General features: G+C 60.3%; 97 protein-coding genes (1 of these 97 running past the window's edge). 58 read left to right on the top strand and 39 right to left on the bottom strand.

The features are described 5' to 3' along the window. The 6 genes from HDF15_RS18225 to HDF15_RS18200 form a co-directional block, all read left to right on the top strand. On the top strand, positions 1-180 hold the 3' end of the coding sequence (locus tag HDF15_RS18225) for a hypothetical protein (RefSeq protein ID WP_184258086.1). The gene continues 1,398 nt to the left of window position 1, outside the view; only the last 180 of its 1,578 coding nucleotides appear in the window; its start codon lies beyond the left edge, outside the window; its stop codon occupies positions 178-180. 38 nt (positions 181-218) lie between these two features. Continuing rightward, a complete protein-coding gene (locus HDF15_RS18220) occupies positions 219-998 on the top strand; it encodes an electron transfer flavoprotein subunit beta/FixA family protein (RefSeq protein ID WP_184258084.1) in 780 nt (259 codons plus the stop codon). Continuing rightward, positions 995-1,969, top strand: coding sequence for an electron transfer flavoprotein subunit alpha/FixB family protein (locus HDF15_RS18215; RefSeq protein ID WP_184258082.1), 975 nt, complete (start codon positions 995-997; stop codon positions 1,967-1,969). Before HDF15_RS18220 ends, HDF15_RS18215 begins: the two co-directional genes overlap by 4 nt. Before the next feature lie 404 nt (positions 1,970-2,373). After that, entirely contained in the window at positions 2,374-2,745 is a 372-nt protein-coding gene (locus HDF15_RS18210) for a hypothetical protein (protein WP_184258080.1), read from the top strand. A 183-nt stretch (positions 2,746-2,928) separates the two neighbouring features. Further along, complete coding sequence (locus HDF15_RS18205) at positions 2,929-5,658, top strand: TonB-dependent receptor (protein WP_184258078.1); 2,730 nt, start codon at positions 2,929-2,931, stop codon at positions 5,656-5,658. 74 nt (positions 5,659-5,732) lie between these two features. After that, positions 5,733-6,686, top strand: coding sequence for a DMT family transporter (locus tag HDF15_RS18200; RefSeq protein WP_184258076.1), 954 nt, complete (start codon positions 5,733-5,735; stop codon positions 6,684-6,686). 198 nt (positions 6,687-6,884) lie between these two features. On the opposite strand, the gene cysS is transcribed toward HDF15_RS18200, so the two are convergent. Further along, a complete protein-coding gene (gene cysS, locus HDF15_RS18195; RefSeq protein ID WP_184258074.1) occupies positions 6,885-8,369 on the bottom strand; it encodes a cysteine--tRNA ligase in 1,485 nt (494 codons plus the stop codon). A gap of 120 nt (positions 8,370-8,489) precedes the next feature. Between cysS and HDF15_RS18190 the strand changes: the two genes are divergently transcribed. After that, complete coding sequence (locus tag HDF15_RS18190; protein ID WP_184258072.1) at positions 8,490-10,856, top strand: DPP IV N-terminal domain-containing protein; 2,367 nt, start codon at positions 8,490-8,492, stop codon at positions 10,854-10,856. A 256-nt stretch (positions 10,857-11,112) separates the two neighbouring features. On the opposite strand, the gene HDF15_RS18185 is transcribed toward HDF15_RS18190, so the two are convergent. The 6 genes from HDF15_RS18185 to HDF15_RS18160 all read right to left on the bottom strand — a co-directional run bounded on the left by HDF15_RS18185 (position 11,113) and on the right by HDF15_RS18160 (position 16,506). Beyond that, positions 11,113-11,748 carry a hypothetical protein gene (locus tag HDF15_RS18185; protein WP_184258070.1) on the bottom strand — a complete coding sequence of 212 codons (636 nt, stop codon included), beginning with the start codon at positions 11,746-11,748 and terminating at the stop codon, positions 11,113-11,115. A gap of 326 nt (positions 11,749-12,074) precedes the next feature. Then, on the bottom strand, positions 12,075-12,893 hold the full coding sequence (gene gluQRS / locus HDF15_RS18180; RefSeq protein WP_184258068.1) for a tRNA glutamyl-Q(34) synthetase GluQRS: 819 nt from the start codon (positions 12,891-12,893) through the stop codon (positions 12,075-12,077). A gap of 2 nt (positions 12,894-12,895) precedes the next feature. Next, complete coding sequence (locus HDF15_RS18175; RefSeq protein ID WP_184258066.1) at positions 12,896-13,519, bottom strand: response regulator transcription factor; 624 nt, start codon at positions 13,517-13,519, stop codon at positions 12,896-12,898. Beyond that, positions 13,516-14,613, bottom strand: a complete 1,098-nt coding sequence (locus HDF15_RS18170; RefSeq protein WP_184258064.1) for a sensor histidine kinase — start codon at positions 14,611-14,613, stop codon at positions 13,516-13,518. The genes HDF15_RS18175 and HDF15_RS18170 overlap by 4 nt, the downstream gene beginning before the upstream one ends. 42 nt (positions 14,614-14,655) lie before the next feature. Then, positions 14,656-15,462 (bottom strand): ABC transporter permease, encoded by an 807-nt coding sequence (locus HDF15_RS18165; protein WP_184258062.1) that lies wholly within the window; start codon positions 15,460-15,462, stop codon positions 14,656-14,658. A gap of 66 nt (positions 15,463-15,528) precedes the next feature. Next, entirely contained in the window at positions 15,529-16,506 is a 978-nt protein-coding gene (locus tag HDF15_RS18160; RefSeq protein ID WP_184258060.1) for an ABC transporter ATP-binding protein, read from the bottom strand. A 232-nt stretch (positions 16,507-16,738) separates the two neighbouring features. On the opposite strand from HDF15_RS18160, the gene HDF15_RS18155 reads away from it, so the two are divergent. After that, entirely contained in the window at positions 16,739-17,227 is a 489-nt protein-coding gene (locus HDF15_RS18155; protein WP_184258058.1) for an RDD family protein, read from the top strand. A 2-nt stretch (positions 17,228-17,229) separates the two neighbouring features. Here the strand turns inward: HDF15_RS18155 and HDF15_RS18150 are convergent, their stop codons facing one another. The 3 genes from HDF15_RS18150 to HDF15_RS18140 all read right to left on the bottom strand — a co-directional run bounded on the left by HDF15_RS18150 (position 17,230) and on the right by HDF15_RS18140 (position 19,263). Further along, positions 17,230-18,552 (bottom strand): DNA polymerase, encoded by a 1,323-nt coding sequence (locus HDF15_RS18150; protein WP_184258056.1) that lies wholly within the window; start codon positions 18,550-18,552, stop codon positions 17,230-17,232. A gap of 98 nt (positions 18,553-18,650) precedes the next feature. Further along, entirely contained in the window at positions 18,651-19,064 is a 414-nt protein-coding gene (locus HDF15_RS18145) for a carboxypeptidase-like regulatory domain-containing protein (RefSeq protein WP_184258054.1), read from the bottom strand. Beyond that, a complete protein-coding gene (locus HDF15_RS18140; RefSeq protein WP_184258052.1) occupies positions 19,057-19,263 on the bottom strand; it encodes a hypothetical protein in 207 nt (68 codons plus the stop codon). The genes HDF15_RS18145 and HDF15_RS18140 overlap by 8 nt, the downstream gene beginning before the upstream one ends. Positions 19,264-19,418: 155 nt before the next feature. Between HDF15_RS18140 and HDF15_RS18135 the strand changes: the two genes are divergently transcribed. From HDF15_RS18135 to HDF15_RS18125, 3 genes are all read left to right on the top strand, one after another. Beyond that, positions 19,419-20,924 carry a M20/M25/M40 family metallo-hydrolase gene (locus HDF15_RS18135; RefSeq protein ID WP_184258051.1) on the top strand — a complete coding sequence of 502 codons (1,506 nt, stop codon included), beginning with the start codon at positions 19,419-19,421 and terminating at the stop codon, positions 20,922-20,924. 9 nt (positions 20,925-20,933) lie between these two features. Beyond that, complete coding sequence (locus tag HDF15_RS18130; protein ID WP_184258050.1) at positions 20,934-21,776, top strand: rhomboid family intramembrane serine protease; 843 nt, start codon at positions 20,934-20,936, stop codon at positions 21,774-21,776. Between the two features lie 156 nt (positions 21,777-21,932). Continuing rightward, a complete protein-coding gene (locus HDF15_RS18125) occupies positions 21,933-22,325 on the top strand; it encodes a tautomerase family protein (protein WP_184258049.1) in 393 nt (130 codons plus the stop codon). 578 nt (positions 22,326-22,903) lie between these two features. On the opposite strand, the gene aspS is transcribed toward HDF15_RS18125, so the two are convergent. From aspS to HDF15_RS18095, 6 genes are all read right to left on the bottom strand, one after another. Next, positions 22,904-24,760 carry an aspartate--tRNA ligase gene (gene aspS, locus HDF15_RS18120; protein WP_311733142.1) on the bottom strand — a complete coding sequence of 619 codons (1,857 nt, stop codon included), beginning with the start codon at positions 24,758-24,760 and terminating at the stop codon, positions 22,904-22,906. 25 nt (positions 24,761-24,785) lie between these two features. Then, the gene (locus tag HDF15_RS18115) at positions 24,786-25,391 is read right to left on the bottom strand and encodes a DUF1287 domain-containing protein (RefSeq protein ID WP_184258048.1); all 606 of its coding nucleotides are present in this window, start codon (positions 25,389-25,391) and stop codon (positions 24,786-24,788) included. A gap of 335 nt (positions 25,392-25,726) precedes the next feature. Beyond that, on the bottom strand, positions 25,727-26,026 hold the full coding sequence (locus HDF15_RS18110; protein ID WP_184258047.1) for a DUF1778 domain-containing protein: 300 nt from the start codon (positions 26,024-26,026) through the stop codon (positions 25,727-25,729). 30 nt (positions 26,027-26,056) lie between these two features. Next, positions 26,057-26,554 carry a DUF6882 domain-containing protein gene (locus tag HDF15_RS18105; RefSeq protein ID WP_184258046.1) on the bottom strand — a complete coding sequence of 166 codons (498 nt, stop codon included), beginning with the start codon at positions 26,552-26,554 and terminating at the stop codon, positions 26,057-26,059. Then, positions 26,551-27,885 carry a histidine--tRNA ligase gene (gene hisS / locus HDF15_RS18100; protein ID WP_184258045.1) on the bottom strand — a complete coding sequence of 445 codons (1,335 nt, stop codon included), beginning with the start codon at positions 27,883-27,885 and terminating at the stop codon, positions 26,551-26,553. Before hisS ends, HDF15_RS18105 begins: the two co-directional genes overlap by 4 nt. Before the next feature lie 65 nt (positions 27,886-27,950). Beyond that, positions 27,951-28,421, bottom strand: coding sequence for a DUF6249 domain-containing protein (locus tag HDF15_RS18095; RefSeq protein ID WP_184258043.1), 471 nt, complete (start codon positions 28,419-28,421; stop codon positions 27,951-27,953). A gap of 144 nt (positions 28,422-28,565) precedes the next feature. Here HDF15_RS18095 and HDF15_RS18090 point away from each other — a divergent pair, with 144 nt between their 5' ends. Continuing rightward, on the top strand, positions 28,566-29,210 hold the full coding sequence (locus tag HDF15_RS18090; RefSeq protein ID WP_184258041.1) for an RNA polymerase sigma factor: 645 nt from the start codon (positions 28,566-28,568) through the stop codon (positions 29,208-29,210). Continuing rightward, entirely contained in the window at positions 29,207-29,542 is a 336-nt protein-coding gene (locus HDF15_RS18085) for a hypothetical protein (RefSeq protein WP_184258039.1), read from the top strand. Before HDF15_RS18090 ends, HDF15_RS18085 begins: the two co-directional genes overlap by 4 nt. A 302-nt stretch (positions 29,543-29,844) precedes the next feature. On the opposite strand, the gene HDF15_RS18080 is transcribed toward HDF15_RS18085, so the two are convergent. Then, on the bottom strand, positions 29,845-30,315 hold the full coding sequence (locus HDF15_RS18080; RefSeq protein WP_184258037.1) for a bacterioferritin: 471 nt from the start codon (positions 30,313-30,315) through the stop codon (positions 29,845-29,847). Between the two features lie 210 nt (positions 30,316-30,525). Here HDF15_RS18080 and HDF15_RS18075 point away from each other — a divergent pair, with 210 nt between their 5' ends. Both HDF15_RS18075 and HDF15_RS18070 read left to right on the top strand, forming a co-directional pair. Continuing rightward, positions 30,526-30,900 carry a hypothetical protein gene (locus HDF15_RS18075; RefSeq protein ID WP_184258035.1) on the top strand — a complete coding sequence of 125 codons (375 nt, stop codon included), beginning with the start codon at positions 30,526-30,528 and terminating at the stop codon, positions 30,898-30,900. 131 nt (positions 30,901-31,031) lie between these two features. Then, positions 31,032-32,381, top strand: a complete 1,350-nt coding sequence (locus HDF15_RS18070) for a DUF2254 domain-containing protein (RefSeq protein ID WP_260331168.1) — start codon at positions 31,032-31,034, stop codon at positions 32,379-32,381. A gap of 166 nt (positions 32,382-32,547) precedes the next feature. On the opposite strand, the gene HDF15_RS18065 is transcribed toward HDF15_RS18070, so the two are convergent. Beyond that, positions 32,548-35,754 (bottom strand): DUF3857 domain-containing protein, encoded by a 3,207-nt coding sequence (locus HDF15_RS18065; protein WP_184258032.1) that lies wholly within the window; start codon positions 35,752-35,754, stop codon positions 32,548-32,550. 122 nt (positions 35,755-35,876) lie between these two features. On the opposite strand from HDF15_RS18065, the gene HDF15_RS18060 reads away from it, so the two are divergent. Next, positions 35,877-36,284 carry a VOC family protein gene (locus HDF15_RS18060; protein ID WP_184258030.1) on the top strand — a complete coding sequence of 136 codons (408 nt, stop codon included), beginning with the start codon at positions 35,877-35,879 and terminating at the stop codon, positions 36,282-36,284. 148 nt (positions 36,285-36,432) lie between these two features. Here the strand turns inward: HDF15_RS18060 and HDF15_RS18055 are convergent, their stop codons facing one another. Continuing rightward, positions 36,433-36,924 carry a gamma carbonic anhydrase family protein gene (locus HDF15_RS18055; RefSeq protein ID WP_311733141.1) on the bottom strand — a complete coding sequence of 164 codons (492 nt, stop codon included), beginning with the start codon at positions 36,922-36,924 and terminating at the stop codon, positions 36,433-36,435. A gap of 376 nt (positions 36,925-37,300) precedes the next feature. On the opposite strand from HDF15_RS18055, the gene rpsU reads away from it, so the two are divergent. The 3 genes from rpsU to HDF15_RS18040 all read left to right on the top strand — a co-directional run bounded on the left by rpsU (position 37,301) and on the right by HDF15_RS18040 (position 39,314). Further along, complete coding sequence (gene rpsU, locus HDF15_RS18050) at positions 37,301-37,498, top strand: 30S ribosomal protein S21 (protein ID WP_014267628.1); 198 nt, start codon at positions 37,301-37,303, stop codon at positions 37,496-37,498. Positions 37,499-37,785: 287 nt separating this feature from the next. Then, positions 37,786-38,295 (top strand): zinc-ribbon domain containing protein, encoded by a 510-nt coding sequence (locus HDF15_RS18045; RefSeq protein ID WP_184258026.1) that lies wholly within the window; start codon positions 37,786-37,788, stop codon positions 38,293-38,295. Between the two features lie 41 nt (positions 38,296-38,336). Further along, positions 38,337-39,314 (top strand): MBL fold metallo-hydrolase, encoded by a 978-nt coding sequence (locus tag HDF15_RS18040; protein WP_184258024.1) that lies wholly within the window; start codon positions 38,337-38,339, stop codon positions 39,312-39,314. 478 nt (positions 39,315-39,792) lie between these two features. Here the strand turns inward: HDF15_RS18040 and HDF15_RS18035 are convergent, their stop codons facing one another. The 7 genes from HDF15_RS18035 to HDF15_RS18005 all read right to left on the bottom strand — a co-directional run bounded on the left by HDF15_RS18035 (position 39,793) and on the right by HDF15_RS18005 (position 51,064). After that, positions 39,793-41,346: a hypothetical protein gene (locus HDF15_RS18035; protein WP_184258022.1), complete on the bottom strand. Its 1,554-nt coding sequence runs from the start codon at positions 41,344-41,346 to the stop codon at positions 39,793-39,795. Positions 41,347-41,639: 293 nt separating this feature from the next. Further along, positions 41,640-42,101: a dUTP diphosphatase gene (gene dut, locus HDF15_RS18030; protein WP_184258020.1), complete on the bottom strand. Its 462-nt coding sequence runs from the start codon at positions 42,099-42,101 to the stop codon at positions 41,640-41,642. Between the two features lie 26 nt (positions 42,102-42,127). Beyond that, positions 42,128-45,766, bottom strand: coding sequence for a M1 family aminopeptidase (locus tag HDF15_RS18025; RefSeq protein ID WP_184258018.1), 3,639 nt, complete (start codon positions 45,764-45,766; stop codon positions 42,128-42,130). 24 nt (positions 45,767-45,790) lie between these two features. Beyond that, entirely contained in the window at positions 45,791-46,684 is an 894-nt protein-coding gene (locus HDF15_RS18020; RefSeq protein ID WP_184258016.1) for an ABC transporter ATP-binding protein, read from the bottom strand. 319 nt (positions 46,685-47,003) lie between these two features. Continuing rightward, a complete protein-coding gene (locus HDF15_RS18015) occupies positions 47,004-48,359 on the bottom strand; it encodes a hypothetical protein (RefSeq protein ID WP_184258014.1) in 1,356 nt (451 codons plus the stop codon). Between the two features lie 300 nt (positions 48,360-48,659). Further along, positions 48,660-49,715 (bottom strand): NAD(P)-dependent oxidoreductase, encoded by a 1,056-nt coding sequence (locus HDF15_RS18010; protein ID WP_184258012.1) that lies wholly within the window; start codon positions 49,713-49,715, stop codon positions 48,660-48,662. Continuing rightward, positions 49,712-51,064 (bottom strand): hypothetical protein, encoded by a 1,353-nt coding sequence (locus tag HDF15_RS18005; RefSeq protein WP_184258010.1) that lies wholly within the window; start codon positions 51,062-51,064, stop codon positions 49,712-49,714. The genes HDF15_RS18010 and HDF15_RS18005 overlap by 4 nt, the downstream gene beginning before the upstream one ends. Before the next feature lie 249 nt (positions 51,065-51,313). On the opposite strand from HDF15_RS18005, the gene rplU reads away from it, so the two are divergent. The 3 genes from rplU to HDF15_RS17990 all read left to right on the top strand — a co-directional run bounded on the left by rplU (position 51,314) and on the right by HDF15_RS17990 (position 53,801). Next, positions 51,314-51,646 carry a 50S ribosomal protein L21 gene (gene rplU / locus HDF15_RS18000; RefSeq protein ID WP_014267616.1) on the top strand — a complete coding sequence of 111 codons (333 nt, stop codon included), beginning with the start codon at positions 51,314-51,316 and terminating at the stop codon, positions 51,644-51,646. A gap of 113 nt (positions 51,647-51,759) precedes the next feature. After that, complete coding sequence (gene rpmA / locus HDF15_RS17995; RefSeq protein ID WP_158819572.1) at positions 51,760-52,023, top strand: 50S ribosomal protein L27; 264 nt, start codon at positions 51,760-51,762, stop codon at positions 52,021-52,023. A gap of 371 nt (positions 52,024-52,394) precedes the next feature. Next, complete coding sequence (locus HDF15_RS17990) at positions 52,395-53,801, top strand: Nramp family divalent metal transporter (RefSeq protein ID WP_184258008.1); 1,407 nt, start codon at positions 52,395-52,397, stop codon at positions 53,799-53,801. A gap of 380 nt (positions 53,802-54,181) precedes the next feature. On the opposite strand, the gene HDF15_RS17985 is transcribed toward HDF15_RS17990, so the two are convergent. After that, the gene (locus HDF15_RS17985) at positions 54,182-55,798 is read right to left on the bottom strand and encodes a hypothetical protein (protein WP_260331167.1); all 1,617 of its coding nucleotides are present in this window, start codon (positions 55,796-55,798) and stop codon (positions 54,182-54,184) included. 370 nt (positions 55,799-56,168) lie between these two features. Between HDF15_RS17985 and HDF15_RS17980 the strand changes: the two genes are divergently transcribed. From HDF15_RS17980 to HDF15_RS17960, 5 genes are all read left to right on the top strand, one after another. Beyond that, positions 56,169-59,072, top strand: coding sequence for an aconitate hydratase (locus tag HDF15_RS17980; RefSeq protein ID WP_184258005.1), 2,904 nt, complete (start codon positions 56,169-56,171; stop codon positions 59,070-59,072). 177 nt (positions 59,073-59,249) lie between these two features. Then, positions 59,250-59,702, top strand: a complete 453-nt coding sequence (tnpA, locus tag HDF15_RS17975; RefSeq protein ID WP_184258003.1) for an IS200/IS605 family transposase — start codon at positions 59,250-59,252, stop codon at positions 59,700-59,702. Positions 59,703-59,840: 138 nt separating this feature from the next. After that, positions 59,841-60,653 (top strand): indole-3-glycerol phosphate synthase TrpC, encoded by an 813-nt coding sequence (trpC, locus tag HDF15_RS17970; protein WP_184258001.1) that lies wholly within the window; start codon positions 59,841-59,843, stop codon positions 60,651-60,653. A gap of 24 nt (positions 60,654-60,677) precedes the next feature. After that, positions 60,678-61,199: a Uma2 family endonuclease gene (locus HDF15_RS17965; RefSeq protein WP_184257999.1), complete on the top strand. Its 522-nt coding sequence runs from the start codon at positions 60,678-60,680 to the stop codon at positions 61,197-61,199. Between the two features lie 8 nt (positions 61,200-61,207). Continuing rightward, positions 61,208-61,900: a phosphoribosylanthranilate isomerase gene (locus tag HDF15_RS17960; protein WP_184257997.1), complete on the top strand. Its 693-nt coding sequence runs from the start codon at positions 61,208-61,210 to the stop codon at positions 61,898-61,900. Between the two features lie 278 nt (positions 61,901-62,178). On the opposite strand, the gene HDF15_RS17955 is transcribed toward HDF15_RS17960, so the two are convergent. Beyond that, a complete protein-coding gene (locus tag HDF15_RS17955; RefSeq protein ID WP_184257995.1) occupies positions 62,179-62,340 on the bottom strand; it encodes a hypothetical protein in 162 nt (53 codons plus the stop codon). Between the two features lie 304 nt (positions 62,341-62,644). Here HDF15_RS17955 and trpB point away from each other — a divergent pair, with 304 nt between their 5' ends. The 16 genes from trpB (at position 62,645) to HDF15_RS17875 (ending at position 76,832) form a co-directional block, all read left to right on the top strand. Further along, entirely contained in the window at positions 62,645-63,904 is a 1,260-nt protein-coding gene (trpB, locus tag HDF15_RS17950) for a tryptophan synthase subunit beta (RefSeq protein ID WP_184257994.1), read from the top strand. 2 nt (positions 63,905-63,906) lie between these two features. Continuing rightward, complete coding sequence (gene trpA, locus HDF15_RS17945) at positions 63,907-64,683, top strand: tryptophan synthase subunit alpha (protein ID WP_184257992.1); 777 nt, start codon at positions 63,907-63,909, stop codon at positions 64,681-64,683. Between the two features lie 109 nt (positions 64,684-64,792). Further along, positions 64,793-65,071 carry a chorismate mutase gene (locus HDF15_RS17940; RefSeq protein ID WP_184257990.1) on the top strand — a complete coding sequence of 93 codons (279 nt, stop codon included), beginning with the start codon at positions 64,793-64,795 and terminating at the stop codon, positions 65,069-65,071. An 81-nt stretch (positions 65,072-65,152) separates the two neighbouring features. Further along, complete coding sequence (aroF, locus tag HDF15_RS17935) at positions 65,153-66,196, top strand: 3-deoxy-7-phosphoheptulonate synthase (protein ID WP_184257988.1); 1,044 nt, start codon at positions 65,153-65,155, stop codon at positions 66,194-66,196. Positions 66,197-66,226: 30 nt separating this feature from the next. Continuing rightward, positions 66,227-66,445, top strand: a complete 219-nt coding sequence (locus HDF15_RS17930; RefSeq protein WP_184257986.1) for an antitoxin VbhA family protein — start codon at positions 66,227-66,229, stop codon at positions 66,443-66,445. A 3-nt stretch (positions 66,446-66,448) separates the two neighbouring features. Then, positions 66,449-67,069, top strand: a complete 621-nt coding sequence (locus HDF15_RS17925) for a Fic family protein (RefSeq protein ID WP_184257984.1) — start codon at positions 66,449-66,451, stop codon at positions 67,067-67,069. 4 nt (positions 67,070-67,073) lie between these two features. Further along, positions 67,074-67,886 carry a glutamate 5-kinase gene (proB, locus tag HDF15_RS17920; protein ID WP_184257982.1) on the top strand — a complete coding sequence of 271 codons (813 nt, stop codon included), beginning with the start codon at positions 67,074-67,076 and terminating at the stop codon, positions 67,884-67,886. Further along, complete coding sequence (locus HDF15_RS17915; RefSeq protein WP_184257980.1) at positions 67,883-69,217, top strand: glutamate-5-semialdehyde dehydrogenase; 1,335 nt, start codon at positions 67,883-67,885, stop codon at positions 69,215-69,217. Before proB ends, HDF15_RS17915 begins: the two co-directional genes overlap by 4 nt. Before the next feature lie 244 nt (positions 69,218-69,461). After that, positions 69,462-70,334 (top strand): prephenate dehydrogenase/arogenate dehydrogenase family protein, encoded by an 873-nt coding sequence (locus tag HDF15_RS17910; RefSeq protein ID WP_184257978.1) that lies wholly within the window; start codon positions 69,462-69,464, stop codon positions 70,332-70,334. Positions 70,335-70,554: 220 nt separating this feature from the next. After that, a complete protein-coding gene (locus tag HDF15_RS17905) occupies positions 70,555-71,034 on the top strand; it encodes a hypothetical protein (RefSeq protein ID WP_184257976.1) in 480 nt (159 codons plus the stop codon). Positions 71,035-71,178: 144 nt separating this feature from the next. Continuing rightward, positions 71,179-72,069 carry an MBL fold metallo-hydrolase gene (locus HDF15_RS17900; protein WP_184257974.1) on the top strand — a complete coding sequence of 297 codons (891 nt, stop codon included), beginning with the start codon at positions 71,179-71,181 and terminating at the stop codon, positions 72,067-72,069. Positions 72,070-72,118: 49 nt separating this feature from the next. Beyond that, complete coding sequence (locus HDF15_RS17895) at positions 72,119-72,733, top strand: RNA polymerase sigma factor (RefSeq protein ID WP_184257972.1); 615 nt, start codon at positions 72,119-72,121, stop codon at positions 72,731-72,733. Continuing rightward, a complete protein-coding gene (locus HDF15_RS17890; RefSeq protein WP_184257970.1) occupies positions 72,733-73,578 on the top strand; it encodes a hypothetical protein in 846 nt (281 codons plus the stop codon). The genes HDF15_RS17895 and HDF15_RS17890 overlap by 1 nt, the downstream gene beginning before the upstream one ends. A 19-nt stretch (positions 73,579-73,597) precedes the next feature. Then, positions 73,598-74,632 (top strand): HEAT repeat domain-containing protein, encoded by a 1,035-nt coding sequence (locus HDF15_RS17885; RefSeq protein WP_184257969.1) that lies wholly within the window; start codon positions 73,598-73,600, stop codon positions 74,630-74,632. Positions 74,633-75,123: 491 nt separating this feature from the next. After that, positions 75,124-76,506: an aryl-sulfate sulfotransferase gene (locus HDF15_RS17880; protein ID WP_221314494.1), complete on the top strand. Its 1,383-nt coding sequence runs from the start codon at positions 75,124-75,126 to the stop codon at positions 76,504-76,506. 68 nt (positions 76,507-76,574) lie between these two features. Next, positions 76,575-76,832 carry a DUF433 domain-containing protein gene (locus tag HDF15_RS17875; RefSeq protein WP_184257967.1) on the top strand — a complete coding sequence of 86 codons (258 nt, stop codon included), beginning with the start codon at positions 76,575-76,577 and terminating at the stop codon, positions 76,830-76,832. A gap of 267 nt (positions 76,833-77,099) precedes the next feature. Here HDF15_RS17875 and obgE read toward each other — a convergent pair whose 3' ends face one another. Continuing rightward, positions 77,100-78,200: a GTPase ObgE gene (gene obgE / locus HDF15_RS17870; RefSeq protein WP_184257965.1), complete on the bottom strand. Its 1,101-nt coding sequence runs from the start codon at positions 78,198-78,200 to the stop codon at positions 77,100-77,102. Between the two features lie 600 nt (positions 78,201-78,800). Between obgE and HDF15_RS17865 the strand changes: the two genes are divergently transcribed. Continuing rightward, positions 78,801-82,184: a TonB-dependent receptor gene (locus HDF15_RS17865; protein WP_184257963.1), complete on the top strand. Its 3,384-nt coding sequence runs from the start codon at positions 78,801-78,803 to the stop codon at positions 82,182-82,184. A 55-nt stretch (positions 82,185-82,239) separates the two neighbouring features. Here HDF15_RS17865 and HDF15_RS17860 read toward each other — a convergent pair whose 3' ends face one another. Together HDF15_RS17860 and HDF15_RS17855 are read right to left on the bottom strand one after the other, a co-directional pair. Further along, positions 82,240-83,439, bottom strand: a complete 1,200-nt coding sequence (locus tag HDF15_RS17860) for a geranylgeranyl reductase family protein (protein WP_184257961.1) — start codon at positions 83,437-83,439, stop codon at positions 82,240-82,242. Between the two features lie 528 nt (positions 83,440-83,967). Next, positions 83,968-85,032, bottom strand: a complete 1,065-nt coding sequence (locus tag HDF15_RS17855; RefSeq protein WP_184257959.1) for an LLM class flavin-dependent oxidoreductase — start codon at positions 85,030-85,032, stop codon at positions 83,968-83,970. 166 nt (positions 85,033-85,198) lie between these two features. Here HDF15_RS17855 and HDF15_RS17850 point away from each other — a divergent pair, with 166 nt between their 5' ends. The 3 genes from HDF15_RS17850 (at position 85,199) to HDF15_RS17840 (ending at position 88,677) form a co-directional block, all read left to right on the top strand. After that, positions 85,199-86,887 (top strand): hypothetical protein, encoded by a 1,689-nt coding sequence (locus HDF15_RS17850; protein ID WP_184257957.1) that lies wholly within the window; start codon positions 85,199-85,201, stop codon positions 86,885-86,887. Positions 86,888-86,931: 44 nt separating this feature from the next. After that, positions 86,932-87,783 (top strand): ABC transporter ATP-binding protein, encoded by an 852-nt coding sequence (locus HDF15_RS17845; RefSeq protein ID WP_184257955.1) that lies wholly within the window; start codon positions 86,932-86,934, stop codon positions 87,781-87,783. Positions 87,784-87,927: 144 nt separating this feature from the next. Then, positions 87,928-88,677 (top strand): metallophosphoesterase, encoded by a 750-nt coding sequence (locus tag HDF15_RS17840; protein ID WP_014267587.1) that lies wholly within the window; start codon positions 87,928-87,930, stop codon positions 88,675-88,677. A gap of 116 nt (positions 88,678-88,793) precedes the next feature. Here HDF15_RS17840 and HDF15_RS17835 read toward each other — a convergent pair whose 3' ends face one another. The 6 genes from HDF15_RS17835 to HDF15_RS17810 form a co-directional block, all read right to left on the bottom strand. Next, positions 88,794-91,100, bottom strand: coding sequence for a patatin-like phospholipase family protein (locus tag HDF15_RS17835; protein ID WP_260331166.1), 2,307 nt, complete (start codon positions 91,098-91,100; stop codon positions 88,794-88,796). A 519-nt stretch (positions 91,101-91,619) separates the two neighbouring features. Continuing rightward, a complete protein-coding gene (gene msrA, locus HDF15_RS17830; RefSeq protein WP_184257953.1) occupies positions 91,620-92,246 on the bottom strand; it encodes a peptide-methionine (S)-S-oxide reductase MsrA in 627 nt (208 codons plus the stop codon). A gap of 241 nt (positions 92,247-92,487) precedes the next feature. Next, on the bottom strand, positions 92,488-93,729 hold the full coding sequence (locus HDF15_RS17825; protein ID WP_184257951.1) for a hypothetical protein: 1,242 nt from the start codon (positions 93,727-93,729) through the stop codon (positions 92,488-92,490). Positions 93,730-94,086: 357 nt separating this feature from the next. Further along, positions 94,087-94,224 carry a hypothetical protein gene (locus HDF15_RS17820; protein ID WP_184257949.1) on the bottom strand — a complete coding sequence of 46 codons (138 nt, stop codon included), beginning with the start codon at positions 94,222-94,224 and terminating at the stop codon, positions 94,087-94,089. Between the two features lie 81 nt (positions 94,225-94,305). Then, positions 94,306-94,647, bottom strand: coding sequence for a histidine triad nucleotide-binding protein (locus tag HDF15_RS17815; protein WP_184257946.1), 342 nt, complete (start codon positions 94,645-94,647; stop codon positions 94,306-94,308). 175 nt (positions 94,648-94,822) lie between these two features. Then, positions 94,823-96,190 carry a M48 family metallopeptidase gene (locus HDF15_RS17810; RefSeq protein WP_184258159.1) on the bottom strand — a complete coding sequence of 456 codons (1,368 nt, stop codon included), beginning with the start codon at positions 96,188-96,190 and terminating at the stop codon, positions 94,823-94,825. A 276-nt stretch (positions 96,191-96,466) separates the two neighbouring features. Here HDF15_RS17810 and HDF15_RS17805 point away from each other — a divergent pair, with 276 nt between their 5' ends. The 8 genes from HDF15_RS17805 to HDF15_RS17770 all read left to right on the top strand — a co-directional run bounded on the left by HDF15_RS17805 (position 96,467) and on the right by HDF15_RS17770 (position 106,132). Beyond that, positions 96,467-98,290 carry a metallopeptidase TldD-related protein gene (locus HDF15_RS17805; protein ID WP_184257944.1) on the top strand — a complete coding sequence of 608 codons (1,824 nt, stop codon included), beginning with the start codon at positions 96,467-96,469 and terminating at the stop codon, positions 98,288-98,290. 119 nt (positions 98,291-98,409) lie between these two features. Then, positions 98,410-100,059 carry a metallopeptidase TldD-related protein gene (locus HDF15_RS17800; RefSeq protein ID WP_184257942.1) on the top strand — a complete coding sequence of 550 codons (1,650 nt, stop codon included), beginning with the start codon at positions 98,410-98,412 and terminating at the stop codon, positions 100,057-100,059. A 269-nt stretch (positions 100,060-100,328) separates the two neighbouring features. Continuing rightward, positions 100,329-101,483, top strand: coding sequence for an alanine racemase (alr, locus tag HDF15_RS17795; protein ID WP_184257940.1), 1,155 nt, complete (start codon positions 100,329-100,331; stop codon positions 101,481-101,483). Between the two features lie 83 nt (positions 101,484-101,566). After that, positions 101,567-101,914: a type II toxin-antitoxin system RelE/ParE family toxin gene (locus tag HDF15_RS17790; RefSeq protein ID WP_184257938.1), complete on the top strand. Its 348-nt coding sequence runs from the start codon at positions 101,567-101,569 to the stop codon at positions 101,912-101,914. A gap of 18 nt (positions 101,915-101,932) precedes the next feature. Then, entirely contained in the window at positions 101,933-102,307 is a 375-nt protein-coding gene (locus tag HDF15_RS17785) for a helix-turn-helix domain-containing protein (protein ID WP_014267577.1), read from the top strand. A 178-nt stretch (positions 102,308-102,485) separates the two neighbouring features. Then, a complete protein-coding gene (locus HDF15_RS17780; RefSeq protein WP_184257936.1) occupies positions 102,486-103,688 on the top strand; it encodes a S9 family peptidase in 1,203 nt (400 codons plus the stop codon). Between the two features lie 474 nt (positions 103,689-104,162). After that, the gene (glyA, locus tag HDF15_RS17775; protein WP_184257934.1) at positions 104,163-105,425 is read left to right on the top strand and encodes a serine hydroxymethyltransferase; all 1,263 of its coding nucleotides are present in this window, start codon (positions 104,163-104,165) and stop codon (positions 105,423-105,425) included. A 209-nt stretch (positions 105,426-105,634) separates the two neighbouring features. Continuing rightward, the gene (locus HDF15_RS17770) at positions 105,635-106,132 is read left to right on the top strand and encodes a DUF4126 domain-containing protein (protein WP_184257932.1); all 498 of its coding nucleotides are present in this window, start codon (positions 105,635-105,637) and stop codon (positions 106,130-106,132) included. Positions 106,133-106,502: 370 nt separating this feature from the next. On the opposite strand, the gene prmC is transcribed toward HDF15_RS17770, so the two are convergent. Beyond that, on the bottom strand, positions 106,503-107,345 hold the full coding sequence (prmC, locus tag HDF15_RS17765) for a peptide chain release factor N(5)-glutamine methyltransferase (protein WP_184257930.1): 843 nt from the start codon (positions 107,343-107,345) through the stop codon (positions 106,503-106,505). A 401-nt stretch (positions 107,346-107,746) separates the two neighbouring features. Next, positions 107,747-108,238: an SRPBCC family protein gene (locus tag HDF15_RS17760; protein WP_184257928.1), complete on the bottom strand. Its 492-nt coding sequence runs from the start codon at positions 108,236-108,238 to the stop codon at positions 107,747-107,749. Positions 108,239-108,986: 748 nt separating this feature from the next. Here HDF15_RS17760 and HDF15_RS17755 point away from each other — a divergent pair. The 3 genes from HDF15_RS17755 (at position 108,987) to HDF15_RS17745 (ending at position 115,107) form a co-directional block, all read left to right on the top strand. After that, entirely contained in the window at positions 108,987-112,379 is a 3,393-nt protein-coding gene (locus HDF15_RS17755) for a TonB-dependent receptor (RefSeq protein WP_409254883.1), read from the top strand. Between the two features lie 197 nt (positions 112,380-112,576). Then, the gene (locus tag HDF15_RS17750) at positions 112,577-114,070 is read left to right on the top strand and encodes an outer membrane beta-barrel protein (protein WP_184257924.1); all 1,494 of its coding nucleotides are present in this window, start codon (positions 112,577-112,579) and stop codon (positions 114,068-114,070) included. A gap of 203 nt (positions 114,071-114,273) precedes the next feature. Beyond that, entirely contained in the window at positions 114,274-115,107 is an 834-nt protein-coding gene (locus HDF15_RS17745) for a hypothetical protein (protein ID WP_184257922.1), read from the top strand. Positions 115,108-115,343 lie beyond the last annotated feature (236 nt).

The raw sequence follows: 115,343 nt of genomic DNA, 5'->3' as shown, positions 1-115,343 counted from the left end.
GTATTGATTCCGGAGAGTCCCGAATCTCTAAAACACGAAAACAACTCTGGCCCTTTTCGCGAGTATGTTCATCGCAACTATCATCTGGCTCAAAGCTTTTCCTTTGACCGCAACTCCGGTCATAACGAGCTTTGGGAGCTGGGGCGGCCAGGCGAGACGACGGAGCCTCCGATGCGGTAGGCTAACCGGTTGCGTCTAATGGATGTCGAGGGGTGCCGATGAAGATCATTGTAGCAGTGAAGCAGGTTCCTGAACGGGATGCCGCGGTGCGGGTTGCGGCGGATGGCCGCAGCGTCGACGAGAGCGATGTGGCATGGACGATGAACGAACCCGATGCGTATGCGCTGGAAGAGGCGTTGCAGTTGAAGGAGCGCGACAGCGAGGGAGAAGTGGTCGTGCTGTGTGCCGGGCCGGAGCGTGTGACGAGCACGCTGCGCGAAGCGCTGGCGAAGGGCGCGGATCGCGCGATCCATGTTGTAACGCCGGAGGAGGGGGAGGGTGCCTTGCCTTCGCGCGACACGCTGGGCGTGGCGAAGCTGCTGGCCGAGGCGATCAAGGCGGAGTCGCCTGACCTGGTACTGACGGGCTTGCAGTCGGACGATCTCGGGGCGGGGCAGACCGGCGTTGTGGTGGCGGAGCTGCTGGGTGTGCCGCACGCGACGCTGGTGTTGCAGGTAGAGCGCGCGGGAGCAGGAATCAAGGTCAAACGTGAGCTCGAAGATGGCTGGTTCCAGCACATCGAGATGCCGCTGCCCGCGTTGCTGACGATCCAGTCCGGCGGCAACAAGCTGCGCTATGCCACGCTGATGGGAATCAAGAGAGCCAAGTCGAAGGAGACGCGCGAGGTTGAAGCCGTGGCCGCTGGCGCACGGGTCGACGAGGTGGTGAAGGTTGCGCCGCCGGAGCGCGTGAAGCGGACGGAGATGTTGACCGGTTCGGCCGATGAGATTGCGGCGAAGATCGTCGAGAAGCTGAAGTTCGAGGTAAAGGTCCTATGAGCGTCCTGGTCGTGATGGAACAGAAGGGCGATGCCGGATGGCATCGCATCAGCCTGGAGGCTCTTGCTGCGGGACAGAAGCTGGCAGCGGAGCTTGGCGTTTCGTGCTCTGCCGTTGTCCTGGGTGAAGACGCAGGAATTGCGCCGCTCTCCGCCGAGCTTGCGACGAAGAAGCTTGCGGGTGCCTGGGCTGTCGGGCATGCTTTGCTGGCACACTACACTGCGGATGCCTGGGTGGCTGCGCTGCAACAGCTCATCGCTGAGACGCAGCCGCGGTATGTCGTATTCCCGCACACGTATCAGGTGCGCGACTACGCGCCCGCGCTCGCGACACGGCTGGGGCAGGTGCTTATCAGCGATGTGACGGCTGTGCATTCAGGCCCGGTGTTCGTGCGCCAATGGATGCAGGGCAAGCTGAATGCGGAGTATGCGCACAAGGGTGACGGCGTCTGCCTGGTGTCAGTGCAGGCGGGCAGCTTCCGTGCCGATGAGGTAGAGGCAGGTTCGTGCGAAGTGAAGACCTTTGCGCCTCAGCTTGAAGCCGCACAGTTGCGCACGAAGCCGGGTGAGCCCTTCCGTGAGGCCACGCAGACGGTCGATCTCTCCGCCGCTCAGGTGATCGTCAGCGTGGGGAGAGGGATCGGCGAACAGGAGAATCTTGGGCTCGTCGAAGAGCTTGCCGCTGCACTCGGTGCGGAGTTGGCGGCGTCGCGGCCGATCTGTGACGCGGGCTGGCTGCCGATGGAACGTCAGGTTGGAAGCTCCGGCCAGACCGTCGCGCCCAAGCTGTACCTGGCGGTTGGTATCTCGGGAGCGATTCAACATCTCGTCGGGATGAAGGGGGCGAAGACGGTCATCGCGATCAACAAGGATGCCGATGCTCCGATCTTCGAGATCGCGGATATAGGGGTGGTGGGCGATCTGTTTGAGGTCGTACCGGCGTTGACGAGGGCGATCAAAGGGGCGGCGTAGGTTTGAGGAATGTTGCCTTTGCTTTTCTGGTTTGTCATTCCGAGCGCAGCGAGCGAATCTGCTGTCTCCCGTTCTTTGTTCGTACTACCTCTAAAGCAGGCGAGCAAGAATTAAAACTCGCTTTGAGCTGAAGCCCAACGTTTGTGGTGGCACTGGCGAAAAACGGGAGGAAGCAGATTCGCTCGCTGCGCTCGGAATGACAAACCAGAAAAGCAAGTGCAAAGGCAAATGCGAATGCAAACGCAAATTCACCCCATAAAGTGAAGAATATGGCCATATTTGCTATCTTTCCGGGGTAACTTCCGGGGTGCAGTGGCCCGAGTCGGCGCTAAAATGAGACCAGCGCGGCCTCACTTGCGTCATACTAGGGAGAGCGGTGTCTCGCACCGCTGCCCAGCAATCCTTTGACGAAACGAATCAAACGCGGAGCGAATGCCCCCGCGCACCCTACTTGGCTGCGCGTTCTGGCTCTTCTGTGCGCTCTGCTGCTCGGCTTTACCAGCTCTGCCCAGGCGGCACACGTTCATGGCGACTGGCTGCCGCATCACGCAGCGCAGGTAGGCTCCGCAGCCGACGATTCGCAGGTTCCAGGCGGGGAGATCAACTGCCCGCTCTGCGTCGCGATGCATCTGTCGCTCCCGGTGGACTCCCATCTCGCTCCGGTTGGCCTGGTGCTGCTGGAATGCAGGCTGGCGACGGCGATCGACCATGTGCCGGTCAGTCAGTGGCACTTTGCAATGTTCAGCAGGCCCCCTCCTGCTCTGAAAACTCTCTAGTCCTTTCATCCTTTTCGACTTTCGAAGATGGTTGCGCTCCTGAATCAGAGTGTGGCTAAGCGCCCCTGGCGTCATCTTCCCTTCAGAGGCTCTTCTCCCACGCCAACCCGCGCGGCAGAAGACCACGGACCGCATCTCGCGATGTCCGGAGTCTGCGTTTCAACAGACAGGAGTTTCGTTTTCATGCAAAGATCCCCTTTTCCTCGAATATTTGCCGTCACGTTTGTGTTGGGCTTGTTGATGGCTTTCGCCGCCGGTGCGGCACTTGCCCAGAGCACCTCCGGCAACATCGCCGGCACCGTGACCGATTCGACCGGCGCTGCCATAGCCAATGCCACCGTTGTTCTGGCCAACCCGGTAAGCGGCTATAGCCGCACGGTAACGACCGATTCAACCGGACAGTTTCGCTTCGTCAATATCCCCTTCAACCCGTATCGCCTGGGTGTGACGGGCAGCGGGTTCCAGGCCTTCAATAAGCTTGTTCAGGTGAACTCGGTAGTGCAGATCACGCTTCCGGTCAAGCTGCAGGTGGCCGGTTCGACGACCAGTGTCGATGTCGACGCTCCCTCCGACCTGGTAGAGAACGACCCCACGGCGCACACCGACATCGACCGCTCGATGATTGATCACCTGCCGCTCGAGAGCGCCTCGTCCGAGCTGAGCTCGATCGTCACGCTGGCTTCCCCGGGCGTTGCGGCAGACTCCAACGGCCTGATGCACGGCCTCGGAGACCACGCGGAGAACTCGTTCAACATCGATGGCCAGCCCATCACCGATCAGCAGAGCAAGGTCTTCTCCAACCAGGTTCCGGCAGCGGCTGTGCAGTCCCTGGAGGTGATCGAAGGCGCTCCCCCGGCTGAGTATGGCGATAAGACCAGCCTCGTAGTGAAGGCAACCACCCGTTCAGGCCAGGGTGTGCTGAAGCCGACCGGTGCTATCACCCTCTCGTACGGAACGTTCGGTTCCGGCAACCTCGCCTTCGATCTCGCCTACGGCGGCAAGAACTGGGGCAACTTTATCGCGGCTAACGGGCTTGAGTCTGGCCGCTTCCTCGACGCGCCGGAGTTTGCCGTGTATCACGACAAGGGCAACGAAGAGAACTTCTTCGATCGCTTCGACTATCAGCTCAGCAACGTGAGCTCGGTCCACACCAACGTCCAGTACACGCGCTCGTGGTTCCAGACGCCGAACAGCTTCGACTCGCAGTTCGGTTTCGTGCAGAGTGGCGAGAACCCCTCGGTGACCGATCAGCGCTCGAAGATCGAGACGTTGGATGTGGCGCCTACCTATACCCGCACCATTGGCGCGAACAGCGTCTTCAACTTCGGTCCTTACATCCGTCGCGACGCGTACAACTACTATCCGAGCAACAATCCTCTGTCGGATCTCGGACCTGCGAACCTGCAGCAGGAGAGCGTGGCGCAGCAGCGTTCTTTGACCAACGCCGGTGTGCACTCCGACTGGTCGTATGTGAAGGGCATCAACAATGTGAAGATCGGCGGCATGTATGCGCAGACCTTCCTGCGTGAGAACGATCAGGTTGCCCTGGTCGATCCCACGTTGAACGCCCCGTGCCTGGATGGAAGCGGCAACCCGCTTCCCGGTAACCCAGGCTTCTGCGCGAATCCGAACCCGAACTTCAACCCTGTGCTCTTTCCCTTCGACCTGACGCGTGGCGGCAAGTTCTACGCCTGGCACGGCCAGACCGATGTGAAGCAGCTTGCACTCTACGCGCAGGACCAGATCACCATCGGCAACTGGCTGTTCAATGCCGGTATCCGTGGCGACTTCTACAACGGTCTCAGCATCCAGCGTCAGGCTGAGCCCCGCGCCGGCATCTCCTACAACGTCAAGAAGACGAACACGGTGTTGCGCGTCTCGTACGCCCGTACGCAGGAGACACCCTTCAACGAGAACCTTGTGCTCTCCAGCCAGGGATGCCTCGATCCCGTCCTCAACGGCATCTTCACGAACCAGTATGGTTCGTGCATTGCGGTGCCGTTCAACCCCGGCTTCCGCAACGAGTTCCATGCCGGCCTGCAGCAGGGTATCGGCCGTCACTTCGTTATCGACGGCGAGTACATCTGGAAGTACACGCACAACGCGTATGACTTCAGCGTGCTGGGTGCAACGCCCATCACGTTCCCCATCGAATGGCAGAACTCGAAGATTCCGGGCGTCGCTGTCAGCGGCACTCTGACTGAGGTCAAGGGCCTGTCGGCACGCGTCACCATGTCCTCGGTGGCGGCGCGCTTCTTCACCCCGCAGCTTGGCGGCGTGGGTGCGGTTCCGACGAGCACGATCACCGCGGCGGATTCAGTGCCGTTCCGCATCGATCACGACGAGAAGTTCAACGAGACGACGCATGTTGAGTACAAGATGCCGTTCCGCAAGAGCCTCTATTACTCGTTCAACTGGAAGTTCGACAGCGGTCTTGTTGCCGGTGCCGTGCCGTGCTTCACAACGGCTGCGCAGGACTCGAACACGGACTGCGACGGCACCTCCATCACACTGCCGAATGGTCAACAGGTCATCGACCTGAGCGGTTTGGATGCAGACCAGCAGTTCCAGGCCGGGTTGACCTGCAACGGTGTAAAAGCCACGCAGACACAGGGCTTCCAGAGCTGCAGTGCCGCCGGTCTTTCGTCCAAGCTGGTTACGATCCCCGCGCCCGGCACCGAGGATGCGGACCACAATCCGCCCCGTGTTGCTTCGCGTAACCTGTTCGACATGGCCCTGGGCGACGACAACGTCTATCACTTTGGCGATGACGCACACTACAGGATCGGCGCCCGTGTGACGGCGATCAACGTGACCAACAAGTACGCACTCTATAACTTCCTCTCGACGTTCTCGGGCACGCACTATGTGTCTCCGCGCACAGTGACAGGGGAAATCTCGTTCAACTTCTAAGCCGTTGTATTGCGACAGAGAAACGGCCGCCCCACTGGGCGGCCGTTTCATTTGTCCCGTAGCATGGAAAGGAAATGTCTTCCAAGCTGCCCAAATCCACCCTGGTTCTGCTGGCCTTTGCCAGCGTGTATCTGTTCTGGGGATCGACCTATATGGCGATCCATATTGCGGGTGAGCATCTGCCCGTGCCGGTGGTCTCGGGCGCGCGTTCGTTGGTTACGACGCTGGTGATCCTGTTGATCTGCCTGGCGAGGAAGAAGAGTCTGCGCGTGCCGAAGGGGGAGGCGTGGAAGCTGGTGCTGGTGGGGTTGCTCTTCATGTCCGGCAACAACATGTTGCTCACGTGGGGCGAGAAGATGGTGCCCTCGGGATTCGCGTCGCTGATTGTCTCCACCATGCCGATCATGATTGCCCTGATGGAGATGGTGCTGCCCGGCGGCGATGCGCTGAATAAGCGCGGATGGGCAGGCACGCTGCTGGGGACGCTCGGCATCGTGATGCTGGTATGGCCGTCGCTGCATCGAGGGGCAGCTCTGGCAGGCTATTCAAGACCGCTGCTGGGCGTGCTGGTGCTGCTGGGAGCGGCGCTGTCGTTCGGTATTGGTTCGGTGTTGTCGCGAAGATTCCATTTCAAGGCGGACACTCTGGTGGCCACAGGATGGCAGATCGGAGCGGCGGGCCTCTTCAATGCGGCGGTCGCAATCGGGAGCGGGGGGCTGCATCGCATGGTGTGGACGTGGCCCGGCTTCGGAGCGGTCGTCTACCTGTCGATCTTCGGCTCGCTGTTCGGCCTGGTTGCCTTTACGTATCTGCTGCAAAACGTCGCGGTCACGAAGGTGGCAACCTATGCGTTCGTAAATCCCGTGATCGCTGTGCTGCTCGGGGTGTTGTTTCTACATGAGCGGCTGGCGAAGACGGAGATCCTGGGTATGGCGGTAGTCGTCTGTGGGGTGGCGATTGTGGTGCTCAGCCGGGTCAATCGAACGAAGCGAGAGATCGTGGGGATGGCGGGCGACGCGGTGGAGTAAGGTGCTGTCACTAACCCTTGTCGTTATTCGTTTTTCGTCGTCATCCTGAGCCATCGGCGAAGGACCCCCGCATTGGGGCTACCCCTGCAGTTCGTCGCCACACCCAAATGCGGTGGTCCTTCGGCTACGCCTCAGGATGACGACGAAAAACAAGCAACAACAGAGGCTTGCACAAGTAACCTACCTGTAGCCTGCCTGCTACTTCCGCTTCCAGCGCACGCCATCCTTCGAATCCTCCAGGAGGATGCCCTTTTCGAGAAGCTCATTGCGAACGGCGTCGGCGCGGGCGAAGTTGCGCTGCTTCTTGGCCAGCGTACGCTCGGCGACCAGGGCGTCGATGTCCGCGTCGCTCAGGCTCAGCGTTGCGAGCAGGGAGGCGTCGGCCTCGCCGAGGCGCCCTTCGGACTCCGCCCAGGCAATGGCGGCGCGGGTGAGCTCGGCATCGTGGTCTTCGAGCACCGCGAAGATCGAATCGAACTTTGCCAGCAGGGCCAGCATCGCGTCGGCATCGGTACGGGTCAGCTTCGACTGGTCGGCGGCGCTGTTGACTGCGCGCAGCACATCGAAGATCGCGGCCCGGGCTTCGGCGGTGTTCAGGTCATTTCCCAGGGCGGCGGTGAACTTCTCATCGCCGAGGCGAATGGCGGCAGCGACGCTGTCATCCGCAGGAGCGCTCTCCGGCCACTTGCCGTCGCGAATCCGGGTGTAGAACGTGCGCAGGCGCTCGACGGCGTTGGTCGATTCCGTAAGACCGTCAAAAGTGAAGTTGAGCTGATGGCGGTAGGGCACGCTCAACAGCAGAAACCGGATCGCAGAGGCGCGATGGCCCTTCAGTAGCAGGTCGCGAAGGGTGTAGAAGTTGCCCTCGGACTTCGACATCTTCTTGCCTTCGACCAATAGGAAGCGGACGTGGAACCAGTGCCGCGCAAACGGCTGATGCGTGGCGCACTCGCTCTGGGCGATCTCGTTCTCGTGGTGCGGGAACATCAGGTCTTCGCCGCCGGCATGCAGGTCGAAGCTGTCGCCGAGGTACTTCATGGCCATCGCGGAGCACTCGATGTGCCATCCCGGGCGGCCTTTGCCGAGGGCGGTGTCCCAGCTTGTCTCGCCGGGCTTGGTAGCCTTCCAGAGAGCGAAGTCGCGGGCGGCGTCCTTGTCGTACTCATCGACGTCGACTCGTGCGCCGTCTTCAATGCCTTCAAAGTCTTTTTTGGAGAGCTTGCCGTACTCCGGGAAGCGCGCGATGCGGAAGTACCACGAGCCGTCCTCGGCCTTGTAGGCGATGTCCTGGGCCGCAAGCCGCTCGATGAGCGTGACCATGTCGCCGATATTCTCGGTCGCGCGCGCGATCTGCTCCGGCCGCTCGACGCCGAGGGCGTCCATGTCTTCGAAGAAGGCGCGCTCGAACTTTGCGGTGTACTCGCCGATGGGCAGGCCGGCGTTGCCGGCATTGCGGATGATCTTGTCATCGACATCGGTGATGTTCATCACGTGGTGCAGGCCCATGCCGTAGAGCCGCGCGGTACGGCGCAGCATGTCTACGTGCAGAAACGTGCGGAAGTTGCCGATGTGACCGTAGTCATAGACCGTGGGGCCGCAACAATAAAAGCGCAGCGCGTGTCCGTCAGAGGCAAATAACGGTTCGATTTTTCCGGAGAGAGTATTGAAGAGTTCGAGGGCCACGCGTCGTTGGGTGCCGCTGGATATGGAATTTGCACCACATCGCAGGCTGCTTTCTGCTGTGTTTGCTGCTCTTTGATTTTAGCTGAAGAGCCCTGTCGCGGTACCCTTATCTCGATCACTATGCCTACGCGCCCCGTTTCGCTCCTCGCCGCAGCCCTCGTTCTTACCGCTTTCCCTCTCGCCGCACAGCAGGTCTACACGGCCCACGATTACGCTCAGGCCGAGCGGTGGATGGCATACAACGTCAACAGCCTGGTGCATCACACCCTCGGCGGCATCGAGTATCTGCCCGATGGCCGCGTCTTTTACAGCGATCCGGACACGGAGGGCGTGGTGTACAGGCTCGCCGACCCGGCCCACGGGACGCAGGCCCCGGCCTTCGACAATGCCAAACTGGCCGCGGCGTTGACCGCGGTGAGCAAGCGGGCGGTTTCGGCCAAACACCTCGGGGTGACCGGCTATACGCCCGATGTGGCTGGCGGCGGTTTTACCGTCGACCTGGGCTGGAACAAGTTCCACTGCGACGCGGCGGCTGCGGCCTGCACGGCGGTGTCCGCTCCGAAGCCTGCCGGCAGCAAAGTTCCGTTTGATCTCTCGCCCGACAAGAAGCTCGCGACATTTATCCGGGACAACAACCTGTGGGTGCGGGTGGAAGCTACCGGCGAGGAGCGCCAGCTCACCAGAGACGGCGTAAAGGACTTCGGTTACGCCACCGACAACGCCGGCTGGACGCACTCCGACGCTCCGATCGTCGTATGGTCGCCGGACTCGAAGAAGCTTGCGACCTTCCAGCAGGACCAGCGCAAGACGGGCAGCCTGTACCTGGTGCCCGTCACGAACCGGCACCCGCAGCTCGACGAGTGGAAGTATCCGCTGGCCGGGGATAAGGATGTGACGACAATCCAGCGGGTAGTCATCGACGTGGATACGGCCAGGGTGACGCGCCTGAAGATGCCGCCCGACCAGCACCGCAGCACCATCTGCGACGACGTAAGCTGCAGCGGCGGCTCGGGCTGGGACGACGTCCAGTTCGCACCTGACGGGAAGCACCTTGCGTTTGTCTCCAGCTCACGCGACCACAAGGACGCGTGGTTCCGGGTGGCCGATACGGAGACCGGCGCGGTGCGGGAGGTCTACCACGAGCATGTGCCGACGTACTACGAGTCGGGCCAGGGCAAGGTGAGCTGGCACTATCTGCCGGAGTCCAACGAGTTTGTCTGGTACTCGGAGCGCGACAACTGGGGCCAGCTTTATCTTTATGACCTGACCACGGGCAAGCTGAAGAACCAGATCACGCACGGCGAAGGCCCGGTAACGCAATTGTCGCAGGTGGATACGAAGAACCGCGTGCTCTACTTCCTGGCGACCGGCAAAGAGAAGGAGGACGATCCTTACTTTGTGAAGTACTATCGTGCGGACTTCGACGGCCAGCATCAGCAGTTGCTGACGCCGGAGATGGCCGACCACGTCATCACGCCGTCGCCGGATAGCAGCACGTTTGTCGATGTCTATTCGACCGTGCAGACGCCGCAGACCGCCGTGCTGCGCGACAACACCGGCAAGGTGCTGGTAACGCTGGCGCACCAGGATATCTCGCAACTTCTTGCTGCCGGATGGAAGCCGCCCACTCCGATTACGGTGAAGGCGCGCGACGGCCAGACGCCGCTCTACGGCTTTCTGTGGAAGCCGACGTTCTTCGACGAGACGAAGAAGTATCCGATTGTGAACTACGTCTATGCGGGGCCTTATACGGGTTCCTGCGGCGCGCGCAGCTTCTCGGCGGCACACCTCGACAACCAATCGCTGGCCGACCTGGGCTTCGTCGTAGTTTGCATCGACGCTCTGGGAACGCCGTTCCGCTCCAAGAGCTTCCACGACGAGCACGCCTCGACGGCGGCGGACCTCTCGGACGATACGATTCCCGACCAGGTTGCGGGGATCAAGGAGCTTGCGTCACGCTTCTCCTGGATCGACCTCGATCGTGTGGGCGTCTGGGGACACTCCGGCGGAGGCAATGCCACTGTGAATGCGATGTTCCACTATCCCGACTTCTACAAGGTGGGCTGGGCCGAGAGCGGCAACCACGACAATCGCGAGTATGAAGACGACTGGGACGAGAAGTGGGGCGGCCTCGAAGTAATCACGCCCGATGGCAAGAGCAACTACGATGCCCAGGCCAACGAAAACTACGCGAAGAACCTGAAGGGCCACCTGATGCTGACGCATGGAACGATGGACGACAACGTGCCGATGAACAACACGCTGCTCGTCGTCGATGCGCTCATCAAGGCGAACAAGAACTTCGATCTTCTGATGATTCCGAATGCGCACCACGGTTACGGCGAAGCTACGCCGTATGTGATGCGCCGCCGCTGGGATTATTTTGTGCGCAATCTCGCGGGAGGCGTGCCTCCGGAGAACTATGAGACGAAGCCGTGGTCGGAGATTATTCGTACGATGTACGGGCCGTCGGAGGATAGCGAGTAGGGCAGCGCAGGAAGCGATTTTATAAGTGCAAATTGTATGCAGGGGGATGAAGTAGTCATTCTGTATTGGCACGAGACTAAGCCCCGAAGGGGCGACCTATTGGTGGCAGCACGATAGATCGCCCCTTCAGGGCTCAGCAATTGTTTGGCCTATATCCCAGGGCTACGCCCTGAGCTGGTATGGCGTCGCCCCTTCGGGGCTTAGATTCGAGAAGGTCCTAGCTGCTAACCCTTCCCTCTTCATTAGCCCATCTCCACTATTCGACGATCTTGCCGTCTGCTCCTGTAACCGGCTGAGAGTTTGTTGCCGGGGGCTGAACCTGCCATCCATTGTTGGTATCGATGAGGGTGGCGGTTGCGCTGCCGTTCGCGAGATCGTCTTTTACCTGTGGAAAGGCATTCTGCGTCTCCGCGGCCTGTGCCCATACGGGTGCGCCTGAGAAGCCGAAGTGATAGCTCACCTGGGTCGTCGCACCCGGCTGTCCGCTGTTGGGCAAAGCGCTGTCGATCGATTGTGTCGTGCGGTGTCCATAGCAGAAGTTGCCGAAGCCCGGTTGAGTCGTGTCCGCCGTCCACGCACTGCGTCCCTTATCGCTCAGGTCATAGTTGGTGACTCGTTTGGTCGCGACGATGAGCACCTTCTTCTCGCTGGCGTTTCGCGTGAGAAGACCCTGGTCGAAGAGCGCGTCATAGGGAGCGGTCTTGCTGCTGTCGGAGGTGTTGACCTGTGCAGGAAACTGAATGGGCTGCGGCCAGAGGCAGGAAGGGTGCGCTACGTAGTAGGTGTCGATAGCGCTCTTGTAGTTGAGGGTGTTGTCGGCGGTCTTTTTGCAGCCGGTCGATAGGAGTGTCGCCGCGCATAGGATGGTTGCGGCTTTGAAAGCATTACGCATGTCTCACCTCACTCCGGGTGAGATGCAGTTTCGGGGGAAGAGGTGGGTGGTTGGGGTCAGAATGGGAAGAGTGGCGGGAGTTTTGTCGTTGTCTGTCTTTCGCCGTCATCCTGAGCGGTACGCGAAGGACCCCCGCATTGGTGCTGCCACAGACGGACGTACCCACCAAGAGCGTTCGAGCACGATCTCGTAGTCTTCACCTGTGCCTTGGTGCCACCACAGATTCGGGGGTCCTTCGCCTACGGCTCAGGATGACGACGAAGAACAAGCAACAGCAACAGCAAAGGCGGTTCGCCTCGAGGTAGGCGCACTTTCTCCAAATACCCCTAAAAGCGCTCACGTACATCCTGCGGCGACAAACCAGCCTCGCGCATCGCGCGCAGGCTCAGAGCATCGTGGCGTTTGGCAAGACGGACGCCCGTATCGTCGCGCATCAGGTCGCAGTGGAAGTAGTCCGGAGTTGTGAACCCGAGAGCGCGTTGCAGCAGGATCTGTCGCGCCGTCGACTTGAGCAGATCGCGCCCGCGCACCACCTCGGTGATGCCCATCGCGGCATCGTCTACCACGCACGCGAGCTGATAGCTGGGCAGGCCATCTTTGCGCCAAACCAGAAAGTCGCCAAAGTCCGCATTCGCATCGCAACCAGAGAGGAAGCTCTGCGGCCCGGTGTGTGCGTCGATGAAGCGAAGGGCTTCGCCGTCGGGAACGCGGAAGCGATAGTTGGTGTTCGGTGCGAGCGCTGTCTTTGGTATGGCGGTAAATCGACAGCGGCCGTTGTAGATCGGTTCATCCTCGCTGTCTTCGTGTGGGGCCTGGATGGCCTGTTGTAGATCCTTTCGGCTGCAGGTGCAGGGATAGACGAAGTCCTCGCGAAGCAGCTTCTCCATCGCCTCCCGGTAAAGCGCGATGCGTTCGCTCTGGCGCATCTCCGCGTCCCAGGCGATGCCGAGCCAATGCAGGTCTTCGCGCATCGCTGCCGCGAAGTCTGCGCGCGAGCGTTGCGGGTCGAGGTCTTCGTCGCGCAGCCAGAGCTGGCCGTTGGCGGCGCGGGCACGTTCATAGGCGATCCAGAAGGTGCGTGCGTGGCCCAGGTGCAGCAGGCCCGTGGGTGAAGGCGCGAGGCGGCCAATGTACTGCGGGGCCATGGCTACAACCAGCCTCGCGACCGCGCAATTCTAGCGGCGTCCACACGGTTTGCCGCACCGAGTTTGGCGATGGCTTCGGAGAGATAGTTGCGCACAGTGCCTTCCGAGAGCCGCAGTTCGGCGGCGATCTCGGCAGAGGAGCGGCCGTCGCCGGCGCGTTGCAGGATGCGGCGTTCGCGCTCGCTGAGTGGATCTTCGTCCGCGCTCCAGGCCTCGGCGGCCAGTGCCGGGTCGACAGCGCGCAGCCCGGCGTGAACGCGGCGGATGGCTTCGGCAAGTTCGCTCGCGGGACGCTCTTTCAGCAGATAGCCGCGGGCTCCGGCATCGAGTGCGCGGCGCAGATAGCCGGGCCGCGCGAAGGTGGTCAGGATGATGACTCTCGACTTCGACTCGCTCTCCTTCAACGCGGCGGCGAACTCGAGTCCCGTCATCTCGGGCATCTCGATATCGGTGACGACCACGTCGGGTGTGAACTCGCGCGCGAGTCGCTGGGCCTCGCGGCCATTGGCTGCCTGGGCAATCACGCAGATATCGGATTCGAGCTCGAGCAGGGCGGCGAGCGCGCCGCGCAGCATGGTCTGGTCTTCGGCGAGCAGGACCCGTATTTTTTTAGCCGCTACGCTCACGAGACCACACCCTCAGCGCGCAATGGAAGCTCGATAAACAACCGTGTGCCGCGTTCGCGTTCCAGGCGCAGACTGCCTCCCAGCGCTTCTATGCGCTCGCGCATGCCGCGCAGACCATTGCCTTCGCGAACCAGTGCGTGCTCTCCATCATCCTCAACGAGGAGCTTCCTCCTTCCGCCCTCGGAGACAAAACGCAGGCGGCAGTTCTTCGCCTTTGCATGACGCACGATGTTGGTGACGGCCTCACGCAACGCCAGGGCGAGCACGGTCTCTTCGGCGGCGGTCAGCTTCGCGTTGCCCATGTCGTTCTCAACGGTTAGCGTAACTTCGGCGGCATCGAGAGTACGGCGAGCCGTCTCGATTTCAGCCGCCAGTCCCCGTGCGCGGTAGCCCCCTATGGCCTCGCGCACTTCGGCGAGAGCTGTGCGTGCCGTGCGTTCAACGTCGCCGATCTCTGTGGCTGCGCGTTGCGGATCGCGCTCGACGAGTCTTCCGGCCAGTTCGGCTTTCAGGACGATGAGGCTCAGAGTATGACCCAGAACATCATGCAGGTCGCGTGCAATGCGCTCGCGTTCGGCAAGGGCGGCCAGTGCTTCGATCTCCTCGTGGGCCATGCGCAGCTTGCAGTCAGCACGTCTCTGCTCAGCGAAGAAGATATTGCCAGCGCCAATGACCAGCAGAAGAAAGATTGCAAAGGCTGCATTCTGCCAGTGAAGGTGAAACCAATAAGATTCACCGAGGATGCTGAATGCCTCAAGGGAAAAGAAGGTGAGTACCCATCCTGTCGTCGCCACGCTGAAGGGGAGAAAGGCAGCGGTATAGACAAAGAAAGTTGAAGCACCGCCGTTCCACGGAAAAGACGCCAGCCCTATCGCGAACGTGGCCGCGATCATCCAGCGACGCCATGTCTCGCTGTCGGTGCGTATGTAGATGGAGAAGACAACGAGAAAGACCACGAACAGGGTAAGGGTCCCGAGCCACAGACGCAGGCTTGGTTCAACCACGGGCTGTATGAAGAAGAAGGCAGTATACGAGAGCCAGAGCAACGCCGAAGCAGGTTTCTGCCGTGCCGAGATGGACTTCTCATTCATCATGATGTGCCTCTGAAGTTTACGCCGCGCGGCGGCAAATTCCAGCTATGCATTCTGTTCCCTGCGGCGGAAGGCGATCCACGCGATGCCGAGCATCAGCAGGGTAAAACCCAGGAGGTTCGACCAGTGGCTGTTGGCAGTACCGGAGGAGGGCGCGCCGAGTGCGCCGAGCATGAGCTGCGCCAGATGATACGTCGGCAGGAAGGGGGCAATCGCCTTCACCGCGTGCGGCAGGAGTTGGAAGGGAACCCACAGGCCGCTGCAGAAGCTCATCGGCAGGTAGATGAGGTTGGCGATGCCGGGTGCGGAGTTGAAGGGCACGATCAGGGCGACGACCAGGCCCAGGCTGGCGAAAGGGATAGCACCGGCCAGGCTAAAGGCGATCATGTGGGCGTACTCGTCGAGCGTCAGGTGGACGTGCCCGAAGACGATGCCCAGCGCCGTAAGCAGGCTGACGATGATGGCTCCAAAGGCCATTGCAGTGCAGCATTTGGCCAGCAGATAGGCCAACGGGGGCATGGGGCTGGCGCGTTTGAGCTCCAGCCAGCCGGCGCTGAAGTCCCCGGCCATTCCCACGCCGATCCCGAAGAGCGCAGCGCCGACCAGGCCGAAGACCGCGTAACCGCCCAGCATGTACTTGGCAACGGTGATTCCGCCCAGGCTCTCTCCCCGGTTCATCAGCAGGCCGAAGAGGATGTAGAACATCACCGGGAAGCCGATGACGGAGAGGGAGAAGGTGCGTGTGCGCAGCAGACGGACGAACTCGAAGCGCGCCTCGCGGGCAAAGATAGGAAGACTGCGCATGAGATCGTTGGCGGGGATGGTGGAAACGGAAAGAGTGGTGGTAGACATGGTGTTCTCCGTGGGGCGTTGGCTGTCGTGGGGTTGGTTTTGAGCGTCGAGCTTTGAGGAGATGAGCTAGGAGGGGTCTGCGGTGAGGGCCAGGAAGGCGTCTTCCAGTGCGGGGCTTTGTACTTCGAGGGAGTGAAGCTGCAGGTCGAGCGCCAGCATCTCGCGCAGCGTGGACTCGGGCTGCGTGCTGGTGATGAGTGTGAGCGTGCCATGCGGTTCGACAGCCGAGACGCCGGGCATCGCGAGCAGATGTTCGCTGGTAAGCGTAGTCACGCAGCGGATGATCTTTACGCCATTTACGCCAGGACTCGTGTCGTTCGGACTGGACAGGCCTGCGCCCATCGACTTCACCTCGGCAGGTGTGCCTTCGCACACCACACGGCCCTTGTTGATGACCACGATGCGGTGCGCGAGTGCGTCGGCCTCTTCGAGGTAGTGCGTCGTGAGCAGCACGGTCTTGCCGCGAGCCGCGAGCTCGCGAATCTGCGCCCACATGCCGCGCCGGGCTTCGATGTCGAGCCCAACGGTCGGCTCGTCGAGGAAGATGAGGTCGGGGTCGCCCGCGAGCGCCATGCTGAAGAGCACGCGCTGCTTCTGGCCGCCGGAGAGCTGCCCGAACATGCGAGCCTCGATCCCTTCCAGACCGGCGGCCTTGACGATCTCGGCGTAGGGCATCGGGTTGGGGTAGTAGCCGCGAAAGATCGCGAGGTGCTCACGGACGCGCAGCATCTCGGGGGCGCGGCCCACCTGCAGCATCACTCCGGTGCGGATGCGCGCGGCAGCATTACGAGGGTCTGCGCCGAAGATGCGGACGTCTCCCGCTGTCGGCGTGCTGAGGCCCATCATCAGCTTTACGGCGGTGGACTTGCCTGCGCCGTTCGGTCCCAGCAGGGCGACGATCTCGCCGCGCCGCAGGGAGAGGGATAGTCCATCGAGCGCGACTACGCCGTTGCTGTAGCGCTTGGTGATGTTGCCCAGGGAAGCAACGGTGTCTTGGGAGTTGGTAGCCTGTCTGGTTTCGGGGGATGCTGCCATGACGTTCATCGCTCACTCCTTGGGATTACAGGACTGAGTATCGAAGTGCGCGAGATCAAAAGGCAGTGAGTGTCGTCAGCAAAGCAAGGTGACGTTTGTCATGTGGCTCTTTTCAAGATTGTCGCCGTTTACGAAAAGTGTCACGTAAGCCGGTTAAGTGTCGGCTAAAGTAGATAGCATGCTGAAAAACCTGAAACGCTTAACCGAGAAGCGGAGTTTCCGTGCGCATGAGACGCATCGGATGGATGAACTCGATGGGTTGCCGCTGGCGAGCTTTCGCCGTCGTGGCTGGGCGCTCCTCATCGATTTTTTGATTGTGGCCATCCTGCGGGCGCCGCTCGGTTTTCTGAGACACCACGGCTCCGATGAGGCTGCCGCAGGCACCTTCGGCTGGTTCATGATGGAGGGGGAGCACAAGATTGTGGAGCTGGCAGAGTCTGTGCTGTACTTTGGGGTGGCTTTGAAGCTGGGCAAGGGGCAGACCCCGGGCAAGTATTTGATGGGGATCCGGGTGATGTCGCTGACGCACAAAGAGGTCGGCTGGTGGCAGTCGATCGAGCGTGCCCTGGGCTATGGTGCTTCGCTGCTTGAAGGTGGCTTTGGCTTCGTGCAGTACTACATCAACCGCAATCGTCAGTGTGTGCATGATCGTATTGCCGAGACGATTGTGGTGTACGTGCGGAAGCCTCTGGCGCGATGGTCTTCTCCTGCCGGCGACCCCGAAAAGTAGAGTTACATCCAGTCGGTTCCATACTGCACGGGAATCTGCGTAAACGCGATACGCGTGGGTGCCGAATCTTTCGCTGCCAGCATGCCGGCGAAGTGCAGGGTGGTGTGGCCGTACTTCAGGTTCAGCTTGTCCATGGTGGCTGAGAGCTGCGAGCGATTGCCCGGCTCTTCAAAGAGCATCGTCTGCATCTCGTCCTCGGGGATGAGGTTGCGCATCGTGACACCGACGAAGAATGGCTTCTGGTGCAGATCTTCCTGGGGCCGCTGCTTCCAGCAGCCCTGCAGAGCTTCCAGCAGAGACAGGGTGTCCTGGCAGGGACGAAAGCGCGCCTCCATGCCCCAGCCCGCGTGCTGAATGCCGCTGGTATGCTGCTTCGTCTTAGAGACTCGTGCGGTCTCCTCGCGTGTGAGCGCGTACTTGATCGTTACCGAGAGGGAACTGGTGTAGAACTTCTCCATCCGCAGCCGCATGGCGCCTTTATGCAGCAGCTTGTGGGCGACGGCCCAGGCCCCTTCCTGCGAGCGATGTTCGGGGGCGAGCACGTGGGAGTGGCCGAGCGACTTCTGGAGCTCGCTCGGGACCGGCGCGCCGTTGTCGCCGGTATCGTGCCCGCGCAGCCAGTGGTACATACGGTCTCCCCACACCGAGTCCATGAGCTTGTGCATGCCGTTGCGGTCGAGCGCCAGCAGCTCCGGCATGGTGTGAACGCCCTTAGCGTTCAACCGGGCCTCCGTCCGCGCGCCGACGCCGGGAAGGTCGCGCAACGGCAGGTGCGCGAGGGCTCGTGGCAGTTGCGAAGGCAACAGGCCGATGAGCCCGTCGGGCTTCTGCATGTCGCTGGCGATCTTGGCGAGATAGCGGTTCGGCGCCATGCCGATGGAGCAGCGCAGCGTCTCGCCGACGTTGTCCTTGATGGCCTGCTTGATGGCGAGTGCGATCTGGCGGGCGGCGGGAGGCTGGCGCTCGCGGCCCATGAGCTGACAGACCATCTCGTCGATGGAGGGCGTATGTGCGACCGGGCAGACCCCCTCGACCGCAGCCGCAATGGCGTGCGAGAACCTGGAGTATTCGGCATGGTCGCCGTCGACGAAGATGATATCCGGACAGAGCCGCCTCGCCTCGCTGACACGCGTCCCGGTTTTGACGCCGCGTGCTTTGGCCTCGTAACTGGCAGCGATGCAGCAGGTGGTCTCGGCCATGGTGGGCACCACTGCCGTAGGTTTGCCGCGATATTCGGGATGCAGTTGCTGCTCGACCGAGGCGAAGAAGGAGTTCAGGTCGATATGCAGGAAGCTGAAGAGATCGGGATGGGCGGCATCAGCCATAGGATCACTTACGCGATTATATTCGCCTAAGTTTCGCTTTTATAGGAAAATCTACAGCGCTGGCCATCCGGCACAGGCCGGATGGCAACGTGTAGGCTTCAACCGATCAGCAAGGTGAAGTTGAAATAATTCTTGTTGTCGAAGGAGCTGATGCTCTTGGTCTTGGATTTTTTGCCGTTGAGCTCCGCCCAAATCTCATAGTCGGTGCTGGTCGAAAGCTGTCCGAAGCGGAAGCTGCCAGCATCGTCGGCGATGAAGCTCTTGATGGCAAGGGTCCGGGTGTCCTTCAGGTACACGATGGCACCTTTGACGCCCGCACCGTCCTTGGTTTCGACTTTGCCCTCTACAAGCCTCTGTACAGGGCCGTGCTGTTGCGCTGCTGCCATGGTGCCGCGAAGCGCCATACCGGCTGGCAGGATGCCCAACGCGATGGCGAGACCGACTACAGCAAGCTTGTTTCGTTTGAGGCTGAGTGGAAGAATCGCCCGGCGCCAGGCACCGGGTTTACTCATCCTCATCCTCGTTATCATCACCGTGCAGATCATCCTCATCGTCATAACCTTCCTCGTCCACTGGCGCAATCTCCAGTGGATCGCTTGAGACGACCTCTAGATCGGTGCCGCACTCATCACACTGGATGATCTCACCTTCTTCGACATCTTCCGCGTCGATATCGAGCGGATTGTCGCATTCTGGGCATACGACTGACATAAACCTCTCCCCCTGCCATAGTTTCGAGCCGCCTTCGCCTTGTACGATGGAGCCAGCGGCTGCCAAAGCAGCTTTCACTAGTTCTAGCGGGACGCTTGCGGCTCGTCAACACCTTAGTGTGGACGGCTGGCTGGAAGATGAGACGGAGATTACGAATGAACCGGATGTTAGGCATCGGAGGCATGCTTTTTGGCATGGCCACAACCGTCGTTTGCGGGGCCCAGACAGGGGGCCAGACAGGGGGCCAGACAATGGCCACTGGAACCCCAGTCGGAGCTCCTTCGGCCGATCCGGCCATCGCCGCCGCGCTTGCCGGCATCTCCCCGGCCCATGTTCAGACGGACATCGCGAAGCTGGTCAGCTTCGGTACGCGCAGCACCCTCTCCAGCATGGATACCGATCTGCCGGCGGGGCAGGGGATCAACGTGGCGGCGGACTGGATCGAATCGGAGTTTCGCTCCATCTCCGCGCAGTGCGGCGGATGCCTCGAGGTCAAGCGTGACGAGTTCACGGAGCCGGGAGGCAATGGGCCGCAATCCCGCATCCCGAAGCCGACGAAGCTGACGAATGTCTACGCGATCCTGAAGGGCACGTCCGCCGATAAGGCCGCGCCCTGGGTCCTGGTCACCGGCCATTACGACTCGCGCGTGACGGATGTGATGGACTCGCATTCCGCCGCCCCCGGAGCGAACGATGACGCCAGCGGTGTAGCCGTGTCGATCGAGTCGGCCCGGGCGCTGTCCAGGCTCAAGCTGCCGGGGACCATCGTCTTCGTTGCAGTTGCGGGGGAAGAGCAGGGGCTGAATGGCTCCAAGCACCTGGCGCAACTTGCGAAGGCCCAGGGTTGGCCGCTGGTGGCCGTGCTGAATAACGATATCGTCGGTGGGGACACCACTCCGGGCGAACTCATGCAGGACAAGACCGCGGTGCGCGTCTTCTCCGAGGGCGTACCGGCGAGTGCGACGCCCGAGCAGCAGCGGCAGATTCTCTCCCTGGGAGCCGAGAATGACTCTCCCTCGCGCGAACTTGCCCGCCAGGTCGCAGAGCTTGCTCCCGCGTACTTCAAGTCGACGGCTCGCCATGCTCCGCCCGCCGGTCCGGGCATGGCGCGGAGTCATGCGGTGCTGCTGGTGCCGCCGTTTCACCCTGTGCTGATTCTGCGCCGCGACCGCTATCTGCGCGGCGGCGACCATACCAGCTTCAACGGCGAAGGCTTTGCGGCAGTACGCTTTACCGAGTGGCGCGAAAACTTCAATCACCAGCACCAGACGCTGCGCACGGAAGGCGGCGTCGAGTACGGCGATCTGCTCAAGTTCGTCGATTTCAACTACGTGGCGGACGTTGCGCGGATGAACTCGATGATGCTCGCCACGCTGGCCTCGGCGCCAGGTGAGCCGCAGCATGTACGCGTGCTGACCACGGCGCTCGACAACAATAGCGAACTGGTCTGGGAGGCTCCGGCTTTTGCACCCCCGGGCACGACCTATGAGGTGGTGTGGCGCGACTCGGCCAGCATGCTCTGGACGTATGTACAGAACGCAGGATCGGCGACGCGCATCCAACTGAATGTCAGTAAGGACAATGTGCTCTTCGGCGTCCGTTCCGTCGATGCGGCCGGACATCGTTCTCTACCCGTACCGCCCCTGCCCGCACGGCAGTAAGGAAGTTGCATGGCTTTTCGTTCGAACAGTCCCATTATGCTCGCGTTGCCGCCATTTCGCGGCGTCACGCGGCAGATCATCCTGACGACGCTGATCGCCTTTTTCGTAATGCTGGCGCTGGCGCTTTTTTTGCGGCCGGTTGAAGCACTCTTGATGGACCATCTCATGCTGCACCCGGATGATCTGCGGCATGGCATGATCTGGCAGCTTGTCAGCTGGCCCTTCATGATGGACGGCATTCTCAGCTTGCTGCTGGCCCTGCTGTCGATCTGGTTCTTTGGCTCAGCGGTGGAGGACGATCGCGGATCGAGCTGGTTCAAGGAGTATTTCCTGGTCGCGACGATCGGCGGCGGCCTGCTGATCACCATGATTGCCTATGTTCTGGGACCGCACGTCCCGGCTTTCGATATCACCCACCGGGCCTCAGGGCTCTGGCCTGCCGTGCTCGCGATCATGCTGGCGTATGCGCGCTTTCATGCGAATGAAGAGATTCGTTTCAACTTCATCTTCAAGCTCAAGGCCAAGTACCTGGTAGCGATCTACCTGCTGTTTTATCTCGTGATCGCGCTGATCGGCGGTGACCGCTTCGGCGCCCTTACGGCACTATGCACGGCGCTCTGCGGCTATGGATACCTGATGCTTGCGCCGAAGCGCGGACTGAACTTTGCCGTGTCGGAGAAGTGGTTCCGGATACGCAACTCCCGCTATCGCGCCAAGCGTCGCCGCGCTGCCAAGAAGTTTGCGGTTTACATGCGCGAGCAGGGCAAGGATGTAAGCATCGACCCGAGCGGGAGATATATCGATCCCGATGGAAATGCGCGGGACCCGCACGATAAGCGGTGGATGAACTAAAGCGTTGAGTACTGGAATAGCGAGCTGATGCTCGAAGACAATCACATTCGAGCCGTCCGGTATCCTCAGCTAAAAGCACTTTGAATTCATTCAGGATCAGAGGCTCGGCCAGGCCGGAATGCCCAGCTCTGCATTCTTCCTCATGGAGAGATTCTCATGCCATTGTTTACTGTGACGATGAAAGCGGGCAGGACCGCTGACGAAAAAAATGCAATCTCTCGTGCCATCCATGCAGCAAGCGTCAAAGCGGGATATCCCGAGGACGACATGTTCCAACGTTTTCTTTGTCTTGAGCCGGACGACCTGAAAGTCGATCTCAACTATCCCGGTTTGCCAAAACCCCGGACAGAGAAGATGTTGATGATCGAGGTTCTTGTGTCGTCCGGGACTGACACCGCCAGGAAGACGCGTCTGCTGGCAACCTTGGTCGAAGCGCTCGCTGATGCCGGCACTGATCCGAACGATGTGATGGTGTTCTTCGGCGAGATTGATCGCGCCAGTAGCTCCTTCGGGGGCGGCCGGCTTGCGCCACCAGTCGCAACCGCCTAGTCCGGTGAGTCGTTAAACTGCTTCTGAAGCGAAATCGAACCGTGCAAACAGTTTGTTGAGGCACGGAGCGGAAGGGCACGGTTTCAACCGTGCCGTAAAAGCTCGAGTCGAAGGCCCGTACCTCTCTGCCGAAGGCTGGAGTGAAGCCCGCAGGGCACAACGACTGAATTGCCTTCTTTGGTCGTGGCGAAATCGCCCACCCCAGCCACGGATACATCCCTGGCGAGCCTTGCACAGTTTTGGCGGCACCGAAAAAAGCAATTCAGTCGCTCCGGCTACGCCTTCGCTCCAGCCTTCGGCAGAGAGGAAGAGGGCTGCGGTTTCACTTGTACGGCCCGGCTGAAGCCGTGCCCTTCCGCTCCGAGCCACAGCAAGCTATGTGCACGGCTCAATCTTTAACCCAAAATAACAATTAGAGGACATGCCCTAGAGCAAATTTCCTGTAGATGTATAGCGAAACCGCGACATTTATGACCGTTTTTCCCCAGAAAAACGGTGCTGCACGCCCGATTCAGCTTCCCAGTAACAGGAAATTTGCTCTCATGATGGTTGGCAGACCCAAAGTGCCTGATCTGTCGCTAGCTCCTCGTTACCGTCCTCAGACTCAACTCCCGCATCTGCTGTTCGCTGACTGGCGTAGGCGCGTCCACCATCAGATCGATGGCCTTGGCCGTCTTCGGGAAGGCGATCACCTCGCGCAGCGATGAGGCTCCGGCAAGGATCATGACGATACGGTCGAGGCCCAGCGCGATGCCACCGTGTGGCGGTGTGCCGTACTCGAGCGCATCGAGGAAGAATCCGAAGCGTGCCCTGGCCTCTTCGTCGGTCATGCCGAGCGAGCGGAAGATCTCCGCCTGCACGTCCTGGCGATGGATACGGATCGATCCCGAGCCCAGCTCTGTGCCGTTGAGCACGATGTCGTAGGCAAGTGCGCGGACCGCGCCCTTATCGTTCACGAGACGGCCGCTGGTGATGTCGTCCTCGTGCGGTGAGGTGAAGGGATGATGGGCTGCGTCCCAGGTCTTCGCCTCCTCGTTCCACTCGTACATCGGGAAGTCGGTGACCCAGAGGAACTTGAAGTCGGCGGCGGTGCCGGTCTGCGTGAAGAGGCCGTGCTTGTCGGCGTACTTCTTCGCGAGCTCCAGGCGCAGCGCGCCAACGCGCTTCCAGATCCATTGAGGATCGTGGTTCCACTTGGCAGGAGTACCGGGCTTCGGAGTGATAACGACGGCCAGGTCTTCGGTGGTAAAGTTCTCGCCGTTGAAGACGATCTGCTCGGCGGTAAGCTTCGCGGCAATCGCCTCCGCGAGGGGCACGAAAGCCTCGTTCGTCCGCAGGCGGGAGACGTCGAGGAAGTCGAGCCCGCAGTCGCCGAAGCTGCCGCGAATCTCATTGACGAGGGCTTTGCGGGCGGTTCCGCTGAGTTCGCCCACCCGGGGGATGGTGAAGCCTAGCACCGGCAACGCAGGATCAACCTTCAAGGTCTCGCGCAGCTCAGCCGTGAGTTCGGTGGAGAGATCGACCATCGCGGGCAGACGCATGTCGGGCTTGTCGATGCCGTACCTGGCGATGGCCTGGTCGTAGGTCATCTGCACGAACTGCTGATTGCCCAGTTCAACGCCTGCGGCCTTGAACGCGGTCTGCAGGAAGCCTTCGACCACGCGGAAGATCGTCTCCTGCCGCGGGAAGGTCATCTCCAGATCGATCTGGGTGAACTCGGGCTGGCGGTCGGCGCGGAGGTCTTCGTCGCGGAAGCAGCGTGCGATCTGGAAGTACTTGTCGAAGCCCGAAATCATCAGGATCTGCTTGAAGATCTGCGGCGACTGCGGCAGCGCATAGAAGTGGCCGGGGTGTACGCGGCTGGGTACGAGGTAATCGCGTGCTCCCTCGGGCGTGGACCGCGTCATGAAGGGAGTCTCGATCTCGAGGAAGCCCTGTTCGACGAGGAAGTTGCGGATAGCCATCGCAACGCGCGAGCGCACTGCGAAGTTCTTCTGCATCTCGACGCGGCGCAGGTCGAGGTAGCGGTACTTCAGCCGCACCTCTTCGTTGGCGATGGCGTCTTCGGCAGGCGAGAACGGAGGCGTCTTCGCCTCGTTCAGCAGCAGCAGCTCACTGCCGACGACCTCAATGTCGCCGGTTACCATGTTCGGGTTCGCCAGCCCCTGCCCGCGCACGCGCACCTTGCCCGTAACGGCGACGACGTACTCCGACCGCGCGGCTTCGGCCTTCGCGTGGGCTTCGGGGGAGGCTTCCTTGTCGAGCACGATCTGCGTAATGCCGGTGCGGTCGCGCACGTCGAGGAAGATGAGATTGCCGTGGTCGCGGCGGCGATTGACCCAGCCCATCAGGGTTACGGTTGTGCCTGCGTCGGAGGAGCGCAGCTCACCGCACATATGGGTGCGCTGCAGGTTGCCTAAAAAGTCGAGTGTCACAATTTATCTATTGTACGAAAGACTGTCACGCCTTCGGCCAGCGATAGTGTCCGATAGCGCGATGCGGGCTAAAAGTGAGGAGGGAGGACTCTTCCGCACCGTTGCCCCAGTTGTGCACGACGCGTGTGCTGAGCAGGCTGTCGGCGACCACGATGCCGATATGCGGGAACCGTGCGTTGAGCCGCCAGGTGAGAATGTCGCCGGGAGCAAGGGGTGAGGGGAAGGCATTGCCCGCGGCTGCACCGGAGGAGTGCCAGAGTTCAGAGCCTGTGCGCCGCCAGAAGGCCTCCAGGTTGAGCACGCGGCGATGGTCGATGTTGCTGTCGGGATGCGTCATGCCCCAGGTGTGGGGGTAGGCGGCGAAGCCGCGCAGCATGTCTTCGTGGACGAGCTTTTGCAGATCGAGTCCCAGGCCATCGCGCCCGGCACGGACCACGACATCGGCGCATACGCCGGTTGAGCGGGGAACGTCGCCGCCGGGGTAGGGAATGCGTAGGTAATGCGGGTCGTAGCCGGTCGTGACTCCAACCTGATTGCGTGCGGCCTGGGCGAGGCGGGGGCCGGGTTTCGAGGGAAGCGCGGGAAGCAGACCCGTGGCAAAGAGGCCGCTGATAAAGCTTCTGCGGTACATGAAAAGCAGCTTAGTGGAAATAGGAACGAGGGCGAATGAAAATTCGAACAGAACCAGGCAAAATAGATGTCTTCCTGTGTTCTTGTTCAGCCCACGAAGGCGTCATCCTGAGCGTAGCGCCTCGCGTTTTTTGCGAGGTGCGGAGTCGAAGGACCTCGAGGGACTTTATCTTGCCCAAGAGGTTGGGACCTTTTCCACCCCGAAAGCTCAGGCTCGAGCGTTTGAGGTGGAAAAGGTGCGAAGAGTGAAGGCAAGACGACGACCCTCGGGGTCCTTCGACTCCGCGTCCCCAAAGGCTGGGACGCTTCGCTCAGGATGACGCTTCTGTGGCGATACTAGCCACGCTCAGCATCCGCGCGACGTTCCGCGAAGAGTTCCTCGACGAGATCGTGCCCATAGACATTACTCTTGCGGAACATTGCCTGAGCTTCTTTCAGGATGGCGGCGGCTTCCTCTTCTGAATATTGGGGTGGCGGCAGTTCCCTGGGCCCGGCTGTAGCTGCTTTGATCGCGGCATCCAGGACAAAGCTGCTGACTGAGCGATGTTCGCGGGCCGCAGCCTCCGTGAGTAGACGGTGCTGCTCCGGAGTGGCGCGAACACCGAGGGGCTTGCGTGCTGGGGCTGGAGCGCTCATGTCTACAGAGTGTAGACGGGGCAAGGCGGCCTAATTGACAAATTCGGAGGAGAGAATGACGAGATACATGAAATAGCCGGGTGTCTGGCTGTCAGGGCAGCGATATACCGCAGTTCCTCCAAGTAGATGTACGGTGATTGCGGCCAATTCCCAACCCAAATATTCCGTGTTCTCTATAAAGAGTGAAGTCAGCCTATCCCATTGCTTTTCTTCACCAAACTGACGAATCTCGTCCATGCGATTTTTGCAGGATTTAGGAAGATTCGTGTTTCCCCATGACCACTCCCAAGAATCACCTTGAACCGAGCCAACCGCTTGGATATTGCAAATTACCTTCGCCTTCCCGGCTTCGGAAAAAGTCAGCGTCGTCTCTTTCAGTGAATAATCCCAGCGAGGCCAGACGTTGATTTTGTATTTTTCAAGCCAGAGGTTGTTTTGCGTTATGGACCTGTGAACGCAATCATGGGCAAACTCTTTGTACTCATCCTGTAAACATGCTTCGCAAAGATGCCGTACGTGATCGCTCATAGTGCTCCGATCAACTCCGCTCTTGAGATTTTTCTCTGTTCGCCCGTCGCGAAGGATTTGACCGTGAGAATATTCGTCGCGACTTCGTCTTCGCCGAGGAGGATGATGTGGCGGGCGAGCTTGTCCGCGAAGCCGAAGCTCTTGCCGATCTTGAAACTACCGTCGCCGACCTCGACCGAGAGTCCCTCGCGGCGCAGTTCGCGGGCGAGTTTGAGAGCGGCAGGATTCTGCGCTATGCCTAGCGGAGCGATATAAACATCGAGCTTCGGCTCTGCGGGCGCGATGCCGCTGGCAGCCGCATCGGCTTCGGCCTGAGCCTGCAAGGTGAGAATCAGGCGATCTTCGCCGATGGCAAAGCCGATGCCGGGAGCCTTCGGGCCGCCGAGCATCTCCGAGAGCCCGTCATAGCGTCCGCCGCCGAGCAGCGCGTTCTGCGTGCCGAGGCCGGTGGTCACGGTGAATTCGAACGTGGTGCGAGTGTAGTAATCCAGTCCGCGTACCAGACGCGGATTCACGTGGTACGGCACGCCACAGGCGTCGAGCGCGGCTTTTACCTGTTCAAAGTGCTCGCGCGATTCCTCGCCGAGGTAGTCGGCGATCTTCGGCAGGGCGTTGATGATCTCCTGGTCGGCCTCTTCCTTCGAGTCGAGCACCCGCAGGGGATTGGTTTCGGCGCGGCGCTGGTTGTCAGGGCACATCTGGTCCTTTACCGGAGCCAGCGCCTCCCGTAACGCCACGTTGAAGCGTGCGCGATCCTCGGCGTTGCCGACTGAATTCAGCTCCAGCTTCCAGTCACGTATGCCCAGCTCGTCGAGCAGGCTGGCGAGCATCTCCAGCACCTCGGCGTCGCGTAGGGGAGATTCCGCGCCGGAGGTCTGCGGTCCGATGACCTCCGCGCCGATCTGCCAGAACTGCCGATACCGTCCGCGCTGCGGGCGCTCGCGGCGGAACTGCGGCCCGATGTAATAGAGCTTCTGTAGCTGGCCTGTCTCGCCGAGCTTGTGCTCGATGTACGCACGCACCACGCCTGCGGTGGACTCGGGCCGCAGGGTCAGGTTCTGGGCTTTTTCGCTGGCTGCGCGGGCGCGGTCCTCCCAGGTGAACATCTCCTTCGAGACGATATCGGTCTCCTCACCGACGCCGCGTGCGAACAGTTCGGTGGCTTCGAATACCGGGGTGCGGATTTCGCCGAAGCCATAGCGCGAAAACACGGCGCGGGTGGTGGCTTCGACGCGATTCCACAGGGGGGTCTGGTCGGGAAGGAGATCACGCGTGCCGCGCACGGCCTTGATGGTGGGCCGCGGCGCGGGCTTGTTCTTGCTATCAGTCATAGACCTTTAGTCTATCGAAATGCCTGGGGTCCAGGGTCCAGGGTCCAGGGCTCAGGGGGTAGGGCTTAGCGCGTGCCTTCCGGACCCTGAGCCCTGAACCCTGAACCCTGCGCCGTAGCTTCCTCAATCTCGCGCGTCTGGATGCGTGCGTCGATCAGCAGTCCTACACCGATGCCGAATGGAATCAACCCGACCGCTGCGCCGCAGAGCACGTTGCGCTCCTGCAAGACTGTGGCGAGCGTGATGAAGAAGAGAATCAGTCCAAACGCAGTGCCCAGCAGGACGATGCCTCCACGGCGTACATTGCCGCGCCGGCGGGTGCTGTCTACGGAAGGTTTGCCATGGATGATGGCCAGTTCCTCGGTGGTTGGGGGGATGGGTACACCCCTGGCGATCGCTGCCAGCCGCTCCTGGCTCTGTATCTCGCGAGTGCGCACACTGGACCAGATCCCGGCGACGGCAATCCCCAATCCAGTCAGGCAACCGGCCACAGGAATGACAAACGGGCTGTTCATAAACTCCGAACTCATTTCCATTACCATCTCACTTCTCCTTGGGGCCGTGGCGTCCAGCGCCGCAGCCGAATTCTTATGCCCCCTTCGACTGTGGACCCCTCGCAAAGTTTCATTGCCGCGTGTGAAACTTTTGGCGCATCCTGAAGTCTGACCCGGTTCAGACACGTGCGCGCCGATCTCTCATCTCCGGAGAACTTTGAAGCTCTCGTCCGCGAACACCAGGGGCTCGTCTTCCGCACGCTTACGCGCATGACCGGTTCGGGGCCGCATGTCGAAGACCTCGCGCAGGAGGCGTTTTTTCGCCTCTACCGCGCTCTGCCGGACTTTCGCGGCGATGCGACGATCTCTACCTACCTCTATCGCATCGTCGTAAACCTGGCGCAGGACGAGTGGAAGCGCCGCCGCAAGGAGCGCACCCACCTGGCCTCCGAGCCACTTTCTTCGGAGGGAGAAGAGGAGTCGACTGGGTGGATTGAAAACTTTGCGGGTGACAGTCTCGCCAGCGAGCACGCCCGCACCCCCGAGCAGCGGCTCTCCGATGCTGAAATGCAAAGCGCGGTCGATGCCGAACTGCTGGCTCTGCCCGAGATCGAGCGTTCGGTGCTGGTGCTCTATCACCAGGAAGAATGCAGCTATGAGGGCATTGCCGTGGCTCTCGGACTCCCGATCAACACGGTACGCACGCACCTGCATCGAGGGCGCAAACGGCTCAGCGAGAGACTGCGAAGCCGCCTGGCCGTGCAGCCGCATCCAAAAGAAGGCAGTAGCAACGGCCCTGCGACAGGGGCGATAATGGCAGGGAAGGCATGACGACGAGCACACACAATCCGCAAGAGGAGTTCGAAGCAGCGATGACCCGCGCTCTGGAGCGCAGCCCCGAGCTGCCGCCCCTGGCGATTCCCATGGACTTCGCCGCTCGTGTTGCGGCCTCGCTGCCGCAGCAGCGCACCGCTCGCCCTGCGGTTCGCGTGGGACGCATCGCTGCCATAGTTGCGATGGTGGTGCTGGCGATTGTTCTGTTTGTGCTGGCTCCGCATGCCTCGCCGAGCTTTGCCAGCTTTACATTCGATATCGAACTGATCGTCCTCGCGCAACTCGGCGCCATCGCCTACTGGCTCTCCACGAAAGCGGCTCATTCTTAAAATTATGCGCAGGGAGAGTCGGGCGAATTCGACGTCGCACTTCTCCTATTCGTACTAAAGCAGTTTTCTTGTAGGTATGAAGTGCCTTTTCCAGCTTCACTACAGAATTGTCATCTCGACCGGAGGCGGCGTTTTTTGCCGCCGTAGTGGAGAGACCTGCAGCTTGCCAGCGCGGGCGATATTGCCTCCACTAGCAAGCCTGCAGGTCTCTCCACTACGCATGACATAAAGCCGTCATGCTTCGGTCGAGATGACAAGGTAGAGGAAGTTGGGGGATGCTATACACCTATACGGAAACCGCTCTAATCCGCAATTCCAGGATTCGGCGGATCGATCCCCAGGGCAGTCGCCAGTGACGTCAGGTGATCCTGCTCCTGCATCAGAATCTCGCGGATCTGCTCGCTCAGGGCGAACTCATTGAGTTCATCGGCCTGCTTTACCCGGCGGCGGTAGTTGCGGATCGTTTCGACTTCATTGTCGAGGTCGAACTTGAGCATCTCCGTGGCCTTATCGCTGGTCTTCACGGGCTTGGCTGTCACAGCCGGCTTGCCACCCAGATAGTCGATTTGGTCGGAGAGGATCAGTGCATGGTCTAGCTCTTCCCTGGCGTGGACGGCAAGCTCGGCGGCGATGTTCATGTAGGCCGCGCCTTTGAGCACCTGGGAGTAGTTCACATAAGCGATGACAGCCTGAAACTCGCGTTGCAGGTCTTCGTTGAGCAGGTCGATCAGTTTCTCGCGTGTGATGGAGTGCGTCTCTTTTTCCTTAGGCATAACTGCTTTTTCCTCTCAATCGTCTCTGGGCGTGCTTTGTTCCTGTCCTCTCAGATGCAATGAAGACACGAACCGTAGCCCGCAGGGTAGAAGTGCTGTTAAGCGCTGGATTGGGGAGAAGTGTGCTGGTTCTTAGTGCGTGCCATCAAGCTGTTCTTATCGTGGAGCGGAACGGTGCAAGCAGCATGTTGAGGCATAGATCGGAAGAGTATGGCTTCAGCCAAGCCGCTAAAGCCGCGTTCAAAGGTTCTTTCCGCATTCCCTGGTATCTGCGATCCTGCAGCAGTTCTCCACTGCTGGCTGGAATTGCTATGTCGGATGGATCGCAGCGTGCGGAAGATCGTCATCGAAGGTGCAGATCTCATGTTTGAGCAAAGCCCAGATCTTAGCCCCAGATCCCCCTGGCATTATGCCTATTTAATGGGTTGCGTGATGAAATTATGTAAGACCATCGTTCGCTTTGAAACGAATCATTTGATGGGCGCTTGTTCTCCTCCGTCTATCGGTCGCAGTTTCTGTCTATACTCTCGTGCGATCGTCGAAGCTATAGCTAATGCGCCCAAATTAGGCGTCTTTCTCGGCTAGTTCCGTTATGCACTATTTCGATTGAGCCAAGATGCGATGCATCGTGAGAGAGGGGCGAGGTTTCTTCCTCACTCGGTGTCAGCCCATCACCGCAGTTTCATTGACCCGCGCTTGGTCTCAGGAGCAGCTTCATGTCCGGTTTTCGTCTCACATCGTCTAGACACAATGTCAATTTGTGGATAGTACCGCTCAAAATGTCTCTCGCAGCCGTAGCCCTGTTCGCGATCACGATCACGCTGGATATGCTCGCTGCCTATCATGTAATCCACATTCCAGATTGGTTCACGATGGGCGGCATCGACGATGCCCGGGCGATTCTAAGCGCGATGCTGGGATGTGTCAGCACGGTGTTGGCTCTCATCTTCTCCGTCGCTCTTCTGGTGTTGTCCATGGTGGCGAATCTGTTCGGCCCACGCCTGCTCTATCGCTTTGTACAGGACTGGGTGACACAGGCCTGCATTGGCCTCTTCATGGGAGCGTTCATCTACGTGTTTTTGGTCTTCCTGGTTACACACCAGGATGAGCACACTTCGTTCATCCCACAGGTGTCATTGATTACAAGCTGGTTCCTGGTCCTGTCGGCCTTCGGCTTTCTCGTCTTCTACAGTCACCGCGTCGCAGTCTTGATTCAGAATCCAGATGCCATTGGACGGATCGTCGACGACCTTCGCCGCGCAGTGGAACTCGCCGCTCCTTACAGCAAGAGCGAACTCCACCTTCATCACCTGGACGCCTCTGAAACGCATCTGACCATGAGCGACAAGGCACCCATGCTGAGCCCTGCGAGCGGTTACCTACAGGAGATTCATCATCAAACGCTGGTAAACACAGCTGCGAAGGCAGGTGCGATGATATCTGTCCCCTTCAGACCGGGGCAATTTGTGCTGCAGGGCGAGACTCTCGCTTTCATTTCTCCGGCATCGAAGCTGGCATCTCTCACTCCTCTGATTTCGCGCAGCATCACGATGGGACGTCACCGTGTCCTGTCTCAGGATTTGGAGTTTGGTGTTGCTCAAATCGTTGAGATTGCGATTCGTGCGCTAAGTCCGGCAATCAACGATACCTTCACGGGGATAGCCTCCGTAGATCTGCTCGGAGAGGCCCTGACGATTCTGGCCGAGGCCCCGCAGAGGAGCGGGCACTGGTTCGATACAAACGGAAAGCTGCGTCTTCAGGTACGTCCCTTGCTCCTTCCACGTCTGGTTAAACAGGCTTTCGATCAGATCCGTCAGGCGGCGGCAGATAACCCTGCGGTTCTCATTCGCCTGCTTTCGACCCTCGAACGACTCGCGCCGAAGCTGCAAGGAGTTGAGGATCGCAATGCACTGGTAGAGCAGGCGGCTGCCGTTTGGGAAACGGCGAACACCAGACCGTTGGTGACAATGGACCGCGAAGACATCGAAGCGGCCTGGAAAAAGACTCAGACCAGATTTGCCACCCTCGAAATACGTGAGACGGTCGGCTTTGACGTCAGACTTTAGATGATCTCAGCGGGAACATTGAGGTTCAGCAAGTCGGAGAGAAGAAAAGTCTAGACAGCCGAGAGAGAACCTCTGCGGCCCGGCTGAAGCCGGACCCGTCAGGGGCTTGTCTCAGGAATCTATTTGCACGGCTCAATCGCCATCTCGAATCGTTCGATGACACTACCTAGTCCGTCAGCGCTTCCCCTGGAGGCATGAGCACGAACTCGCAGGTCGCGGTGCAACTCAGGATGCCGCGGCGAATCAACCTTGCCTGGCTGTCCGCCGGAATGGCGGCTTTGAAATCGAGATGTTGGATGGCGTCCGCCATCGATTTCAGTCCCTCGTCTCCGTGTATGAAACGCACTGTTTCGGTACGTTGTGCTGAAAATTCGATCTCGAAGGTTGCCAAGCCTTTCTTCGGGACACTGATGTTCTCCAGCATGAAGGTGCGCGCCTTCTGCAGCGCAGCCTTGGCATCTCCTCCGTCGGGACGGATGCCCGTCTTTGCCAGAGCGGAGAGCCGGTTGGAGATCAGCCGCAAATCCGCGTCCTGATTGTCTCCGGGCTCGCCGTTTTCAGCCAGGTGGTAGATGTTCGCCGCTTCTGCGGTGTGGCCCTCTTTTTCGAGAGCCATGCCGAGATGATAGCCACACTCCATGGACATGCCGTTGCGCCAGGCCGCACGCAACAGCGGTTCGGCCTGGGCGGTTTTGTCCTGGTCGAAGAGGATCCATCCCGCCGTGTCCCACGCGGCAATAAGCAGCGAGGAGCGGGCGAGTGCGTCATGGGAAGAGCCCGCATGGCCTGTCGATTGATCTGCGAGGATGGCCAGCGACCGCTGCGCTGCTTCGTCGGCCAGTGCGAGGTCGAGGGCGTTGTCGGCCAGTTCATAGGCGGAGTCGTTCAACAGGCCGGCATCGTCGCTCTTATTGGCGACCTCTTGCAGCAGCACCCCTGCCTCCTCTTTCTTCTCATCGTGCAGAAGGACCCTGGCCAGCATCATCTTCAACGGCAGGCTATCGCCATTGGCTGCGATGCTGGAGCGCAAAGAGGCCTCTGCACCGGGATAATCCTTGTCGGACATGAGAAGCGAAGCGAGCCTCTCCGATCCCCATTCATCCCCGGGATGTTGCACCAGCAGCAGATGCAATGTCTTGGTTGCGTCCGCCGCACTGTGGCGCTGCATCTGGAGGTCGGCCAGCAGCCGATAAGGTACGTCCTCTGCGGGATGCCCGGCGATCTCGCGGTTGTAGTCGGCCATCGCCTCATTGACCTTGCCATATTGCGCGGCAAGATACCCGTAGTTGCTCCATAGATAGGCCTGGTTGGGATTCAATGCCCTGGCGGCGTCGAGTTTCTCATGGACCTGGTCCCACGATTGAGACTGCTCCAGTTGAATGGCCTCCTGGATCAACTTCGCGGCATCGTCGTTGTACTCGGCGGCGGCATGGCCGCTGCCGCCAGTGCGAAGGAGCTGGATGTAGGTTTCACCTTCCATGCCCGCGTCTTTGTACCACTTCTGATAGCTGCGCCAGTCGGCGGCTGGAATCTTGTCGGTCAGCACCTCGAAGCGGCGGTCTGCGATCACGGTTCCGTTCTCAAACTTGTAGGTCTTGTCGAGCGTCGCAAAGGCTGTCTTGGCGTGGATGGGCGCAGGCAACTCGGCGTCCCAGCCTGCGGGGAGTTTCATCACCGCATGTGCCGTTTCGACATGGGGGTTTCCGAGTTCGATGGGCAGGATGGGCAGGTTCTTTTCGTCGACGGGGCCCAGCTCGATCGGCGGAAACTGGGGAACGATCCTCAGATTCTCCCAGTCTCCGGCCTTCTCGCGCTCGTAGTCGTAGGCAACATGAAAAGGAGAGGTGGTGTCATCCGGCCGCGAGAACTCCGCGTGGGTCACTTTGCCGGCATAGCCAATCGCATAGGAGATGCGCTGCATCAGCTCGTCCCACTGCGCCGGGGATACGGTGCGGACCGCCTGCCGATAGGGAATCTCGTTGTCGCCGCGGAGGTCCATCACGATATGGGAGTGCGAGACCCCTTTCTCGTCGAGGGTGCCGGTAGCCACGAAATGATCTTCGAGAGGGAAGGGCGGGTTCTTGGGTGTGGTGGCAAGATAGGCGTCGCCGGTGGCGGGGATGACCAGGGCCTGTTTGCCGCGCAGAACCGGCAACAGCAGTTGGTACGGCGCTACCTCGGCTGTGGCGTCCAGCCAGACCGGCTTGCCGTTCACATGCGCGACTGTGATGACGTGGTTGAACCAGCCAGGAGAAGGCAGGTCCGGCGTGAACGCAACGTTGGCTCCAATCAACGCCGCATCGGAGGAGATGCCGGCGGCGGAGAGCATTGCGGCCTGTAGCGTGTGCTTGTCCTTGCAGTCGCCGTACTGGTTGCGCAGGATGTCGGAGGCCTCATGCGGCTGATACCGTCCAACCCCAAAGGCAACGCCGATGTACCGCACCTGCGGTGCGACGAATCCATAGATCGCGCGGGCTTTTTCATCCTCTGTGGTCTTGCCTGCGGTGAGTTCGGTGACGCGTGCGCGAACCTCATCGTCAGGCGCGATTCGCGTGCCCTCCATGCCGCGATACCACGCTCCCACCTCCTGCCAGGTATGGAAGTTCGACCAGGCGATGTGCGGCAGCGTAGCTCCATTTTCGGTGGGAGGATCTTTCTCCATGCGCAGGAGTTCGTTGTTGTTTTTGCCGGCGACAGGGAGCAGTTGAGAGCTCTGCCAGCGGTAGACGTGTTCGTCCGCCGTCTCGGTGCTCGTCGCCTTATACTTCGGGCTCCAGACCTGCACATAGACGGAGGCGGGTACGTGGAGCTCGACGCTCTCCTCGAGCACCACCTTGCCCAGGGACGGAGTGAAGAAGATCTCCTCCCCCCAGAAGTGGCCGGGCGCCTCCGGATGCGTGCGCAGGATTCTCACCTTGTACTCCAGGTGGTCCCCGGCGCGCAGACTGCGCACAGGAATCTGATCTTCCTTGAGGTCGCTGTAGAAAGGCGCTTCCCGCGTGACGGCTGCAGGCAGCTCCTGCGCGTCTGAGGGCGGTGTTTCGACGATGGTTCCATCGGCCCGGCGAACGCGGACGTAGTCGATCACCACGTGTTCAGAGCTGGAGGCAAAAGGGAGGGGAAGCACACTCCAGCTTTTGACCGCAGCCTCATCGCGTATCTCTACGACGGCGGAGAGATCTTTTGACCCGGTGCCGTCGGCGGCATAGCGATAGACGCGGTCCATCTTTTCGATGATGGAGGATTCATGCGTGTAATCGGGCTTTGCAGGCGGCGGGGCGCTGGAAGAGGTGGGCGCTTGTGCCGAAGCGGACAGGGCGCAGCAGAGTGCGGAAACAAGGGCGGACGAGGCGAGCGGACGTCGATTCTTCATTACGTAGACAGAAGACCTGTATCCGAAAGATACACGCAAGAGTAGAGATTCATAGCGAAGCTGCGCCAACCCGGGACCGCGCACTTCCATCCCATAGAGAGTAGAAAGCCAAGGAGCTCCTCATGCTCGGAAACCATAGCCCAGCCCTGAACCTTGCCGTCCGCGATCTTGAAGTGGCGCGCCGTTTCTATGCCGAGACCCTCGGCCTCACGCAGGTCTCGGAGATGGAAGGTCTCATCGACTTTCGCTCCGGCAATGTGATGCTCTATGTCTACCAATCCGAGTTTGCAGGGACCAACCAGGCGACAGCCGCCACATGGTCCGTAGGAGAGGAGATCGAGACGATGGTCGCCACGCTGAAATCGCGCGGTGTCTCCTTTGAGCACTACACGAATATCCCCGGCCTTACGGTTCAGGGAGATATCCACGTTGGGGGGCAGCCGGATGGCAGCGCGGGAGAGTTCAAGGTCGCCTGGTTTCGCGATCCGGACGGCAATCTGCTGTGCCTCACCAACGGGCGCTCCGCCTAGCGCAACGTATCTCAGAATCGAATTGTTCTTGGGACGAAGTTGGACTATGCAAACAGTGCCGCAGCAAGCTGTTTGCACTGTTCGATCTCGAAGTTTGATAACACACCCCAGGATCTGTGCCGCGCAATGCATTCGGCGTATCCGCCTGCTATAGCGTCGTCTGGGTTTCGGCGAGGTAGGTCTTGGTGTATTCGAGATAGTTTCGGGCATAGCCTCGGATCATCTCGAAGTCGTTATCACTGATCGCCCGTCGCACCTTGCCGGGAACACCTGCGACAAGGCTGCGCGGCGGAATGACTGTACGCTCCGGTATGACAGTGCCGGCGGCGACGATCGATCCGGCACCAATATGCGCGCCGTTCAGGATGATGGCGCCGATACCGATCAGGACGTCGTCTTCGAGCACGCAGCCGTGCACGGTGGCGTTGTGGCCGATGGTCACCCGCTCCCCGACGATGACCGGATAGAGACCCTTCATGCCGTGAAGCACGGCACAGTCCTGGACGTTGGACCCGTCGCCGATGCTGATGGAGTGTACATCGCCACGCAGCACGGCATTCATCCAGACGCTGGCGTTTTCGCCCAGGGTTACGTCTCCGACCACCTGGGCGGAGAGATCGACATAAGCGGATGCAGGCACTGCGGGATGATGTCCTCGATAGGGTCGGATCATGAGTACAAGTCTAGAGAGGTTTCGACTTTACCTGTTACCCCCGGAAGAGCGTGCAGGTGTTTTTCCTGAGGGGAGACCATGCGCGCCGCTATCTCCCCTGTAGGCGCCTGAGCCGAAACCGCCGCAACGCCTTCGATCCTAAATTGAAGAAAACAATGAGAATAGCTGAAGAAAAGGAGACGCGACTCCTAAATCGTATCCCTGAGCAGGGCCTTTTGAGCGCAAAGAAGAAGTAGCAGTTAATTGCAGTAATTGCATTTCCTTGCACTTTCCTGTGGCCAGACAGGTCGAGTACAGATATGATAGTGAGGCCCACTTTGGCAGGTCTGGAGGTGTATACAACTTGGCAGAAGTTCGCGTTCAAGAAGGCGAACCCCTTGAGAATGCACTGCGCCGTTTCAAGCGCAAGGTGCAGACGGAAGACATCATCAAGGAGGTCAAGCGTCACTCTTTCTACCTGAAACCAGGCGAGAAAAAGCGTGTAAAGGAAGCACTCGCACGCAAGCGCAATCGGAAAAAGGTTCGTAAAGAACAAGACTAATTTCAACGCAGGAAACAGGGACCAGCCAGCATAAGGCTGGCCCTGGTTTTGAAAAGTAGTGAAATCGTTTTCAGTGCATAACTGATGTAGCAAGTAAGGGAGGAGATGCAGGTTGCATCTCCTCCTTCTCTCTATCCGGATGGCTTGAACCTGTGCCGTCCTTACCGTTCATCGGGCCCCGTCGTCGACATGTAATCGATATGCAAACCTAGGCTTGAATCCGCATTCGGGGCTCAACGATCTCCGGACGCGCTTCATCCTTATCCCGCACGGTGGGAGAAGGCGCAATGGAATTCATCGATAGGCTCCTGAAGTGCTGTGATTGCGGCAACGAATTTGTTTTTACCGCCGGCGAGCAGCTTTTTTTCTTCGACAAACAGTTCAAGAACGACCCCAAGCGCTGCAAGCTCTGTAAGGCGAAGCGAGCTGGTCTGGGACGATCTGCGAACCCGGACGTGGCGGCGGCAGCGGCGTTGCCGTTATCCCGCACCGAAACACGGACCAAGTGCTCGGCTTGCAGTATCGAGACCACCGTTCCGTTTAAGCCGACCCAGGGGCGACCCGTACTTTGCCGTTCCTGCTTCCAGTTGAAGCGTGTGCCTTCAGCGGTGACCGCGGTCACGAATATGGATTCCCCCGCCAAACAGATTGCCGAAGCCAGTGCTGCTCTGGAAATGGCAGTCGCGGCGAGCGAGTTCGACTCCCCGTTCACAACATCGGTCGGGGTTGGCAATCTCGCTGAATCGTCAGCCTCTGCCGAACTGTTATCGGCTGCGGCCAAGGCGGCACAAGCCTAGTCTTCTCTGGTTCATAGGATGTCCATCAGGACAGTGGTTCTATGATGTCCAGTAGGACAGGCAACGTGCACCCGGCTTCTCTCCCTCAAGACGCGGACCTCGTTCGCGGTCGCCGCACTCTCGGCGACTTCGAACTCGTATTTTGTTCTGACGGCAGCTATCTGCTCGATGGTGGTGCCATGTTCGGCGTTGTGCCGAAGACGCTCTGGCAGAAGCGCACTCCCGCCGACGAGTTGAACCGTATCCTGCTGGGATTGAATACGGTCGTCGTCCGGACGGGCCAGCACGTGGTGCTGATCGAGACAGGCATCGGCAATAAACAACCGCCCAGGATGCGTGAGATCCACGCGAACCAGGAGCTTCTACCGGCCTCGCTGGCGGCTGCTGGTGTGCGTCCCGATGAAGTGACACATGTGATCAACACGCATCTGCACTTCGACCACTGCGGCTGGAATACGACTCTGCACCTCGATGGCTCCGTGACACCAACGTTCCCGAATGCGCGCTACTTCGCCGCGGCGGGAGAGCTGGAGCATGGACGGCTGCAGCTCGAGCGCGATGCGGTCAGCTATCTCGGGCCGAACTACGATCCTCTGATTGCCAGTGGCCAGCTCACGCTGCTCGACCCGCAGGGCGCGGGTGAATTTACCCCAACGGACCCACGGCTGGATGCTCCGCAACCGCTGCCTCCGGTTACGATTCAAACCTCAACCGAGATCGTCCCCGGTGTCCGGGTCGAAGCGTTCCCCGGCCACACGGCGAGCATGCTGGCCGTGCATCTGGAGTCTCAGAGCGAACATGCGTGCTACATCGGAGACCTCATTCCGACGCATCATCATCTCGATCCAGCGTGGGTGATGGGCTATGACCTCGACCCACTCACCTGCATCGCTCAGCGGAAACGGTTTCTGGCGCAGGCGATCCCCGAGCGCTGGCTGGTGCTGTTCACGCACGACCACCAGGTTCCGGCGGCGTATGTGGAGTGGAACGAGAAGGGGAAGCCGGTGGTTGCCGGATAAGGCATACGAATTGCACGCACCCCATGGAAAATTCGTTTTAGGGCATGTCCTCCAATGATGCGTTATTCAGGTTCGGTTGTTGAGGCAAGAACCGGAAGGGCACGGTTTCAACCGTGCCGAAAAGTCGAGATTGAGGGATAGTACCGCTCTGCCGAAGGCTGGAGTGGAGGCGTAGCCGCAACGACTGAATTGTTTTCTTTTGGAGCGTCAAAACGGTCTGGTATTCATCCTCGGAAAGCAAGGGGCGGGGGCGATTCCTTTGGCGGCATCGCCGGCACGCAAGGAGGCAATTTGGTCGCTGCGGCTGCGCCTTTACTCCGGCCTTCGGCAGAGCGGAAGGGCTTTTCGTCTGGCTTTTTGCGGCATGGCTGAAGCTATGCCCTTCCGATTCGTGCCTTAACCCGCGATTTTGGGCCTAGCCACGGTTCTGGCCTTAGCCACCGACTCTGGCCTCAACCACTGACAACGACGGCCCGTTCTAGGGGAGCTCTTTGCGCACGTAGATCCTGAATTGAAACGGCATTTCCGGCCTGTGCCAGAAGTGGTTCGGAACGTCGGAGTGCCACTCGGACTGCTCCCGATAGTTCTGATCGAGGTCCGCGGCGAAGGCCGGCCATTCGCCCAGCTTTTTGAAGCCGCGCGGGTCCCAGAAGCAGAACTGGTTCGTCACGACCAGAACGCGCGGTTGGGCTGTCTTGTAAGCCGTCCAGAACGCGGCGCGGTAGCGTTCTCTCTCTGCGGAGGGATCGGTGAACAGGTAGCAGTCGTAGAGGAAGCCGGTGCTCTGCGGGAGGCGCATCTGGTAGAGCGTTCCGATGCAGCCGCCAAAGGTATCCAGGCATTGAACCTGACCGGAGAGCTGGTCCCTGCTGGCTACGGCATCGAGTTGCTCTGTGAGGGCATTCTGAAAACGCGTTACGCCGGAGAAGGTGGTCGTAAGCCAGGCAAATCGTGGCGCAAGAAAAAGACAGCCCAGGAGACAGGTCGCTATCGCCAGGAATCGATGTATGCCCTTGCTGAACAGGGCATCGTCCAGATCCAGCCCGATCAAGACCAGCAGGATCGCGAGCTGGGGATAGCGCTGGTAGGTGAAGCCTTTTCCCTGCAGGACATAGGCGAGGAGCGTCCCGAAGACCCCCACCAGCAAGGCGGCCCGTTCTGCCGTGAGAGCCGGACGTCCGATGAACTGAAGGACGACCCAAAGCAGGCAGAGCGCCGTGATCGGCGACAGGCAATGAGCGAGCAGAAATCCCAGAGACCTGTCTCCGAGGCTGGCGTGGAGGCGAATCAGGGGTAGCGCGGACGTCCAGAAAGCGGACAGAGCCCCATGAGATTGCAGCCAGAGCAGCGCACAGATGCCGGGGATCGCCATCCCTGCGAGTGCGACTGCGATTCCCGGTACCAGCTTTTGCCCGCGTCGATACCGGACTGCTCCCACCAGAAGCAACAAGAGCCCGCTAAGCGGCAGCAGTATCGGCTTGACGAGGAATGAAGCGCCGAGGCTGACTCCGAAGAGCAGGAGCATCCGGAGCGGGCGCTTGTCTCGCAGTGCGGCAAACAGCGCGACGTAGGACCAGAGCAGCAGGACGGCGATCAGCAGATCGCGCTGCCCGCCCTCTTCGAGGCCATCCTGAAGATGAACCAGGGCAAAGGTGCAGCCCGCCAACAGCGCAGCGAACCAGCGGTTGCGTCCGGCCAGGAGAAAGCAGGCGCCGAGGGCCGCTCCCAGCAGGGTGAAGTCGTAGATGCGCCAGGCGATTGCGCCCTCTCCGAAGAGGGCCATCGCCGCTGCTTCAAAGGCATACGTCCCCGGCAGGTTGATGTCGGCGATGTCCTTGTAGGGCAGCAGGCCGTGGTGCATCAGGAACACGACGTAGTGCATCAGTGAGGCGTCCCCGATCAGGGGCCAGTGCCTGCTGGCGATGACGGCGGTCAGCAGGCTGAAGCAGAGGGCCGCGCCGCAGAGGATTGTGATCGCTTTATTTGAAGATGCGACAGGCGAGGTGTTTTTGTTGGTGAATTCATCGTTCATCTTGTCGTCCCCCCTGCAGAGGCGTCATCCTGAGCGGAGCGTCCCGGCATTTTGGGACGCGAAGTCGAAGGACCCCGAGGGATGACCTCTTGCCGATATCTCTCAGACCTTTTCTACCTCAAGCGCTCGAGCCTGGACCTCCGTGGTGGAAAAGGTCCTGAGATTATGGGTGAAAGAAAATCCCTCGGGGTCCTTCGACTGCGCACCTCGCAAAGTGCGCGAGGTGCGCAGTCGAAGGATGACGATTTTTGGGGAGGCTGAAGAAAACATGGAGCTACCCCTTGGCGAGGCGTTTACGCACCTGTCGAGCCAAACCCTGCGTTGTTGCGTGGTGTTTCGGCGAGCGTGTTGGTCTCTGCAAAGCTGGCCTGAATGCGTTCGACGATGCGGAGCTGCGCGATGCGGTGGCCGGGTGCGACCGTCTGGGCCTCAGGCGCGAGGTTCGTCAGCACGATCTTGAGCTCGCCGCGATAGCCCGGATCGATGACGCCTGCCAGTGTCGTGATGCCACGCAGCGCGAGTCCTGAGCGATCTTCGACCAGTGCGCCATGCGTCGAGGGAAGCTCCATCGCGAGCCCTGTCCGCACGGCCTGCGTGCTGCCCGGCTGGCCCACAGGAGCCAGCGTTGCGGCTTCGGCGGCGAAGAGGTCGGCAGCCAGGTCGCCATAGGGGCCGGCGTGGGCGTAACGCGGAAGCTGGGCCGCTGGGTGAAGGCGTTGTACGAGGATCTTGGGCGAGTTTCTGGTGTCGTTCATCTGTCGATAGTCAGTGTCGCACGTCGCTACTTCTGGTTCACTATGTCGGTGGAGTTGTCGTCCAGATTCCGGTCGATGAGCTTGTTGTAGGGATCGATTCCAGCGCGCGTCGGTGGCTCGTCCACGAGGAACTCGAAGGTCTGCCGTCCGCCGGTAATGCGTTCCTTGCGGACGGACAGCGGCTTCTCCTCGCCCTTCTTGCCACTGAAGACGCCGACATCGATCAGGTCGTTGAGGGAGGCAGACGTCTCGACGCCGTTGCCGTCGGCGTAAGCCTTCTTCCCTTCGACGACCAGCGTGACCTTGTATTTGCCGTCGGGTGTCTTCTGCGAGGTCGCCTGGAGGGTCTTGTTGTCGTAGAGGGTGATTTTTTCGAAGCTGTCGTCTATGAAGTACTGCAGGTCGGCAGGGGTCTGGGCCCGCAGGGCAGCTTCGAGCATTCTTGTGTCCGGGTAGGGGCCGGACTGTGAGTCGTCGGCATTGGCGTAGCGGTACTGCATCAGGAAGTTATGCAGCGCAAGGTTCAGTTTGTCTTCGCCGATGTAGTCGGAGAGCGCGTAGAGAATGAGGCTGCCCTTCTGGTACCAGACGTAGGACTCGCGCTGTACCTGCCCAAGCGGCGGCTCTTTGCGCGTCTCGCCGGAGCGTCCGCGCAGATAGCCGTCGAGTTCGTGGGACAGGAACCTGTGCATCTGCGCGTCTCCGTACTTTTTCTGCGCCACGCGCAGGGCAGAGTATTCGGCAAGCGCTTCGGACATCATGTTCGACCCGGCCACGCGGCCGCCGATGAGTTGATGGGCCCACCACTGGTGCGCGAGTTCATGCGCGGTGACGAAGTAGGTGAAGTCGATGTCCTTCTTCGGGTTGAGAACACGGGAGATGAAGAAGGTTTCGGTGAAGGGCGAGGTATTCGGGAAGGACTGGGCGAAGCTGCGATAGCGTGGGAACTCGATGATGCGGAACTGCTTGAACTGGAACGGACTGTAGTTGGCCTGGTAGTAATCGAGCCCCGCGCGCGCGGCCTGCATCATGTCGTCGACATTCCAGGGATGGTGGTAGTCGTAGTAGACCTCAATGCTGGTGCCCTTGTAGTTCTCCTTCTTCACCGTGTAGCGGCCGGAGATGTACGAGAAGAAGTCGAGGATCTTTACATCGCCCATGTCATAGGAGAAGTAGTGGCGGCCATTCTGATGCCAGTCGCGCTGCAGGTAGCCGGGTGCGAGCGCGATCTGATCGTCGGGTGTGCTGACCGTCGTGCGATAGCTGATCCAGTCGGAGCTGGGCGTAAAGAGGTTGGTTACGCTGCCCTCGGGATCGCCGCGCGGCGGCAGGTCTTCGAGCAGCGGCAGTTTCTCTTCGCGGCGGCGGCGAGGATCGTCGATCTCTACATCGTTGCTGTAGCCGATGGTTGGAAAGTAGCCGGAGTCAAAAAACATGCCGCTGTAGGCCAGTTCGGGCCGCTCGCCGCCATCGCGGAAGCCGTGCGATTGATATCCGACCTTGAAGGTCATGTTCAACTTTTCGCCCGGCGCGAGCGGCGTTTCGAGTTGATAGATCGAATAGAGATCGCGGAAAGAACTGCTGATGTGGTGAAACGGCCGATCGAACTGCACGTCTGCTACTGACTGCCTCTGGTCGGTGATGTGGATCTGCTGAATGGGGTTCGGTGTCTTGTTCTGCAGCACAAAGTGGCCGGTGCCGGAGAACGAACGGTGATAGGGATCGAGATCGATGCTCGCATCGACGGCGATGATCTTCGGCTGTGGGAAGTGCTCGTACTTCTTGAAGTCGCGTTCGTACTGCGCCTGGAAGTCGCGGAGCTGCTTCTGCGTATAGAAGGTGTTGAGGACGTGCGTGTTGTAGAAGTACCAGCTTCCACTGCCGATAACGAGCAGCACGAAGAGCCCTAGTGCCGGTGTCAGTCCTGGCAGGCGGTGACGCGCCTGGCCCCAGCGCGCACGCCAGCTATCCTCGGCGCCGCGTCGCGACAGCGCGATAGAGAGAACGGCAAGAAATGCGAAGATCGAGGTCCAGTAAACGGTTGACCATGCCAGCGCCGCTACAAAGTGGCCGTAGCCATTCATGTCGGAGTAGGTGTACGCGGGGCTCTGCGTGGGAACGAGCAGCGTGTTCTCAATGTTCCAGCGATTGAGAATGGGCTGCATGATGAAGATGCCCAGGACGATGGCGTGGCCGAGAAATTTGTTGGAGACCACCGTCTGCACGAAGAACGCGAGCAGGGCGATTCCCATCACCGAGGGGAAGACGATGAGGAACAGCTCCTGGAAGTACTGCAGGAGGTCATACTGATGGAAGCCTGAGAAGGTCTGCATGATCAAGCCGCAGAGCATGACCAGGAGCAGGAGAACTACTTCGACGAAGGCCAGCGCGAAGAACTTCGAGAGCCAATCCGTTGTCTCGCGCATGGGCAGTGCGTCATGGATGCCCGCAAAGCGCGTATCCCGTTCGCGCCACACCAGCTCTCCGGCATAGATGGTCGCCACCACGAAGAGCAGAATGACTGCGGTGTTCTCCACGGACTGCAACATCAGGAACGTGACGGGCCAGACATTGGTCTCCTGCGCATGTCCTGCGAAGTAGCCGTTGACCAGGGCAAAGAAAGCGATCAATACGCCGAGTGCCCAGAACAACAACTCATGGGTGATGTTGGAGATACGCAGGCGTGTCATCGAGACAAGTTGCGTGAACCAGAGACCGCTTCCGAAGTTCTGCTGCACCTGTGGCATCTGTGCCGCCACCAGAGAGCGCCGTGGCTGAAGCTCGGCGTCTTCTTCGCGCTTGGCCTTCGCCGCTCGCCGTCCCTGCGACTTCGCCGTCAGGGCCTCGACGGACATCGGGAAGAATTGATAGACAGCACCCAGTGACACAAAACCTATGGCGATCCAGAGCAGCCGGTTGTACAGAAAGACGCCGTTGCCTGTATACGCGGACCAGGAGAAGAGCTGCGAGTTCTTCTCCGCGACTGTCCAGTAACGTGCAATGACGCTCGCAAGCTGCAACCCGATGGGGTCGAGAATGCCGGACCAGAAGTGCTCGAGCGACTGCGTCGCACTGAACACGGCCTGCAGCAGCAGATAGATCATCAGGACCGCGATGCCCTGCAGATAGACGATGACAATCTTGCGCGAGAGCGCGGCCACCAGGAAGAAGATCGAGCCGAGAAAGAAGATCTGCACGACCACGATCGACAGGAACGGTTGCAGGTACCACCAGGCATGACCGCTGACGATGCGGGTGTGATCGGCCCAGGGCATCAGCGATCCGATCGCTTCGCCGAAGACCATTCCCGAGAACACGAAGACGCAGGTGACAAACGATCCCGCCCAGCGGCCGCCGAGATATGCAAACTTCGTAATCGGCTTTGTAAAGATCAGCTGGAAGGTATCGCGTTGAAAGTCCCGCAGGACCGATGTGCCGAAGATGGCGGCGATAACAATTGTCCCGAACAACGTGAAAAACATGTACAGGATGGTGTTTGAGAACGGTCCATTGAGAAGCTGTTTGCCGTTGCCCGTGGTGATGAAGTCCTCAGCTGCGACGGAAAGGAAGCTGAAGAAGAACCACATCGCAAAGTACACGTACGTCGACAGGCTCTTCAGCCGGACCTTGAGCTCGAAGGAGAAGAACTCCCAAAAGAGTTTCATCGCGGATCTCCGTGCGGAAAGAGGTTAGTTGGCTGCTTTGGCTGCAGACTGGCTGGACAGGTTGAGGAAGTAAACGTCCTCAAGACCGGAATCCACGGCGCGGAAGCCTTCGCCGGGGGCGCTGTCGGCGTACACGCGAATCTCGTGCTGGCCTGCGACCAGGTGGCTGGAGATGACGCGCAGCTCGGATTCCAGAGCGCGCAGCTCGTCATCGGTGGCAACGACCTTCGACCAGATCTTGCCGTTCAAGGCGGCCAGCGCCTCGCTGGGTGCGCCTTCCAGCAGCAACTCTCCGGCGGCGATGATCGCCATGCGCGGGCAGAGTTCGCGAACGTCTTCGACGATGTGCGTCGAGAGAATCACCGTGACGTCCCGGCCAATGGAGGAGAGCAGGTTGAGGAAGCGATTGCGTTCGGCGGGATCGAGCCCCGCAGTCGGCTCGTCGACGATGATGAGCCGGGGCTTGCCGAGCAACGCCTGCGCGATGCCGAACCGCTGCTTCATGCCGCCGGAGTAGGTGCTCAGCGCCTTCTTGCGGAACTCCCACAGGTTCGTCTGGTTCAGCAGGGCTTCGACGACCTCCTTGCGCTCGCCCGCGTTGGTAATGCCCTTCATCACCGCAAGGTGGGAGAGCATGTCCAGCGCCGACATCTTGGGGTAGACCCCGAACTCCTGCGGCAGATAGCCGAGCGTCTGGCGCACGGCGTCTTTCTGCTGGAGTACGTCGATGCCGTCAAGAAAGATGGTGCCGCTGTCGGGCTCCTGCAGGGTGGCGATGGTACGCATCAGCGTACTCTTGCCTGCGCCGTTTGGACCTAACAGCCCGAACATGTTGTTGCCGATAGTGAGCGAGATGTTCTTGAGAGCGTGAACACCATTCGGATAGGTCTTGGACAGACCTGTGATCGTAAGCGCCATGCGAGAAGCCCCTGACTCGGTGAGGGATTCGACTGCTACTACGGTGTTTGAACTCTATCACCTGTGGGTTGGGGGTTCGAAGGAAAGTGTCTTTCTCGGATTACCCATATCTTGTCATCTCGACCGAAGCATGACGGCTCTATGTCATGCGCAGTGGAGAGACCCCTGTATTTTGCTCGCGCTGGCAGTATTGCCCGACGTGCGCGGTGTGGGTGATCGATACACCCTCGAAATACAGGGGTCTCTCCACTACGGCGCAAAAGCGCGCCTTCGGTCGAGATGACAATCTATGGGTAGGTTTGAAAAGAGCCTTCTATCGCTATATGGGGTTTGCCACAGCTTTACGCGGTGTCGTCGAGCGGAAGAGGTACACGGACAGGACGGCGATGATGGGCTCGATGGGGTGCCTGAACCGCGCCTGGATCACGACCATGTAGTACACGAGCGGCGTCAACAGCAGGACGCTCGCCATCAGCCAGGCTCCGGGAACTCTTCGTTTCAGCGCGAGGGCCAGGCCGAGCAGTCCGGCAACGCTCAGGAAGCTGTAGCTGAAGATGCGGCCCACCTCTTCCGAGCGATGCTTCTGCTCGGTGTGGGGAACCCCGAACCAGAAGAACTGAATGCGCTGCAGCGTGTGGCGCAGAAACACATCGGGATGCGCGCGCAGCGTCGCCTTGGCCTGAGCGCCGCGCATCTTGGCATAGTTCAACTCTCCCATTTTGGCGTAGAGCTTGAAGTCGGGATCGCCGCTCCAGAGGGGCACGGTGGCTCCCCAGGGAAAGGCGTCGTGGGAGGGCAGCGAACTCTGCCAGAGCTCGACGCCGAAGTTGGAGCGCGTCGGCACAAAGGCGTGAAAGGCACGCTCGTTACGCACGATCCACGGCATCATCGTTGCAACGATGACGATACAGGCGAGGGCAGCGCCGGCGACGGACTGCATCAAGGGGTGATGGGATTGCTGGTTCTTTTGCGGCCACAGGATCCAAAGAATCCATACGGGAAGGCACAGCACCAGGGAGGCATTGGAGAGAGCGGTCAGCCCCCAGAGCAGCCCGAAGACCGCCCAGAGTACAAAGTCGCGGCCCGGCCTTGGCGCTACCTCTTCAGGTTCGCCGATGTGTCGCAGACGGAGGCAGAAGACGAGTGCCCAGGTAAAGAGGCAGGCGGTAAGGGACATCTCCCACAGCCAGTGGATGGCAAACTGCAGGGCCGCCGGATAGACGGCCCAGAGCCACGCCGACCAAAGCGCCATGGGTGCAGCCTTCGTCGAAGCGCGGCGGGCGATGCCGTAGGCGTCAAAGCAGCGCGCTGCGATCTCATAGAGTGCCGGTGCGATGGCGGCTGAGAGGGCGCTGTTGCACGCCATGATGAAAATGGCCGCGGCATTCGTGTAGACGCCGAAGAGTCTGAAGCCCAGGGCCATCAGCAACGGATAGAGCGGTGGAAGCCATGCGGTGGGGCCGGAGGGGCCGTTGAACGGGCTGCTGTAGCCGCGGCCCAGAACGAGGGAGCGCGCGATGCGGCCGGCCTCGAAGCCGTACTCCCAATGGTCGTGGGTGGTGCGGATGCGATAGGTGTGGCCAATGAGGATGCAGGCCATCCGAAGTGCGAAACCGACCCAGAAGATGACCCAGGGGGCGCGGAAGTTGAGGCGACGGATGGTGGGCTCGGGCATGGTTGGCAATAGGGGCGATTATATCGGGGAGGCTGTCTTTGCCGTTGCTGTTGCCTTTCTGGTTGTCATTCCGAGCGCAGCGAGTGAACCTGCTGTCTCCCGTTCTTCGTTCGTACCACCCGAAAATATGTGCGCTGGAACTGGAGCTTGATTTGGGCTAACGCACAACGCCTGTGGTGGCACTGGCGAAAAGCGGGAGACAGCAGGTTCACTCGCTGCGCTCGGAATGACAACCAGAAAAGCAACAGCAACAGCAACAGCAACGACAACGACAAGTGCCTCTCTGCACAATCTGCTCTCTTACGAGAGCCACTTCAGCAACCGGATGATCCCCATCGGCGCGGCCTTCGAATGCGCCGATACGTCCGTGCGTTCGTGGATGGCGCGGCGATGTTCGCGGTAGTACTCGAAGGAACGCAGCAACATCTGCTCGTTCGTAAACGTCGGCGTCCATCCCAGCTCGCGGCGAATGCGGGTCGTGTCGAAGATGAAGTTCTCGGCGATCATGCGGTAGTGGTATGGCCCAAGCGGAGAGATGTTCAGCTTGTGCGCGAGCTTCATCATCGCAATCGTCGGGGCCTTGGGCAGGGAGGCCACGCGCGATCGGCTCCCCGCGGTGCGGATCACGTTCTCGTACATGCCGCGCATCGTCGGCACCTGGTCTGACCCGATATGAAACAGGTTCGACCCGGCATAGTCGAGACATTGGAGGCACGCCGTGGCGAGGTCCTGCGCGTAAATGAACTGGTAGCGGTTGGAGCCGTCCCCTACCACCCATACCTTTTTCCCATCATCGATAAACTCGAACAGGATCGCGAGCAGACCCAGCCGGCCACTGTCCATGATCGTCGGACAGCGCAGCGTGATGACCTGTAGCTCCGGGTGTTCCGAGCGCAGCGAATCGAGCTGCTTTTCTGCAGCCAGCTTCGAGTGGCCGTAGAGCTCCACGGGCGCGGGCACTTCTTGTTCTGTTACTTCGCGCGCCAGACCCTCACCCCACAGGCAGTTTGTCGAGATGAAGATGAACCGCGTGACGCCTGCGGCCAGCGCGGCCTCGGCCACGAGACGGGTGCCGTCTACGTTGGAGCTCCAGAGCAGGTTGTCATCCTGGACATCGTGCGCCAGCATGGCGGCGCAGTGGAAGACGGCTTCGAACTTGTGCTCGGCGAAGGTGCGGGCGAGCAGGGCTGCATCGCGGATGTCGCCCTGAATGCTGGTGAGCGCGGGGTGGGAGTCTGCGTCGGCGACGAGGTCGATGTTAGTGACGGCGAAGCCTTCGGCGAGGAGACGGCGCTTGAGGATGCCGCCGAAGAAGCCGGAGGCGCCGGTGACCAGAAACTCTTTGCGATCGTTCACCGCGCCGCCTTCCGTTGCAACTCGGTACGCGGTTGCGTCGACCGAAAAAGATAGACCGCCAGCACCGCGATCAGCGGCTCCAGAGGATGCCGAAACCGTGCCTGCATGGTCACGAAATAGTATGGCAGCGGGACGAGCAAAAAGGCCAGCGCCATGGGCCATGCACCCGGCGCACGTCGTTTCAAGGCGAGGAGGAGACCAAGCAGTCCGCAGGTGCCAAGAAAGCTGTAGCTCAACAGCCGCAGGTACTCAAGCAGCGGATGTCCCTCGGGGGAGTGGGGGGTGCCATCCCAGAAGAAGATCATGCGGTCGCGAATCCGGCGCAGGAACTCTCCCGGATATGCGCGGATGAGGGCTTTGGCCTCCTCGCCTTTCGCGTGCCCATAGGCCACTTCGCCCATCCGGACGAAGCGCTGGAACTCGGGATCGCCGGGCCAGAGCGGCATGGCTGTGCCCCAGGGGAGGGAGCCGTTCCCAGGCTCTACCGACCTGAACAGTTCGACGCCGAAATTGCCGCGCGTGGGGATGAAGGCGTGCAGCGTGCGCTCGTTGCGGATGATCCAGGGCGTAAGGGTGGCAGCAAAGATGAGGCAGGAGAGAACGGCTCCGGTGAGTCTGGGGTAGAGGGTACGGCGGGCCTGAATCTTCGAAGGCCAGAGCATCCAGAGAATCCATGCGGGCAGTACGAGCAGCAACGAGGAGTTGGAGAGGGTGACGAGCCCCCAGAGCAGGCCGAAGACGGCCCAGAGCCCTAGGTCGCGGCGCGGTTTTGATGCCTCCTGCTCGCCGATGTGCCGCAGGCGCAGGGCGAAGACGAAGGCCCAGGTGAAGAGGCAGGCGGTGAGCGACATCTCCCAGAGCCAGTGGATGGCGAACTGCAAGGCTGCGGGATACAGGGCCCAGAGCCACGCCGACCAGAGTGCTACGGGGGCGGCTTTTTCGGAGGCGCGGCGGGCGAGGCCGTAGGCGTCGAAGCAGCGGGCCGCGATCTCATAGATGGCCGGCGCGACGGCGGCGGAGAAGAGGCTGTCACAGGCCATGATGAAGAGGGCCGCGCCGTTCGTATAGACGCCGAAGAGCTTGAAACCCAGCGCCATCAGCAGCGGAAAGAGGGGAGGAAGCCAGGCCGTGGGGCCGGAGAAGCCGTTGAAAGGATTGGCGTAGCCATGGCCCTGGACGAGGGAGCGGGCGATGCGTCCGGCCTCGAAGCCGTAGTCGAAGTGGTCGCCAGTAAGATGGATCCGGTAGGTGCGGCCGATGAGGATGCAGGCCATCCGTAACGCGAATCCGGCCCAGAAGATGACCCGGGGGGCGCGGAAATTTACGGGGCGGATGGAGGGTTCGGACACGGTAGGCAACGGGGTCGATTATATCGGCCAGATGAATAGTTGTTGACCTGGACCCCCATTTCCCGATAAACTCTTGAAGTTTGGCGATGTAGCCGGTGTCTTCGGCTACAGGGCCGGTGGGTAGCGGCTGAGATACAGGCTGCGAGGCCCAATCCGGCCGGGCGAGCCCCGCCCTCCTGACAAGACATTCAGTATTTCTGAGGAAAGCCGAGCGGGACATTCTGCGCTCTGGCGATGAGGTTTCAAGTTATGTACGCAGTCATTCGCACCGGTGGAAAGCAATACCGCGTGGCCCCCGGCGATACCGTCCGGATTGAGAAGAGCGAGCACGAAAACGGCACGCTGGAGTTCTCCGACGTTGTTGCTGTCAGCGGCGAAGAGGGCAAGTTTGAGCAGGATCTGGGCGGCGCGAAGGTGCTGGCCGAGGTCGTCAGCGAAGGCCGTGGCGACAAGATTCTCGTGTTCCACTACAAGCGCAAGAAGCAGTACAAGAAGCTGCAGGGCCATCGCCAGAGCTTCGTTGAAGTCAAGATCAACGAGATCCTCGTCGGCGGCAAGAGCTTCAAGGCTGAAGCCAAGTAAGTACACCCTGGGGCTGGCGAACAGCAGGCTCTCAGGTTGGCAAATAGGATTCGCGGCTTTAGCCGCATGATTTCAGAAGCGCGGGCGCGCCCCGGCGCGAAAGAGGCACTGTAATGGCACATAAAAAAGGTCTAGGAAGCTCTAAAAATGGTCGCGACTCGAACGCGCAGCGCCTCGGCGTCAAGCGCTTCGGCGGCGAAACCGTCACCGGTGGATCGATTCTCGTTCGCCAGCGCGGCACACCGCTGAAGGCCGGCAAGAACGTCGGTCGCGGCAGCGACGACACGCTCTTCGCCAAGGTCAGCGGCGTGGTCAAGTTCGCCGATCGCGGACAGCTCGGCCGCTTCGTTTCGATCGAGCCGACCATCGCAGCGTAAGTTCTCTCAAACTTCAGTTTGAAAGCGAGGGCCTCGCATCCTTTCAAGGATGCGAGGCTTTTCGTGTTTCATTTCTGTCTTTAGGCGGAGCCGGAGGGTTGTTGCCTTTGCCTTTCTTGTTGTCATTCCCGCAGGGAATCTGCTGTTTGTTCGTACCACAGCAGTGCTTCGCGGAGGCAAAGAGGGACAGGGCAGGATTTGAGCGGTGCTTCCTTCGGTACGGCCTCGCAAATATCGGTGCTACTCCGACAGACAGCATATTCCCTGCGGGAATGACAACAAGAAAAGCCAAAACAAAAGCCAGCAGCCCCTCTATTTTGGGCGGTCCTGTGCGCACCGCCGACTTTTAGGCTAGACTAAAAGTAATCAAGATGCCTGAATCGCATGCCAATTCGTCCGGTAGCAGCGAGAATGTATCGTTTGCCGCTGATATCGCGGTTCAGGATGTTGTACTTTCGCCGGCCTCCGTGGCTGCGATGACACCCGGCGGCAAGGGCCGCAACTCCTTTCGCAGTAATCAGATATGGAGCTACTTCGGCCCTGCGTTCGTGGCGTCGGTGGCCTACATCGATCCCGGCAACTTCGCCACCAACATCCTTGGAGGCAGCCAGTTCGGCTACCGGCTGCTGTGGGTGCTGCTGTGGTCGAACATCATGGCCATTCTCATCCAGTACCTGTCGGCGAAGCTTGGCATCGTGACCGGGCTGACGCTGCCGCAGAACTGCCGCAAACACTTTGGCAAGAGCATCAGCGTCCTCCTATGGTTCTGTGCGGAGATCTCTGCCGTTGCGACCGATCTGGCGGAGTTTCTTGGTGCTGCGCTGGGTCTCGACCTGCTGATCGGCCCGGCGCTGCAGGCACATGGCTTCTCGCCTACGGGCTCGCTATTCGTTGCGGCAGCCGCGGCGACGGTGGCGGTGTTCGGGATCCTCGCGCTCGACCTGGCCGGCTTTCAGTGGCTGGAGCGGGGCATCATGGCCTTCGTCGGTGTCATCGGCCTGTGCTACGGCTTCGAGGTTTTCCTCGTGCATCCCGACTGGCACCGCGCCTTCGTGGCGACGATCCTGCCGACCTTCGATCCGCACGCGATGAGCGGTTCGGTCTACGCGGCGGTGGGTATGCTGGGCGCTACCGTAATGCCGCACGTGATCTATCTGCACTCGGCGCTGGTGCAGCCCCGGTTGAACGAACTCGCGCCGTCCTCCGGCGAACCGAAGCCCGGTATTCTGCGGCAGTACCTGCGCTTTGAACTGATTGATGTGTTCGTGGCGATGAACGGGGCCTGGCTCATCAACTCGGCGATGATCGTCATGGCGGCGGTGGCGCTCTTCCACGGACCGAGTGCGTCGCCTACGATTCAGGATGCATATCACACGCTTGGGCCGCTGCTGGGTTCGGCGGCGGCGACCGTCTTCGCGGTGGCGCTGCTGTGCTCCGGGCTTTCGAGTTCGACGGTCGGTGTCATGGCCGGTCAGGTGATTATCGAAGGTTTCCTCGATATCAAGTTCCCGATCTTTTTGCGGCGGTTCATCACGGTCGTTCCGGCATTGATCGTGATTGGTGTTGGATGGGACCCCTTGAAGATTCTGATCGGCTCCCAGGTGCTGTTGAGCTTTACGTTGCCGGCGGCACTGATTCCGTTGCTGTTGCTGACCAATCGCGAAAAGGTGATGGGCGACTTCAAGAGCGCGTTCCGCATGCGTCTGGCCGGCTGGACCGTGGCGACGATCATCCTCGCGCTCAACGTCGTGCTGCTGGTGCAGTTGGCGATGGGGTAGTGATTCAAAAATTATCTCGTTTGTTGAAGAAGCAGAGTTCCCGATAGCGCGAAGCGCAAACCGTGACGCTTTAGCGTCGCGGGACGGAGGGAGCCATGGCCTTTAGGCCACGGAATCAGGGGCAGGCAAGAGTTGGGCTTTAGCCCCGGGCCTTTTGTTCGCAGCCGAAAAAGCACACGGGCCTGGAGGCCGCATTCTCGCCCAGTTACCTCGACCGTATGCACGATAGTTTTATCGTGCATACCCCTTTGGGGCTTGGAGCAGTTGCCTGTTTCGAGCTGAAATACCCTCCATCGAGTGGATGAACTTCGGTTTCTTCTAAAAAAGAAAGGCCCGCCGTTTGGCGGGCCTTTCTGCTGGTAGCTGGTACAAGAAGCCGATCAGTGCGGATGTTCCTCATGACCGGCCTCTGGACGTGCTGCGGGGGCTGGACGTGCGGGTTCAGCACGCGGCGCAGCCTGCGGACGTGGGGCCTCACGCTGTGGCTGCGGGCGTGGAGCTTCACGCTGTGGTTGGGGACGCTGGGCCTCAGGCTGAGGACGTGGCTGTTGCGCGGGGCGTTGTTGCTGAACCGCACGCTGCTGCTGTTGTTGTTGCTGATTGTGTTGCTGCTGCTCCTGCACGTTACGCTGCTGTTGCTGCTGCACATTGCGTTGTTGCTGCTGTTGCTGGTTGCGCTGCTGCTGTTCCTGCACATTGCGCTGCTGTTGCTGCTGTTGATTGTGCTGCTGCTGTTGTTGCAGATTACGTTGTTGCTGCTCTTGTACGTTGCGTTGCTGCTGTTGCTGGTTATTGTGCTGTTGTTGTTCCTGCACATTGCGCTGTTGTTGCTGTTGCTGGTTATGCTGCTGCTGCTCCTGCTGATTGCGTTGTTGCTGTTGCTCTTGTACGTTGCGCTGCTGTTGCTGTACCTGCTGCGGTCCGCGCAGGTTGTTGGCGGGAACGCCGCCACGGTTCTCTCCCGGCCTATTCCCCTCTGGCCGATTGCCGATTGCGGGCTGTACACCGTTCGGTCGGGCAAACGCTGTCTGCGCTGGACGGCCATGGTTCTGGTTGAAGAACTGCTGCTTGTTCTGTGCTGCCTGCTGATGGATCTGTGTTTGAGCTGCTATCGGGCCGACATGGCGTTCGCGCATCGCGGCGATTTCAGCGGGGCGTGGCTGCACGTTGATGCCACCTCGTCCACCGTTGTAGCTCACGCGGTTGTTGTTGTTGACGATCACCGTACGGTTGTAAACGTTACGAATGTTCACGACGTTGACGCGATTAACGGCACGGTTGTAGTAGAAGTCGTTGCCGTGCCAGTAGCCGCCTTCGTAGCCGCTTCCGGTGTATCCAAAGCCATAGTTGATGCCGCCATAGAAGCCGACATGCTGGCCCCAGTAGCCGCGATTGAAGCGGTAGTAGCCGCCGGACCAGCCCCAGTAGGGAGGTGTCCAAAGCGCGCCGTAGTAGGGCGGCGGGCACCATACGCCGGGAACCCAGTAGTAGCCGCCAGTGCCCCAGCCCCAGTAGCCGGGCGTCCACAGATAGTTCGGCTCAGGAGCTTCCGGCTGGTCATACTCGGGCAGCGGTGGTGGCGGCTGGTCGGACTGGACCATCTGTTCTGTGTCCTGTGAGTTGTCGTAGCCCTGTTGTGAATTGTCGTAGCCTTGCTGCGAGTTATCGTAAGCCTGCTGAATGGGGGCGGGCGCCTGTTGGGCCTGCGGGTAGCTTTCCGATTGCTGCTGCGGAGCATAGGAGGAGTTGGAGCTCATCACCTGTGTCGACTGTCCGCTGGATTGTCCGCTAGAGTTCGAGCTATTGGTGGAACCACTTACTGGCGCCTCGTTAGCGGCGGCCGGATCGGGAGCATTGGGGTCTGAGGCGGCATTGTTCACAATGGGAGCGGATCCCTGGTTGCCATGGCAGCCATTGACACCAAGGGCAAGGCTGGCAACCAGGCCAATCGCGCCCAGGCTCCGCAGCCAATATTGGGTAGTCACGTGTGTCTTCATCGTTCCAAATCTCCCGCGTTCCCTCAAAAAACGTATAGAGGGCAACGCAACTGTAGCAACTGTATGAGATGCAGACGGATGATACCGCGTCCACATGAAAGGTGATATTGCTCCCACAAAAATCTCTCGCGTAAAATGTCCATATGCCGAGTTGCGCTCATCTCAAGCGCTTTCGTCGTGGACGCCACGACCGCGGACGCGCCTAGCTGCCGTTGCTCTCTGCTACCCTCGTTACGATTTATCGATTTTGTTGCCGCCATCGCCTGCAGCCTTATACAAGCGAAGCCGCGGCCCAGTTGCTCGGGAGCTTCCTGCCAATGTGCGTGAGCTCCCCAGCCTGCCAGCTACTCAGCTAAGGAGAAGCCACGTCATGCCGAACACCACCCACCCCAACAGCTTCAACGCCGCCGCCACCCTCACCTCCGGCTCGCAGAAGGTTAACTACTTCCGACTGAATGCATTGACCGACACGAATCTCACGCACCTGCCGTTTTCCCTGCGCATCCTGCTTGAGAACCTGCTCCGCTGTGAAGACGGCAAGACCGTCACCGCGGACGACATCCGCTTCCTCGCCGACTGGGACCCGAAGGCGGAGCCCTCGCGCGAGATCGCCTACATGCCGGCCCGTGTGCTGATGCAGGACTTTACCGGCGTGCCTGCCATCGTCGATCTCGCCGCGATGCGCGATGCCATGAAGCAGCTCGGCGGCAATCCCGAGAAGATCAATCCGCTGCAGCCGGCGGAGCTGGTCATCGACCATAGCGTACAGGTGGACGAGTACGGCACGGCCAACGCCTATGACCTGAACGCTGCGCTGGAGTTCACGCGCAACCGCGAGCGCTACGCCTTCCTGAAGTGGGGACAGACGGCCTTCCGCAACTTCTCCGCCGTGCCGCCGGGCATGGGCATCTGCCACCAGGTCAATCTGGAGTACCTCGCCCGCGTCGTCTTCACCACGCAGCCGGATGCAGATGGCAATATCACGGCCTATCCCGATACGCTGGTCGGCACCGACTCGCACACGACCATGGTGAATGGCCTGGGCGTGCTGGGTTGGGGCGTTGGCGGCATTGAGGCCGAGGCGGCCATGCTGGGCCAGCCGGTGTCGATGCTCGTGCCGCAGGTAGTTGGGTTCAAGCTGACGGGCAAGCTGAAGGAGGGCGCAACCGCGACCGACCTCGTGCTGACCGTCACCGAGATGCTGCGCAAGCTCGGTGTTGTAGGCAAGTTCGTCGAGTTCTACGGCCCCGGCATCAGCGAGCTTCCTCTGGCCGACCGCGCGACGATCGCGAACATGGCTCCTGAGTACGGCGCGACCTGCGGCATCTTCCCGGTCGATGCCGAGACGCTGAAGTATCTGCGTCTGACCGGCCGCAGCGAAGAGCACATCGCGCTCACCGAAGCCTACTTCCGCGAGCAGGGCCTCTTCCACACCCCGGACGCGCCCGAGGCGCACTACTCCGTAACGATCTCGCTGGACCTTGCGACGGTCGAGCCCAGCGTCGCCGGGCCGAAGCGTCCGCAGGACCGCGTGCTGCTCTCGCAGACGCCCGCGAGCTTCGCGCAGCAGTTGCCCGCTCTGCAGGGGCCGAATGCCAATAAGGCCACGATCCGCCAGATGGTTCGCTGGGAGGGTGAGGGCGGTCTGGCCTCGGCCAGCGGTGATCTGACGAGCTCTGTGGGTGCCTCTGCGCCGGTGGTGCCGGAGGCGGTCGCGGTGCTGACGACGACGCATGACGAACCTGCAGTTCCGGGCGGTGCAGTCTCTGTTACCGAGACCGCGCACTCCGTTCAGGCAAGGTTCGGCGTCAATCCTGATAAGTACCTTGTTGATGGCTCCATCGTCATCGCCGCGATTACAAGCTGCACGAACACGAGCAATCCCTATGTGATGATGGCTGCCGGCCTGTTGGCGAAGAAGGCTGTTGAAGCCGGTCTGAGCACGCCGCCGTGGGTGAAGACCTCGCTCGCGCCGGGTTCGCGCGTGGTGACGGACTACTACACGCGCGCCGGGCTGCTGCAGTATCTCGATGCGCTGCGCTTCCAGGTCGTCGGCTATGGCTGCACGACGTGCATCGGCAACTCCGGCCCGCTGCCGACCGATGTGTCGAAGGCCATCGAAGAGCACGGCCTGGTGGCGGTGTCGGTGCTCTCGGGCAATCGTAACTTTGAGGGCCGCATCTCACCCGAGGTTCGCGCGAACTACCTGATGAGCCCTCCGCTCGTGGTGGCCTATGCGCTGGCCGGGCACATCTCGCACGACTTCGAGAAGGATGCGCTGGGTAAGGGCAAGAATGGCCAGCCGGTCTATCTGCGCGACATCTGGCCTTCGCAGAAGGAGGTCGCCGATACGGTGGCAAGCTGCATCGACTCGACGATGTTCCGCACGCAGTATGCGACGGTCGCGGACGGCGATGCCAACTGGCAGAACCTGAAGTTCCCCTCCGGCGATACCTATGGCTGGGAGCCGGATTCGACCTACATCCGCAAGGCTCCGTACTTCGACGGCATGCCTGCAACGCCCGCGCCGGTGGACGACATCTCCGATGCGCGCGTGCTCGCGGTGCTGGGCGATTCGGTGACGACGGACCACATCTCGCCTGCTGGCTCGATCAAGCTGAACGGCCCGGCAGGGAAGTACCTGACCGAGCATGGGGTGAAGCCTTCGGACTTCAACTCCTACGGCTCACGGCGCGGCAACCACGAGGTGATGGTGCGCGGCACGTTCGCGAACGTCCGCCTGCGCAACAAGCTCGCTCCGGGTACGGAGGGCGGCGTCACGCGGTTGCTGCCGGAGGGCACGGGCATGAGCATCTATGATGCTTCGGTCGAGTATGCCAAGCGTGCAACACCGCTGGCGATCCTGGCGGGCAAGGAGTACGGTTCCGGATCGTCGCGTGACTGGGCGGCAAAGGGCCCACGTCTGCTGGGGATTCGCTTCGTCATCGCGGAGAGCTACGAGCGCATTCACCGCTCCAACCTGGTGGGCATGGGCATTCTGCCGCTGCAGTTCCAGGAGGGAGAGAGCGCGGAAGGCCTAGGCCTGACGGGAGAAGAGATCTTCACGCTGGGTACGCAGCCCGGTGAGTTGAAAACGATGCTCGATTCGAAGTTTGCGCAGGGCAAGAAGCTGTCTGTTGTTGCGACGGATGCTAACGGAACGAAGAGCCAGTTTTCCGTTACCGTGCGCATCGATACGCCGCAGGAGATCCTCTACTACCAGCACGGGGGAATCTTGCAGTATGTGCTGCGGCAGTTGGCGGGGAAGGCGTAGCAGCGCTTGTTGGACATGACGCTTCTTGCACGTCAGGAGGGGCGGAGCCCCGCGATCATACCAGCCCCGGGCAACGCCCGGGGTTAGGTGCCCGCAGGGCACTCCAGGGCCGGAGGCCCGGCGTCATCCCACAAACTCTTTTGGGGTACGATTGCAATCTTCTGGAGCTGGGAACGTATGCCGCACACGCTCGGGGTTATTTACATTCACCTGATCTTCAGCACCAAGGATCGCGTTCCGTGCCTGGAGGCTTCGCTCCGGCCTCGTCTGTTTGCTTATCTGGCTACTTTGGTGCGTGACCAGGGCTGCGAGTGTCCGCGGGCTGGTGGGGTAGCCGATCATGTACATCTCGCTGTTCGACTTTCTCGCACCATTTCCGTAGCTACATTGGTTGAAGACGTTAAGGTCGCATCTTCAAAGTGGATCAAAGCCCAGGCCCCGGAACTTTCTAACTTCGCCTGGCAACCCGGATACGGTGTATTTTCGGTTGGACCGTCGGATTTGAAGGCACTGTTGGCCTACATCGACAAACAAGAGGAACACCACCTGAGGAAGACCTTCGAGGAAGAGTTTCGTATGTTCCTCGCTAAATATGACATTACTTTTGACGAGCAATACCTATGGAAATGACCCCGGATGAAGCCGGGCCTCCGCCCCTTGTTTGTGGCTATTGATTTCGTGTTTGCAAGAAGGTTTTGTATTCATAGACGTATTTCTACAACTGTCATCTCCGCAGGCCCCTGCTCTCAATAGCCCCACTGCCGTAGCATGGAAGAGATGGCTATTTCTACAGAACGCACGATGTACCTCCCCGAAATTCTCGCGCACACGCGCACTGTTGTTGCGGAGCGCAAAGCCTCTGCTGATCTGCGCGCGCTGGAGCAGGCGGCGAGCAACCACACCCCACGCGGCTTTGCGAAGGCCCTGCGGGCGAAGGCCCAGAGCGGGCCGGCGATCATTGCCGAGTTGAAGAAGGCTTCACCGTCGAAGGGCTTGATCCGCGCGGACTTTGACGCGGCGATTCTTGCGCCCCAGTTGGAAGCCGGCGGTGCCGCGGTGCTCTCGGTGCTGACGGATGAGAAGTTCTTTCAGGGCTCGCTCGAAAATCTGCGCCGGGCTTCGGCGGCGGTGAAGATCCCGTGCCTGCGTAAAGACTTCATGGTCGACGAGTTCCAGATCCTCGAAGCCCGCGCGAACGCCGCTGACGCGATCCTCCTGATCGTTGCCGCGCTTACAGATACCGAACTCCGCACGCTGCGCGACTCCGCAAAACAGCATGGGCTCGACGTGCTGTGCGAGGTCCATGACCGCGAAGAACTGGATCGTGCCCTGGCGCTCGATTGCGAGTGTGTCGGCGTGAACAGCCGCGATCTGCGCACCTTTGAGGTCTCGCTCGACCGCGCCTGCGAACTGGCGACGCATCTTCCCGCAAGCGCGGTGCGCGTGGCCGAAAGCGGGATTCATACCGTGGCCGATATGCAGCGCCTCCACGCGGCGGGCTATGAGGCCTTCCTGATCGGGGAGTCGCTGATGCGCAAGCCGAACCCCGGTGAGGCGCTCGTGCATCTGCTGGAGGGCTAAAATACCCCATACGGAGTGTGCGCCATGGCAAGCTCGGTTCTTGTTCCAGTCCGCGAGTACCTGCAAACGACCTACCGGCCCGACCGCGACTACATCGATGGCGAACTGAAGGAGCGGAACGTGGGAGAGCAGCCGCACGCGCATTTGCAAGGCATCATTTCTGGCATCTTTCGGGAAAAACCAACGATATGGGGTGTGCGAGCTCTTCCTGAGCAGCGGATTCAAGTCTCTCCGCAGCGCTACCGCATCCCTGATATATGCGTGATTCGGAGCACCGATCCCAAAGACCCGATCATCGGTTTTGCCCCTCTGCTCTGCGTCGAAATCCTTTCGACGGATGACTCTCTCGGAGAATTGCAGGAGCGCGTCAACGATTATGCAGGCATGGGTGTGAAAGACATCTGGGCCATCGATCCATGGAAGCGGCTGGGTTATCAGGCCTCTAAACAAGGCTTTACGCAGCCCAGCGACGGCATCCTGCGTGTTGTTGGAACCCCTATCGAAGTTTCGCTTGCTGGAATCTTTACGGAACTGGACGAATCTTAACCTTCGTCATGTTCATCAAGATCTGTGCCAATACGAATCTCGCCGATGCCCAGCTCGCCGTCGAACTGGGGGCGGATGCCGTCGGTTTCGTCTTCGCGCCCAGCAAGCGCCGGATGACGCTGGAGCAGGCGGGGAGTATTGCGCGTCTGCTTCCCTCCAGTGTGGAGAAGGTCGGTGTCTTTGCGACCGACGATCCCTATGAGGTGGAGCACTTTATGGCTGCCTCGGCGCTCACCGTGGCCCAACTCCATAACGAGTTCGACCAGGGAATGGTGCAGGCTTTGTCTGGGGAGTTCGGGGGCAAGCTGAAGATCATTCAGGCTGTGTCGTATGAGGTGAATGCGACGGAGCGCGAGGCTGCGGATGCTCGCTTTGAGACGACGCTGAGAGCTGTGCTCGCGGAGCCTGCAATCTGGGCTGTGCTGCTGGATGCGGCGAAGGGCGGGGTCTCGGGTGGATTGGGAACGACCTTCGATTGGGCGCATGTAGCACCGATCGTACGGCGGGTGTACGAGAGCGCGCAGGATGGGAAGCACGAGCTTCCGAAGCTGATCCTAGCGGGTGGATTGCATGCAGAGAATGTGGGGAAGGCTATTGCCGAATTTGCGCCGTGGGGCGTGGATGTGGCCAGTGGCGTTGAGGCGGCGCCGGGACGCAAAGATCCTGCGAAGTTGAAGGCGTTTATTGCGGCAGCGCGTTAAAACGCAAGATCCTTTGCTTTTCTTGTTGTCATTCCCGCAGGGAATCTGCTGTCTGTTCGTACTATGGCAGTTTTTTGTGGCTGCAGAAATGGACAGGCACGCTTCAGTGTTATCTCGCAGATATCGGTGCTGCAAGGGCAAACAGCAGATTCCCTGCGGGAATGACAACAAGAAAAGCAAAAGCAGGAACAAAAGTACGACGCACTTATCTTGCTTCTTAAAGGGCAAGACCTGCCGTTTGGCAGGCCATGTCGGTTCGGGACTTCTAAACCGCTTACTTACGAGCGATGAACGCTTACAGTCCTGATGTGCGCCTGAGGGGTATGTGTGTGAACGACCGGTGTACGGTCATGTACCTCAGTAGGCGTATGCGCGAAGGCTACAGCGGGGGCCAGTGCCAAAGCTGCTGCAACGATGATGCGAAATGATTGAACTTTCATCTCAGCACCTCCTAACTGCATATAGGACACACCAACGGGGGTGAAAGATTCAGAAATTGCGGTAGGGGTTGCTTGCCCCATGGACTTCCTCGGGTGTACGTTAAGAAAACTATGCATTTCTGCTTCACGCCGCGATTTACTCCCTCCTACCGCTACTGGCGCACCGTAGCGGCATCGGCGGAGTAGTCTCGCGGGACCCAAGCGTTACCTGCGATTCTCAAGATTCCCCGAGCCGCGACCGCCAAGGTTGCGGCTTTTGTGTTTGTTACGACCGACTTTTGACGAAACTACGAAGGACACCGCGATGAGCTCGACCGCAATACCCACGATTACCTCTGCAGCGCCGGTGAGCGCGACCCCCGGACGCTTCGGCATCTACGGCGGCCGCTATGTGCCGGAGACTCTGATGGCCGCTCTGCTGGAGCTCGACCACGCGTACGAGCTGGCCCAGGCCGATGCCGCGTTCCACGCAGAGCTGGATGGCCTGCTGAAGGACTACGTTGGCCGTCCTACGCCGCTGTACTTCGCCAAGCGGCTTACAGAGACCCTGGGTGGAGCGAAGATCTACCTGAAGCGCGAAGACCTGCTGCACACCGGCGCGCACAAGATCAACAACGCACTTGGGCAGGCCCTGCTGGCGCGGCGCATGGGCAAGCAGCGCATCATCGCCGAGACGGGCGCGGGCCAGCACGGCGTCGCCACGGCCACGGTGTGCGCGCTCTTTGGCCTGGAGTGCGTCGTCTACATGGGCGAGGAAGATATGCGGCGGCAGGAGCTGAACGTCTTCCGCATGCGGCTGCTGGGCGCGGAGGTGCGCGGTGTGGCCTCGGGCTCGGCGACGCTGAAGGACGCGATCAACGAGGCCATGCGTGACTGGGTTACGAATGTTCGGACGACGTTCTACATCCTCGGTTCGGCGCTGGGCTCGCATCCTTATCCGACGATGGTGCGCGACTTCCATCGTGTCATCAGCAAGGAGAGCAAGCGGCAGATCCTGGAGCACGAAGGCCGTCTGCCGGATGCGATCGTCGCCTGCGTGGGCGGCGGTTCGAACGCGATCGGCGCATTCTACGAGTACATCCCGGAGCCGAACGTTGCGCTGATAGGCGTAGAGGCCGGCGGTCGCGGCACGGCTCTCGGCGAGCATGCGGCGCGCTTCCAGAAGAACGGCGGCGGCATCCCCGGCGTGCTGCAGGGCACCTACAGCTATGTGTTGCAGGACGACGCCGGCCAGGTCGCGACGACGCATTCGGTGTCGGCAGGTCTGGACTACGCCAGTGTCGGACCGGAGCACGCGATGCTGCATGACTCGGGCCGCGCGACCTACACCAGCGCTACCGATGCCGAGGCTTTGAACGCGGTGAGCGTGCTGAGTCGCACGGAGGGAATCATCCCCGCCCTGGAGTCGGCTCATGCCGTTGCCGAAGCTCTCAAGCTCGCTCCCAAGATGGGCAAGGACAAGATCCTGATGGTGAACGTCAGCGGGCGCGGAGACAAGGATATCGGGATCATGACGCGTGAGATGAACTTGAGCGGCGCTGCGGCGCAGAAGGTGAGCGCGTAGGCATGCCCATTACTTTTCCAAACAAACCCGGTCTCGTGATCTACCTCACCGCAGGCGATCCCGACCTTGGCACGACGCGCGACATGGCGATTGCTGCCATCGACAACGGAGCTGACGTCATCGAACTCGGCGTGCCGTTCAGCGATCCGTTGGCCGACGGTCCGGTGATTCAGCGCGCCAGCGAGCGGGCCGTCGCCAAGGGCACGCGCCTGACCGATGTGCTCGTGATCTGCAAAGAGATTCGTGCAGCGCGGCCGCAGGCGGGCATCATTCTCTTCAGCTATCTGAATCCGGTTGTGCGGTTGGGCATGGCAGCCTTTGCCACGGCCGCAAAGGACGCCGGTGCGGATGGTGTACTGCTGACCGACATGATCGTCGAAGAGGCCGCTGAGTACCTGGAGGCGATGCGCACCAACGATCTTGCCCCGGTCTTTCTGGCTGCTCCGACAAGCCCTGATGAGCGTCTGAAGGCCATCGCCGAAAACTCGCGGGGATTTGTCTACGCGATCTCGCGCGTGGGGATTACAGGTACGCAGGCCGAGCTGGCCAGCGACGCGGAACAGCTTGTGAAGCGGCTGAAGCAGTTTACGAAACTGCCTATCGCGCTGGGGTTCGGTATCTCGACGCCGGCGCATGTGCAGACGGTCGCAGGCTTTGCCGATGCTGCCGTCATCGGCAGCGCCATCGTCGGGCTGGTGGAAAAGACTGCGGCGGCAGAGGCCCCGCGGGCCGTTGGAGACTTTGTTCGCAGCCTGCGGAAGGGAACAACCGGCGCATGAGAATCGCCGCAAACACGTGTACAGACACGTATCATGAGGAGGGGCCCATGTCGAAGAGACTGCAGTGCCCTAACTCATCGCGAACCTCTGGTTTGCAGCTCGAGGAAACATGGAAATTGCTGACTGGCGCAAGAAGATCGATCAACTGGACGAGCAGATCGTCCTCCTGCTCTCCGAACGCGCTGCCGCTGCAGTCGCTATCGGTCAGCTCAAACAGAAGAGCGCGTCCCCTATCTATGAACCGCAGCGCGAACAGATCGTCTTCGACCACGTGCGTAAGGTCAACCCCGGCCCCCTCACAGGCGCGCAGCTCCAGGACCTCTATGAGCGCATCATGGACGTCATGCGTTCACTCCAGCGCCCCGCGAATCCGGATGCAAAGGCTTAGCTGTAAAGATTTTTCGCAGCCCTGTTTTTCTATGCTGCGACGCAGTACCCCATTCCAAGCAGTCAGCAAAGGACTCCAGTGATGATCGTCGCCATGCAGGACCAGGCCACCGATGAACAGATTCAAAGCGTAATTGAACGCATGGTGGAACTCGGCTTTAACGTCCACCGAACCACGGGGGAGACCCAGACCATTCTTGCGGGCGTGGGCACTCCTGAGCACTTCGAGGTCACTGAGTTCCAGGTGCTCCCCGGCGTTCACCAGGCGTATCGCATCTCCTCGCCGTACAAGCTGGCGGGCCGTGGTTTCCGCCCTGAGGGCACGCGCGTCACATTTCCTAACGGGCTTGTGGTCGGCGGCGACGAGGTCGTCATCATGGCCGGGCCGTGCTCGGTCGAGAGCAGCGAACAGATTCATCTCAGCGCGAAGCAGGTGGCCGCCGCCGGCGGGCAATTCCTGCGCGGCGGCGCGTATAAGCCCCGCAGCTCGCCGTACAGCTTCCAGGGCATGGGCGTCGAAGGCCTGAAGCTGATGCGCGAGGCGGCCGATGAGAACGGTCTGCTGGTCATCACCGAGGTCATGGAGATCTCGCAGATCGAAGCCATGCTGCCCTACATCGACTGCTTCCAGGTCGGCGCGCGCAACATGCAGAACTTCAACCTGCTGCGCGAGCTCGGCCACGTGCGCAAGCCCGTGCTGATGAAGCGCGGCATCTCGGCGACGATCGAAGAGGTACTGCTCTCGGCGGAGTACATTCTCTCCGGCGGCAACTACGACCTGATGCTCTGCGAGCGCGGCATTCGCACCTTTGAGACTGCGACGCGCAACACGATGGACATCTCCGCGATTCCGGTGCTGAAGAAGCTGACCCACCTGCCGGTGTTGGGCGATCCCTCGCACGGCGTAGGCAAGCGCGATCTCGTACCGGCGATGGCGCTGGCTTCCGTGGCTGCCGGAGCGGACGGCCTGCTCATGGAGATGCACCCCAATCCCGACAAGGCTATGTCCGACGGCGCGCAGTCGCTCTTCCCGGACCAGCTTACGAAGCTCGTTGAAAAGCTGCGTCTGCTGGCTCCTGTGGTGGACCGCACCATTGCGCCGGCTGTAGCGAAGGTGCACGCGTAAATAGGTAAAATTTAGATAAGGAGCGATGCTATGCCAAAGATCTCCGAAGCTGAAAAGAACCGCCGCCACCGTATAAATGAGAGCGTGCTCGGCACGAACGCGATGGAGGGGCTGTATCCGGATGCAGAGACCCTGGCTTTATTGCAGAAGTACGAAGACGGCGAATTGACCGGAGAACAGCTTTCCTCTGCTTTGAATGAGCATGCGCTGTCTTTGGTTGAGGCCTCTCGTCTCGCTGGTGCTGCGTAAATTTTGCGCAGCACGGGGTTCGAGAACGATCCGCAATCGGAGCGGGGTAGTAATTGCCCCCGCAATCGCTTCGGCTATACGTCCTATTCAGAGCTGTATCGCGTCGAGGCAGCTTTCTGTATTCGACGTGGGCATGAATTGGAACAGCGTGTCATTGATGGCAAGTTTGACTCTGGGCATCTGCGCAAGATTCACTGGTTTCTCTTTCGCGATATCTTTCCATGGGCTGGGGAGTTTCGGGTCGTCATGATTGCTAAACCGGGCGGAGCGCCCTTTGCTCCACCCGTGAACATTGCTTCAGCCCTCGCGGAGGCACTCGAAAAACTCAAGCAGGAGAACTATCTGCGTGGCCTCGGTCGAAGTGCTTTTGCTCACCGTGCGGCGTACTATCTCGGCGAGATCAACGCGATCCATCCTTTCCGCGAGGGTAACGGACGTACGCAACGGGAATTTATCCGCCAACTTGCAGGCGTCGCTGGGCATCCTCTGTCGTGGGCTGGCTTTACGCAGGAGCAGATGGTAGCGGCGTCGATTTTGTCGCACACGCGCGGCGACAACGCCGAACTTGCTACCATCATCGAAACCTCAATGAAGCAGGCCGCAGAGCCTGACAGCAAGGATTAGCTTCATGCATCGTATCGTCGTTAAACTCGGCACCAATGTCATCATGCGTCCGGACGGCAAGGTGGCGCTCGGCTTGCTCTGCGGGCTGGTGGAGCAGATTGCGGCCCTGCGCGATCAGGGAATGGAAGTGCTGGTGGTCTCCTCCGGCGCTGTCGGCCTGGGCGTGGAGCGGCTGGGTCTGTCGGCTCGTCCGACGGTCGTGGCGCAGGTACAGGCCTGCGCCGCCATCGGCCAGTCGCGGCTCATGGCTCTCTATGGCGATGCCTTCGACCGTCTCAGTTGTCCCATCGCGCAGGTCCTGCTCACCGAAGACGACTTCCGCGATCCCGTGCGCCATGCCAATCTGCGCGCCACGCTCGATGCGCTGCTGACGCTGGGTGTGATTCCCATCGTCAACGAGAACGATACGGTCTCGACCGTAGAGCTCGATCGCCCCACCGAGTCCGCGCCGCGCGAGAGAATCTTCGGCGACAACGACAAGCTCTCCGCTCTGCTCATGAAACACATCAACGCCGACCTGCTCGTACTGCTGTCGGATGTCGACGGACTCTACGACCGCGACCCTTCAGACCCGGGCGCGAAGGTGCTACGTCTGGTAGGCAGCGTCGACGACCGTATCCTGGCGCTGGCGCACGGCAGCAACGGCCGGGGCCGCGGCGGCATGACCTCGAAGCTCGAATCGGCGCGTATCGCGCTGCGGGCAGGCAAACAGGTGGTGATCGCCAACGGACGCACGCCGCAGGTGCTGGAGCGCATCATCGATGGCGAAGCCCTGGGCACTCGCTTCTCTCCGGTGGGGCAAGAGGTCGCGGAATGAGCGAGGCTTCTGCGTTCTCTGTACGCGCGACAGCCGAGGCGGCAAAGCAGGCCTCGCGCACGCTTGCCCCGCTCGACGAGCCGCGTCGCAACGCCGCGCTTGAGGCGATGGCGCAGGCGCTTGAGGCCGCAGGCGCGGAGCTCTTCGCGGCCAACGCGGAAGACCTTAAGATCGCCGAGTCGATGAGCGGAGACGAGAAGCTCTCGCCCGCAACGCTCTCGCGGCTCAAACTCAATGAAGCCAAGTTACGCGAGATGGTCGAGCAGGTGCGCTCCGTCGCGGCGCTGCCCGATCCGCTGGGCCGCACGCTCGATGCGATTGAGCTCGACGACAGAAATCCCGGAGATGTGGCGGGTACACAGGGCCTGCATCTGCAAAAGCTGAGCGTCCCGCTCGGTGTACTGGCGGTGATCTTCGAAGCCCGTCCCGACGCTGTAACGCAGATCGCCGCGCTGGCGCTCAAGAGCGGCAACGCGGTCATCCTCAAGCCCGGCCGCGAGGTCGAGCGCACAGCCTCAGCCCTGGTACGCGTTTTGCGCGAGGCCATCGCCAAGCAAGGTTTGTCTGCCGATGCAATCTCGCTCGTGCTCGGGCGTGAGCGCGTCAACGAGCTGTTGGGCATGCACGGCCTTGTTGACATGGTGATCCCGCGCGGCAGCAAGGCGCTGGTGGAGTACGTGCAGGCCAACACGCGTATCCCCGTGCTGGGCCATGCGGAGGGTGTCTGCCATATCTATGTCGATCGCTGTGCCGATGAAGCGCTTGCGCTGCGCGTCATTGCCGATGCCAAGATCGACTATCCTGCGGCCTGCAACGCTGTTGAAACGGTTCTGGTACATCGCGATATCGCGAAGGACTTTCTGCCGAAGCTCGCGGCGCACCTGGGACAGCGTGGTGTTGCGCTGCATGGGGATGAGGCGACGCGCGAGCTGCTGGGAGCTGGTGCTCCAGTAGAGGACTGGCACACCGAGTACGGCGACCTGGCGCTCTCGATCGGCATCGTCGACTCGCTGGAACAGGCCATCGATCACATTCACGCGCACGGCTCGTCGCACACCGAGAGCATCCTTACCGAGGACGATGCCACGGCGGAGCGCTTTCTGCGCGAGGTCGATGCCGCGGGTGTCTTCCACAACGCGTCCACACGATTTGCAGACGGTTTCCGCTACGGTTTCGGGGCGGAGGTCGGCATCAGCACCAGCAAATTCCACGCGCGCGGTCCCGTCGGGCTCGATGGCTTGACGACGTACAAGTATGTTCTGCGTGGGCAGGGACACGTTGCCGGCGACTATCGTGGCGCGAATGCCCGGGCGTTTACGCATCGACGTTGAGAGGACCGGGTTGGTCTGAAGAGCTAACGGCAGCGAGTAGATGAACTGTTTTTTGCCGTTGCTTGTTTCTCGTCGTCATCCTGAAGCGTAGCTGAAGGACCCCCGCATTTGGTGCCACCTTTGCAGTCCGAGCCACCCCAGAATGCGGGGGTCCTTCGCCGTTGGCTCAGGATGACGGCGAAAAACAAGCAACGACAACGATGATGACAGCGTGCTTTTGAACCGACAGCTACACTAAATACCGATGTCCACCCGCATTCTCATCCTCGGAACAGGCCTCATTGGCGCGTCAGTTGGGCTGGCGCTCAAAGCTGCCGCGCCCGACAGTAAAATCCTCGGCTGGGACGCAGACCTCGCCGAACTCGCAAAGGCGCTCGAAGTCGGAGCTATCGACGAGGCCCTCCCAGCCCGCGAAGCCGTGCTCGCTCCGGACGCAGCCGATATCTATCTGCTGGCGACGCCGGTTCTGCCTATCCTCGACTGGATGCAGAGGCTCGCGCCTGTGTCGAACGAGCGGCAGCTTGTCACGGACGTCGGCAGCACCAAGCTTGAGATCGTGGAGCTCGCGGCAAAGCTCTACAACCAGCCGGGCAAAGCGCGCTTCCTGCCTGGGCATCCGATGGCGGGCAAGGAGTCCGGTGGCGCCGCGCTGGCCGATGCCGAACTCTTTCGCGGCGCAACCTGGCTCTTCACGCCTGTCGATCAAAACGAGTGCGCACTGGAAGCGCACTGGCGCGCACTGGTAGCAGGCATGGGCGCGCAGACTCAGGATCTTGGGGCCGAGCGCCATGACGAAGTCTGTGCCTGGGTCTCGCATCTTCCGCAGATGCTCTCGACCGCGCTGGCCGGGCTGCTGCAGGACACCTTCAGCGCCGATCCCGACGGCCTCGCTGCCGTGCAGGCCATTGGTGGCCGAGCTCTGCGCGAGACCACGCGCCTCGGCTCAAGCCCTTACAGTATGTGGCGCGATATCGCACTCACGAACACCGAGCCGATCGCGCAGACGTTGCACGCCTTGGAGCAGCGCCTCGCGCACCTGCGAGAGAACCTGCGCACGCCGGAATTGCGCGAAGAGTTCGCCACGGCGAACCGCTTCCGGGCTACGAAGAAGTCCTAGGTTATTCACCGAGCGACCCCTCTGGGTGCCCCATTCTTGACAAGGCTTTATGTCATGAGTGGGGTGGCGAGGAGATGGGGTATGCCTCAGGCCTGGCCTCGTGGCCGCCCATTCATGCGCAGAGAACGCGCATGAATGGGGCACCCGGCACTTGCTCAACACAAGACTTATTCACTCACCTCTGAGTCAATCCGTTCTTTCTCTGGCTAAACTGGATGCCATGAGCGATGACCTTCATCAGCCCACCGAACGCGCAGCGTTGAAATCCAGATACGCCCTTGTGCTGCTGCTGTCCCTGTCGGCGCTCTTCACCCTGACAGGGTGCAAGGGCAAGGCCACCGGTACGGCGACCCTCAGCCGCGAGTCGAAGAACTGGACGATGCACGTCAATACCTGCCAATCCGGCCAACGCCAGCAATACTTTGGTGTGGGATTCTTTGACGAAGCGCAGCCGCAGACAGGCGGCCGCATCGCGCTGCCGGAGGACGGCGAACCGCACGTGGTGTTGAATGTGCCCGGCACGGACTTTGCCGTCCGCTACAACAAGAGCGACTGTAAGGTGTGGGACGTCGATGTTCAGCGCACCAATTCCAGCTACAACGACATCTGGGCGATGGAAGGCCACGCGCGCTTCGACTGTGAGACGAGCGAACCCGAGTCGCACGCCACAGGCGATCTCAAGTTCGATTCCTGTCATTGAAGCGGTGTTGCCGATCTCATGCCGTGTTGCTAAGCAACAACATAGCCGCAGCTGTTCGAACCTGAATGTCAGAACAATGCTGTTGCATCCAATCCTTTCGCCCATCCCCGCATCTGTATCCTCAGAGGCAGTTGAAGAAACCCCATGACCGTTCCTTTCTGGATCACCAAGCTGCGGCAGTTAGAGCGTCTCGTTCGCGAGAGTCACGCGCAACCGATGCAGGGCCAGCCGCAGAGGCCTGTCGAGCCCGCAGCCGGGGAGACGGTGATCACCTTCATCGGCCACTCGTCGTTTCTGCTTCAGATCGCGGGCTCCGCGATCCTCATCGACCCGGTCTTTGCGACTCGTCTTATCCTCCTGCGCCGCCAGCGGCATCCCGGCGTTCAAGTGCGAGACCTTCCACGCATCGATGCGGTGTTGCTTACCCACGCGCATATGGATCATCTCAATCGCCCGTCGCTGCGGGCGGTTACGCGCGAGATGCGCCGTCGCAAGCTGCCTGCGCCGATGGCGATTGTCCCCAACGGTGTCGAAGACCTGGTTCGCGACCTCGGGTTTGCTCGTGTCGAGGAGCTGGGGTGGTGGCAGTCTGCCGAGTTGAACTCCCTGCGCATTACGGCGACGCCCGCGAAGCACTGGGGCGCGCGTTTGTTCAACGATACTCATCGCGGCTTTGGCGGCTACTGCATCGAGGCTCCGGAGTCGCCGCGCCTCTATCACTCGGGCGATACAGCCTTCTTCGGCGGGTTCACCGAGATCGGCCAGCGGCTGCGTCCCGACATCGCCCTGCTTCCCATCGGCGCCTATTATCCGGACAGCTATCGCGCCGTCCACACCAGCCCCGAAGAGGCCCTGCGAGCCTTCCTCGACCTCGGCGCGCAGACGATGGTGCCGATGCACTACAACACCTTTCGCCTCGGTCGCGAGCCGATGGACGAGCCGCTCCCGCGTCTGCTCGCCGCTGCGGCAAAGGCGGGTGTGGGCGACCGCATCCACCCGCTCGCCGAAGGCGAGAGCTGGAAACTCCAAAAATAAATAACCGCACAACCTAACCGCGCCATCAACTGCCTGTCTAATGGCGCAGATGAAGAATATCGAGCAAGAGGCGATCCGGAGCATCCTTGCCGGCGATCGGGATGCGTACCGCGTCCTGATGGAGCGTCATCTGCCCGCCGTTCTTCGTGCCACCTTGCGCATCACCGGGAATACCGTCGATGCCGAAGAGGCCGCGCAGGAGGCTTTTCTGCGCGCTTACAACAAGCTGCCGGAGTTCCGCGAACAGGCGGCCTTCGGAACGTGGGTGTATCGCATCGCTATGAACTGTGCCCTCAATCTCGTGGAACGCCGCAGCCGCGATCTTGGCTGGAACGCCGTTGCTCTCGACGGCGAACCCCGAGCAGGAGACCTCGCCGTGTCGCACCAACCGACGCCCGAGGCTGCGCTGCTTGACCGCGAAGCCGTTTCGCAGCGCGAGCGTGCCATGCAGGCTCTCACGCCGATGGAGCGCACCGCGTTCGTTCTGCGGCACATGGAAGAGCAATCGCTCGATGTGATTGCAAAGGCTCTCGGGGTGCCTGTGAACTCCGCGAAACAGGCGGTGTTTCGTGCCGTGTCCAAGCTGCGCCGCGAGCTTGCGCCCGCGCGGTCTGTTCCGGCTGTTTCTATTCCTGCTATGTCCTTGGTAAAGGAGCGCCGATAATGCCCTTCGATCCAGAACGCGACGAGACGCAGTTGATCGCCTATCATCTCAACGAACTTTCGCCGCTGCGGGCGCGTGCCGTGCGCCGTGCCCTGGAGCGTGATCCCGAACTTGCGGCGGAGTCTGAAGCGATTGCAGCAACGTTGCGTGCTTTCAAAAGCCATGGCCCCCTGCCTGTTGTCGATGAGGACTTGCTCGAAAGAAGCTGGCAAAGTTTGCGGCCCTCGCTCGCGGTTTTGACTCCCGCGAAGCGCAGCCGCAGCCTGCGTTGGGCTTTTGCCGCGGGTGCGGGCTGCGCTGCGATGATCGCGATGGTCCTGGTGCTTTGGATGTCACGCTCTCCGGTGTCGCGGGTTCCAACTGCAGGAGTTACCGCGCCGGCGTCTTCGCCCTCTACGACTGCGTCGAACGCGGCCGTGCCCGAAGTCATTGCGGAGTTGCACCAGCATCATGCCGAGCCGCGACGCTATAACAACCGTCCCGGTCCGCTGACGACGGAGCCGGCCGATGCGATTGCCGGCGATTCCGGGATGGCCGCACACCTGGACTCAGCCGAGCGGTTGTTGACCGAGGTAAGCCACGAAGAGGGACCACTGCCCCTCGAGGCACGCTCCCAGGTTCATCATCTGCTGCTGCAGAACGCCGTCTATCAGCGAACGGCGCAGGAGCGCGGTGATTTTGCCGCGGCAAACGTGATGGACGATCTGGGCCGCGTGCTCATCTCTCTGGACGCCGAGCCCCAGGCGTCGGCGCGTGATGCGGACGCTGTCCGTCTGCAAGTGAAGATGGGCAGTGTTCTGTTTGACCTTCGAATTCTTCACCACAACGAGCGCGCTGCCGATTAGCTCTTTTTGAAAGGACCTTATGATGACCCGTAAATTCTTCACCTTCGCCCTTGCCGCAATGCTGCCTATCGCCGCGCATGCTGCTCCCTCGTATGCACAGACTTCTGACGCCGCACCGGCTGTTTCATCTTCACCTTCACCGCGGCCTGTACAACGCGACCCGCTCTACAACGAGGGGATGAAGGCCATGGATGAGGGCCGCTGGGCCGATGCGGCTGCGGCCTTCGATAAAGTGGCCGCGAAGAATCCGGATGGCTCAGACTCCTCTCTCTACTGGAAGGCCTACAGCCTGGACAAGCTGGGCAAGCATAACGAAGCCAGCGCGACCTGCGACCAATTGCGGGTGTCGCAGCCGAAGAGTTCATGGAACAGAGAATGCATGCGGTTGCGCGTACAGCTCACCATCGATACGGAGATGCTTAAGTCCCATACCCTGGAGCGTTCAGGGCGCGAGGCGGAGCGTTCACGGGTCGATGCGCAACTGGCCGCTATCACCAGCGCGGATACGTATCCGGCAATGATCACCCTCCAGGGGGTGGAGCCGTTCGATGTGGAGGACCTGGGAAAGCCGCGACAGCCGATCGATCCCAATGACGATATCAAGCTGCTTGCGCTGAACTCACTGATGCGGCAGGAGCCGGAGAAGGCGCTGCCGACGCTCCGCACGTTCCTCTTCTCCGACAAACCGATCGAGCTGCGGCGTCGTGCTCTCTTCGTGCTGGGCCAGAGCAAAGCGCCGGGGGCCCAGGAGTTATTGACGGAGATTGCTACGAAGAACACGGACCTGGCTTTGCAGCGTGCCGCCGTGCAGACGCTCGCTACGATGCATGGCAAGGAGGCTGGGCCGGAGCTCGTGAGCATCTATCGGGGTTCAACCGACCGCAGCGTAAAACAGGCGGCGCTGAGCGGGTTGTTCATCGCCAGGGACGCTCCGGGGCTGGTCGATCTCGCGCGCGGGGAGAAGGACCTCGAGATGAAGCGGCAGATCGTGTCGCAGCTCGCCCTGATGCATGATCCTGCTGCGACGGCCTATATGGAAGAGCTATTGAAGTAGGAAGATCGAGGAGAACTGCGATGCGAGTGTCGATAGAGAAGAGATAGCGCTTTCTAGAGGGGTGAGCTTTTAGTTCGCTGAAAATGAGGAGAAATGGCGCGAAGCGCGTTCCCTGACGCTTTAGCGTCAGGGAGACGGAGGGAGCCGTAGCCTTTAGGCTACGGAAATAGAGGCTTAGCAAGATGCGGCCTTTAGGCCCGGGCCTTCTTTCGGCTGCGGGCAAACGGCCCGGGGCTAAAGCCCGATTCTCGCCTGCCCTTGATTCCGTAGCCTAAAGGCTACGGCTCCCTCCGCCCCGCGACACTGAAGCGTCACGGTTTGCGCTTCGCGCTATTCCTCCTCATTCTTCATCATTCAATGAATGAATGACTCTCGGCACCAGTTGCATCTGCGGATGTCCGGCTGTTTCGATTTCAGGAGATCCGTCAGCACGACCGTTATGATTTGCATGGAACGAAAAAACTCTCCGACATCTTTCTGGAGCATGTTCAATGCAGATTGCAGGCCTGTCCCTACAACGCGCACGCGGAGCTGGTGCCGCGATGCTTCTTACGCTTTTCACCGCTGCAGCGTTGAGCGCCCCTCCGCGTGTCTATCCCACCGGGGTCACGATCTACGACCCGTCTCGCGCGTACAACAGCTTTGTCGGCTTCAGTGGTCCCGACGGCATCATGCACCTGATCGACATGGACGGCAACGAGGTTCACCGTTGGCCTCATCCGGGCAATCCCGGAGAGGTGATCGACCCGAAGTTGATCGGCGGCCAGCGGGGACACGTGCTGTTGCAACTGTCGGATCTTCAGGACAGCCGTGGCGGCATCTTCACCAACAAGACGGTGGGTGAGCTCGATTGGGGCGGCAAGACCGTCTGGGAGTGGGGCTCGCAGGCTCCCGGCGGAGCCGCGCGGCAGAACCATGACTGGGCGCGTCTGGCCAACGGCAACACCTTGTTGCTGGTCGCTGTGCCGCGTGCGGTGCCAGGGCTGGGCCCGAAAGAGATTGGCGACCAGGCGATCTACGAGGTCACTCCTGAGGGCAAGGTCGTGTGGAGCTGGACTGCGGGAGATCATCTCAAGGAGTTCGGCTGGACGCCGGAGGGCATGAACTATCTGCGCGAGCGTATCGCGCGCAATCCGCCTGAACCCTATGGGTATCTCGAGATCAACGACATGCAGGTGCTGGGGTCCAATCGCTGGTTCGACGCGGGAGATAAGCGCTTCGATCCCGAGAACATCATGATCGATACCCGCAAGGGGAACGTCGTTCTCATCATCGAGAAGAAGACCGGCAAGGTGGTCTGGCGGCTGGGGCCAGAGTTTCCGGGCAGCGAGTACTCTCCCGATCAGCGCATCATGAAGAAGGATCTGCCGCGCCCCGTGGACCAGATCTCCGGCCAGCACAACGCGTACCTCATCGCGAAAGGGCTGCCTGGCGCGGGCAATCTTCTATTGTTCGACGACGAAGGTGGCGCTGGCTTTCCTCCGGCTGCGCTGGGCATCTATGCGGGCTCGCGTATTTTGGAGATCGATCCGGTCAAGAATCAGATCGTCTGGCAGTACACCGGAGCGAACTCCGGGCGGCCGGTCTGGAGCTTCTTCAGTTCTTTTGTCAGCAGCGCAAGCCGGCTGCCGAACGGCAATACGCTTATCGACGAGGGGATGTACGGGAGGCTGTTCCAGGTCACTCCCGAGGGCGATATCGTTTGGGAGTACGTGATGCCCTATGTGGGCCGCTCGACGGTGGACGGCAGGCCATTTGCGAACAGCCTGACCTATCGGGCGCAGGCCGTGCCGTATGACTGGGTGCCGGAAGGCACGCCGCATGCGGAGAAGGCGGTGAAGGAGTTGGATGTTACGACGTTCCGGGTGCCGTGAGAAGCGCTGCAATCTGTCTGGCACTTGAATAGTCTTTACTCCGAGTATCGGTTCAAGAAGGAGCGCTTATGACACAACTGGATCGCATTACTCAGCAGCCGGAAGTTATGAGCGGCAAGGCGTGCATTCGGGGAATGCGTGTCACTGTTGGGATGATCGTTGGGCAGATTGGCGCAGGTTATAGCGTTGAGGATGTTCTCGTGAACTATCCCTATCTTGAACGTGAGGATGTATTGCAGGCCCTGCGCTACGCGGCGCGACTTTCGGGAGGGCGTGAGAGCCTGCTTGGATGGCCAGTTCGCTATAGCGCGAAGCGCAAACCGTGACGCTTTAGCGTCGCGGGGCGGAGGGAGCCGTAGCCTTTAGGCTACGGAATAAGGGTCAGGCGAGAATCGGGCTTTAGCCCCGGGCCTTTTTGTCCGCAGCCGAAAGAAGGCCCGGGCCTAAAGGCCAATTCTTGCTAGGCCTCCAAATTCAGGGGCCTAAAGGCCCCTGCTCCCTCCGACTCCCTGACGTTGAAGCGTCAGGGAACGCGCTTCGCGCGATAGGGCCACATTGATTCTTCAACGAACTAAAGACTCACCACGCGAGATCTACCTTCGCCCTCGCGCATTCGGCGCCGGGGGCGGATAATGTGCCTTGCGCTTGGCGGGCACCACTGGACCGGGGCCTTCCAAAGGAATCTGCCGGTGCATCGCGACGGCCTCGGCCATGGCGAACTTCAACGCTGGAAGACCTTCGCCGCTGACGGCGGAGATCGTATACAGCGGCAGCTTCTTGCGCTTGGCCATGGCGGTCAGCTTCTTCAGCTTGTCCGGGTTAGCGACGTCGGCTTTGTTCGCGACCAGGATCGTCGGCTTGGCAGCCAGCGCGGGGTCAAACGATTTGAGCTCGGCGGTGATGACGTTGTAGTCCTCTACCGGATCGGGCCTGCCGCTGGCGTCCGAGACATCAATCAGATGGACGAGCACGCTGGTGCGCTCGATGTGCTTGAGAAACTGCACGCCGAGTCCGGCACCGAGATGTGCCCCTTCGATCAGTCCCGGCATATCCGCGACCGTGAACGACTGCTCGTACGGCGCATCGCCGACCTGCACGACGCCGAGGTTCGGTTCGAGCGTCGTAAAGGCGTAGTTGGCGATCTTGGGCTTGGCGGCTGAGAGGCGCGAGATCAGCGTCGACTTGCCAACGTTGGGATAGCCGACGAGACCGGCATCGGCCAGTAGGCGAAGCTCCAGCCTGTAGTTGCGTGCCTCGCCGGGACGGCCGAGTTCATGCTCCCGGGGCGCCTGATGGGTAGAGGTCGCAAAGTGCTGGTTGCCGCGACCGCCGCGGCCACCGCGGGCGATGACGATCTCTTCGTTGGGGTGGGCGAAGTCGTGGACGAGTTCGCCGGTGTCGTCGTCGTAGAGCAGGGTGCCGACGGGGACTTTAAGGACGTTGTGCTCGCCAGCGTAGCCGGACATATTGGAGCCGAGGCCGTGACCGCCCCGCTCGGACTTGTGCTCCGGGTTGAAGCGGAAGTGGACCAGGGTGTTGTGGCTGAGCGACGAGGTCATCAGGATGTCGCCACCATGGCCTCCGTCGCCGCCCGAAGGGCCGCCACGCGGAACAAACTTTTCGCGCCGGAAGGCCATGCAGCCGTTGCCGCCATCGCCTGCTTTAATCCGGATTCGTGCTTCATCAATGAACATTTATTAACAGTGTATCGGACTGGGTATAAGGGCTCTTTTGCGACAGGTAGGGGCAGCGCAGAGAAGCAGTTGCTTTTGTTCTTGCTTTTGCTTTTCTGGTTGTCATTCCGAGCGTAGCGAGCGAATCTGCTGTCTCCCGTTTTTTGCTAGTGTCGCCACAGACGTTGTCCGTCAGTTCAAACCACGCCTCGGTTCCGGTCCACGTATTTTCTGGGTGGTACGAACGAAGAACGGGAGACAGCAGATTCGCTCACTACGCTCGGAATGACAACCAGAAAAGCAAAGACAAGAGCAAAGGCTCCCCATGCGCAGAGGTAAGTTGTTGATGCGAAGCGAGTTGTGTCCCCAGTTTCAGGCTTTAAGCCCGAAATCGTCACCGCAATTTTATTGCGGGTAGCTCTGAGGCGGCTGGTAGACTACCTTTACACAAACATTTGGACAATTCTGCTATGGAAAATCCGACCTCGTTGCGTTCGTAACGCATGGCGGAGAATCTCGATGCAGAGATCCATTTAAGAACCACATTTGCGGGGCCAACCGGCTTACAGAACACCGAAGCAAGGCTGATCCGGCGACCGCATAACCTTTCGAGGAGGGCTCATGATCTGCACAAAATTCAATCGCCGACTGGCGCTATTCTGCGCTGCGGCGGCACTTGCCACTGGCGGTGCTTACGCTCAGTCGACAACCCAGGGTGCTATTTCCGGTACAGTGTTCGATTCAACCGACGCCGCGATTCCCAGCGCGACCATCCTGATTCACAACGACGCCAACGGATCCGACCTGACGGTCAAGAGCAACGAGAGCGGCATCTTCCGCGCCCCGCAGCTGGCTCCCGGCACCTACACCGTTACGATCACCGCTCCGAACTTTGCGCCTGAGAAAGAGAACGGCGTCATCGTTGAGGTGAACGAAGTCACGTCAGTCAATCCCCATCTGACCACCGGCCAGACGACCCAGGCGGTTGAAGTTACAGCGGATGTCCCAGTCCTCAAGTTCGATTCCGCCGAGTTTGGTGGTCACCTCGACAACAAAGAGATCGAAGCGATTCCGGTTAATAACCGCCGCTGGTCGACCCTTGCACTGACTACGCCAGGCGTTGTGAACGATTCGAACGGCTTCGGACTGCTCAGTTTCCGTGCGATTCCGTCCGTGCTCAATAACGTCGAGATCGATGGCGCCGACGACAACCAGGCGTTCTTCTCGGAAGAGCGCGGCCGTACCCGCGCCGGTTACTCCACCTCGCAGGGTGCTGTTCGCGAGTTCCAGGTCAACACCGGTGTCTATTCGGCTGAGTTCGGCCGCGCCGTGGGTGGCGTGGTGAACTCGGTGACGAAGAGCGGTGGCAACCAGCTGCACGGCGAGCTCTACTTCTATAACCGCAACTCGAGCCGCTCGTCCTTCCAGCCCGGCGCGTCCAACACGGTATTCAACTCGGCAACCAACCAGTACGTCACCTCGCCTTACCGTCCCAAGGACAACCGCAATCAATATGGCTTCGCCGTCGGCGGTCCGCTCAAGAAGGACAAGCTCTTCTGGTTCTATGCCTTCGACGCCTATCGCCGTAACTTCCCCGGCACCGCCAAGGCCAACAACCCCGGCAGCTTCTTTGTCTCGCCGGATGCAGCTCTGAGCACGGGATACACCTGCAGCACGGCGACCGGAGCGATCACCGCTCCTGCCAATGCCGCTGCTGCAAGCGCGACGGACAGCGCAGCCTGCCTGCTGGCTGCACGTCTTGGTTACAGCTCCTACGCAGCGGGCGCAACGGCTTACAGCACGCAGCTTCAGGCCCTGCTTACGGACCTTGGCACTGTGCCGCGCTTTGGTAATCAGCTCATCAACACGCCTAAGCTGGACTGGCAGGTCAACGACAAGGAACACCTCAGCGTTCTCTACCATCGCCTGCGCTGGGACTCGCCCGGCGGCGTGCAGACGCAGGGAACCAACAATTACGCGATCGACAGCTTTGGCACGGACTTCGTCAAGCTGGACTACACGCTGGTCAAGCTCGATTCGCTCATCACGCAGAACTTCACCAACGAAGTTCGCTACCAGTATGGTCGCGAGTTGAACGACGAAGGCCTGCAGAATCCCAGCGCCTATACCAAGGCGAACCTGATCAACAGCACCGGCCTGGCTCCGGAGGTTGCTCTGAATACGGGCATCGGTTTCTTCCTGGGCGAGCCCTACTACTCCTTCCGCGTTTCCTATCCTGACGAGCGCAAGTGGCAGGTTGGCGATACGGCTACCTATGTCTGGGGCAAGCACTCTATCCGTTTTGGAGAGGACATCATCCATAACTACGATCTGCAGAACAACGTCTATGAAGGCAATGGCTACATTACCTATGGTTCTACAGTCAATTATTTCTCGGACCTGATTTCGAAGGGAGAGAGCTGCGATGCTTCCGGTAGCGGTGTTGGATCGGCTAAAAGCGGTTTCTATCCTTGCTACTCGAGCTATGCTGCAGGCTTCGGTCCGTCAACCTTCGACCTGGCCACGCTCGACTATGGCTTCTTCGCTCAGGATGACTGGAAGCTGACCCCTCGTTTGACGTTGAACCTCGGCGTCCGCTATGACTACGAGGCCATCCCCAGCCCCTATGCGAACCTGAGCGGTACAGCCGCCGGCACGCTGCCCATCACGACTTCGCATCCGAGCGACAAGAACAACTTCAGCCCTCGCCTTGGTTTTGCCTATGATCCGTTCGGTCTCGGCAAGACGGTGGTTCGTGGTGGCTTCGGCATGTACTACGGTCGTATTCCCAATGCGGTCATTCTGAACGCGTATCTGAATACGGGCTCTGCACTCTCCCAGTCGACGCCGAGCTATTCTTCGACAACGGCCAATGCTCCTACTCTGCAGACGCCTCCTACGGGCCCTGCTCCAGGAACAGCCAGCGCGTACTACCTGGACAAGCATCTGCAAAATCCCTACACGGAGCAGTTCGATCTTTCCGTGCAGCAGAACCTGGGTAACTCCAACGTAATTTCTGTCAGCTACCTGGGTACGCTCGGACGCGAGCTCCCGAACTACTTGAACTTCAACCTCGACCGGACCAAGACGTACACGATCAACTACAACGTCGTTCCCGGAACGAATGGCACTTGCGGTCCGGTGAGCTGCGGTTCTTACGCGGTCACAGCCTATGCCGGTAAACAGCAGACTGGTACCAAGTCCAGCACTTATAACAACATTCTGATCAATCCGAACTTTGGCAATGTCACCGACGTTGTCAGCAATATCAACTCCAGCTACAACGCACTTTCGCTCGATCTAACAAACCGCACGTTCAAGTGGATTACGTTCGATGCGAACTACACCTGGTCGCACGCTCTGGACTTCAGTGCAAGCGGCTTTACGGCGGCGAGCACGGAGAACTGGCTCGATCCCTATGCCAATCCGCGTGAGAACTATGGCAATTCCGCTCTGAATGTGCGTCACCGTGTTGTGGGTTGGGCAGTGTTGAATGCCCCCGGCATCCATGGCGACAGCGCCCTCAGGTATCTCGCGAACGGTTGGTCGATCAAGCCGCTCGTTCAGATGCAGAGTGGATTGCCATACTCCGCAGTTACAACCGGTACGACTCCTAACCAATGCTATGGAGTCAACTGCTATGAGGCTGCTGGAAGCGGCATCGTAGGAACGTCAGCGGCGTCCTCCTACCTGCCGTTCCTGGGACGTGACACCTTCCAGCTTCCGCGTACGATCGTCGTCGATCTGCGGGCGCAGAAGGAGTTCACTTTCGCTGAGCACTACAATCTGCAGTTGATCGGCGAGGCATTCAACCTGGCCAATCACCAGAACGTTACTGGCGTAGGCACTACAGGCTATGCCATCTCGACCGTACAGGGACAGACCGCGGCAACGACCGTCAACAACCTGACCTATCAACCGTCGTTCGCCGCGGTCTCCAGCGTGAACTCGAACTACGCTTACAGTCCGCGTTTGATTCAGCTGGCGCTTCGCCTCCAGTTCTAACGGTAGTAACTGCTCCTCTCAAGGGCGATGGCTTCGGCCATCGCCCCTTTTTTGTCTATGCGAAGATCTTCGACAGAATGCCCAGCAGCTTTGTGGGTGGCAGTCCATCGGAGTAGGTCTTCAGTACGAGCGAGCGCAGTAGCGGCGTTCGCATCACGCGAAACCCACGTTCCGGTTGCGCATAAAACGACTGTGCCGCGCGACGCGAAAAGGCCAGGGTCTTCTGCAAGGGTTGCAGGCGTCGCGCATACTCTTCGGTGAGGTCTGTAGTGTCGCAGGCGAGGATCGCCTCAGCTGCAGCCTGTCCGCTTACGATCGCCGAATAAATGCCTTCTCCGGTCAGCGGATCGACGAGGCCGGCGGCATCCCCTGCCAGCAGCACGCGCCCACGCGGCACATAGGCCTGTCCGCCCATGCCAAGAGATTGCCCCGTGATATTCGGGAGGGTTGTGATGCCGAGTTTTGCGTTTGTGTACTCGGCCAGTAAGGCGCGTGTCACGCTCTTCAGGCAGGCATCTCCCGTGGGGGTTGGCGCGAAGACTCCGACACCAATGTTGACATGGTCGCCCTTGGGAAACAGCCAGCCATAGCCGCCGGGTAGAGGAGCAAAATCGAAGACGAGATCCTGCGGTGTATCGCCGCCGGGAAGAGCTATGGGCAGCATCGCGTAAGGGACGGTGGCCTCCAACGCAAACCCGCGCGCATACCATTGCGGCTCAGCGGGTAGTGCCGCAGCCCTTACCTCTTTGCTGGTGCGCAGCCCCTCGGCGAGCCGTCGTGACTGTCCATTGGAGCCGTCGGCGCCAATCACCACGGGAGCTTCCACTGTCTCGATGCCGGCTGCGGTCGCTATGTCGATCTCTATCCGATCTGTCTCCTCGCGCAGCGCAACGATGCCTTCAACCTTGCGCAGCTCCGCTCCGGCAGCGAGTGTCTGCTGCAGGCAGAATTCGTCGAAGCGTTCGCGCACGGCCATGGCGCAGATGGGATCGCGGGTTCGCACCAGGACGCGCCGCGCGGTGCGGGATGCGATGTGTCGCAGCACAATCTCGTGGCACACGCGTTCGACGACCGGCTCGACGGAGTAGCGCAGAGCCTTCAGCGTCTTGCGTGTGAGTCCGCAGGCGCAGGCTTTATGGCGTGGAAACGTGCGCTTGTCGAGCATCAGGACGCGCTTGCCTGCGCGGGCAAGGTCATAAGCCGCAGAGCATCCCGCTGGGCCTGCGCCGAGGATCAGGACATCGTAAGAGAGCATGATTTGTGTTCAGTTTAGAGCCTGTTGAGCCAAACTGAACACAAATCATGCGGTTTGAGGAGGGCGCTATGTGGGAGCGGTCAGAAGTTGTTTCATTCAATTGCGCGAAGCGCGTTTCGTGACGCTTCAGCGTCACGGAGACGGAGGGAGCCGTAGCCTTTAGGCTACGGAATAAGGGCCAGGCAAGAATTGGGCTTTAGGGAGTGTCTGACGAATCGGAGATAGTGGCTTTTGTTTTTGTCTTTGCTTCTGAGATAGGTCCGGGCTTCAGCCCGGACATTCAAGACAGGCGATAAAGGGGCTTCAGCCCCTGGGATAGGCTCTCCTCTCGGCAAGCAAAAATGCCAAGGGGGAGGAAGGCTTGTCCCAGGGGCTGAAGCCCCCTTCGTATTGGTCCCGTAATACCCGGGCTAAAGCCCGGGCCTATCTCAGAGACAACAGCAAAAGCGTACTTGTCGATTCGTCAGACACTACCCAGCCCCGTTCGATCTCTTCCTCGAAGCTGACCTGCGACACCACCTCAAACAATTATGCCGTCAATTCAAGATGCATCTCTTCCGCAAGCAGTTGGTAAGACCGCAGCCGCGCCTCATGCGAGTGCGTGATGGTGTTCACGATCAACTCCTTCAAATGCAGCTCTTCCGCCAGCGAGCGCAGTCTTGCGGCGACTTGTTCCGGGGTGCCGACGACGTAGCGCGGCCATTCTCCCTCTTCCGGGGCATCGAGGGTTCCGGCTGTAAACGACAGCAGCGGATTGGGCGCTGTAGGAACGGCGCCCAACTCACGCAGTGCGTCCTCGGGGCTGGCGACGGGACGGCGGTCGTCCATGCGAATGCGGCGTTGCAGCAGGCGTACCGAAGCATGGAGATACTTCGCCTCCTCCTCGGTAGGCGCGCAGATCACGCCGATGGCCAGTGTGGCTTCAGGCTTCGTGCGGCTGGAAGAGGCCTGGAAGTTACGCTGGTAATGCTCGATGGCCTGGCGCGTCGCGATCGGGGAAAAGAAGTGGGCGAAGGCGTAGGGCAAGCCCTCTTGCGCGGCTGTCACCGCCGACCACATCGACGAGCCCAGCAACCAGATGTCAGGCGCGCCGGGTGCATCGGGAGCGACACGGATGTTGCGGAAGGGATGATCGTCCGGAAAGCGCTCGGGGTGCAGAAAGGCTTGCAGCTCGGCCAGCTGCTTGGGGAAGTCGTCCGTCTGGGCTCCCTGCCGGTTGCGCCGCAGCGCGTAGGCTTCGAGCTGTCCGCCGCCCGGTGCGCGCCCGATGCCGAGATCGATGCGTTCGGGAAACATCGCATGCAGGGTGCGGAAGACTTCGGCTACTTTCAGGGGCGAGTAGTGCGGGAGCATGATTCCGCCGGACCCAACGCGAATCCGCTTCGTCGCCCCGGCAGCCCGCGCGATCAGGATCTCCGGCGCAGTGCAGGCGAGCAGATCCATTGCATGGTGCTCGGAGTACCACAGCCTCGTATAGCCGAGCCGGTCGACATGCTGCGCGAGGTCGAGCGAGTTGGCCAGCGCCTGGGCAGGCGTCGAGCCTGCAAGGACAGGAGATTGGTCGAGCACTGAGAGGCGAAGGGTGTCGCTCATATCCATTGGATGAGCGAACACAGGCTCTGGACGCGAGGTGTTCGCTGTGGAGCTGTGAATGGGAGGACAGGAGCAAAAGCTCTGCGACGTTCGCATCCTGTGGGCGTCCAATCTTCATTGGGCTGTAAACTTGCCGAGAAGGCCAGAAGTCCAGCGGAGGAGCATCGTGCGCGCGAAGCAATGGGCAACGTGGTGTGCGATGTTCGTGCTGCTGGCTTGTGCCGGTTCGGCGCGGGCGCAGTCTGAAGATTCCGCCGGAGATCCTGGAGATTCTTTAGACGCGCTGCGACAGGGGCGTCTCACCATCTGGGTCCTGAGGCCGGCCTCCGGACATCGGCCAAGGGGCGCGTCCGCCGGAAATCGTGACCAGGCGGAGATCACCTACCGCGAGCAGAGCGCCAGCAGCTTTGGCCAGAGCGCCAGCGACTATGGGACAGCCTCCAGCAACTATGGAGTGGCCTCCAGCAGCCCCACCATCAGCGCTGAAAACGCGATGCCCTCCACGGATCAAAATACGAACGGCAACACCGCAGGCACTCCTGCGGACCCGTCCAGTAAAGCGAGCGACTACAAGGAACAGACTGCCGGGAGCTTCGGCCAGCCGTCCGGCAGCTTTGGCACGGCCTCGAGCAACCATGGCCAGACTGCAGGCAGCTATGGACAGACGGCAAGCACCTACGGCACCGCCGCGAGCAATCATGGCCAGACTGCGGGAAGCTTCGGGAACTCGCTGAGTACGATCGCGCAGGCCGGAACGAGTGCCGCCAATGCGCCAAAGCCGGATCCTTTACAGGAAAGGCTTGCAGCTGACCTGCAGGATCTCTTTCCGGAGCTTCAGGTCCAATTCGTCGATGTGTATGTGGACGATCTGAAGGACGACCTGGCAGCCGTCAAGGGAACGACAGCCTATCCGGATCTGCTGATCGGACCGCTGTCGGCGGAGTGGTGGAGCGGGCTGCAAGGTCGATTTGGCCTGGCAATGCTGCAGCCGGCATCCTTCCTGGCGGATGGTTTGCCCTACGGAGAATCTTTTACCCCGGAGTTTGCAATTCTTGCCCGGGCGCCGCACATGGAGACCGCAAAGGCCTTTGCGCTGTGGATGAGCGAGGGAGATAGCTGTGCGGGTTGTGTGCAGCAGAGTTCGTCGAAGCGGTCGCAGGACGCGGCGGACGTAGCCGTAAGCGCGATAGGACATCTGCTGCGCGGAGAGAACCTGGGTGAGGCTGCCGACCCTTCCATGGCGGATTTTTCGCCGCGGCTGGGGCAGGGATTGCTGGCGACGACCGGGAACGGAGTGGCCGATGCCGGGGCCGTTCGTGTCGAGGTGATACAGGCTTCGACGGCTGAGCGCCTGGCGGTTGTGGCGCTGCGCGTGATGGTCTCGTCGGACAGCGTCTTTGGACTGGCCCACCCTTTGGTGGTGCTGCGCCGGGCGGACAGCGGGGCCTGGAAGGTTCTGCATGTGTCGCTGAATCTGCCGGAGGTAGAGCAGCAGAGCGAGCGCCTGGCTCTGGCAAATACCAGCCCCCCGGCAAGAGCGGAGCGGCACGCTGGAGTGGTGGGCATCTCGCAGGCTTCTCCGGCGGATGGCGATTCGCGTCCCCCGGTACCGGAGCTGTGGTGGGATAACGGCGGCGGCGCCGGGCTGCAGGTAGTGGAGTGGCAGCGGTCGCGCGGCGGTTGGCTGGACTCGCACCTCTATCTGGCTCCGGACCACAACCCCAAGCTGCAGACGCGGGTCACCGCGCAGTTCGCCAGCAGCCAGGGACGATATCGCTGGCGCGTGTGGAGCGTAGGCGCTGAGGGCGAGATGAAGATCAGTCCCTGGCGCACGTTGAACATTCTGCCGAAGTAGTCGTTGCCTGTTTTTCGTCGTCATTCGCTATTCTCGTTACAACGATGAACCCTTCGAAGAACGAACCCACGGCCATCCAGAATCTGCTTTCGGTTCGCGACCTTCGTATCGCCTTCTCCGGACGCGAGTGCGTGCATGGCATCTCGTTCGACCTCGCGCACGGCGAGACGCTCGGCCTGGTCGGTGAATCCGGTTCGGGCAAGTCGGCGACCTCGCTGGCGCTGCTTCGGCTTCTGCCACCCAGTGCGAGTGTGAACGGCAGCATCGCCTTCGCGCCCACGGGGAAGGAGCCTGAAGACCTGCTCCATCTGCCGGAGGAGGCCATGCGCCGGCATCGCTCCCGTTCGATCGCAATGATCTTCCAGGAGCCGATGACCGCGCTGAATCCAGTGATGAAGGTTGGGCAGCAGATTGCCGAAGCCTTGCTGGCACATGCTCCTCGCACCTCGCGCCGCGAGGTCCGGGAGCGCGTGCTCGAAGCCATGCGCGAGGTCGCGCTACCCGATCCCGAGCGCCGCATTGACGACTATCCCCACCAGTTCTCCGGCGGCCAGCGCCAGCGCATCGTGATTGCGATGGCGCTGATCAATAAACCGCGCCTGCTGATCGCGGACGAACCGACGACCGCGCTCGACGTCACCGTGCAGGCGCAGATCATCGCGTTGCTCAAACGTCTGCGGGCGGAGCACAATCTGTCGATGCTGTTCATCTCGCACGATCTCGCGGTAGTTTCGCAGGTGGCCGACCGGGTTGCCGTCATGCAGCACGGAGCGATCGTGGAGCAGGGCAGCGCGACGCAGATCTTCACGCATCCCCAGCATGCCTATACCCGCAGTCTGCTGGCTTCTGCGCCTTCGATGACGACGCCGCGCGACCGGCCGCTGGCGACGGTGTAGGCTTTGAGTTGCGAGCTGTGAGTCGCGAGTTACGAGTCTCGCAACTCGTAACTCATCACTCGCAACTCGAAGCTTAAATCGCGTATGCAGGGGCAGTCTCTATCCCTATCTTGCCGCTAATGGAGTAGACTGACCCTTCGTCTCATGCGCGTTCTCATCGTCTCTGACATTCACGGCAACCTTCAGGCACTTGAGGCCGTGCTCGCTGCGGCTGGAGCCTTCGACGCTCTCTGGAACCTCGGCGACACGGTCGGCTACGGCGGCAATCCGAATGAGGTCATCGACCTGATTCGGCCGCTGGCAACCGTGAACGTGCGCGGCAATCACGATCGTGTCTGCTGCGGCCTCACCAGTTCGCAAGGCTTCAATCCCATCGCCGCGATGGCCGCGGACTGGACCCACCGCAAGCTCACGCCGGAGAACCTCGAGTGGGTGCGCTCCATGCCCCAGGGGCCGGTGCGCGCGAGTTCGCGGGCGATGTGTGCCCACGGTTCGCCGCTGCATGAAGACCACTACATCATCTCCATGCGCGACGCCTGGACGCCGCTGCAGCGGATGGAGACCGAGATCACCTTCTTCGGCCACACCCATGTGCAGGGAGGCTTCTCCCAGAGCGAGCAGGAGTGGGAAGAGGACCGTCCCCAGTACCTCGAACGCGATACCCCCGAGCAGGTCACGATGGAGGTCCCCGTCGGGACGCGGCACCTGATCAATCCCGGTTCGGTCGGCCAGCCCCGCGATGGCGACTGGCGCGCAGCCTATGCGATCTACGACGACCAGGCCGAGTGCATCACCTTCTGCCGCATCCCCTACGACGTCGCCGGAGCGCAGGCAGCGATCCGCAAGGCCGCCCTGCCGGAACGTCTGGCAGCACGGTTGAGCGAAGGGCGATAAGACAGAGTGTAGAGAGTAGAGGATAGAGTGTAGACGACAGCCTCCCCTCGAACGGGCAGCGAATCGTCAAGGCGAATCGCGTCTACACTCTATCCTCTACTCTCTACACTCTGCTTTTAAAACAGTCTCCCCAGCGTAAAGGTCAACTTGTGCTCGTTGTGGTCGCCGACCGAAGGGGCGATGGTGATGACGCCGAGCGGAGTCTCCGCGACCAGGCCGAAGTACACGTCCTGGCGGGTGATCGGTAACGCATCCGGGGCACGCATCTGGCCGGCCTCATAGGTCAGGCCGACATAGATGCTCTGGCCGAGTGGCGCGGGCAGGGTTGCGATTCGCCGCAGGTAGCCCGGGGTGATCAGGAAGTAGTCGGTGCCGCGATACTGGTCGATGGCGCTGGCGCTCAGACGCAGCGGTCCGCCCAGCGTGTAGCGGAAGGGTTGTGCGACGTTGCGGTTGAACATCGTTCCTCCTTCACCATTGGCCAGCACGATGTTCTTTTTGCCGATGGTGTGCGCGAACGAGATCTGACCGAAGAGCTGCGGGGCGCTGGGGCTTCCCGGTGTTGCGTAGAGGTAGCCCAGGTCCGTCACGACGCGCACGCCGAACTGCGGTACCAGAGCCCTGTCCTGGGAGTCGTAAACATAGCGGATGCGCGCCGTCTGCGAGTTGCCGCTGTAGTTCGGCAGGCCGTCGGAGCCGGTGGTGGTCGTCCATTGCACGTTTTGGAACTGCCAGCCGGCACGCAGCTCCTGCTGCTTTCCATCGCCCCAGCCAATGTCCGCACCCGTTCCGGCGAGCTGCGACTGGCGCTGCGAGAGCCGCGTCGAGCCGCTGTAGATGTAGAACGGTTCGCGTGTCAGGTTGGCGCGAGGTGCGGCGAAGAGGCCCTTCCAGTTCAGCTTGCGGTAGTACTCCGTTTCGACCCGGGTCAGGAAGCCGAAGTCGATCTTCGCGCGCAGCTCCGAGCCATAGCCGCCGAAGTCCTGGTCCAGCAGGATCGTGCTGATCGTGGCGCGGGTGACGCCTCCAGTCTGTGCGGCGAGATTCAAGCCCAGATCCATGAACGGCGGCCCTGTCTTCTTGTCGCTCACCGTTACCAGCAGGATGGGCCGCGTCGAATCGGGGGAGTCGTAGCCGACGGTGTAGTCGGCGTCATAGCGCCCATCGCTGCGGACGTCGGCGAGCAGACCTTCCACCTGGTCGGTGTTGACGGGCTGATTCACCAGGGGCCCAAACTTGCGCTCGACGGCTTCCTTCACCGATTCGTTCGGCGCTTTGATCTTGACCAGCACGACCGAGCCTGCCGGACCGCGCTCCTTCGCGCGGCGGTGAGCGAGGTACTCATCCCAATCGGCCTGGTTGAGCGCATACTTCAGCAACTGGTCCTTTTGCGATTCAGCGGCGTCGTAGCCGACCCTTGCCAGCTTGGCGGTCTTCAGGTAGTCGGCCTGGCCGAAGCCCGTAATTTCGGGCATGATGACGACATTTGCCAGCTTGCGGTCGCGGATCTCATTGGCCTCGATGCCGACCGAGAAGGCCCGCTGCAACACGCCCAGGATCGAATCCAGATCGCCTTTGCCGACGGGCTGCAGCGGCAGGCTGACGGCGAGGATCACATCCGCCTTCATGGCCTTCACGTCGGCGGTCGGCAGGTTCTCGAGGATTGCACCATCGACGAACTCATGCCCGTCGAGCTGAAAGGGGCGGAAGACGCCGGGGATCGAGGCCGAAGCCCGCACCGCGTCCTGCAGCGAGCCGCGTGCGAAGGTGACGGTCTTGGCGTCGTTCAGGTCGGTGGCCTGGCAGCGGAAGGGGATGGGCAGGCTGTTGAAGTCGGTCTGGTCGTTGTAGCGCAGGAACTCCTTGTCCAGCAGCTCGTTCAGGCCGGTGTCGGTCAGCAGCGAGTTGCGAAAGGAGACCCCGTGCTTGAGCCCGACGGTTACGGCGTTGGGGATCTCGCGGCTGTCTTCGCGGCGGCGGAAGCTGCGCGACGAGAAGGCGGAGTCGATGCGGAAGACGCTGGCGACCGACTCGTCTGTCATGATGTGCGTCATCTGCTCGGTGGTATGGCCGGTGGAGTAGAGCGCCCCAATGATCGAGCCCATGCTGGTTCCGGCGATGACATCGACCGGGATATGGTGCTCTTCAAACCACTGCAGCACACCGATATCGCTCATCGCCAGCGCGCCGCCGCCGCCCAGGGCTACGCCGATGACCGGGCGATTCTTCGGCAGGTCGATCGGGGGGACGGAAGGATCGACCGGGCCAAGCTTCAATTGCCTGGTGCTGGCCGAATCCTCGCCGGCGCTGGCAGGCTTGGATGACGATTTGGAGTCCTGCCCGTGCGCGACTACACCCATGATCAGGGCCATCGCCAGCAGGGTAGCCGGGCGTGCCCAAAGCTGTTCCAAGGTCGTTCTCAAGGTCGTTCCGTTTCTGCCCCAGTCTTAAAACACACTGGGGCACACCACCTGCTGGTATGTGTCCTTAGACGCACGATGAAGACTACGCGATGTAAGCCAGAGGGGGAACCATCATCGAGTCAGATAGATATCCCCGAGGACGCCTTCGTCGTTGCCTTTGCTTTTCTTGTTGTCATTCCCGCAGGGAATCTGCTGTCGTCTCTGCTGTTGCCTTTCTTGTTTGTCATTCCGAGCGTAGCGAGCGAATCTGCTTCCTCCCGTTCTTCGTTCGTATTACCTGGGAAACTCCATGTCTAAAGCCGAGGGACCGTGACGTTTGAGGTGGAACTGGCAAAAAGCGGGAGAAAGCAGATTCACTCGCTACGCTCGGAATGACAAACAAGAAAAGCAAAGACAAAAAGCACATTGCAGTCGGAGTGAGAGTAAAGCCCCAAAGGGGCGGCCTATCCCAGTCCAAGGGATAGACCGCCCCTTTGGGGCTGTGAAGCATCTCTGTTATGCCAAAAGGCAGGAATCTACCTACCGCGTATATTCCTGAAACAACGAGGGAAACTGCTGCTGAAGCGCCCCGATCTTCGGAATATCGCACACCTGGATATACGGGTTGTGCGGGTTCTTGATCGCGTAGTCCTGGTGGTACTCTTCGCCGCGGTAGAACGCTTCCAGCGGAACGATCTGCGTGACGATCGGCTTGCCGAAGATGTGGGCTGCGTCGAGCTGCTTCACGTAATCCTCGGCCGCCTTCTTCTGCTGGTCGTCAGTGTAGAAGATCGCTGACCGGTAGCTTGTGCCGATGTCTCCGCCCTGCCGGTTGAGCTGGGTGGGGTCGTGGACCACCGAGAAGAAGATCCGCAGCAGCGTTCCGTAGCTCACCTTTGCAGGATCGAAGACGATCTCCAGCGCCTCGGCGTGGCCGGTCTCCGTGCTGCAGACGGTCTTGTAGTCGGCGGTCTCAGCCGCTCCACCGGAGTAGCCGACTGTCGTCTGAATCACGCCTTTAACCCTCTGGAAAACCGATTGAACACCCCAGAAGCAGCCACCGGCGAAGACCGCCGTCTCGTGCTGCCCGGCCTCCCAGCCGCTTTCGGGCATTGCTATATCGTGCAGGGGGGCGGGGATGGGTTCTTTTCTAGATTCGATAGCCATTGAACATCTCCAGTCTGTGCTGCCTGTCATTGGACGCAGGAGGCCTGTATCTCGATGCGAAGGGCCCATGTTCCACGTGGAACCATGGTAGTTAACCCCACCTCAAGCGGGCCTTGAGGTGTTGCTTCAACTATAACATTCTAAAAAGGTTGTATTCCTGGATAGATGTTTGCAGGTGATCGAAATTCGTTGGGCAGACATCGCCTCTCCCCTGGGCTAGCTGGCTCGTTTACATCGCAGATCATTTAGCGAAGCTTGGCAGACGCTGATTGATGGAGGGATCTGTAGGTATCCCGTGGGTCGCATAGCAACACGGAGTTGTCCATCCCATGATGCCCAAATTCAGAGCCCGAATTCTAGCAATCGCATGATTTGGTATAGACCCGTGCACAACAATCTCTCGGGTACGAATCGCATCCCGTGCTGCCGCCATGGCCTGGTAAGACTGGTCGTCTTCTTTGAATTCCAAAGTCCAGTCGTATTCCTCCACTCCCAGTATTGTGGCCATCGCCATAGGAGAGTGAACGTCTACGAGGTCATCCTGAGGAATGACGGCGGCGTCAATTAAAACCTGTCCTGTCTGCGGTGAATAGAAGTTAGCCCCCGTCGACCCATAGATGTGCTTCGATGTCGATGTCGTCGAAATGAAATAACTGCCGCCCTGTTGGGCGGCGCGCAGGTGGCGTACCACCCCATCTACAAAAGCCGCTGAGTTGGAATTCGGCGTACGGCCATCGCGGGACCGAAGTCCTGCTTTCAGTAACTCGTCATCATTGGCACTGAGGTTTCTGATCAGAAACCGCGGTATGAAGATTCCATAACGATCCAGAACATAGTGGCGATTGTTGCCGCGATGCTCGAAAACATCAGGCAGATCTTCTTTTCCTTTATATATTCTTTTGAACCGCGCCTCTTGCTTATAGACGCGCGCCACAAGCACCGCGCCCTGGCCGAACTGATCGGCCACGGAAACGACTGTCACATTTCCTACAGGGACGTACACCATTATCATCTCCGGATGCATCGCTTTGAGCTTGATTTTGATGTCGTTCAGCAGCGATTCCACGGTTACTCCCTGAGCGATTGTGCCAAAGAATCTTCCCGGTTCGTATTCCTTTCCACGGAATCTGTCCTGTTCGTATTCTGTAAAGATCGGATCATAGACATCATGTCTCCATTTCGACCTAAAGTAGTCGTATTTCTCTTTGCGCGCCGCCGCATTCTTTTTGCCTGGGAGCTCTACTTTCTTTACGTTGTCTAATGTCGGTTGTCCGGCGGTCAGCTTCTCCTGATACTCCGCGGCGGCGCCCTTCAGTCGCTCCTCCATCTTCTCGTAGGCTGCGCGCTTGTGGTCGCGGTATTTTTGGAAGATTTCTTCATGAATGAGGAGCTTAGCGTCGTTGATTGAGTTGGGAGACAAACGGTTACTAGCTCCCCTACCCCCATAGGGTAAAAGCTCGAGGACAACGCGTTGGGTTTCCATAGGTTCCTCCTGCAAGAAACGAAGCCAAATTTCCTATTTGGACATCATTTATAAATTCTCAATACGTATAACTCCGCTTCAGAAGTTAAATTCCCGATCGGCTCGATCTCGCCGAGGGAAATTTCATCGTTTCGACGGGGTATAGGTTCTCACTTGCCACCCAAACTGCTCTTGAAGCGAGGTCGAGCGCTATCAACTATTGTTGAGGCACGGATTGGACGGGATTGGCTTCAGCCAGGCCGAAGGCCCAGCGTCTAATACGCCTGCCTCGTTGCCGCAGACCGGAGTGGTGACGCAGCCATAGCGACTGAATTGCCTTCTTTGGTGAAATAGACGACGCTGGCCACAGTGCTGGGCCTAATTGCTTTCAATCTGCGCATAGAGATTGCTGAAATTGCCAACTGCCAGCACGTTACCCCGTCCCATGAACTGCAGATAGCCCGCACCGCAGATGATGGGATGCGTGGAAGTCGAAATAATTCCACCAGATCGCATTTCGTCAAGGTCTGTTTCAGGTCTTCCAGTTTTAATCGGTATCCCCGCCGGGAGGGAAATCGTGACGTCGAAACTTAGGAGCTAGCCCGGAGGCCAGCCTAAGTGCCTTCCTCCCAACAGATGCACGTGCAGATGGTCGACGGTCTGGCCGCCGTCGGGGCCGGTATTGATGACTAGCCGATAGCCGTTTTCGAGCCCCTGCGCCTGGGCTACTTCGCCCGCGGCGGACAGAAGCTGGCCCAGCATCGCGGCGTCTTCCGTGGTGGCGTGGGCATGCGAGGCGAGGTGCCGCTTGGGGATCACCAGCACATGCACCGGGGCCTGGGGGTTGATGTCGGGAAAGGCGAGCACCTGCTCGTCCTCGTGCAGCCGCTTTACGGGGATTATTCCGGCGGCGATCTTGCAGAACAGGCAATCGGTCATCGTGTGTTGACAGTAAATAGTCGGCAGGGGAGGGTCAAGGTTTTGCGAATCGACGTTGTTTTTGTTGCTAAGACTGACCTACCCCAAACGTTGTCATCTCGACCGAAGGCGGCGTTCTTTGCCGCCGTCGGTCGAGATGACAACGTTTGAGGGTAGGTCAGTCTTAGAGACGCCTCTACCTCTTGAAGTACTTCGGCTCCATGCCCGGGGCCCAGGGATCGTAAGCCTTGCCGAAGGCCGCTCGACGTCCGACCGCCGGATGGCTATAGATCCAGAACTCCACGAACGGGTTGGGGTTTGGGTCTTCCAGCGAACTGTCGCCCAGCACATTGAAGGCGTCCTTTACGGTCGTCTGCGGGTCGGCTACGATCCCGTGAATGGCCTCCTGCCCGTATACATCGGCGGCGTGCTCCTGCATGCGGGTCAGGCTCTCGGTTACAGGTTCCACCAGCGTATTGAAGATCGTAAACACCAGGAGCAGCACGACGAGTGCGCCCCAATCCGCCTGGGAAGGGATTCTCCATTGCCTGCCGAAGTACGCAATCGCCCAGCGCACCAGGAAGAACGCAAGGTACAGCCCGACGAAGAGCCCGAGGAAGGTCATGACGATGCGGCGCAGGATGTGCCCCAGCACGTAGTGGCCGGACTCGTGTCCAAAGATAAAGAGGATCTCGTCCGGCGTGCCTTTGGCGAGCGAGGTGTCCCAGACCACAACACGCTTGGAGTTGCCGAAGCCGGTCACATAGGCATTCATCGTTGTCGTCTTGGCGCTGGCCTTCATCAGGAACATGCGTTCCGGCGGGATGTTCATATGTCCGCGCTCGACGACCTTCTCCAGTTGGGCCACCAGCGCCGGCTGCGACTGTTGCAGCGGCTCGAAGGTATTGAACAGCGGGTCGATCACCAGCGGCATTCCATAGATGGCGATGATCGTCAGGGGCATCATCACCGCCCAGAACGCCAGCCACCAGGTGCGGGGCAGCGAGCGGATGATCCACATCAGCAGCGCGCAGAGCAGGAACTCGCCGAGTAGCGTAACGCCCCAGCCCTTTGCCAGGTCACTGAACCAGCTTGACCAGCTCTGGATGGAAAGCCCGTACTGGACGGAGAGCCGATGGCTGTAGAGGCTCAACGGCAGGTCGAGCAAGGTGTTCGCGATACTGAACAGAAAGGTGAAGACGAGGCACTCCTGCCAGAAGGCCAGGACCCACCTGCCCTGTTCGCGCAGACCTCCGCTCGAGCCCAGGGCGCGACTGCGCATCCAGGCCACAACTCCCAGCCATAGCAGCAGGGCCAGTTGAACGATGCTCCACACCGCATTCAGAAAGTGCAGTGTAATTCTCACTTTTGCGAGGTGCTGTGCCTTCGCCAGCTTGTCCGGCGAGAGCGAGTAGTCGGGGAGATTGCCGTGCCGAGGGGCTGCGGTCATCTCCTGTTGCGCGTAGACGTTCGCCGTATGCTCGGCTGGGGTCTCACCGGCTCGTGCAGAGATTGCAAAGGGAAATAGAAGGCAGAGGAACACAACGTGCCGGAGGAGGTGCATCAAAATCCTTTCGTAGTGTTTTGAGTCTGCACGATGGTTCGAGACGCCGCAAGTTGCGCCGGCCGGTCTTTCGTGAGCAGCGATGATCCTGGTCTTTGAGTCCTTGTTTGTTTTCATCGTCAGCACACTTTTGGACGGGCCAGGAGCTAGAAAGGATACCGGTTTCAAACGTGCCTTTCGGTTCGTGGTCCGTCCAAGAGTGTAGATACCGCGAGCGAACATCGGCATCTTCGGTACACTCTGCTTACGATCCTTCGTTCAAGAAGCGGGCTTTCTTTGACACCTCCGATTTATCCCAAATCTTTATTTCGCCGTCATCGTTCTATTTCGTCCCTGGGGCTGGCCGCGTTTGTACTGGCCACCGGAACTCTCACGCAGGCAAGGGCCTCAGACCCCAAACCGGGCGATCCCGCGGTTGCGACGAACCCTGTGTTGATGCAGGCGATGTCGGCTGAACTGAATCGCGCGATGTCCTCGCTGGGCACGGCTGCCGTGTCGGCCAGTGCGACGCCGCAGCCTCGTCCGTACTTCCTCAGCTACTCGGTGGCCGACGCTGAAAACGTCAACATCACCGCGCAGTACGGCGCGATTACGAACTCGAGTGTCCGGCATGCGCGCATTGCCGACGTGCAGGTGCGGCTCGGTTCGCCGGACCTCGACAACACGCATGGCGACCATCGCACCAGCGCGCTGACCACCATGCCGCTGCCGCTCTCGGACGATCGCGGTGCGATTGAGCGTTCGCTCTGGTTCGCGACCAATCGCGGTTACGGCAAGGCGCTCGATGCGCTGGAGAAGGTAAAGACCGAGCAGCAGGTGCGCGCGAAGGAAGAAGACTCTTCGGCGGACTTCTCCACCGAGAAGCCGGCGAGCGCCGATCTGCCCCCTGCACCCAAGCTGGAGTTCGACCGCACTGCCTGGGAGCAGCGTCTGCGCGAGATTACCGCCGTCTTCCGCGGCTATCCGCACATCTTCTACGACACGGCATACATGCAGACCTCGCACGAGACGGACTACTTCGTCTCCAGCGAAGGCGCACACGTGGCCGCGCCGAACCAGGTCGCGCGGCTCGTCGTAGTGGCTCGCACCCGCGCCGCCGACGGCATGGACCTCTTCCGCGTCGAGACCTTTGAGGCCGATACGACCGGCCATCTCCCCGACCAGGCGACGGTGTTGGCGAAGACTGTCGCGCTGGCGAAGAATCTCGACGATCTGCGCTCCGCTCCTATCACCGAGCCCTACAACGGCCCGGCAATCCTCTCCGGCCGCGCGGCCGCGGTCTTCTTCCACGAGGTCTTGGGGCATCGGCTCGAAGGCCAGCGCCAGCGCGGCGACGAAGAGGGCCAGACCTTCACCAAGCTGCTGAACAAGCCGATCCTGCCGAGCTTTCTTTCCGTCGCGGACGATCCCACGCTGAAAGAGTTCAATGGCCATCCGCTCAGCGGCCACTACGCATTCGACGACGAAGGCCAGCCAGCACGGCGCGTGCAGCTGGTCGACGACGGCGTGCTCAAGACGTTCCTCATGTCGCGTCTGCCGGTGGCGAGCTTCGCGCAGTCCAACGGCCACGGCCGCGCCGAGACGGGCAAGATGCCCACGGGACGGCAGGGCAACCTCATCGTGACCTCGACCAAGACGGTCTCCGACGCCGAGCTGCGCGAGATGCTGAAGGCCGAGGCGAAGAAGCAGGGCAAGGCCTACGGGTTGTTCTTTGAGGACATCTCCTCGGGCTTCGCGGTCACGACACGCCGCTCGCCGCAGGCCTTCCAGGTGATCCCGCTGGTGGTCTATCGCGTATACGTGGACGGCAGGCCGGACGAGCTGGTGCGCGGTGTGAGCATCGTCGGAACGCCGCAGGCCGCACTGAACCGCATCGTGGCGACGGGCGACCATCAGGACATCTTCAACGGCGAGTGTGGCGCGGAGTCGGGCACGATTCCCGTCAGCGCCGTAGCCCCGGCCATGCTGGTGAGTGAGATCGAAACCCAGCGCCAGGCGCAGGGAACGGCGCGCCCGCCGATCGTTGAGCCGCCGCCACTGGGTGACGCAACGGATGCTCCGGCGACGGATGCTCCTGCTGCAACGAAAGGGGGCCGCTAATGTTCAAGAAACAATTGGCAAAGATTTCGACGCCCTCGGTTGGAGGGGTTTCGTTAAGGGCACGGCTTCAGCCGTGCCGTAAAAGTTCCGCCACGAATAGGGCTTTAGCCTCTAAGTCAATGAGGGCTGCGCTGCTTCTGGCCCTGGGTCTATCGTCGATTGCAGCCGTAGCCCAGACGGCACCCAACACCTCCGACCCGCTCCTCACCGCGATGCAGCAGGAGCTCGCGCGCGAAAAGGCGCTGCTCGTTCTGCCCGGCCTGCAGCGGCCCTACTTCATGGAGTACCGGCTTGAAGACCTGCAGACCTACGAGGCCGTCGCGAACTACGGAGCACTGACTGGCGAGAACGAGAATCGTCAGCGCATCGTGCGCGTCGAAGTACGCATCGGCGATTACACCACCGACTCCAGCTCTTCGCGTGGAGACGGCTCTCTGCAGCTCGCCCCCAACGACAACGATCCCGCCGCGCTGAAGTACGCGCTCTGGACCGCGACCGATGAGGCCTACAAGAATGCCTTGCGGGCGTACTCAGCCAAGGAGGCCGCGCTCAAGCAGTTCCAGAGCGCGCCCACGGCCAACGACTTCACTCCCGCCAAACCCGTCACGCTGATCGAGCCCTTGAAGACGCTCGAGCTGGATCGCGAGGCGTGGAAGCAGCGCATCATCGAAGCCAGCGGACTCTTCCAGACCGCACCCGAGGTCCGCAGCTTTGCGGCAGAGGTGCAGTCCTCAAGCGCCAGCATCGATGCCGTGATCGTGAATCGCTATACGGTGAACACCGATGGCACGGTGCTGCGGCATGGCTACGCGGGCTACACGGATTCGATCAATGTGGGCGGCCAGGCGGCGGACGGCATGCAGCTCAGCCGCAACAACGGCTCCTCCGCGGCCACAGCTGAAGGCCTGGAGAGCGCAGAGGCTCTGCGCAAGCGCACGATCGCCAATCTCCTCAGCTTCAAGGATCTGCGCGAGGCCCCGGTGGTCGACGCCGAGGACTATCACGGTCCCGTGCTCTTCTCGGGCGATGCCAGCGCCGATGTCATCAACCGGCTCTTCGTGCCGAACGTCGAAGCCGATCGCCCCGACATGGGCACCACCGCACGCACGCAGGGAGCGTACCAGTCGAGTCTGCGCACGCCGGTGTTGCCGTCCTTCCTCACGGTCGTCGACGATCCCGGCCTGCATACCTTTGAAGGCCAGTCGCTGGTCGGTGCGTACTCTGTCGACGATGAAGGTGTTCCGGTGGCGCCGGTGACGGTAGTCGACCACGGCAAGTTGATCGATTACCTGCTGGGCCGCGAGCCGGTGAAGGACTTTCCTGAGTCGAACGGCCACGGCCGCGCGGCTCCGGGACAGGCGGCGCACTCGCGCGCCGGCGTGGTCGTTGTGAAGTCGACACAGTCGTTGTCGGCGGCGGAGATGCGCGCGAAGCTGCTGGCACTGGCGAAGGAACAGGGCCGCGATGTGTACGAGGTGGAGACGCTCGGCGGGGAACTGTCGCCACGACTGCTGTATCGCGTGTCGCCCATCGGCAAGCGCACGCTGGTGCGCGGAGCGGTGTTCGACGAGCTCGATCAGCGTTCGTTGCGCAGCGGATTGCTGGCAGCGGGTGGCAAGCCCTGGGTCGCTCAGACCCTGAGCCCCGTGCCGGAGACTACGATTGCGCCGAGTCTGTTGTTCGCCGATATCGCGGTCAAGCGTGCCAGCGAACAGCAGCAGAAGCTGCCGTACTATGCGCCGCCCGCGATTGGGGATGGGCAGAAGTAGTGGGTGTTGTTGCTTCTGAGATAGGTCCGGGCTTTAGCCCGGACACTCAAGACAGTCGATAAGGGGGCTTCAGCCCCTGGGATAGGCTCTCCTGTCCGCAGGCAGAGATGCCAAGAGATAGGAAGGCTTGTCCCAGGGGCTGAAGCCCCCTTCGTATTTGTCCCGTCATGCCCGGGCTAAAGCCCGGGCCTATCTCAGAGACAACGGCAAAAGCGTAGAAGCCTCACGCTGAGCTTGAAAGATAATGGACATAAGGCGGTAGGTAACTTTTGAAGAGTTGGATTGAAATCTCAAGCGCGAGGCTGGCGGAGAACTTTCGCGCGGTACAGGCCGTTGCAGGTCATGGCGTGGAGGCACTCGCCGTCATCAAGGCCAACGCCTACGGGCACGGCGCGACGATCTGCGCCCCGGTACTGGTGGAGGCCGGAGCCCAGTGGCTTGGTGTCAGCGACGTGGCGGAGGGCGCGGTGGTTCGCGCGGCACTTCCGCATAGCGGCATACGCGTGCTCGTCATGTGCGGCATGGAGCTGGCGGACGCGCCTGCCCTGGTGGCTCACGGTCTTACGCCTGTCGTCTGGACGCCCGAGCACGTTGCTGTCTTGGAGCGCGCAGCGCGCTCCGCAGGGCATCGCATCCAGGTGCATCTTGAGGTCGATACCGGCATGGGGCGACAGGGAGCGGCTCCCGGCGAAGACTTGGCGCGCACGCTGGAGGCTCTCGCCGGTTCGCGGTGGGTGAGCTGCGAAGGCATCATGACGCACCTGTGCTGCTCTGAATCCGCAGGCGCGGAGATCACCGAGGAGCAGCGCGAACGGTTTGCCCTGGCGCTAGACCAGGCCCTGGCTGCGGGCGTGCGCCTTGAGTTCGTGCATCTGGCCAATACCTCGGCGGTGGATGAGGGCAGCACGATGGCGTGGATTCGCGATACGGCCAAGTCGCTCGGCGCACGCGCGATGGTCCGCACAGGCTTTGCGATCTACGGACATTGCCTGGAGATCGAAGGCAATATCCATGCGGGAGCGCTCGCGCCAAAGGTGTCTCCGGTGCTCTGCTGGAAGACGCGCATCATTGGATTGCGCGACGTCGCTGCCGGGGTAACGGTGGGCTATGGCGCAACGTTCGTCGCCGTGCAGCCGATGCGCCTGGCGCTGTTGCCGGTGGGTTATGCCGATGGCTATCGCCGCGCCGCTTCTTCCGGGGTGGGCGATGGCTGGGTGATGATCGCGGGCCAGCGTGCGCCTGTCGTGGGCCGTGTGTCGATGAACCTGACGGTGGTGGATGTCAGCGGCCTCGCGGACATACAGGAGGGGATGGAGGCCGTGCTGCTGGGAGAGGGCGTTACCGCCGAAGACCAGGCCCGCTGGAGCGGCACGATTGCGTATGACATTCTGTGTGGCATTCGCGCGAACTTTGAGCTGCGGTAGTTCAAAACTTCACGGGCAAGCGAAGCGCAATACGCAATATTATGCTCTTTACAGCATAATGCGTATTAGAGCATAATTAATTCATGAGTTGGAACGCCTACTTCCACCCCAGGTTCAAGACAGAGTTCGATGAGCTTCCGGTGGCAGCGCAGGATGAATTGCTGGCCTTGCTCATACCTTTGCGAACATATGGCCCCACTTTAGGCCGTCCTGAGGTGGATACCCTCAAGGATTCGAAATATACAAACATGAAAGAACTGCGGTTTAAGGCCTCTGGAGGAGTGTGGCGTGTTGCTTTTGCCTTTGACCCGGAGCGGGATGCCATTTTGCTGATTGCGGGTGATAAGTCCGGTGTTAGCGAAAAGACCTTCTACAGGAGGCTGATTGATAAAGCTGACAGAAGATACAAGGAACATCTCGACAACCTTTAGCCAATGGAGAGACTACCCATGCGTGGACTGATTGCAGCAGATGAAGTAATGGCTTCGCTGCCGAAGAATCGGCGGAAGGCCATTGAAGCAAGAGGGGCCGAGCTGCTCGCGGCGGTTGAGCGGCGCATGACTCTGGGAGAGATGCGGAAAGACCGTAAGATCAGCCAGGCTGTTGTCGCCGAGGCTTTGGGAGTGGGCCAGATGCAGATCTCGCGCCTCGAAAAACGTAAGGACCCGCGTCTGTCCACGATGCAACGTACGGTAGCGGCCATGGGCGGTCATCTGACCATGATCGCAACGTTCCCAGACCAGGAACCGATCATCCTTGTCACCTCTCAAGTTACAGAGAAGAGACGCCACTCCAAAAAGAAGACGACGCGGACGGCACGATAGAGCAAATTTCCTGTAGGTGTATAGCGGAACTACGACATTTATGGCTGTTTTTTCCCAGAAAAACGGTACTGCACGCCCGATGCAACTTCACGGTAACAGGAAATTTGCTCTAATCCCTCTTCCTCTCGAATACTGCAAGGGCCTCCTTCTACACCCGCCGGAACGATAAACTGGAACCATGCTTTCTCAGCTTTACGCCAAGTGGATGTACGCATGGGAGACCGCGCTCACCACGCGCGATCAAAACCGCATCGAGCGTCCGCTGGAGTGGGGCTTCGACTATCTTGCCGATTTTGGCGGCGAAGAGGCCGAGCAAAAAGTCGCCTCGGGTGAACTCACCCCGCTGGCGGCGATGACCGCACTCAACGCACGTATCGCTGCCGATCCGCACAGCTTCTTCGACTACGCCACACCCACCGACTTCCGCATCGAGCAGCGCTACCCCGAACTCTTTCCCACCAACGTTCGTCCTGAGACGCTCGAACAGGAGCGCGAGTACCAGCGCCAGGCTGAGGTCGGCGAGCTGCGCCGCGAGCCCTTCCTGCGCTTTACCTCAGCCGTGCGCACACCTTATCCCGAGAACGATATGGTCAATGCGCGCTGGTATCCGGCGGAGACGGGTAACAAGAAGAAGGGATCAGGAGAGCGTAGGCCAAAGCAGGCGATGATCGTCATGCCGCAGTGGAACGCCGATGCCTTCTCGCACAATGCCTTCTGCACGATGTTCAATCGCTTCGGCATCTCCTGCCTGCGGCTGTCGAAGCCGTACCATGACGTCCGCCGCCCGCTGGAGCTCGAGCGCTCCGACTATGCGGTCAGCTCGAACATCGGGCGCACCATGTCCGCCTGCCGCCAGGCTGTTGTGGATATTCGCAGTTGCATCGACTGGCTGCAGTCCGAGGGCTACGAACAGATCGGCGTGCTGGGCACGAGTCTCGGCAGTTGCTACGCGTTCATCGCCGCGGCGATGGACCCGCGCATTCAGGTCTGTGCGTTCAACTACGCGTCGACGTGGTTCGGCGATGTCGTCTGGACGGGGCAGAGCACACGCCACATTCGTTCCTCGTTCGAGCATGCAGGACTCACGCAGGACCAGGTTCGGCAGATGTTTCTTGCCGTCAGCCCGATGTCGTACATGGCGCAGTTCGCGGCGACACCCCGGCATACCCTGGTCGTCCACGCGACGTACGACCTGACGTTCGTGCGCGAGTTCTCGCTGGAGGTCCTGAAGTCCTTCGACGCCCACCAGATCGAGTACACCTCCAAGGTGCTGCCCTGCGGCCACTACACCACGGGCGAGACGCCGTACAAATACCTCGACGGCTGGTATCTCGGGTCGTTTGTGTGGAGAACGTTCAAGCAGTTGGGGCAGGGGAAGTAACCAGAGCTGACGCCTATCTCAGGCCGTGTCCTTTGAAGCGGTGGGACTTACACAGGCTGCGGAAAAGTCACGATAGCAAGAAAGTCCTGATCTTTAGGACCAAGGGCCCGTTTCATCCCAGCCTGGGGTGAAGCGCAGCAGCGAGCGGTTTTCGCTCGCTGCAAGCGTAGCCCCAGGTAAGGAGCCAAAGGGAAAGCAGAGGGCTGTAAGCCCGATTCATAGTGCCTGCACAGAAAGATGAGTCGGGCTTACAGCCCTCAACTTCTTCTCCTCCACAGAACCTGGGGCTACGCTTCCCGAGCCATCACGCTGTCGCGTGCTGACTCGGGTTTGCTTCACCCCAGGCTGGTATGAAACGGGCCTTTGGCCCTAAAGATCAAAGCGCGGACTTTTCCGCAGCCTGTGAAGCCCCGCCCCTTCAAAACCACCAGAACGCCAGCGAATGGCACCCACGAACCAGCGTAAAATTAACAAATGCCTATCGACCTGAACGCACCGCTTGCGGTCGCCGACCCTGACATTGCAGCCCAGATTGAGAACGAGGTCGTGCGTCAGCATGACGGCCTCGAGATGATTGCCAGCGAAAACTTTGTCTCACGCGCCGTGCTCGAAGCCGCCGGTACCGTCTTCACCAACAAGTACGCCGAGGGCTACCCCGGCAAGCGCTACTACGGTGGCTGCGAGTTCGCCGACGTCGTCGAGAACCTGGCCCGCGACCGCGCCAAGCGGCTGTTTGGTGCGGATCATGCCAACGTGCAGCCGCACTCCGGCTCGCAGGCCAACGCCGCCGCCTACATGGCGCTGATCCAGCCTGGCGACACCATTTTGGGCCTGGACCTCGCCAACGGCGGACACCTGACCCACGGGCACAAGCTGAACTTCAGCGGCAAGCTCTACAAGGTGGCGGGCTACAAGGTTCGCAAGGACACCGAGGTCGTCGACTATGACGAACTCGAAGCGCAGGCCATCGCCGAGAAGCCGAAGATGATCATCGGCGGCGGTTCCGCCTATCCGCGCCAGTTCGACTTCGCGCGCATGCGCCAGATCGCCGATAAGGTCGGCGCGTACTTCGTCGTGGACATGGCGCACTTCGCCGGCCTCGTCGCCGGTGGAGCGCATCCGTCGCCCGTGCCGCACGCCCACATCGTCACCACGACGACCCACAAGACACTGCGCGGACCGCGTGCCGGCCTGATCCTCTGCCAGGCTGAGTTCGCCGCCGCCGTCGACCGCAGCGTCTTCCCCGGCCAGCAGGGCGGTCCGTTGATGCACATCGTCGCGGCCAAGGCTGTGGCCTTCAATGAGGCGTTGCAGCCGGAGTTCTCGACCTATGCGAAGCAGACCATCGCCAACGCCAAGGCGCTGGGTGAGGCCATGCAGGCCGAAGGCTTCCGCATCGTCTCGGGCGGCACGGATACGCACCTCATTCTCGTGGACGTCTTCGCGAAGGGCATCCTCGGCTCTGAGGCCGAGTCCGCTCTGGGCGAGGCGGGCATCACGGTCAACAAGAACGCGATCCCCTTCGACACCAACCCTCCGATGAAGCCGAGCGGCATTCGCCTGGGCACCCCGGCGCTCACCACGCGCGGCATGAAGGAAGAGCAGATGCGGACGATCGCCAAGTGGATCGCCACCGCGCTCGAGCACCGCTCCGACGCCGCCAGGCTGGCCGAGATTCGGGGCCAGGTGGGCGAGCTGGCGGAGCAGTTCCCGCTATACGGCTGGCTGCGCGCGTAGGCTTTCAGCCTCTTCCGTTGCTTGTTTTTGTCGTTGCTGTTGTTTGTTTTTCGCCGTCATCCTGAGGCGTAGCCGAAGGACCCCCGCATTTTGTGGTGGCACCACCAAATGCGGGGCCCTTTACTGTTTGGGCTGACTTCACACCAGCCTATGCGCTACATTCTCTTGGTATATGGGTTAGCCTTTGTACTGTTACAAAGAGAGCCGCTATGTTCTGGATCATCATTCTCGGTATCGCCACTGGCATGCGCACGATGACGCCGCTCGCCGTGCTCTGCTGGTTTATGGCCCTGGCCCTGCTGCCGGTCGATAACTGGACCTTCTGGGCCGCGAAGATCGTCTCCGTGATCATCTTTACGCTGTGCGCGCTCAGCGAGTACTACATCGACACGCTGCCGCAGACGTCCAGCCGCACCAGGATTCTGGGCGTGTCCGCGCGGCTGATCGCTGCCGCACTCGCGGGTGCGATGGTCGCAGCCTCCTTCCAGGAGCCGCTCGCAGGCGGTATTCTCTTCTGCTGCATCGGCGCGCTCATCGGCACCTATGGCGGCTATCACCTGCGTATGTATCTGGCCCGGCGCGTAGGCCGCGATCTTCCTGTTGCCCTGGCAGAATCGGCTCTGGCCTTGATCTTTGCCGTAGTGGCCGCGCATCGTATTCATCTGGATATCAAAGAAGCCGCAGCCGCCGCCCGCACGTTCTTCTAGCGCTTGAGTTTCTAGATCGGTGAAGGATAACGCCTGTTTGGCACAGCGCGAAGCGCATTCCCTGACGCTTTAGCGTCAGGGAGACGGAGGGTAAGGGAGGCAATCGCCTTTAGGCCCCTGAATTCAGGTGTGGCAAAGGTGTGGCCTTTAGGCCCGGGCCTTCTTTCGGCTGCGAACAAAAGGCCCGGGGCTAAAGCCCGATTCCTGCCAGCCCCTTATTCCGTAGCCTAAAGGCTACGGCTCCCTCCGTCCCGCGACGCCAAAGCGTCACGGTCTGCGCTTCGCGCCCATTGGACCTCTCATTCTTCGACGAATTAAGAGCCCATTACACTAGCGCGATTTCACCGTGGGTGTTTTATGCCGAGCACTTCTAAACCCGCTCGGCCAGCACAATCCGCGGAATGCCCGCATAGTCGTCCACGAAGCGCACGTTGCTCCAGTCCGCGAGCAACTCCTCCAGTGCTGCCCGCTGTCCGAACCCGATCTCCATGGCGAGCAGCCCGCAGGAGCGCAGGGCGGCATGGGCCTGGGGGATCAGGCGCTGGTAGATCGCAAGCCCGTCGTCACCTGCAAAGAGGGCGCTGTGAGGCTCATGCTGCACCACTTCAATTTGCATCGTCGCGGCATCGCCAAGGGGGATGTACGGAGGGTTGGAGACGATGGCATCGAACGGCGGATAGTGGGGAAGAGCACTGCTCAGGTCTTTGAGTAGATCGTTGCGCAGGAAGGTGATGCGTTCTCTGCATCCCAGGGCGTGCGCGTTCTCTTCGGCGACGGCAAGCGCTCCCTCGGATTGATCGATGGCCACAAGCGCGACTCCTGCGAGATGCGTAGCCAGGGCGATGGCAATAGCGCCTGAACCGGTTCCGACATCGGCTATTCGCAGCATGCGGCCATCGTGAAACTGCGTCGCCCAGAGGAGAACGGCTTCGACCAGGTGTTCGGTCTCGGGGCGGGGAATCAGTACCTCCGGTGTCACCCGCAATGACAGGCCGTAGAACTCCTGGACTCCGGTCAGATATTGCAGAGGTTCGCCCATGGCGCGGCGGGCTGCAAGTCCGAGAAAGGTCTCCGCCTGCGCGGCCTCGAGCTCTTCCTCGGGGTGCGCGAGGAGCCACGCCCGGGGACGTCCGAGCACATGCGCGAGCAGCGTCTCGGCATCGCGGCGGAGGATGCGGGCGGAGGTTTCGGCGAGGGCGTCACGAAGCGTCATGAGATAGCTCAAGGATAGATGAGCGGGTTAGGTGTGAAGGCGAAGAATCGGTGCGGGGTGCCGGGTGGCCGCGGCATCTGTCGTTGATTTTGCTTTTCTGGTTGTCATTCCCGAAGGGAATCTGCTTCCCGTTCGCATGATCTGTGGGGTGTTGATGGAAGCAGTGTGGGCACAGAACTAAGCCCTGAAGGGGCGACGCTATCCCAGCCCAGGGCGTAGCCCTGGGTATAAGCCATTCCGAAGAGTAGAGGGCTGAAAGCCCGATCTATCCGGGTATTACCGATAGGTCGGGCTTTCAGCCCTCTATCTTCCTTTCACCTCTGAGCCCAGGGCTGGGATGGCGTCGCCCCTTCGGGTTTAGTCTTGTGCCTGTTCCCACATCGTTCAAGACACGCACCTGTTTACGGCACATAACGTCGCCACTCATCCGATTCCGCAACCCGCTTGATGACCGCATTGCGCTCCCGCAAGAGGTTGCGCATATAACGGCGCAGCACGAAGAACTCAGCCAGCAGGCCACCTTCCAATATTGGCGCGGCAAAGCGAAACTCATCCGTCATCTCGGTACGCGGCGAGCCGTCATCTGCGGGCTGAACCTTGCGAAAGAAATGGTCATGCTGCATGGAGCGAAACGCTCCGCGCAGCATGGTGTCCTGAAAGTAGCGCGGCGAGTCGAACGCCGTAATCAGGCTGACCAAAGTCTGCCGCACAAAGAAGTGCCGTGCGTGCCACGTCACCTGTTCGCCCATGCCGTGAAGCCCTGTGGGAGTGTCCGCCGTAGCTTGTTCTCCAAAATGAATGTTGTCCAGCAGATGCACTTCGATGGAACGCGCGAGATCGAAGACGCGTTCAAGGGGAGCGGCGATCACCGTGACTTCGCGCAATTGCACCATGTGCCCGATGGTAGCTGCCCGGACTCGTCTTCGGAAAGAGTCCGGTGTTGGACACGCGCTCCGGAGACTGGGGACAACGTTAAGCCCCACAGGGGCGACGCTACGTCTTTGCCCTTGCTGTTGCCTTTGTTTTTCTGGTTGTCATTCCGAGCGTAGCGAGCGAACCTGCTGTCTCCCGTTTTTTGCCCGTGCCACCACAAACGTTATGCGTCCGTTTAACCCGATCTTCCGTTCTAGCCCACGTGCTTCTGGGCGATAGGAACGAAGAACGGGAGACAGCAGGTTCGCTCGCTGCGCTCGGAATGACAAACCAGAAAAGCAAAGCTAGTCCAACTGTTGCCCTTAGCTCTTGGGGAAGCATTTATTAAATCGCCCTAACAAAGCCAAGAGGCCAGCCGTTTTTTGAAGACATAAAGAACTCATAAGCGAATTAAGAATTCATAAGTAAACCATATGTGTTTTTTGGATTTCATTATGCCGCCATTATGGCTGCGGGGCTTTCATAAGACATACGCCGTCAGTCGTGCTGACAGATTGGAGAACCCCCATGGCCTCGTCTAGAGGAGCCATACAACCCGCTTCGCCGGTAGTTTCGCATTCTTTGTTGTGTTTGCATTTGGAGGCAGTAATCTTGTTGGAGCATCAGGTAGAAATCTCGCGCAAAAGGGATCAATCAAATTCCTTTTCACTTCGTAAATTAGTATTCAAGCAGCGCCATTTATTGAGCGCCCTCGTTATTCTGTTCGGGATGCTCTTCATGGCCTCCCCCCAGGCAACTGCACAGTCCACCTTCGGAAGCATTCGCGGACTTGCCCTGGATAACACCGGCGCCGCCGTGCCGGACACGCAGATCACACTGCATGACATCGATAAAAATACCGACCGTGTCGCGAAGACCGATAACACCGGAAGCTATACCCTCGAGAACGTCCTTGCCGGCAGATATACCATTCGCGGACAGCACGAGGGTTTCGCTGAAACGACGGTCAACGGTATTACCATTGCAGCCCGCCAGGACCTTCGTATTACTCTCACGATGCCTGTTGCGACACAGGTAACTGAAGTTCAAGTAACCACCTCGGCCAACCATATCAACACGGAAAACGGAATCATTGGCGATTCGAAGGGAACCGCCGAGATCGGCCAGTTACCACTCAACTTCCGTGCCTCGACTACCAGCCCGCTCGCTTCGTTAGAGACCTCTCCGAACGTGCAGCAGGACAGCTCGGGCAACGTCGCCATCGGTGGCGCAACCGCAAACCAGATCGGATTCTCGGTCGACGGTATTTCGACGGCGAATATCTTCAACAGCGCTGCTGGAACCAATCCTTATCCTTCGCCTGAAGGTATCGGCGAGCTCAAGGTCACAGCTTTCAATAACAATGCAGAGTTCTCCCAGGTGGCCGACGTAACCTTCACCAGTAAGGGCGGAACGAATAATTTTCATGGAAATGTCTTCGAATATCTTCAGAACGACGCCCTCGACGCCCGCGTACTGAACTTTACGGAGAAGGCACCCAAGCACTTCAATACCTTTGGCGGCAGCATCGGCGGCCCGGTCATTATTCCGCATCTTTATAACGGCCACGATAAGACGTTCTTCTTTTTCGACTATGAAGGTAACCGGAGACGGACTTCGCAGGCAGAGCAGTATACCGTGCCTGACGCGCTCGAACGAGCAGGTAATCTGTCGGAGTTCGGTCAGACGCTGAACAATCCGGCGACGGGGCAACCCTATCCGGCAAACACGAATATTCCGGTCAGTCCCTTTGCCTCGGCACTCCTGAACCAGTATTATCCTTTGCCGAACGATCCGGCCGGTAATGGTTTCAACTATCAGACGCTCGTTCCGATCCCATCCAATACAGATGGCTTCGATGCTCGTGTCGACCAGGTTATTACTTCCAAGCAGCAGGTCTATGCTCGGTTCAATCGGAAGAACCTTACGGTAAATACTGTAAATCCGCTGTTGCCGAACGATGTCGATACGGAGCATGACCGTAGCTTCCTGGTTTCTCATAACTACATCATCAGCAGCCAGTTGTTGAATGAATTCCGTTATGGTTTCACGGATACGATCCTGTCTCCGAACTTCCCCATTGAGGGTGCGGCCGCTATTCAGGGCTTGAATATTCAGGTCAATGGCAACCAGGGCGTCAATGTTTCAAACCACCCGACCGACCAGGGCTTTCCCACCATCGTATTTTCGGATGGGACCGGTTTCACTTCGATTGGCAGAGACCACGTTGGTCCCACGCAATCTACAACCAAGCAGCTTGCGGATAATCTGACCTATAGCAAGGGCAAGCACACCATGCGTGCCGGTGTAGATATTCGCTGGGTGCGCTTTGCCGTGCCGGAGATCGAGACCCCTTCTGACGACTACGGTTTATTTACCTTCAATCAAGGTGCTTTTACGGGAAATGCCTTCGGCGATTTATTGCTGGGTGCTCCTAATACGACTTACTTTGCCGTTACAGGACCACGTGACGATGCAGGTGGAATGCAGACAGGTGTCTATGCCCAGGACCAATGGCAGGCAAGCGATCGCCTGACCATCAGCTACGGTCTCCGTTGGGAACTGCTTCCCCCCTTTGTCGACAAGAACGGAATCCAGGCTAACTTCGACCCGAACTATGCTGGTGTAGGTGCGAATGGCCAGGGTGCCATCATCGTCAACAACATCCTGTTGAATGGACTTGGGCCAGCTCCAGCCTTCCTGGCATCGTTCAATGCTTGTGGCTTGGCTAATGTCAATCCTAACTACAACCCTGCTACCTGCACTCCGGTAGTCACCAATCAGCAGGATGGCCTGGCCACAGGTCTCCGGCAGACATACTTCAAGAACTTCGATCCGCGCATCAGCCTGGCCTATCGTCCCTTCAGCGACAATAAGACGGTGATTCGCGCCGGCTTTGGTATCTTCACGGTAACTGCCCTCGGTCAGCTTCAGAACAACAACGAAAGCAACCCGCAGGCTGTTGTGAACACCTGGCAAAATAACCCCACTGGAGCCAACGGCAAGCCGACAGGTATGCCTATCTTCACCTTTCCGCACGTTACACCGCCGAATGCAGGTCTGCAGTTTGGTGGTGGTGAACTCGAACAGGCTACCGATCCACACTATCGCGATGCCCAGTCGGAACAGTGGAACCTTACGGTTGAGCGCGAGCTTACCTCCTATACTTCGGTTCGTGTGAGCTACGTAGGTATGAACTCCTACCGCCTCCCCGTTACCGTAAATTTGAATCAGACAAAGCCCAGCTCGACGCCCTACAACTTTGCCAATGCTCCTTTCCAGAACTGGGGAGTCATCTTCTCTACAGAGAATCTGGGTTTCCAGGATTATCAGGCGCTGGAGTTAGAAGCTTCGCACAAAACGTCGCGCGGGCTGTCCTACCAGGCGAACTATACCTGGGCGCATAACGTCAGCGACGGCCAGGGCGATGCTCCTACTACGTTCCAGGGCGAGACTCGCTACGGCCTTGCGGACCTGAATCGTTTCGACATCAGTGCCAACAACGGCAATGTGGTTGGAACGCGCCGTCAGCGTCTGCTGGTCACGGGTTCGTATGAGCTGCCCTTCGGCAAGGGCCGGCAGTGGATGGCTGACTCTCGTGCCCTGAGCACTATCCTCGGTGGCTGGAACGTAAACACGATCACGTTGCTGGAAACGGGACCCTATTTGACCCCGACGGACAGCGTCAACGACGATCAGACCAATACGGATCCGGCTGGAGACGGTTCGATTGTCCGTCCTGACCGGGTTGGCAATCCTCGTCAAATGGGTGTAATTGCAGCGAATCCAAGCTGCAAGCCGACGCCCGGAACGTTATTCAACCTATGTGCCTTTGCCCCAACACCAGTAGGTGCAGGACGCATCGGTAATGCAGGTGTTGGAAGCCTTGAAGGGCCTGGCACCATTGCAGTGAGCGCAGGTCTGGCTAAGGTCTTCGAGATTCGGAATAACTTGCACCTCCGCTTCGAGTCGACCTTTACCAACATCCTGAACCACACCAACTTCGCACCGCCAGTGACGAACATCAGCGAACAAGGTCAGTTTGGCGTACTGAACGCACAACAGACGGCGGAAAATGCCGGCAACCGTACAGGCCAGGTCGCTCTCCGGCTTGAGTTCTAAGGAGCACTTGTAGAAGAAAGAGCGGTTGGTATCGGGTGGGCCGGGATGCAGAGATGTCATTCCGACCCGCCCGATACCAGCCAGCCTCTAAATATTCTTTATCAATCCTTTATCTTTTCTTTATGCGTACCTAGCTACCCTTGTCGATGGCGCATCTGCACCCGAACGCTTTGGGCTGCAGTCGCCATCGGAGAGGTATGAGAGACCAGGCCCCGCGATTTACAAAACTCGTTTTTGTAACCGCCCTACTTGCTTTTAGTGTTAATCCTTACGCACGCGCCACGGAGATTCCCGAGGGGAATCTTCAGCCGTATGCCACTGCTTCCGCGGCCCTTCTGCAGGCAGCCGCCGATACCGCTGCCCAACACCAGGCTGAGCTGCAAAGCGGCAACTTCTTTCAGCGGCTAGGCCGCTTCTATGCCGATGACTGGACAGGAAAACTGCCCTCCGGCCCAGCACCAGCGCGCCGCGCCCTCGAAGCGCCACTCGACTCGTCGCCCTTTCCAAACACGGACTGGGGTTACGGCGGCTCGCCGGACATCGGTGCTCCTGACGGCAACGTCTATCCGCTGATGACCGCGCTCAAGCTGCAGAACAGCCGCACCAAGATCTATGGCTGGGTCGCGCCAAGCTTCAATGTCAGCACGTCGGGCACGAATAACTTCCCCGTCTCGTACGACATCTTCCCCAACCGCATCGAACTCAACCAGGCGGTGGTCTACCTCGAGCGCCTGCCGGATACGGTGCAGACGACACACTTCGACTTCGGCTATCACCTTACGGCGTTCTACGGCATCGACTATCGCTTCACCACGGCGAAGGACTACCTCAGTCAGCAGTTGCTGCAGAAGAATCGTCGCTATGGCTTCGATCCCGTGTTGGAGTATGCCGATCTGTACTTCCCGGTGAAGGATGGACTGAATATCCGAATCGGACGTTTTCTTTCTGTGCCTGGCATCGAAGCGCAACTCGCACCGAACAACTACAACATGACGCACTCGCTGCTCTATACGATCGACCCCTTTACCGATACCGGCATTATCGGCACGCTGAAGCTGAACAAGCAGTGGATCGTGCAGTTGGGGCTTTCGGCAGGACATGACGTTGCGCCATGGTCGGACGATCGCAAGCCTTCGATCATTGCGTGTCTCGACTACTCGACCAGCAGCAATCACGACAACTTCTATGCCTGCGCCAACGGTATCAACGACGGCAAGTACGCGTACAACAACCTGCAGGACTACGACGGCACCTGGTACCACAAGTTCAACGCGAAGTGGCACATGGCGACTGAGGCCTGGTACATGTATGAGCGCGACGTGCCCAACGTGGCCGGCAATGTGGCTAATCCCGCGCCGACGGAGCTTGGCGCTAACGGTGCCTTCTGCGCTCCCAACGAGCCGTCCTGCAATGCCCCGGAGTATGCGGTGGTGAACTACATCAACCGCGAAGTGAACTCGAAGCTGATGTTCGGTTTCCGCTCGGACTTTCTCGACGACAAGAAGGGCCAGCGTACCGGTATCGCCGGCAAGTATACGGAGAACACGTTGTATGCGACGAAGTACATCGGCAGCACGATCATGCTGCGGCCGGAGATTCGTTTCGACCACTCGTGGGACCACCTGGGCTATAACAACGGCACGGCGCGGAACCAGTTCTTTGCGGGTATGGACGTGATCTATAAGTTTTAGCCAGTCCGCAATGGCTTTATTTCTGAGACAAGCCCAGGCTAAAAAGCCTGGGCTTGTCTCATTAGAGGCAACCGCAAAACCGCTGGATCTCTTCAGCTTTCAAAGAGATTCCAACAGGAAAAGCTGCATTTCGCTCCTACTGACAATCTTCTTACACAATTGAAACATCCTGCGCAGGCGCAGAGCGCTACACTGCGGTCAAGATGATGACTGCTCGGCGTATGTTGGGCATGGTGACGATGGCAGCTACCCTGCTGGGTGTGGGGTCTGGAGGCGCACTCACCGCGCAGACCTCGGGACCTCAGACGCCGTTGCAGCTCGTGAAGACGATGATCGCCAACGAGCGCGAAGCCTCGAACGATCATGCGCGCTACGAGTACATCTCCAACGAGAATTCGGACCGTACCGGCGGGCATCTGTGGGCGGAGCGTGTGGTGGAGACCTACGCTGGCCGTGTTCGTCTTTTGCTGGCCGAGGACGGTAAGCCCCTCTCCGCGGATCGAGTCCAGCGGGAGCGCGCACGTCTGACTCGCATCCAGGAGCATCCCGAAGAGTTCATCCACCACGAGCAGAACACCCGCAACGAAGAGAAGCGTGCGCGCGAGATGCTCGACGTCCTGCCCCGTGACTACACCTTCGACAACGTTCGTCTGCAACAGGGCGTCTGGTACATGGACTTCCACCCGAACATGCAGTACTCGCCCAGTGGCATTGAGGAGCGGATTCTGCATGGCATGGCTGGCCGGATCGCCATCGACGCCCATGACCTGCGGCTGATTCACCTTGAGTTCCACCTGATCCAGGACGTCGGTATCGGCTTCGGCCTGTTGGCGAATGTGCATACCGGAACGACCTTCGTCAGCGACCGTCAGATCGTCGATGGGCGCTGGCACACGCTGCATGTCGCTACGGAGGTCCGCGGGAAGGCGGCGCTCTTCAAGACGATCGATTACAACCTCGATCTCCGGCGGCGTGACTTCAAGGTTCTGGATCAGAACATTACGGTCCCGCAGGCAGCGGCCCTGCTGCTGCGCTGAAGCCGGTTGGGAACGAAGGCTGAGTTTCCCCGGTCGCCGTGGCCGTGGCTGTCGCTGTTGCCCGTTTTTCGCCGTCATCCTGAGCCGTACCGGGGTCCCCGGCGAGCGCGTACTTGCGCTTGCTGGGGTCCTGAGCCTACGGCTCAGATGGTATGAAGAGCGGCGTACCTTCCTGGTACGTGCTCGAGGCACAGATAATCCATCCGGAGGAAGATACGCCATGCAGACCCACGTAG

Source organism: Granulicella mallensis, assembly GCF_014203225.1.
Classification (GTDB): domain Bacteria; phylum Acidobacteriota; class Terriglobia; order Terriglobales; family Acidobacteriaceae; genus Granulicella; species Granulicella mallensis_A.
Note: the sequence above shows the minus strand (reverse complement) of the source record. Positions and strands in the feature narration are given on the sequence as shown.

Bases quoted from the DNA above. Each gene is read 5' to 3' on its own strand.
- HDF15_RS17965 (WP_184257999.1), top strand. From the start codon at position 60,678: ATGGCAAGCTCGGTTCTTGTTCCAGTCCGCGAGTACCTGCAAACGACC.
- HDF15_RS17770 (WP_184257932.1), top strand. From the start codon at position 105,635: ATGTTCTGGATCATCATTCTCGGTATCGCCACTGGCATGCGCACGATG.
- HDF15_RS18220 (WP_184258084.1), top strand. From the start codon at position 219: ATGAAGATCATTGTAGCAGTGAAGCAGGTTCCTGAACGGGATGCCGCG.
- HDF15_RS18105 (WP_184258046.1), bottom strand. From the start codon at position 26,554: ATGAGCGATCACGTACGGCATCTTTGCGAAGCATGTTTACAGGATGAG.
- trpB (WP_184257994.1), top strand. From the start codon at position 62,645: ATGAGCTCGACCGCAATACCCACGATTACCTCTGCAGCGCCGGTGAGC.
- HDF15_RS17885 (WP_184257969.1), top strand. From the start codon at position 73,598: ATGATGACCCGTAAATTCTTCACCTTCGCCCTTGCCGCAATGCTGCCT.
- HDF15_RS18045 (WP_184258026.1), top strand. From the start codon at position 37,786: ATGGAATTCATCGATAGGCTCCTGAAGTGCTGTGATTGCGGCAACGAA.
- dut (WP_184258020.1), bottom strand. From the start codon at position 42,101: ATGAACGACACCAGAAACTCGCCCAAGATCCTCGTACAACGCCTTCAC.
- hisS (WP_184258045.1), bottom strand. From the start codon at position 27,885: ATGACTGATAGCAAGAACAAGCCCGCGCCGCGGCCCACCATCAAGGCC.
- HDF15_RS18035 (WP_184258022.1), bottom strand. From the start codon at position 41,346: ATGAACGATGAATTCACCAACAAAAACACCTCGCCTGTCGCATCTTCA.
- HDF15_RS17750 (WP_184257924.1), top strand. From the start codon at position 112,577: ATGAGAGACCAGGCCCCGCGATTTACAAAACTCGTTTTTGTAACCGCC.
- HDF15_RS18070 (WP_260331168.1), top strand. From the start codon at position 31,032: ATGTCCGGTTTTCGTCTCACATCGTCTAGACACAATGTCAATTTGTGG.
- HDF15_RS18075 (WP_184258035.1), top strand. From the start codon at position 30,526: ATGGCTTCAGCCAAGCCGCTAAAGCCGCGTTCAAAGGTTCTTTCCGCA.
- HDF15_RS17865 (WP_184257963.1), top strand. From the start codon at position 78,801: ATGATCTGCACAAAATTCAATCGCCGACTGGCGCTATTCTGCGCTGCG.
- HDF15_RS17820 (WP_184257949.1), bottom strand. From the start codon at position 94,224: ATGCGATCTGGTGGAATTATTTCGACTTCCACGCATCCCATCATCTGC.
- tnpA (WP_184258003.1), top strand. From the start codon at position 59,250: ATGCCGCACACGCTCGGGGTTATTTACATTCACCTGATCTTCAGCACC.
- HDF15_RS18095 (WP_184258043.1), bottom strand. From the start codon at position 28,421: ATGGAAATGAGTTCGGAGTTTATGAACAGCCCGTTTGTCATTCCTGTG.
- rpmA (WP_158819572.1), top strand. From the start codon at position 51,760: ATGGCACATAAAAAAGGTCTAGGAAGCTCTAAAAATGGTCGCGACTCG.
- HDF15_RS18060 (WP_184258030.1), top strand. From the start codon at position 35,877: ATGCTCGGAAACCATAGCCCAGCCCTGAACCTTGCCGTCCGCGATCTT.
- obgE (WP_184257965.1), bottom strand. From the start codon at position 78,200: ATGTTCATTGATGAAGCACGAATCCGGATTAAAGCAGGCGATGGCGGC.
- HDF15_RS18040 (WP_184258024.1), top strand. From the start codon at position 38,337: ATGATGTCCAGTAGGACAGGCAACGTGCACCCGGCTTCTCTCCCTCAA.
- HDF15_RS17875 (WP_184257967.1), top strand. From the start codon at position 76,575: ATGACACAACTGGATCGCATTACTCAGCAGCCGGAAGTTATGAGCGGC.
- HDF15_RS17840 (WP_014267587.1), top strand. From the start codon at position 87,928: ATGCGCGTTCTCATCGTCTCTGACATTCACGGCAACCTTCAGGCACTT.
- HDF15_RS17895 (WP_184257972.1), top strand. From the start codon at position 72,119: ATGAAGAATATCGAGCAAGAGGCGATCCGGAGCATCCTTGCCGGCGAT.
- HDF15_RS18130 (WP_184258050.1), top strand. From the start codon at position 20,934: ATGGCTTTTCGTTCGAACAGTCCCATTATGCTCGCGTTGCCGCCATTT.
- HDF15_RS17880 (WP_221314494.1), top strand. From the start codon at position 75,124: ATGCAGATTGCAGGCCTGTCCCTACAACGCGCACGCGGAGCTGGTGCC.
- HDF15_RS18065 (WP_184258032.1), bottom strand. From the start codon at position 35,754: ATGAAGAATCGACGTCCGCTCGCCTCGTCCGCCCTTGTTTCCGCACTC.
- HDF15_RS17990 (WP_184258008.1), top strand. From the start codon at position 52,395: ATGCCTGAATCGCATGCCAATTCGTCCGGTAGCAGCGAGAATGTATCG.
- HDF15_RS17890 (WP_184257970.1), top strand. From the start codon at position 72,733: ATGCCCTTCGATCCAGAACGCGACGAGACGCAGTTGATCGCCTATCAT.
- glyA (WP_184257934.1), top strand. From the start codon at position 104,163: ATGCCTATCGACCTGAACGCACCGCTTGCGGTCGCCGACCCTGACATT.
- HDF15_RS17800 (WP_184257942.1), top strand. From the start codon at position 98,410: ATGAGGGCTGCGCTGCTTCTGGCCCTGGGTCTATCGTCGATTGCAGCC.
- HDF15_RS17825 (WP_184257951.1), bottom strand. From the start codon at position 93,729: ATGGAAACCCAACGCGTTGTCCTCGAGCTTTTACCCTATGGGGGTAGG.
- HDF15_RS17855 (WP_184257959.1), bottom strand. From the start codon at position 85,032: ATGAGCGACACCCTTCGCCTCTCAGTGCTCGACCAATCTCCTGTCCTT.
- HDF15_RS18150 (WP_184258056.1), bottom strand. From the start codon at position 18,552: ATGGCTGATGCCGCCCATCCCGATCTCTTCAGCTTCCTGCATATCGAC.
- msrA (WP_184257953.1), bottom strand. From the start codon at position 92,246: ATGGCTATCGAATCTAGAAAAGAACCCATCCCCGCCCCCCTGCACGAT.
- HDF15_RS18165 (WP_184258062.1), bottom strand. From the start codon at position 15,462: ATGTCTACCACCACTCTTTCCGTTTCCACCATCCCCGCCAACGATCTC.
- HDF15_RS18200 (WP_184258076.1), top strand. From the start codon at position 5,733: ATGTCTTCCAAGCTGCCCAAATCCACCCTGGTTCTGCTGGCCTTTGCC.
- HDF15_RS17780 (WP_184257936.1), top strand. From the start codon at position 102,486: ATGCTTTCTCAGCTTTACGCCAAGTGGATGTACGCATGGGAGACCGCG.
- HDF15_RS17955 (WP_184257995.1), bottom strand. From the start codon at position 62,340: ATGAAAGTTCAATCATTTCGCATCATCGTTGCAGCAGCTTTGGCACTG.
- HDF15_RS18185 (WP_184258070.1), bottom strand. From the start codon at position 11,748: ATGCGTAATGCTTTCAAAGCCGCAACCATCCTATGCGCGGCGACACTC.
- HDF15_RS17815 (WP_184257946.1), bottom strand. From the start codon at position 94,647: ATGACCGATTGCCTGTTCTGCAAGATCGCCGCCGGAATAATCCCCGTA.
- HDF15_RS17745 (WP_184257922.1), top strand. From the start codon at position 114,274: ATGATGACTGCTCGGCGTATGTTGGGCATGGTGACGATGGCAGCTACC.
- HDF15_RS18110 (WP_184258047.1), bottom strand. From the start codon at position 26,026: ATGAGCGCTCCAGCCCCAGCACGCAAGCCCCTCGGTGTTCGCGCCACT.
- trpA (WP_184257992.1), top strand. From the start codon at position 63,907: ATGCCCATTACTTTTCCAAACAAACCCGGTCTCGTGATCTACCTCACC.
- HDF15_RS17900 (WP_184257974.1), top strand. From the start codon at position 71,179: ATGACCGTTCCTTTCTGGATCACCAAGCTGCGGCAGTTAGAGCGTCTC.
- HDF15_RS18125 (WP_184258049.1), top strand. From the start codon at position 21,933: ATGCCATTGTTTACTGTGACGATGAAAGCGGGCAGGACCGCTGACGAA.
- HDF15_RS17760 (WP_184257928.1), bottom strand. From the start codon at position 108,238: ATGGTGCAATTGCGCGAAGTCACGGTGATCGCCGCTCCCCTTGAACGC.
- HDF15_RS17915 (WP_184257980.1), top strand. From the start codon at position 67,883: ATGAGCGAGGCTTCTGCGTTCTCTGTACGCGCGACAGCCGAGGCGGCA.
- HDF15_RS17940 (WP_184257990.1), top strand. From the start codon at position 64,793: ATGGAAATTGCTGACTGGCGCAAGAAGATCGATCAACTGGACGAGCAG.
- HDF15_RS17980 (WP_184258005.1), top strand. From the start codon at position 56,169: ATGCCGAACACCACCCACCCCAACAGCTTCAACGCCGCCGCCACCCTC.
- HDF15_RS18205 (WP_184258078.1), top strand. From the start codon at position 2,929: ATGCAAAGATCCCCTTTTCCTCGAATATTTGCCGTCACGTTTGTGTTG.
- HDF15_RS18025 (WP_184258018.1), bottom strand. From the start codon at position 45,766: ATGAAACTCTTTTGGGAGTTCTTCTCCTTCGAGCTCAAGGTCCGGCTG.
- HDF15_RS17785 (WP_014267577.1), top strand. From the start codon at position 101,933: ATGCGTGGACTGATTGCAGCAGATGAAGTAATGGCTTCGCTGCCGAAG.
- HDF15_RS18080 (WP_184258037.1), bottom strand. From the start codon at position 30,315: ATGCCTAAGGAAAAAGAGACGCACTCCATCACACGCGAGAAACTGATC.
- HDF15_RS18020 (WP_184258016.1), bottom strand. From the start codon at position 46,684: ATGGCGCTTACGATCACAGGTCTGTCCAAGACCTATCCGAATGGTGTT.
- aroF (WP_184257988.1), top strand. From the start codon at position 65,153: ATGATCGTCGCCATGCAGGACCAGGCCACCGATGAACAGATTCAAAGC.
- HDF15_RS17910 (WP_184257978.1), top strand. From the start codon at position 69,462: ATGTCCACCCGCATTCTCATCCTCGGAACAGGCCTCATTGGCGCGTCA.
- HDF15_RS17810 (WP_184258159.1), bottom strand. From the start codon at position 96,190: ATGCACCTCCTCCGGCACGTTGTGTTCCTCTGCCTTCTATTTCCCTTT.
- HDF15_RS17960 (WP_184257997.1), top strand. From the start codon at position 61,208: ATGTTCATCAAGATCTGTGCCAATACGAATCTCGCCGATGCCCAGCTC.
- trpC (WP_184258001.1), top strand. From the start codon at position 59,841: ATGGAAGAGATGGCTATTTCTACAGAACGCACGATGTACCTCCCCGAA.
- HDF15_RS17755 (WP_409254883.1), top strand. From the start codon at position 108,987: ATGCTCTTCATGGCCTCCCCCCAGGCAACTGCACAGTCCACCTTCGGA.
- HDF15_RS17905 (WP_184257976.1), top strand. From the start codon at position 70,555: ATGAGCGATGACCTTCATCAGCCCACCGAACGCGCAGCGTTGAAATCC.
- HDF15_RS18115 (WP_184258048.1), bottom strand. From the start codon at position 25,391: ATGTACCGCAGAAGCTTTATCAGCGGCCTCTTTGCCACGGGTCTGCTT.
- HDF15_RS18135 (WP_184258051.1), top strand. From the start codon at position 19,419: ATGAACCGGATGTTAGGCATCGGAGGCATGCTTTTTGGCATGGCCACA.
- HDF15_RS18015 (WP_184258014.1), bottom strand. From the start codon at position 48,359: ATGCCCGAGCCCACCATCCGTCGCCTCAACTTCCGCGCCCCCTGGGTC.
- HDF15_RS17985 (WP_260331167.1), bottom strand. From the start codon at position 55,798: ATGAAGACACACGTGACTACCCAATATTGGCTGCGGAGCCTGGGCGCG.
- HDF15_RS18215 (WP_184258082.1), top strand. From the start codon at position 995: ATGAGCGTCCTGGTCGTGATGGAACAGAAGGGCGATGCCGGATGGCAT.
- HDF15_RS17930 (WP_184257986.1), top strand. From the start codon at position 66,227: ATGCCAAAGATCTCCGAAGCTGAAAAGAACCGCCGCCACCGTATAAAT.
- HDF15_RS18160 (WP_184258060.1), bottom strand. From the start codon at position 16,506: ATGAACGTCATGGCAGCATCCCCCGAAACCAGACAGGCTACCAACTCC.
- gluQRS (WP_184258068.1), bottom strand. From the start codon at position 12,893: ATGGCCCCGCAGTACATTGGCCGCCTCGCGCCTTCACCCACGGGCCTG.
- HDF15_RS17860 (WP_184257961.1), bottom strand. From the start codon at position 83,439: ATGCTCTCTTACGATGTCCTGATCCTCGGCGCAGGCCCAGCGGGATGC.
- HDF15_RS18085 (WP_184258039.1), top strand. From the start codon at position 29,207: ATGACGACGAGCACACACAATCCGCAAGAGGAGTTCGAAGCAGCGATG.
- HDF15_RS17790 (WP_184257938.1), top strand. From the start codon at position 101,567: ATGAGTTGGAACGCCTACTTCCACCCCAGGTTCAAGACAGAGTTCGAT.
- HDF15_RS18145 (WP_184258054.1), bottom strand. From the start codon at position 19,064: ATGAGTAAACCCGGTGCCTGGCGCCGGGCGATTCTTCCACTCAGCCTC.
- HDF15_RS18155 (WP_184258058.1), top strand. From the start codon at position 16,739: ATGGATGAACTCGATGGGTTGCCGCTGGCGAGCTTTCGCCGTCGTGGC.
- HDF15_RS18190 (WP_184258072.1), top strand. From the start codon at position 8,490: ATGCCTACGCGCCCCGTTTCGCTCCTCGCCGCAGCCCTCGTTCTTACC.
- HDF15_RS18140 (WP_184258052.1), bottom strand. From the start codon at position 19,263: ATGTCAGTCGTATGCCCAGAATGCGACAATCCGCTCGATATCGACGCG.
- HDF15_RS18170 (WP_184258064.1), bottom strand. From the start codon at position 14,613: ATGATGAATGAGAAGTCCATCTCGGCACGGCAGAAACCTGCTTCGGCG.
- HDF15_RS17845 (WP_184257955.1), top strand. From the start codon at position 86,932: ATGAACCCTTCGAAGAACGAACCCACGGCCATCCAGAATCTGCTTTCG.
- proB (WP_184257982.1), top strand. From the start codon at position 67,074: ATGCATCGTATCGTCGTTAAACTCGGCACCAATGTCATCATGCGTCCG.
- rplU (WP_014267616.1), top strand. From the start codon at position 51,314: ATGTACGCAGTCATTCGCACCGGTGGAAAGCAATACCGCGTGGCCCCC.
- prmC (WP_184257930.1), bottom strand. From the start codon at position 107,345: ATGACGCTTCGTGACGCCCTCGCCGAAACCTCCGCCCGCATCCTCCGC.